The organism is Bacillus halotolerans (assembly GCF_001517105.1).
GTDB classification, from domain to species: domain Bacteria; phylum Bacillota; class Bacilli; order Bacillales; family Bacillaceae; genus Bacillus; species Bacillus halotolerans.
Genome location: NZ_LPVF01000012.1, coordinates 220,539 through 335,881, shown reverse-complemented (window position 1 = coordinate 335,881; position 115,343 = coordinate 220,539). Strand labels below are relative to the sequence as shown.

Below are 115,343 nucleotides of genomic sequence, written 5' to 3'. Positions count from 1 at the left end.
TTTTTCCGTATGAACCAATTGGAGTTTTGTATACTTGTCCTGTACTAAAGGAGTTTTTTGCATATGAGACAGGATTGGATAATATACATCTGTTTGAACACCAAAATCTTCATTTAATTTCGTCATGATATTTGTCCTATCTTCTGTTCTTACCTTAATAGGAAACAGATGCCACACATGATCTTCACTTAATTCCGGTAATTCAATAAGACCTTTATTCTGTAATTCTGCTAATTGAGTAATGTATCTATCCGCCAAAAACAGTCTTTTGAAGTTGTTTAATGAAAGATACTTCATTCTCTCTAAACCAATAGCTGCTTGTAAATTGTCCATTTTTGAGTTAAGTCCAAAATCGATGACTTTCTTATTTTTCACATTTACTTCAAAACCATGATAACTAAATTGAATGCATTTTTTAGCGAGTTCTTCATTATCAGTTGCTATTGCTCCAGCCTTGCCACATACACCAAAATTTTTATATGGATTAAAACTTAATGTAGTTATGTCTGCATCCTTTCCTAAGTCGGTCAGTCCAATTCCTTGGCAAGCATCCTCAATTACTTTCAATTGATAACGATTTGCGATTTCACGGATATGCTTCATGTCTGAATGTTTTCCGTATAAATGCACAGGCAGAATAAATTTTGTATAAGGAGTTATTGCTTCCTCGATTTTGTTAGGATCGATGCAGAATGTTTGCGGGTTAATATCTACATAGACAGGAACGCCGCCCAAAGCTAACACAGCATTTTCAGTAGCTGCAAAGCTATTAGCTGGCATGATCACTTCATCCCCACGATTTAACCCTAAAGCCAATAATCCTATCATAATAGCATCCGTTCCACTGCTGGTTGCAATTACATACCTTTTATGTAAATATGTAGATAAAACAACTTCGAATTGCTCTAAATAGGAACCACTCGTAAATTTTCCAGTTGGCAAAACTGCAGTTAATGTATTTAAGATATCATTCACTTCATCATTGGTTATTAATCTGTCTACAGGCATAAAAGGGACTTTACTGATTTCACGATTTTTTTGGTAGTTGAAAAGGTCGTTTTCAATATCTGTGTTTTCTTTTAATACTTGTTTCCATCGCTCGTTTGCAATACTGTCTTCAATAACAAGTTCTTTTCCTTGCATGTCACCTTTTAAATGTTTTAGCAATAACATGTTTTCTTTACTTTTACCTGAAACTCTAACCTGTTTTTGCATGAACAGTACCTCCAATGATTTTTATAATCTGGAAAATTTGATACAAATTTATCCTAATTTCTGAAACCGATAACATGTCAATAACTTTTTTGAGGAAGGGAAAATATGCCTACAATTGATGAAATAGCAAAATTGTGCAATGTGTCTAAAACCACAGTATCAAGAGTATTGAATAATCATCCTTATGTATCAAAAGAAAAAAGAGATATGATCTTAGAGGCTATTAACGATCTTGACTACACTCCCAATTATTTAGCTCGGAATTTTAGGAGAAATAAGACACAAACGATAGCTTTATCGGTTCCGAGTATCGACCATCCATTTTTTGCTCAATTAATAAAAGGGGTCTCTCATGAGGCACTGTTTAAGAATTACAAGGTCATTGTATTTCAAACCTTTTATGACAAACAGACAGAGCTGGAATTATTAGAGTTATTGAAACACAAAGAAGTTGATGGCATTATTCTTGGAACTTTAGAAAATGAATGGGATAAGATATCCCCTTTCTTAAAGTATGGTCCTATCTTATTGTGTAATGAATATCATCACTCAGCGGACATCACGATCATTGGGTATGATGAATTTGAAGCCGCATACATGGGGGTAGCACATTTAATTGAAAGAGGACATAAAAAAATTGGATTTTGTTTTGATACTCCATATAGCGAAGCTCAATGTCAGAGGAGAGAGGGGTACTTGAAAGCTTTACAAGATTACAATTTACATCATAGAAACGAATGGATATTCGGTGAATTGTTTAATATCGAGGATGGCTTTCGTGTTTTTCATAAGATAAAGGATCTAAAGGACAGACCCTCAGCAATATTTACAGGAAATGATCAAGTCGCCGCAGGGATTATTAAACAGGCGATAAAAAATGGCTTTAAAGTCCCAGAAGACTTAGCTGTAATTGGTTTTGACAACCATTCGATTTGCCAAGTCGTGACTCCGACCATAACAACAATTGATATTCCCATAATAGAATTAGGTCAACAGGCTGTGTTGAAAATAATCGAGTATATTTCGGGTAACACTTCTTTAAACAGAAAAATTATTAAACTTCCAACAAATCTTATTATAAGAGAATCAACGTAACTAGAGATTTTCACTTCCTTATCATTTTATCTTTGTATAGAAAAAGAGGTTATTCATATGTAACCTCTTTTTCAATCAGGAAGCCTGTTTTGGAATTCTTATGGATGTTCTTATACCAAAAGTCGCTCTATTTAAAGATTCTTCATTACTCATTGCTCTATACGCTGTATCCATTTTTACTTATCATTCATTTGTGTCAGCAATTTTCAATCAACGCATTCTCAACAACGAAATATCTGGATTGACGCTTTTTACACTTACATTTCCTCATCTTGGTGGTTTGCGATTTAAAAGTTCTTGAATCCTTTTATTTCACTTACCTGCTCCATTTTGAAGTCTTCCATACTCTGCAGAATAGAGTCACCCCAAACCTTTTCTTCCTAAAGTCTACCATATGGAGATTTTCCCCAACTAGGCATTGCTGCCGCTTATCGAACTCTCTTTGCCTTTTTTTTCACCGTGAAGATGGTGAAGCAGACGATAAAACGGCGGCAAGAGGGCGATGACAAGGATGACGCGTGTGACCTGAACCGCAACGACAAAGGTCGAATCGGCATGCAATGTAACAGACGTCGTCGCCATTTCCGCAATGCCGCCGGGTGCAAATGCCAAAACAGAGGTGATCAGCGAAATCCCTGTCAGTTTGGAAACGATCACCGCGCTTAAAAGCATAGCGGCAATTAAGCCGACTGATGAAATGAAACCGACGATCATGATACGTGTAACGCCGGCAAACATGCTTTTGTACATCTTAGAACCGATTGTAGCCCCCAGAAATATCTGCGAAAGATGGTTGGCTTGTGACGGCCACCATGCAAGCATGTCATGGCCTGTTATTGAAGCGCCGCCTATGTGCACGGCCGCTACACCGAGCATACTGCCGAGCAGCCACGGAGCGGGAAATTTTAAATATTTTGCCGCTTTACAAGCTCCCCAGGCAACGAAAATGAGAACGCCGGTCCACAGTACGGGAGCGAGCCCGATTTCTGTCGTGGCAGCGGATACCGTTTGTGTTGCGGCATTTGCAGGGCCATCTTGTTTAGCGTAAATCAGGATAACCAAAAACGGAATAGACAGGACCACGAGCAGCACCCGCATCATTTGAACGAGACTGACAATAGCGGTGTTGGCACCGACCTCCTGAGCAATACTCGGCATGGCGGACAGTCCGCCGGGAGCCGTGCCGACAAAGCTGGTCATCATATCCGTTTTGCTGAAACGCCAAAGCACATAGCCTGACAGCATGGCAAGAAGTATCGATAAAATCAGCATGATGCCGACCGAAAACCAATGATCTTTGAGGACAGACAGAACGGATAGGTTCAGCTTTTGGCCCAATTCAATGCCGAGGATCATCTGCCCGAGAGCGAGCCACCGGCGGTTAATTCCTTTTTGGTCTGGCGCCATCATCAGCCAAGCCGGCCGTATCATAGCGAGACAGCAGGCGACAATCAGCGTTCCGATCATCCACCCGATCGATATTCCGGTTAACGAAAGAATAAACCCCCCGGCTGCACTGATTGCGATAAACCATAGATCTGTGAGGAGATTTTTGTCTTTCTTCAATATAAAACCCTTCTTCCTATTAACTTACAGTTCCAATTGTTCATGTAGTGAATGTATCATTACTATAGTATATTTTTGTTGATAATGAAATTATGAATTTTTTTCTGTCAGCCATTCACTTTTCTTATGACATATATTCAATCCTCTCCATGATATGAGACTGCAAGAAACCGGCGGCGAGAAGACACACGGAAAGAGTGTAAAACATGATTTCCCCGCCAAATGAAGTCAGGATCAGTCCGCCGGCCAGCGGCCCGATTGACCGTGAAATATCCCAATGCAAGCCGTATATCGCATAGAAACGGCCGAGCATATGCGGCGGCGCCAGCCGGGAAATAAAGGTTTGGATATGAGTGAGTCCGATGCTTTCTCCAACCGTCATCACGGCCGCAGTCAGCATAAGCAGCGTCAAAGATGTTGAGAATGCAAAGCCGGCGGCCGCAAGTGAGTAGCTGATATAGGTGATGAGAAGAATCGTTTTCATCGGAAACTTTTCTGTCCATTTTACTAAAGGGACTTGAAGAACAAAGCTTAATAAAGCTTTTGCCGCCGAGTAGATTGCCAGCATGGACAGGTAATCAGGAAACATACTTTTGCTGAACAGCCTGTATGTCGTTTCTGTTTGCGCGTATAACATGCTGATTGGGAGAGAAAGCAGCAAAAGGATCAAAACAGGCCGATATCTTGTGAAACTCGCGGATAATGCTGCGGGATGATCTGCTTTTAGCGGCTTTGTTTCTGGTAATTTAAAGGCGGCGATAAGAAAATAAATGAACAGTGCCGCGGCATCTAATGCAAATATCCAAACGGGATCATGAGCGTACAGCAGCAGCCCAAGCAGCGGACCTGCTGTCAAGCCTGCTGAGTAGATGGCATTGATGACGGCAAAAACTTCCGACCGTCTGTTTTCCGGCGTGCTTTCGGCAATCTGTGCGCGTGATGCAGGAATGTACAGGGATCTTCCGATGCCGTTGAGGATATAAAGGAAAGCGAAAAAATATGCATCGTGAGCTAAAACAAAACCCGCCATTGCCGCTGTTTGCAGAAGCAGGGCAGTAAGGATCGCTGTTCGCCGTCCGAGCTGATCTGTCACCCGTCCCGCTATGAGTGTCAGGCAAATATCAGCGAAGGGCTGAAGACTGATGATCAGCATGGGAAGCATCACGCTTCCGTTTAATTGCTCATGCAGATACAGCACCATAAACGGCCCCATCATGGCCCCTGTCAGGCTTGTCAGCATTTCGCCGAAAAATCGGAGCCAAACGGGTGCTGTGTAGCGGGATGTAATTGATTGGAAGAGGATAAACATGTAATTTCCGCCTTTCGCTGTTTGATATAGTAGTAGTGTATAGAAGGGGCGGCGGGCCAAAAAGAGAAGAAAATAAGAGAAAAAGATTCCCCTTTTTTGTCAGGAGGTCAGGGATTGAAGCTAATTGACCATTATGTGACGCTCGCAAAAGCTGAGAGCGGCGAACCGGGACAGATGAAGGAAATGCCGCTCAGTGAGATTGCGGCATGTTTATATTGTACAGAGAGAAATGCGAAGCTGATTTTACGTAAGATGGAGAGCGAAAAGTGGATCATTCGCGAAAGCGGATCGGGGCGCGGCCATAAATCAAAAATCGCTTTTCTCCGTCAGCCGGAAGATTTGCTGCTTCAAACTGCCAAGGAATATACAACAGCCGGTAAACTTGAAAAAGCAAAAGGACTGCTTGACCAGTATCAGCCGGCGTTTCCGGGGATTCAAAATAGGTATGACATGTGGTTTTCTGAGGTGTTCGGTTTTGTAACAGAAACCGGACAGGATGGTGAACAGGATGTGCTGCGCTTGTTTATAGCCCCAGCAGCGGTAAGCAGTTTTGATCCGTGCAGGATCTTTCTGCGGTCAGAGGGCCATTTTGTCAAGCAGATTTATGATACACTGCTCCGATTTGATCGGGAAAAGAGAGAGCCGCAGCCGCATTTAATCCACGGATGGAATAAGGCGGGGAAAAAACGGTGGAGATTTTTTCTTCGGAAAGGCGTTTCTTTTCATAATGGAAAGCCATTGACGTCAAGGGATGTTGTATTTACGTTTCAGCGTTTTATGGATCATGATGAAAATCCATATAAATGGATGCTGAAAGGTGTTGAACGGATTTCAGAGAAAGGGCCTTTTTGTGTGGACATTGAGCTCGATCAGCCGAATGAGCTTTTGCCATATATTCTTTGTGATGAACGGCTGTCTATCCTGCCGGCAGAAACGAACGGCGGGGTGAATGGGACGGGACCTTTTTGCCTTGTTCAGCATGACGAACACATGCTCATTCTTCAAGCCAACGAGCGGTACTTTAAAGGCCGGGCATTCTTAGATCGTATTGAGTTTGTGTTTTCTGAGCAAGCAGATGATATGTACGGTTTTACCCTTCGAGAAAAACAGAAACCTTCTGAGCGGCAAACTGTTTTTGAAGAACGGCATGTTCAATATTTGTCACTAAACCTCAGAAAGAAAGGGCCGCTTCAGCATCCGGGCTTGAGAAAAGCCCTTCGGCTGCTGATTTCGTCTGAACAGCTCGTTCGTGAGGCGGGAGGGCACAGAAGCAATCCGGTATCATCTTTTTTTCACCCGGCGCCTTTTGACTGGGGAGACGCTTCACCTGCGGAATTAATGAAAAAAAGCGGATATGCGGGGGAAATGCTGTCACTGTTTACCTTTTCTGAAACGGATCATCGCGAGGACGCAGCATGGATTCAAGAGGTTTGTGAACGGAACGGCATTAGGCTTGAGCTGCAATTTTGTACTGCTGCCGATTTGCGCCGCCCGGAAATCGTACAAATGGCTGACATCATTCATGACAGCGCAACGTTTTGTGAAGAAAGCGAGTTTGGTTTTTTGCATTTGCTGCTTTCGGAGAACAGCTTTTTGCATCAGCATCTTTCAGATGAACAGAAACGGACATTTTCAGAAATGATAGAACGGTTTTTCTCATTGCCCGACAGGTCTTCCAGAATGAATATAGTAAAACAAATTGACTGTCAGATTATAGGAGATGTCAGCGCGATTCCGCTGTATCAAAATGTGCTTGAGGTAGCATCGAGTGAGACTGTTGAGGGTCTGATGCTGGATGAAGAGGGGTGGATTGATTTTTACTCTGTATGGCTGTCAAAAGAGTGAAGAGGGCTCTCATTTGACCCCTCTCATGCTTCGTTACGCAGCCATTTTGCGGCAGTGATCGGCGCAGGCAAAACAAGACGTCGCACACGCTTGGCAATGATCATGATCATGCTTTTCGCATTCAGTGCCGCAGGCTTCACAAATATCGGCGCAAAGTGCGCAAATTTCTTTCATAAAGGGGCTGTCCGTTTGCATGGCTTTCACTGCCAGCGCGCAAATATCCGCACATTCCCTGTCAAGCCGGATGCAGCCGCTCAGATCGTGGTGCGCACTTTCTTCCAAACATTTTGTAAAACAATGGTTGCAAGCTTCCATACATGTGATACAAGCTTCAATGGTTTGCTGCATGCTTGATTCCCCCTCATATGTTCGTGTATGATTTTATGTTTCCCGGCTGAGGTTAAGAAAAACAGTGGAGTGTGTTTTAGGGGGAGATGGTGTAAATATAATCTGATCGTGTCGATCAAAATCAGGTGCTAGCGATCCATCAAATAGTATAAAAACCAGACAGCATGGTTTTGTTCATCTCGTGCGGCGCGCGTAAAGATACCCTTTGCCTTTACATTTGAGGTTTCCTCAGCTGCGCGTAAGTAAAAGTCAACGGTTTTCTGTTCATCTTTAAAAGCGGCATCAAGTCCTCTTGTAAAAGTGTCCGGGCATTTTTCTGTTTGTTTCGGCATGATAGGTTTGCCTGTAATGGCTCCGTATAATGAGGAGAAATCACGGAGATGGCGGATCTCATCGCGCCTGATTTCTTCAATTTGTTTTCTGACATCAGCAGGGTGGGCAAGTTCAGCAAGCCTGCGATAGCATTGAACCGCGCTGAATTCTCCGTTGATGGCTTTCTGGAGATTTTGAATCAAAACAGGGTCTTCCCGGTATTGCGCTGGATAAGGAAAATAGCTGTAATACAAGGGGGTTCAACTCCATTCTTAAGGAATTGGGCTTCTGTAAAAGTATATGTGAGGCCAGAAAACATGTGCGGAGAAATTCAGCTTCTTATAAATGAAAAGGCCGTTTTTACCAATAGATCAGATTGGTCATTTTCGTCATTATTCGATAAAATATAAACAGATAAAAAGAGAGGGGTCTTCTAATTTGGGAGCAGAGTTTTTAGTAGGCAGGTCCGGGAGTGGAAAAACGAAGCTGATCATCGACAGTATTCAAGATGAACTGCGCCGGGCTCCATTCGGGAAACCGATCATTTTTCTAGTCCCGGATCAAATGACGTTTTTAATGGAATACGAGCTTGCTAAAACGCCTGATACGGGCGGCATGATTCGTGCTCAAGTCTTCAGCTTTTCACGACTGGCCTGGCGCGTCCTCCAGCATACGGGAGGAATGAGCAGGCCGTTTCTTACGAGCACGGGCGTACAGATGCTCCTGCGGAAGCTCATTGAAGAGCACAAACAGGAGTTTAAAGTCTATCAAAAAGCAAGTGATAAAAGCGGTTTTACCGCACAGGTAGAACGGATGCTGACTGAGTTTAAGAGATACTGTCTGGAACCGGAAGATATTCGCCGGATGGCGGATAGCGGAACAGCTTCCGAGTATCGGGGGGAACGTGTTTTATCTGAAAAGCTTCATGATTTATCGATCCTGTACCAGCAGATGGAAAAAAGCCTTGAGGATCAGTATCTTCATTCTGAGGATTATTTGACACTATTGGCAGAGCATATCCCGCAGGCGGAAGATTTGAAAGGGGCACATGTCTATGTAGACGGCTTTTATCAGTTTACACCGCAGGAATTCAGGGTGTTAGAGCAGCTTATGCTTCAGGCAGAGCATATCACGTTTTCACTCACAGCGGACAAGCCGTCACATGAGGGGGAGCCGCAGGAACTTGATTTGTTCAGAATGACGGGAAAAACGTATTATCGCTTGCACCAGGCTGCAAAGGAACTGAATCTGGACATCACCTATAAAGAGCTTGATGAATCAAAGCGGCACAAACGCGCACCGGAATTGGCCCATTTAGAAGCACAGTATGAAGCGCGTCCGGTTATTCCGTTTGCTGAGAAACAAGAGGCTTTTACTGTGATGCAGGCCGCTAACAGACGAGCAGAGCTGGAAGGTATTGCCCGGGAAATCCACAGTCTTGTCAGAGAGAAGGGCTACCGTTATAAGGATATGGCGATTCTAGCGCGTCAGCCGGAAGACTATAAGGATATGGTCAAGGAAGTATTTGCAGATTACGAGATTCCTTATTTTATTGACGGGAAAACTTCTATGCTGAACCACCCGTTAGTAGAATTTATCCGGTCAAGCCTTGACGTATTAAAGGGAAATTGGCGTTATGAAGCGGTGTTCCGCTGCGTGAAAACCGAACTGTTATTCCCGCTTAACCAGCCGAAGGCCAAGGTAAGAGAGCAGGTTGATCAGCTGGAGAATTACTGTATCGCTTACGGGATCAAAGGCGATCGCTGGACAAAGGGCGATCGTTTCCATTACAGACGTTTTGTGTCGTTAGATGATGAATTTGCGCAGACCGATCAAGAAATCGAAATGGAAAACATGCTGAATGACACGCGCGATTGGATTGTTCCGCCGCTGTTCCAGCTGCAGAAACGAATGAAAAAAGCAAAAACGGTTCAAGAGAAGGCGGAGGCGCTTTACCGTTATTTAGAAGAGACGGATGTGCCGCTGAAGCTGGATCAGGAAAGACAGCGGGCTGAGGAAGACGGCAGAATCATTGAAGCACAGCAGCACCAGCAGGCGTGGGATGCAGTCATTCAGCTGCTTGAGGAGTTTGTGGAAATGATGGGCGAAGATGACATTTCTCTCGATTTGTTTCAGCAAATGATGGAGACCGGTGCAGAGTCGCTGACATTCTCTCTCATCCCTCCGGCGCTTGATCAGGTGTTTGTCGGCAATATGGATTTGTCCAGAATATACGGCACCTCATGCACCTTTGTGATCGGGGCAAACGACGGCGTCCTGCCGGCTCGCCCTGACGAAAACGGGGTGCTGTCGGATGATGATCGTGAGTGGCTGAAGACGATAGGTATTGAGCTTTCCTCCGGCGGGCGGGAGCGTCTGCTTGATGAGCATTTCCTCATCTATATGGCGCTTTCAAGCCCTTCTGACCGCCTTTATGTGACGTATCCGATTGCTGATGCGGAAGGGAAAACGCTTTTGCCGTCGATTGTAATCAAGCGGCTGGAAGAACTGTTTCCGCAGCATCGTGAGCGTCTATTGACAAATGAACCGGAGCAGGTCAGCGATGAGGAACAGCTTATGTACCTTGTCAATAAAAGCGTGGCACAATCATATACCGCTAGCCAGCTCAGATTATGGACGAGGGAATATGAGATCAGTGATGTCTGGTGGAGCGCGTACAATGCGCTGATGAATGAACCTGACAGGCTGGAGTCGAAAAAGCTTTTCTCTAGCCTGTTTTTCCGAAATGAAGTCAAGCAGCTTGAACGCTCTGTATCGAGACAGCTCTATGGGGAACGCATTCAAGGGAGCGTGTCGAGGATGGAAACCTTTAACGCTTGTCCGTTCTCCCATTTTGCGTCTCACGGGCTGTATCTGAAGGAACGTCAATTTTTTAAGCTTGAAGCACCGGATATCGGGCAGCTCTTTCATTCGAGTTTAAAACTGATTTCAGACCGGCTGCGCGAGCACAAAATAGATTGGCGCGACCTAACGAAGGAGCAGTGCGAGCTGTTTTCTTATGATGCGGTCGAGCGGCTGGCGCCGAAACTGCAAAAAGAAATTCTGCTCAGTTCAAACAGACATTATTACGTGAAGGAAAAACTGCAAAAAATTGTGACACGCGTGTCCGGCATTTTAAGCGAGCATGCGAAAGCGAGCGGATTCGTGCCGATCGGCCTTGAATTGGGCTTTGGCGGAAAGGGCCCGCTCCCGCCGCTTACCTTTAAGCTGAAAAACGGCTGTACGATGGAGCTCGTCGGGCGGATTGACCGCGTGGATAAAGCGGAAAGCTCTAAAGGCCTGCTCCTCCGAATTGTCGACTATAAATCCAGCGATAAAGGCCTTGACTTGGCGGAAGTGTATTACGGACTTGCGCTGCAAATGCTGACGTATCTGGATCTATCGATTACACATTCGTTAGACTGGCTAGGAATGAAAGCCACGCCGGCCGGAGTGCTGTATTTCCATATTCATGACCCGATGATACAATCGAATCTTCCGCTCGGACTTGATGAAATTGAACAGGAAATTTTTAAGAAATTTAAGATGAAGGGCCTCCTCCTCGGTGATCAGGAAGCGATTCGCCTCATGGATACAACCCTTCAAGAAGGAAGATCAAATATCATCAATGCGGGCCTGAAGAAAGACGGCTCACTCAGATCGGATTCAGCGGCAGTCGGTGAAAAAGAATTTGAGCTGTTGACGAAGCATGTGCGCCGCACCTTCCAAGAAGCAGGCGAGCAAATCACTGACGGGCGCGTATCCATTGAGCCGTATAAAATGAAGAACAAGACGCCTTGCACATACTGTGCGTTCAAATCAGTATGCCAATTTGATGAATCATTAGAAGAAAACGAGTATCGTCTGTTAAAGGCCGAAAAGGACAAGACGGTACTTGATTGGATAAAGAAGGAGGCTGATGGCAATGAACATTCCTAAACCGGCAGACAGCACATGGACAGATGACCAGTGGAATGCCATCGTCTCAACCGGCCAGGATATCCTTGTGGCAGCGGCGGCAGGCTCCGGTAAAACCGCTGTTCTTGTCGAAAGAATGATCCGGAAAATCACGGCGGAAGAAAATCCGATTGATGTAGACCGGCTTCTCGTTGTCACCTTTACAAACGCCTCAGCAGCAGAGATGAAACACCGGATCGCGGATGCACTGGAAAAAGAGCTGGTGAAACGCCCAGGATCGCTGCATATCCGACGCCAGCTGTCGCTATTAAACCGGGCCAGCATTTCAACGCTTCATTCGTTTTGCCTGCAGGTGCTGAAAAAATATTACTATCTGATTGATCTTGATCCGGGCTTTCGGATTGCTGATCAGACAGAAGGTGAGCTTCTCGGGGACGAGGTGCTTGATGAGCTGTTTGAGGATGAATATGCAAAGGGTGATAAGGCGTTCTTTGAGCTTGTCGACCGTTACACGACTGACCGGCATGACTTAGATCTGCAATATCTCGTGAAACAGGTGTATGAGTATTCCCGTTCCCACCCTGATCCGGAGACATGGCTGAAAAGTTTTGTTCATTTGTATGATGTAACAGAAAAGAGCGCGATCGAGGAACTGCCGTTTTATCCGTATGTCAAAGAAGATATTGCGATGGTGCTGGACGGAGCAAAGGAAAAGCTCCAGCGTGCCCTTGAGCTGACAAAAGCGCCGGGCGGACCGGCGCCGCGCGCTGAAAATTTTCTCGATGATCTCGCGCAGATTGATGACCTGATTCAGCATCAGGATGACTTCAATGAACTTTATCAGCGCGTGCCCGCTGTCTCCTTTAAGCGTGCAAAAGCGGTGAAAGGGGACGAGTTTGATCCCGTCTTGCTTGATGAAGCGACAGACTTACGAAATGGCGCCAAAAAACTGCTTGAAAAACTCAAAACCGATTACTTCACCAGAAGCCCGGAGCAGCATGTAAAAAGTTTGGCTGACATGGAGCCTGTCATTGAAACACTCGTCCAGCTTGTTATCAGCTACGGGAAACGGTTTGAAGCCGCGAAGCAGGAGAAATCGCTCATCGATTTTTCTGATTTGGAGCATTATTGCCTGTCCATCTTGACCGCTGTGAACGAAAAAGGCGAACGTGAGCCGAGTGAGGCGGCAAGATTTTATCAAGAGCAGTTTCATGAGGTGCTTGTCGATGAATACCAGGATACCAACCTGGTGCAGGAATCCATTCTTCAGCTCGTCACAAGCGGGCCGGAAGAGACAGGCAATCTGTTTATGGTAGGAGATGTCAAACAGTCGATTTATCGATTCAGGCTTGCGGAGCCGCTTCTTTTTCTCTCCAAGTACAAACGGTTTACAGAGAGCGGAGAAGGTACGGGCCGGAAAATCGATTTGAACAAAAACTTTCGAAGCAGGGCTGATATTTTAGACAGCACAAACTTTTTGTTCAAACAGCTGATGGGCGGCAAAATCGGCGAGGTCGATTATGATGAACAGGCTGAGCTGAAACTCGGAGCGGCGTATCCGGAAAACAGCGAAACGGAAACAGAGCTGCTGTTGATTGACAAGTCAGAGGAGGCGGACGCAGGTGAGGAAGCGGAAGAGCTGGAAACGGTGCAGTTCGAAGCAAAAGCGATCGCCAAGGAAATACGCAAGCTGATCTCATCGCCATTTAAGGTATATGACGGGAAAACGAAAACACACCGCAATATTCAATACCGCGATATCGTGATTTTGCTGCGATCCATGCCGTGGGCGCCGCAAATCATGGAGGAACTGAGAGCTCAGGGCATACCGGTTTACGCCAATTTAACATCAGGCTACTTTGATGCGGTGGAAGTGTCTGTGGTGCTTTCTGTCCTGAAGGTGATTGATAACCCGTATCAGGATATTCCGCTTGCTTCCGTTCTGCGTTCACCGATTGTCGGTGCTGACGAGAACGAGCTGTCTTTGATCCGGCTTGAAAACAAAAAGGCGCCGTACTATGAAGCAATGAAAGACTATCTGGCAGCCGGCGACCGAAACGATGAGCTCTATCAAAAGCTGCAAACGTTTTACGGACATTTGCAAAAGTGGCGCGCTTTTTCGAAAAACCATTCGGTGTCCGAGCTGATCTGGGAAGTGTACCGCGACACAAAATATATGGATTATGTCGGCGGGATGCCGGGCGGAAAACAGCGCCAGGCTAACTTGCGTGTCCTTTATGACCGGGCGCGCCAATATGAATCGACGGCATTTCGCGGCCTGTTTCGCTTCTTGAGGTTTATCGAACGCATGCAGGAACGCGGCGATGATCTGGGAACGGCGAGAGCGTTAAGCGAACAGGAGGATGTTGTCCGTTTAATGACGATTCACAGCAGCAAAGGGCTCGAATTCCCAGTCGTTTTCACAGCGGGACTCGGCCGGAATTTCAACATGATGGATCTCAACAAATCCTACCTGCTGGACAAGGAGCTTGGGTTTGGCACGAAATTTATCCATCCTGAATGGCGCATCAGCTATCCGACGCTTCCGCTCATCGCGATGAAGAAAAAAATGCGCAGGGAACTGCTGTCTGAGGAATTGCGTGTCCTCTATGTTGCTTTAACGAGGGCAAAGGAAAAGCTGTTTCTTGTAGGCTCATGCAAGGATCATCAGAAACAGCTGGCAAAATGGCAGGCATCCGCGTCCCAAGCTGACTGGCTTCTGCCGGAATTTGACCGCTATCAGGCGAAAACGTATTTGGATTTCATCGGACCTGCTCTTGTCAGACACAGAGACTTGGAGTCTTTGGCTGAGGGCGGCGCGGCAACGGTTTCTGATATATCAGGCCATCCGGCCCGCTTTGCTATTCAAATGATCCATTCATATGATCTGCTTGATGATGAGCTGGAAGAGAGACTGGAAGAAAAAAGCGAACGTCTTGAAGCGATCCGCCGTGGCGAACCGGTTCCCGGCCCGTTTGCATTTGAGGAAAAAGCTCGCGAGCGGCTGGCCTGGAAGTATTCGCATCACGAGGTGACACAAATTCGCACGAAGCAGTCCGTTTCTGAGATTAAGAGAAGAAGAGAGTACGAAGACGAATACAGCGGGCGGGCGCCCGTTAAACCGGCTGATGGAAGCATTCTGTACAGACGCCCGGCTTTCATGATGAAAAAAGGCCTGACAGCAGCAGAAAAAGGAACAGCTATGCATACGGTCATGCAGCATATTCCGCTGACACATGTGCCGACGATAGAAGAAGCGGAGCGGACAGTGCAGCATCTTTATGAAAAAGAGCTGCTCACCGAAGAACAGCAATCCGCTATCAATATTGAGGAAATCGTTCAATTTTTCCATACGGAAATTGGCGAAAAACTGATCGGCGCTACATGGAAGAACCGCGAAGTTCCATTCAGTTTGGCGCTTCCGGCAAAAGAGATTTATCCTGATGCGAAAGAGGCGGATGAGCCGCTATTGGTGCAGGGGATCATCGATTGTCTCTACGAAACAGAGGATGGCTTATATTTGCTGGACTATAAAACAGACCGGATTGAGGGTAAATTCCAGCACGGCTTTGAAGGAGCAGCCCCGATCCTGAAAAAGAGATATGAAACGCAAATTCAGCTGTACACAAGGGCCGTTGAACAAATTGCTCAAACAAAGGTAAAAGGGTGTGCGCTTTATTTCTTTGACGGAGGGCACATTCTGACTTTATAACGAGATCCATAAGCTCCGGGAATTCAGACGGAGCGGATCTCGTTTTCTATACAAAAGAGAGGTGAACGCATTTGCGGATTTTACATACGGCTGACTGGCATCTAGGAAAAACGCTTGAAGGAAGAAGCAGGCTGAGTGAACAGGCGGATGTATTGGACGAACTGAATACAATCGTAAAGGAAGAGCAGATCGACGCTATTGTGATGGCGGGAGACGCGTTTGATACCGTGAACCCGCCGGCTTTAGCCGAGCAGTTATTTTATGAAAGCCTGTCCGCTCTCAGTGACAGAGGAAAGCGCCCGATCGCTGTCATTGCCGGAAACCATGATAATCCTGACAGATTGTCCGCTGCTTCACCGCTGACGCATGAGAACGGCATTTATTTAATCGGCTATCCGACAACTGAACCGCTTCATATAGAAGTGCCTTCAGCAGGTGAGCTTTTGGCTGTCGGAGCGCTGGCATATCCGTCTGAGGCACGGTTAAATGAAGTTCTTTCCGATACATTTGATGAGAAACTTCTCCGTGATCACTATGATGTGAAAATCAGGCAGGCATTTGAACAGATCACAAGCCGCTTTCGAAAAGACGCCGTAAAGATTGCGGCCAGCCATATTTATGTTGCGGGCGGCAATCAAACGGACTCGGAGCGGCCGATTGAAGTCGGCGGCGCTTATACGGTGGCCGCTGAAAGCCTGCCGGCGGACGCCGCTTACGTGGCGCTTGGCCATTTGCATCGGCCGCAAACGATTAAACGGGCGCGAACGCTTGCGCGGTATTCTGGATCTCCGCTGGCCTACAGCTTTTCTGAGGCAGGCTACGCCAAATCGGCGACCATTGTAGACGCAAAGCCGGGCGAAGAGGCCTCTTGGCATGAGGTTTTATTATCAAGCGGCAAGTCTCTCGTAAAATGGAAAGCGGCAAATGGTTTAAGCGAGGTATACAGCTGGCTCGATGAAGGCAGGGATCAGAATGCCTGGATTGATCTTGAAATCCGTGTAACGGACCAGCTGTCACTTGAAGACATTCACCGACTGCGAAAAGCACATCCGGGCTTTATCCATATCAGGCCGGTCTTTGAAGAACAAAACATTGAGCGCGAACGGATCGAGGTTAAGCATGTGTCCATCGAAGACCGTTTTAAGAAATTTTATGAAAAACAGACAGGCGGCGCAGTGCCGGATGATGAAATGGTGAAGCTGTTTTTAGAGCTTGCATCAGGCGCAGAAGATGAGGAGGAAGCAAGATGAAGCCGATCGCCTTAACGATAAAAGGGCTCCACAGCTTTAGGGAGGAGCAGACGATAGATTTTGACAGCCTTTCCGGTGCAGGTGTCTTCGGTATTTTCGGACCGACAGGAAGCGGTAAATCCTCGATCCTTGATGCGATGACCCTTGCTTTATACGGAAAGGTAGAGCGGGCGGCGAACAATACGCACGGGATCTTAAATCATGCGGAAGATTCGCTGACTGTTTCCTTTACCTTTGCGCTTCAGACCAATCATCAAACCTCTTACAAAGTCGAGCGCGTGTTTAAGAGAACGGATGAAATGAAGGTGAAAACAGCGCTTTGCCGTTTCATCGAGATCAAGGATGAGCAAACCGTGCTTGCTGATAAGGCCAATGAAGTGAACAAAAGAGTCGAGGAGCTCTTGGGGCTGACCATCGACGACTTTACGAGAGCAGTTGTGCTGCCGCAAGGGAAGTTTGCTGAATTTCTTTCCTTAAAAGGGGCGGAACGCAGGCATATGCTTCAGCGTTTATTCAATTTGGAACAGTATGGAGACCGCCTTGTGAAAAAGCTGAGACGGCAGGCGCAGGAAGCCAATGCGAGAAAAAACGAAATGCTTGCAGAGCAATCGGGTCTCGGAGAGGCGAGTTCAGAAGCGGTTGAACAAGCTGAACAAGCGCTTGAACAAGCGGAAGCCAAACTGGAATCAGTGCGGAAAAATCGTGATCAAATAAAAGAACGGTTTGCGGAGCATCAAGAGATCTGGAATGTCCAAAAGGAAAAAATCGTTTATGAAGCAGAGAAAAAGCGGCTTGAAGAGGAAGAACCGCATGTCGGCAGCATGCAAAAACGCCTGGCGGAAGCGGAAACAGCAGCCGCTCTAAAGCCGTATGCGGACCGGTACCTGGAAGCGGTACAGCATGAGGAGAAGGCCGCGAGGGAAGAAGTGCTTGCCCAAAAGGATTTAACAGAACGCACCGCTTTCTTTCAGCAAAAGAATGAAGAATATGAAGCGTGGCGCCGCCATAAAAGCGACAAAGAGCCAGAGCTTTTAGCTGAGCAGGAACAGCTCTTCCGCTTGCAGGAGATCGAAATCAAATTGAGAGAGGCCCAGCAGGAGGCAGAGCGCAAACAGGCTGAACTTCAGCAGAAGGCCGAAAATCTTCAATCTGTCATGAAGGAATTAGAAACCGTAACCGACCGTCTTTCAAGGGGACAAAACAGACAGACGGAATTAAAACAGCAGCTCAAAACCTTGCAGGTAACCACTGATGAGCGGAAAAGCTGCCAGCAGGCCGCTGAAATGGCTTTGCGGATCAGACAGACTGAGGAGCAGCTGGGAAAAGAGAAAAAACGCATTGACGCATTGAAACTTGTATTACAGAAGATGAATGAGGAAAAGAACACATTTGTTCAAAAGGCTGAAGCGGAAGAAAATAAAATCATACAGGCATATGAGGCTGTTCAAGCTGTATATCATATGGTCTGCGAGACGGAACGGTCCCTTACGCGTACTTGTGATCAGGCAAAACAGCGACAAAACACACTCCATACTCAGCGTGAGAAAGCAAGAATGGCGGCACTTACCAAGGAGTTATCGGAAAAACTGATTGCCGGAAAACCTTGCCCGGTCTGCGGTTCAACCGATCATGATCCGTCTGCCTCAGCACATGGGACATATGAGCCGGATCGCAACGTTGAAGCAGAAATCAAACAGACAGAAGATTTGCTGTCAGAAGCGGCGGCGCTCAGTCAGGAGATTCTTTCTGCCAAAATCACACTTGAAGAGCAGTCCGCCCGCTTTCTCGAGCAGTGTCCGTTTTTGAAATCGATTCAAGCGCCGACTCTTGAGGCAGCTGCTTCCTGCGAGAATCAGCCGGTGCAGGAAGCATTTCATGCCGCAAAAATAGAATGGAAGCAAATCAAACAAGACATCCTGTCAGTCAAAACACGAATGACCCAAATGATCGGCACATATCAGGAATCATTAAAAAAAGCTGAACAGCTTAACGAGAGAATGAGTTTTGAAAAAAGAGAGGCTGACCGTATTGGCAGCATGATCGCAGAGCTTAAGTCCTCGATGGACAGCCAGCAGAAGATGTTTCATGAAGCATTTGAAGGCCAATCTCTGGATGAAGCGGAAAAATGGCAGCAAGCCATCGAAGAAAAGGACCGGGCCGCGGAAGAATGCGAGAAACGAATTGAACGCAGTATCGCTTTTCTTTCTGAGCATGAGTCACAAAAGGATCAGCTGCGGGAATCAAGCCATCAGCTTGAAAGGGAAAAACTGGAGCTTCACTATGCCGCAGAACGTACGAAGGGCGTCATAGCTGATTATCAGCAGGAACTCGGAGACTATGTAAAAGAGGATTCCATCCAAACGAAGCTTCGTTCAGTTCAGCAGGATCTGAAGTGTTTAAGGGAAAAAGAGCAATCTCTATATGAAGAGCTGCAAAACGCCCAAATGATGCTCAATCAGGCAAAAAGCCGCGCTTCAGCAAGCGAGCATACGCTTAAGGAAGCGGAAGAAAGGTTGAAAAAAGCGGAAGCGGATTGGCTTGAACATGCGAAAAGTACCCGCTTTGTCCGGGCTGACGAGGTGGAGCGCAGTCTCATCCCAGCTGATGAGCTTGAAAAGATCAAAGGCAGTATTGACCAGTTTCTGGATAAATGTAAGCAAAATGCCGCAAACTTAAAACGTGTGTCTGATAAGCTCGCCGGCAGATCCTTATCCGAAAGTGAATGGAACGAAACCGTCACGTCCTTAAAAGAAGCCGAGGAGGCATTTGGGACTGCTATGGAAGAAAAAGGAGCGGCGGCCAAAGCACTGGCTGTGATCCGCGACCATCACAAACGTTTCAATGAAATTGAAGCTGAGCTGAAAAAATGGCAGACCCATATCGACAGGCTGGACAAGCTTCAAGCAGTATTTAAAGGCAATACGTTCGTTGAATTTTTAGCTGAGGAACAGCTTGAAAGTGTTGCACGGGATGCGTCAGCACGGCTCGGCGTGCTGACAAGACAGCGTTATGCCATTGAAGTGGATTCAGAAGGCGGATTTGTGATGCGGGATGATGCCAATGGAGGCGTTAAGCGCCCGGTATCAAGCTTGTCAGGAGGGGAGACCTTCCTTACCTCGCTTTCTCTTGCTCTCGCGCTGTCTGCGCAGATTCAGCTTCGCGGTGAATACCCGCTGCAGTTCTTTTTCTTGGATGAAGGGTTTGGAACGCTTGACCAAGATCTGCTTGATACGGTTGTCACCGCCTTGGAAAAACTGCAGTCAGACAATCTGTCTGTCGGCGTGATCAGCCATGTGCAGGAACTGCGGGCGCGGCTTCCGAAAAAGCTGATCGTACATCCGGCTGAACCTAGCGGACGCGGCACAAGGGTAACACTTGAGATGATGTAAGGGGGGCGCGGATGTGGCAAAACAGACTGTCGGGATATGTGAGCTGTGCGGCAGGAGCGATGTTCAGCTGACAGAGCACCATCTCACACCGAAGGAAGAAGGCGGAACGTTCCTGCCGACTGCGATGCTTTGCATCCCTTGCCATAAACAGATCCATGCCTTGTATACAAATCAGGAGCTGGCAGTTCGACTGTCCGGAATAGAAGCGCTCAGAAACGATCCGCAGCTTGCCCGGTTTGTCAAATGGATCAGAAAACAGCCGCCTGAAAAGCTGATTAAAACAAAGAAGTCCAATGAACGGAAAAAGAAAAAATAAAAAGCAGCCCTCTCTTTGCAGAGCGGCTGCTTTTTATCCGTTTCCAACCATATCCTGATCGCTGACATCGGGGTCTATATAATTTGTCGCGTTGACTGCGTTGTTTAAAAGAAGGAAATCTCCCGTGTTTCCTGCTCCCGAACCGAGCGCAGATTTTGAAGAGCTTTTCGGAGAAAGGTAAAAGGAATCACCAAAGTTCACGACTCCGCCCGATATGGAATTGATAGCTATAGGCCCGACAATTGCTGGCATAGACGACACCCTTTATAGAAGTCTCTGTTTATTATATGCCCGTGCCGGACGATTGTGAGTTTGGAGGGAAAATCTGACGGATATGTTTAATCCGCGCGTCGCCGCGTACGACCGAAGCTGAGCCTGCATGAAAAACGGAAGAGGATGAGACCCCTTGAATTTTGATGTTGCGGACATGAATGACAGGCACCTCATGGCAAAAAGCGGTTTGCACGCCCGTTTCCGGAAGAAGCTTCACAGCGTGCTGATCAAAAATAGGGTACTCCTTTCTGTTAAATGAGCCCTCATTTTCATAAAACGTTGAAAGCGAGCGCTGAACAGCGAGCACTTTTATTTTCATATCAATTTCGTTTGTATCGCCTGCTTGAAATACGCTTGATATTCCGAGTGAGTTAAATTTAATCTGTCTGATGCGTGATATACGCTTAAGCATGATTCGACGGCAGCGGAGCAAACGGACCGATAATAAGAGATTCAGGCGGCGTATCGAAAATAGACGATAAATAGATGGATTCTGCATCTCCAATTTGGAAAACAGAGGAACTGGATACACCATTCATGCGGATATCTCCGACTTCCAGGCTGCGGTTGACGACGGTAAAGATCATGCTTGCTCATCTCCTTTCATCTCGGAGGGGATATGTTCGAGAAAATGTTCCACAGCACGGATCGCGTCACGCTTCACATGCTCAGCGATATGTTCCGCATATTGTTTGGGCGGCGTGTTTTCTTCTTTTTTGATATGGGACATATAATAATGAATCCGGCTGTCTATTTGTTTTCTGATGTCCTCAATTACATGATGCCGGTTTGTGTCGTCAAGCCTGCTGTCATATTGGTTTTCTAGCTGCTCCAAAACAGCCGGGATTTCCTCGGTTAAGTACATGTCGACGTTCTGCCGGATTTGCTGCATGAGCTGGGCGCTCTCTTCCTGCTGCATCATTCCGATGTCCGGTGTAGTCTGGCTCACTTCAAAGTTTTGAACGCTGTTCGGGTCTGTCGGATTTAAACCGATATTCAGCGTGCCGTCGAGCCGTTCGATTTTCAGCTGATCAAATTTATATTCCACACGCTCAATGGTTGTGGCCGGCCGCTGTTTCATCGTATTCATTTCAGTTTGCATCTCTTTCAGCTGGCGTTCGAGCTGCTGAATATGCAGCGCCTGCTGCTGAACGAAGGAATTCAAATTTTGCAAGTAAGAGGAAATGGATTGATCATACATGTTCTTTCACCTCTCATCTTATTATTAACGGCCAGGGGGCTGGAGCGGGACCAATGATCCTGTATCGGGCCCTTCCGATTCACCCTGTTCCCCCAAAGCGGAAACATCAGGTGCGGGTTCCACATAGCTGCCCGTATTATACAAGTTTGAAAGAGACTTAATAGATCCGGCGCTCCCGATTTGAAGTATGGAGGAGTTGCTGATTGATTCCAGCCGGAGATAGTTAATTTGGATGGTTTGATTGATATAAAAATTCATGAAGCACCACTCCTTTACGCATTGCCTGCGATCGGCTGATCAACCACATCATTGTCGTACACATTCGTTGCGTTTTTATAATTCATCACCTTCAGACTGTCACCGGTATTAAAGCTGCCTGCCCCGGCAAACGTTCTGACCTCGGCTTGAGGAGAAATGGTAATGCAGTCTCCGATATGAACGACTCCGCTCGTACCGACCGCATTAATTTTAAACGCTCCGACAATTGCCGGCATACGAGCACATCCTTTGTTGTAAAATTGAAAAAAGGCAGGTCAAGTAAGGACAAGATTTGTTTCTGCTGGGCTATTCACGATAGCTTATGACAAACGCACATTTGTGTGAGAGAAAATTAAATGGGGACATGCCGGAGAGATGTATAAAAAAATCCTTTTATTTTTCCAGATGAAAGTTTAAATATTCAGAAGCTGGGTATTGTATATGGCCAAGCGGAAATGCGGCGATGCTGCCGCTATCCGCCTGCGTGATTGTATATTGTGTTGCGTTGGTGTATGTGCAAAAGAGGTACAAGAAATGTCTTTCGGAGTAATTCGTGCTGCTGAAGTGTGATGTTTCATGCTGATCCTGAAAGAGTCTGCTGTATTGTTCAAGGTGTTGTTTTCGGGGCGGAAAATTCTCGACCTGAAGCATGTCTCAGGATGTTGATGAGCAATAGCGGCGGGTGAGGCGGCAAGCCTTTAAATACATATCATATGATCACACACGGGCGTTTTGCCCCCAAGAGGTGATTTCTTCTTTAATTCGAATATTGAGCAGACTGTCCAGCTCTTGGCTGCATTGAATCGTTTCTTTCGAATTCATACCGTATTTTTGTGCTGTTTCAATTAGCATAACTCTCATTTCTTCAATTTTTGTATTCATGAAACAATCTCCAATTCTAGATTTTATTTTGGTGCATACTGGATATAGATAGTATAACCTATTTTGGCTGAAAAGGTTGCCTTTCGTCAATTTGACTAAAAAAGCGACAATTTTTGCTGCGGTCTTTTTGACTTGCTCTGGTTGAGAAAGGACTATAGTCTCGTCAGGTGTACTTGTAAAAAGTCCTGCCGCTCTTCGATGTCGCGCAGGATATTCGCTTGCTCCTTCTCTAATTGTAAGGGGCTTTTTTTTATGTGAGGATCATCGCCTGCTCTTTGACAAATGTCAAAATGCCAGTCTCTGATAAACGGAGACAGACGGTCGATCGTAAACTCCCGGCTCAGCACGTTTTTCATTAGCGCGTGATATTGTGCCCGGAAAGCTGGGATGGAGAGAAGTCTTGACGCAAGTGTACGGCCGTTTGTCAATAGAGGGTCTTCTTCTGTAAATCCGTATGCGGCAAGCGCTTTTGTTTCCATTGGAGCGATGTGAAAGCGGCCGGTCTCGTTCAAACAAAAGCCGTAATAAAAGGCTTGGCGGGTGCAGGCGCTGCCGATCAGCCACAGGAAAAACAGCTTTACATCAAGATACATTTTAATTCGTTCGGCAAATTCGTCATCCTCCGCTGTACAGATCAGCTTGAGAAATTCACGTAAGTATGCGGTGCGCTGTCTGTTTTCAATGGAAGCGTCGTGTTTGAAAACAGACAGCGGAACCCTCGGATCGGAATCCTTCACTTCAAAAATGGCTTCTTTCGGAAGCCGGCGATTCTCATCGAGCCCATCAATTTTCAAATAAATGCCTTCCCTTTGGCCATTAATGATCAGAAAGATGTAAGAAGCATCCTGGGAAGCGACGCCGATTTGATGAAAAAAACAATAAGCAAGCCTGCGCCGCATCAGTGAAGGATCATCTTGTTCCGCATTCAGATAAAACCTTTTTTCACCGAGCGGAGACTGATCACAGTTTATTTCATAGGACGCCTTTTGCAGGCTGTCACGCTGTGTGAGAAGAATGGGAGAAACGATTCTGTCTGTCATCATCAGTCCCTTGGCAGTCCCCGTTCTGTTAAGCTGCTGCCGACGAAAAAATAAATGTATGCTTTCCATATTCTTTCCTCCTCCTCAGAAGCCATTTGTATGATATGTACAGCGAGCCAGTCCCGAAACGGGAATGAAAACACGCATTTGATAAAAAGGAATTTCAGCATTCGACAGAGAATAACTGAAGTAGAACTCTGATTTAAAAGATGATGGAGGAATAACATGAAATTTGCGACAGGGGAACTTTACAACCGAATGTTTGTCGGCCTGATCATTGAAGATGATAAAATTATGGACTTGCAAAGGGCTGAAAAAAAACTGTTTGAACTTGAGACGATTCCGGGTTCGCTGATTGAGTGTATCGCAGAAGGGGATAAATTTGTTGCGCATGCAAGGCAGCTGGCCGAGTGGGCGAAGAAACCAAATGATGAGCTTGGCTCATTTATTTACTCATTATCTGACGTGAAGCTCCATGCGCCTATTCCTAAGCCGTCAAAAAATATCATGTGCATCGGCAAAAACTATAGGGATCACGCAATTGAAATGGGCAGCGAGGCTGACATTCCGGAGCATCCGATGGTATTTACAAAATCGCCTGTAACAGTCACTGGCCACGGTGATGCAGTAAACAGCCATGAGGAGGTCACCTCTCAGCTCGATTACGAAGGAGAGCTTGCTGTCGTCATCGGAAAAAGCGGCACCCGCATTTCGAAAGAAGAAGCTTATGACCATATTTTCGGATATACGATTGTGAATGATATCACGGCGCGGGATCTGCAAAAAAGACATAAGCAGTTTTTTATCGGAAAAAGTCTGGATACGACATGTCCGATGGGACCTGTGCTTGTACATAAATCGTTAATTCCTGATCCGGAGCGCCTTAAGGTTGAAACGAGGGTCAACGGCGAGCTGCGCCAATCCGGCTCGGCAAGCGATATGATTTTCTCTGTCGCGGAATTAATTGAAACTCTTTCAATGGGGATGACGCTTGAAGCGGGGGACATTATTGCGACCGGCACGCCGTCTGGTGTAGGAAAAGGCTTTACACCGCCGAAATTTCTGCGGCGAGGCGATCAAATCGACATCACGATTGAACCCATCGGAACGCTGTCAAATCAAATCGGCTGATCATAAGGAGGGCGGCACAGGAACCGCCCGCTTTTTCTGTGAATCTTCTTTGTAGCCAGGGACAAGTTCGTGGTACTATAAGTGGGGTAATTTTATCTGATAGGGGGAACATGTATGACACACATGCATATTACATCATGGGTGGTAGCGCTGATCCTGCTTTTCGTCAGCTACTCGCTGTATTCATCAGGAAGTGCGAAGGGCGCCAAAATCACTCATATGATTCTGCGGTTATTCTATATCATTATTATTTTGACAGGTGCTGAGCTGTTTGTCCGTTTCGCCAACTGGAACGGGGAATACGCTGGAAAAATGCTGCTTGGCATTATCACCATCGGCCTGATGGAAATGCTATTGATCCGCAAGAAAAAAGAAAAATCAACTGGCGGACTGTGGATCGGCTTTATCATTGTCCTTGTGCTGACAGTGCTGCTCGGTCTTCATCTGCCGATTGGATTCCGATTATTTTAATAGAAAAAGCTTGAACCCGATTCTAAAGAGAATCGGGTTTTTTTATAGGGTTCCTCCCTGATATTCCAAATCATTTAAAATAACCTTAAAATTCCCTGTAAGCGGTATCTCGTCCTATGAAATTATGATACTCTTCAAAAAGATTCATTATTTTACAGGAGGGATAACATGAAACGAAGAAAATTCAGCTCTTTTTTTGGCGGCAGTGCTTATTTTCGCACTGATCTTCAGCCTTTTTTCTCCAGGCACCAAAGCAGCTGCTGCCGGAACCATTGATGCAGCCGGTGTGCTGGAAAAAGGCAAAGAACAAACGGGAACCATGAAGGAACCGGAGCAGGCGAAATGGTATCAAGTGAATCCTGGAAAGGCAGATATTCAGAAAGACTCGCATATGGCACTGACTGTTAAGAGTGATGCTGTTCTGAATGTATCTGTCTATCCAAGCGAGGAAAAAGCGCTTAAAGATGAGACGTTTGACATGTACCGTTCCTACACAGCAGAGGATGGAAAGAGCGAAATTGTTTTTCCTTATGCATGGAGCGGCCCTTACTATGTAAAGGTTGAGAACCTTGGGGAAGAGAAAACGGAAGACGGAGGAAGCGCAGAAACAGCTGCCGAAGCCAAATATACGATTGGATATACAGGCACCAAAAAACAGCCCTCAGATCTGGAAGAGGAAGAAGCCTGCCCGGTGGAAATGAGTGTCGATCAGAAAAAATCGGGAAAAGGCATTCTGGCAAAGCTGAGAGCGATTCGTGATGAGCAGCTCAGCCAAACAGCAGAGGGCAAAGAACTGACAAGCCTTTACTACAAAGCGGCTCCATTTATTGCTGCAAAACTCGCACTCAATAAAACAGAGAGAAATGAAGTCTATCAAGATCTTGTGACGTTAAAACCGATGTTTGACGATGTGTCAGAAAATGGCGCAGCGTCTGCATATAAGGTAACCGAAAAGGATCAAAAAGCAATCAATCAGTTATACGAAACGGCTTTACAATCCGTTCCGTCTTTCCTGAAAGGGGATATAAAGAAACAGGCGGAGCGATTAAACATCACAAAGCTTGAAGGCAAGACGGCAGGAGCGGCTTTATCTGAAAACAGCCTGGCGGCAAAAAGCGAAGTTCAGACAACAAAGGTGATTTTTAAGGTAAAAGACAATAAAAGCCTCTCATCAGTACATAACGAAATGAAGGGCTTTTCTGCCAGCGCGCAATCGAAAAAAGACATTTCCAATGTGAATAAGGCAAAGAAACTGTTTGACAACCTCTACTCTTTTGAACTGCCGAAGGATCAAAAGCAAAGCGGGACATACACGGCAAGCGCAAAACGTGTGAAAAGCGCTGCCGCGACATTATCCAAAATGTCTAACGTAGAATTTGCTGAACCGATTCAGGAATACAAAAGCCTGTCTAACGACGTTCAGTACTCTTACCAGTGGCCGCTTAGAAACAATGGTGAAAACGGCGGCATCAAAAATGCAGATGTCAAATATGAGCCTGCCAGCACATTGCTGTCCAAGCGCAAGCTGAACGATACATTGATTGCGGTTGTGGACACAGGTGTAGACAGTACGCTTGCTGATTTAAAAGGGAAAGTAAGAACCGATCTGGGACACAATTTTGTGGGACGGAATAACAATGCAATGGATGATCAAGGGCATGGAACGCATGTCGCCGGCATTATCGCCGCCCAAAGTGATAACGGCTATTCCATGACTGGCCTGAACGCCAAAGCGAAAATTATACCGGTTAAGGTGCTTGATTCAACAGGCTCCGGAGATACTGAACAAATTGCCCTCGGCATCAAATACGCAGCTGACAAAGGAGCAAAGGTCATTAACTTAAGCTTAGGCGGAGGCTACAGCCGCGTGCTTGAATTTGCTTTGAAATACGCGGCTGACAAAAACGTCCTGATTGCGGCAGCCAGCGGAAATGACGGAGCCAATTCCTTATCTTACCCAGCTTCCTCTAAATATGTCATGTCAGTCGGAGCAACGAACCGCATGGATATGACAGCAGACTTCTCTAACTACGGGAAAGGTCTCGACATCAGTGCGCCGGGTTCTGATATCCCGAGCTTGGTACCGAACGGAAATGTGACGTACATGAGCGGAACGTCCATGGCGACGCCTTATGCGGCAGCTGCGGCAGGGCTGCTGTTTGCGCAAAATCCGAAACTTAAAAGAACAGAAGCAGAGGATATCCTGAAAAAGACAGCGGACGATATTTCCTTTGAAAGCGCCGACGGTGAAGAAGAGGAAATGTATGACGATAATGGCGATCCAATCGAAATTCCCCGCATTCCAGGAGTTGACTGGCATTCCGGATACGGCCGGCTGAATGTGATGCAGGCTGTCAGTGCCGTTGACTTACAGGTGAAGATCAATAAGCTGGAAAGCACGCAAACAGCCGTCAGAGGAAAAGCGAAAGAAGGCACGCTGATCGAGGTGATGAGCGGCAAGAAAAAACTCGGCAGTGCCAAAGCGGGAAAAGACGGTACATTTAAAGTCAGCATCCCGACTCAGAAACAAGATAAAGTCCTGCATGTGAAAGCCTCTAAAGGCGATGCAAAAACATCCTTACAAGTGGTTGTCGTGAAAGGAAAACCATCCGGCACACCGAAAGTAAAGGCTGTCAAAACGAAAGACACAGCAGTAAAAGGCACGGCCAGCAGCAAAGCGGTGATCAAAGTGAAAAACAAATCGAAAAAAGTGATCGCTTCTGGTAAAGCTGACGCAAAAGGTGCCTTTACGGTAAAAATCAAAAAACAAAAAGCCGGGACTGTGCTGTACGTCACGGCAGCTGATACGGATAAAAAAGAAAGCAAGGCTGTAAAGGTTGTTGTAGAAAAATAAAGAAAAAGCGGTGCTGAAGCACCGCTTTTTTATTTGCGTCCCCGCTGGACCGCTGAATACATAATGGAACGTTTTCCATCGGAAGCCGTCCATTCGAACCGGTCGCCAGCCGCTCCTCTGCTGTAATGGTGCTGCAGCGCGCATTGGGCGGTATCATTTGAAAAGTGATAAAAGGAAACACCCTGTTCCTCTGAGATATTTGAAAAGACCTCTTTATTATAAGAAAACACGCAATCGAATACCGATAAACCAAAGCTGTGCAAATGCTGCAAAAAAGCGAGAAAGGTTTCATCATCCAGCGAATCCAGAAGCGTCATAAGCGGACGTTTTACCGATTTTTCATAGCGTATGCATTCTCCGCCGGAAAGGGAGATGTCTTCTCCGTAACATGTCAGAACCATTTTGTCCTGAAAATCGGCCTGCTCCCACTTCCCTTCGCGCTGTATCCATATCGGTCTGTTTTGAAGACTTTCCGCCAGCAGCACTTCACCTTCCTGGTTTTCGATTAAGCATATGCCGTCTTCGACCAGAATGGTGCCGTATTCCCATTTCTGTTCATCTTTATATAGAAATTGTTTTCGTTTCATAAATGAAGTGCTCTCCTTTTTTCTTCGTTCCTCTCTTTTCTTTCCAATACAAGTCTGTCCCATACAACTCTTTTGTGGACAAATCAACTATCTGTCTATAGATGCATAAACTTACTAAGGTGCTGAAAGAAACGAATTTGATACCGAAAGAAACGGGATTGGAGCTGATATCACATGTGTGGAATTACGGGTTGGGTCGACTTTAAAAAGCAGCTCGTCCAAGAAAAACAAACGATGAACAGAATGACAGACACTCTTTCCAAACGGGGGCCTGATGATTCTAACGTTTGGGGAGAGCACCATGTTTTATTCGGACATAAAAGGCTTGCGGTTGTTGATATTGAAGGCGGACGCCAGCCGATGGCATGCACCTATAAAGGGGATACGTACACAATTATTTACAATGGTGAGCTGTATAACACGGAAGATCTGCGCAAAGAGCTGCGGGCGCGGGGCCATCAGTTCGAGCGGACATCTGATACCGAGGTGTTGCTGCACAGCTACATTGAATGGCAGGAGAATTGTGTGGATCGCTTGAACGGCATTTTCGCCTTTGCCGTGTGGGATGAAAAGCGTGATCTGCTGTTTGCGGCGAGAGACCGTCTTGGCGTGAAGCCGTTTTTTTATACGGAGCAAGGCTCTTCTTTTCTCTTCGGATCAGAACTCAAAGCCATCCTCGCACACCCCGGGGTGAAGGCGCGGGTGGACAGAACGGGTCTCTCGGAAATTTTCGGGCTCGGACCGTCCAGAACCCCGGGGACAGGCGTGTTTAAAGGCATTAATGAAGTCCGTCCGGCCCATGCGCTGACGTTTTCTAAAGACGGACTGAACATATGGCGTTATTGGAATGTCAAAAGCGAGAAACATACGGACAGCTTTGAAGACAGTGTGGCCAATGTGAGATCGTTGTTTCAGGATGCGGTGACGCGGCAGCTAGTGTCGGATGTTCCGGTTTGTACGTTCCTATCCGGCGGACTTGATTCGAGTGCGATTACCGCCATTGCCGCAGGCCATTTTGAAAAGGAAGGAAAAGCCCCGCTTCATACTTATTCGATTGATTACGAAGAAAACGACAAATTTTTTCAAGCGAGCGCCTTTCAGCCGAATGACGACGGGCCGTGGATTGAAAAAATGACAGAGGCCTTCGGCACGACGCATCATAAATGTGTCATCAGCCAAAAAGATCTCGTCGATCATTTGGAGGAAGCCGTTCTGGTCAAAGACCTTCCGGGAATGGCTGACGTCGACTCGTCCCTATTATGGTTTTGCCGTGAAATCAAAAAGGACTTTGTCGTCAGCCTGTCAGGAGAATGCGCGGATGAGATTTTCGGCGGATATCCGTGGTTCCATACAGCAGACGTTGAGTCCGGTTTTCCGTGGATGAGATCAACTGAAGAGCGGGTGAAGCTGCTCTCCGATACGTGGCAGAAAAAATTGAATTTGAAAGAATACGTACATGCGAAATACGAAGAAACCTTGGCCGAAACGCCGTTACTAGACGGTGAAACAGGTGAGGATAAAGCAAGGAGACAGCTGTTCTATTTAAATATGCTTTGGTTTATGACCAATCTTTTGGACCGGAAGGATCGCATGAGCATGGGGGCGAGCCTTGAGGTGCGGGTGCCGTTTGCAGATCATCGGCTCGTTGAATATGTCTGGAATATCCCATGGGAAATGAAAATGCATGACAACCGGGAAAAAGGCATTTTGCGAAAAGCGCTTGAAGGCATTTTGCCTGATGAAATCTTATATCGTAAAAAAAGCCCGTATCCGAAAACGCACCATCCTGAATATACAAAAGGAGTCAGCGAGTGGCTGAAAGCGATCAGGAGCCAAAAGGACTCCGTGCTCCATACCCTGCTGGACAGAAACCAATTGGATCAGCTTTTAGAGACGGAAGGCTCCTCCTTTCAGGTCCCTTGGTACGGTCAGCTGATGAAAGGACCGCAGCTGATCGCCCATCTTGCCCAAATTCATACATGGTTTGAGGCGTATCGGATTGATATTGATGAGGGGTAGGATCAATGCAATGCAAATGTGATTAAAAGCCAGAGATGTATAGATTAAAATAAGAAGGATAGATGAGCAGAGAAAATATATGCTCTATCTATCCTTTTTTGTACAACAGCACTATCGAATTGTTGCTGCGCCAAAGTTCCCGCGTTCCTTCAATAAGAATGAATAGGTTTTAATGTTCTGCCGATAAAATTAGCTGATACCGGGCTTAACTTTAATTCCCTAGCCCATACAGAAAGTTGACCAATATGGTGAATTTCATGAGCGATTATATGATGTAATATTTCATCTCGCGTATATAAAACACCTTTCTCCCAAGGAACGCTTACAAGTTCATCTTTTATTTGATCTGAATGTGTTTCTAAAACATCAATTATTTCAGTTCGGAATGTATTTGAGAGAGATTTTACTTTATTGAGTGTATGATAATCAGCAAACTGAACAACGATATCTTCTTTTCCTTGGATAGCACGAACCCAACTATATTCCACATCAATAATATGAAAAAGGGTATATAAAATATTCTCTACCCCGCCAAGACGATTTTTAAGTAATTCTTCAGTGGTTAGTTGATGACACCAAGTAAACCATTGATCTCGAACCTGCCAGTTATATTCAAAAAATTTTATCACTGAACTCACTCCAATACTATCATGTATCAAATAACAATTAGCCCTTTTTTCCGTGATTCCTCTATTATTGAAGTAATGATTGATAAATGTTTACATTCTATCTGTTGTATGGCATTCAAAATAAAAAAGCATATCTCGTCGATGATGCTGTTCAGACTAGGTATACGAGGTTTAGTAGCATGCTGCGTCTTGTTACTTTTACAAAGAAAGAATCGGCATTTTCTTCATATACAATTAGGAAAAAACATACTAGACTTGAAGAAGCAGTGATACATAGGAGTGAGAAAAATGAAAGAGATAAATGAAGCTTACCAGCAATGCGGACAGATTGTTGGTGAATACGCGCCAGCCTGTTTCAAAGCATTATCATATCTCCCGCTAAAGCAGAGACAAGCCGCTTGGGCAGTATTGTCGTTTTGCCACACGGCGGCCAGTGCAGACGAAAAGGTATTGCCCGCATTTGAAGCTGAGGCTGATCATGTTTATCAAAGGACAAATAACGGTAATCACCATCTATGGAAGGCTTTTGATCATGCGTATCAGACCTTTACATTGGACAGCGAACCTTTTCGGGAGTTTATTGCCGCACAAAAAGAAGACACCAAGCCGTATGATGACCTTGATGAACTGCTCATGTACGCATATCAGACGGGCGGTGCTGCCGGATTGATGCTGCTGCCGATACTGACACGCCGAAAACAAGATCAGCTCAAACAAGCAGCCGTCTCTCTCGGCTTGGCCATACAGCTGATTCGAATTTTAAACAATCTCGGCACGGACCAGCATCAAAAAAACCGCATTCCCCGCCAGGTGATGCAGCAATTCGGCTATACAGAGGCCGATCTTCAAAAAGGCACCGTCAATAAAGCGTTCACGATGACGTGGGAGTACATCGCTTTTGAAGCGGAGGCTTACCTTGAAGAGTGCCTGGATGCCCTGCCGATTTTCCCTCAGTATTCTCAAAAAGCGGTAAAAGCTGCAGCTCAGCTGTACCGAGCCATTCTGGAAAAAATCCGAGCAGAGCAGTACAACGTATTTGGACACAAGCATGCCTTAACGGACAGCGAAGCAAAAATGATTCTGTCCGAGCTGTAAAAAAACACCTGGCTTGTTCTGCCGGGTGTTACGCCATACCTTTTTGAATCCAGATCCGTGAGCGCCATCTTCTGTACATTAAGATACCCCGGACCCATTCATCCGCGATAAAAGAAATCCATACGCCGGCAAGCCCGAAACCGAGATGAATGCCGAATAGATAAGCAAGCGGAAGGCCGATGCCCCACATGGAAATCATCGCCATGTAGACCGGGAATTTCGCATCCCCCGCGGCGCGCAGAGAGTTAATAATAATCACATTAAACGAGCGGCCCGGTTCAAGGATGATGGTCATCGCAATCAAAAGGCTTGCGGTAGCAATAATATCAGGGCTTTGTGTGAAGATGCCGATCAGGTCTTTTGAAAAGATTGTCATCAAAACAGATGTGGCAGCAGCAATTCCGAGCGCCCAATACAAGCTTTTCATGCAGCGCTCATATGCGGCGTCAAACTGTTTGCCGCCGATATAGCGGCCGATTAAAATTTGCGTGCCTTGGCTGATCGCAGTCCCGAAGAGCAGAATAAACATCGTAATATTTTGCGTATACACTTTGGTTGTTAAAGCCTGCGCCCCCATGATGGCAATAAAATAAGTGACAATCATTTGCGAAAGGTTATAAGAAAGCTGTTCGCCTGCAGAAGGGATGCCGATTTTCAGCAGCTTGCGCAAATGGTCTTTATGCATATGAAATACTTTTTTCAACGACATCTTCAGCTGAATGCGTTTGTTTACAATGACAATCATCGCGATTAATCCGATAACACGCGCGATAGATGTGGACATGGCAACACCGGCTACGCCGAGAACTGGAAAGCCGAACAGACCAAAAATGACAACAAAGTTTCCGGCAATGTTTAAAATGTTCATGCCGATTGTGACAAACATTGTATCCTTTGTGTAGCCATAGCTTTTTAAGATCGCGCTGAATGTCATGATTAAAGCCTGAATAAAGGACAGACCTCCGACAACTTGTAAAAAGACTTTAGCGTCAGGCATCAGCTCATTTGATAATCCCATCATATGAAGCAGGGGAACTGCCGCAAAAAAGATGAGAGCGCTGATGGCAAGGCTGATGAAGAAGTTGGCTGCGATTGACACATAAGCGACTTCCATAGCTTCTTTCTTTTTCCGGGATCCTAAAAATTGTGAGATGACAACAGTTGTTCCTGTTGCGATAAAGCTGAACATCACGATAATTAAATTCAAAATCTGGTTGCTGACGCCGACTGCCGCCACACTGTTATCTGAGTATTGGCTCAGCATCAGTGTATCAGCATTACCCATAAACATATATAATGAGACCTCAATAAAGATCGGCCAAGTAAGCGAAAATAATGAGAACGATTTGTCAGCGGGTTTTTTCAAAGCAGTTGATTTGAAGACAGCTTGTTTCATAGTGTCTAACCCCTTTCGTAAATAAAATCAACGTTTTAAAGTGTACCTCCATTTCCTTATAATAAAAAGGGAGAGAAACGATACTTCTTGCAAAAATCCGACTTAAAAAGGAGGGTGATCAAATTGCCTCGCATCCTGTTTACAGTCCCGCCTTTTCCGGTGTTTATTGCAGCCGGAGAAGGGGTTTTTAAAAAAGGAGAAACCCATGTCAAACGCGTTTTTTCTGTATTTGATCTGATATACGTCAAGCAGGGGACGTTATATATCACTGAAAATGAAAAATCGTTCTCTGTTGAAGGGGGCGAATATATCTTGCTTTCTCCCGGTCTTGAACACTATGGGACAAAGGGCAGTGATGAAGCGACCTCCTATTATTGGCTTCACTTTGATGAACATCAATATGAATTTACTGCAAAAGGGGGCAGCAATTGGGCAGAGCTTCAGCGGGAAAAGGGGAGCTTCGAGGAGCCGGCCCGCTACGGACTGGCATTGCCGAGAAAAGGCAAGGTGCAGCGTCCGCAATTTATGGCGCAGCAGTTTGAAAGGCTCATTGATTACTCCGCAGAAAACTCCGATTTGCCGCTCAGAAAACAAATCTTGTTTGAAGAGCTGATGCTGCATCTTCAAAAGGAGGCGTTTCAAATTCCGTCTGCAAAAGAGCGGGTGGCATGGGAGGCGGCCCGATACTTACAGGAGCATTATAAGGAGAAAACGACAATCAAGGATCTGTCGCTCGCCTTGCACTATAATCAGGATTATGTGACCCGCTGCATGCAGCAAGTGCTTGGTGTCACGCCGGGCCAATACACAAATCGGGTGAGAATGACTGAAGCAAAGCGTCTTTTATCCTCGACAAATGATAAAATGGGCGTCATCGCGGAAACGATTGGAATGGAGGACCCGACATACTTTTCAAAGCTCTTTAAGCAAATTGAAGGCATTTCACCAATTGAATACCGGAAAATTGTCAGCCGGAAAGTTCAATAAGCAGACGAGGGATGAAGATGAAAACGACAATTTACGATGTGGCGAGGAAGGCGGGTGTCTCGATCACGACCGTATCGCGCGTCATTAACCATACGGGCCGGATCAGCGACAAAACAAGGCAAAGGGTCATGAATGTGATGAAGGAAATGGAGTACACGCCCAATGTCCACGCCGCTGCTTTAACGGGAAAGCGAACCAATATTATCGGCCTTGTGACGCCTGATATTTCAAACCCGTTTTACGGCGAGCTCGCGAAAAGCATAGAGGAAAGAGCGGATGAGCTTGGTTTTCAGATGATCATTTGCAGTACCGATTACGATCCGAAAAAAGAAACGAAATATTTTTCTGTCCTAAAGCAAAAAAACGTAGACGGCATCATTTTTGCGACAGGAATTGAGAATCATGACAGCATGTCAGCTTTAGAGGAAATCATTAGCGAACATATCCCGCTCGCCATGATTTCACAGGATAAGCCCCTTTTACCGATGGATATCGTCGTGATGGATGATGTTCTAGGCGGGTATGAGGCGGCGAAGCATCTTTTGTCACTGGGCCACACGAGGATTGCCTGCATTGTGGGTGATGGGTCAACGACAGGTGAAACAGACAGAATCAAAGGATTCCGGCAGGCGATGGGGGAAGCGAATGTGCCGGTCGATGAGTCGCTGATCGTTCCGACACGCTTCTCTTTGGAGAGCGGAAAGGAAGAGGCGGGAAAATTGCTGGACAGGGATAGGCCAACGGCTATTTTTGCTTTTAACGATGTATTGGCCTGTGCCGCCATTCAGGCGGCGAGAATAAGAGGCATCAAGGTTCCGGATGACCTGTCCATCATCGGGTTTGATAACACCATCCTTGCTGAAATGGTCGATCCGCCCCTGACAACGGTAGCCCAGCCGATTAAAGAAATGGGGCAGCGCGTCATTGAACTGCTGGCGGAAGAAATCGAAGGAAAACGAAAGGCAAAACAAAAAATCGTGTTATCACCCGAGCTAGTGATCAGACATTCTACAGCACCGTTCAAGAAAAGAATCCGATAATGCAGCGGGTTCTTTTCTTTTTGACAGCGAAGGCGAAAAAGATATTGCATGGGAAGAAAGGACATTGTAAAATGAAATCACCTTTTGAGAAAGCGCTTGCGCAAAATTATATCGGCCAAATAGTGGGATGAACCGCTATTTTTTTAATCATTATGGTAAAGCGCTTTCATTAGGCGGTGAAAAAGGAGACTAAGGAGAGATGAGGACATGGGAAATCGAGTAAGATGCGCGGTATTAGGGTTAGGGAGACTGGGATACTATCACGCAAGAAACCTTATGACCAGCGTTCCGGGAGCTGAGCTTGTCAGTGTCGGTGATCCGATGACAGAAAGAGCAGAGCAGGTCGCTAAAGAATTCGGGCTTGAAAAATGGTCGGATGATCCGCATGAGATTTTAGCAGATCCCGAGATTGATGCAGTGGTCATCGTAACGCCGACAAGCACACATGGGGAAATGATCATCAAAGCGGCGGAAAACGGCAAGCAGATTTTCGTTGAAAAACCGCTGACATTAAACCTTGAGGAATCAAAATCAGTTTCTGAAACAATAAAAGAGACAGGTGTCATCTGCCAAGTCGGTTTTATGAGGCGTTTTGATCCTGCATATGCGGATGCGAAACGGCGGATAGACGCGGGAGAGATCGGCAAACCCATCTATTATAAAGGCTTTACACGCGATCAAGGAGCGCCTCCCGCTGAGTTTATCAAACATAGCGGAGGGATCTTTATCGACTGTTCCATCCATGATTACGATATTGCCCGATATTTGCTCGGAGCGGAGATCACTTCTGTTTCCGGACACGGCCGTATTTTAAACAACCCGTTTATGGAACAATACGGCGATGTTGATCAGGCGCTGACGTATTTAGAATTTGATTCCGGCGCAGCGGGAGACGTCGAGGCAAGCAGAACCTCTCCATACGGCCATGATATCCGTGCAGAAATTATCGGGACAGAGGGCAGTATTTTCATAGGGACATTGAGAAACCAAAATGTGACCATCCTGACTGCTAAAGGGAGTAGCTATGAGATCATCCCAGACTTTCAAACTCGTTTTCATGAAGCCTACTGCTTAGAACTGCAGCATTTTGCAGAGTGCGTCCGAAATGGAAAAACACCGATTGTGACAGATGTCGATGCGACAATCAATTTAGAAGTCGGCATCGCCGCGACCGATTCGTATCGAAGCGGCAGGTCTGTACAGCTTGATGTGGAGCGTGCTTATACAGGTATGTAAAAGTTAATAGGTTCCATTTGAGGCTTTTCCGCCAAAAAAAGCAAGGACAGTTTAGCCCTTGCTTTCTCTTTTCTCATATAAAAAGTACATATAATCAGTAGGTACGCCTGAATGACCCAGCTGTCTTAGCATGGCTGTCACGTTCCCTCTGTGATAAGTGCCGTGATTGACGACATGCAGGATGGTGTCTGCATAGGTTGATTCCAGTGTACCGAGTTTCGGATGCTGCATGGAGAAGGTCTGTTCTAAGTCCGTTTGGCGGCTGAAGAAATGATGATACTGTAATTCCAACTCGGAAGCGTGCTGTTTAATCGCTGTCATATTGCCATGCGCGGACTCGAACTTCCCTGTGCCGTCTATAATCTCTTGGTAGTCCACTCCCGAAAGAACGTTCAGCCATATGTAGTCAGCCCTGCACATATGAAGCAGTACGTCACTGACTGAAGGGAATACGCTCTTTACTTCTTGATAAGCAGTTCCCTCCGGCAGGTGTTCGATATGGTTCAAGATTCGCTTGTTCGCCCAGGAATGGTAGTCATAAAATTGTTTAGCATCAGTCACAAACATCGCCCCCTTTTCTAAATACAATTCGATGTTTAGGCTGTGGTTTCCTCCAGTTAACGAAAGATCGAGAACAAGAAATAGACGGCGGCAGCCCACATTACCACCGCAGAACATTTGTTTACGATCAACATAAGCCTGCCGCTCGTATCTATCGTCTGGAACAGCCGGCCCGCTATCGCAAGACTGATCAACCAAATCCAAGACACAGCGATGCAGGCGGCCATAAAGAGCCATTTCTCCAGCCCTGAATACTGCAAAGAGCTTGTACCGATGACGCCGACAGTGTCTAAAATGGCGTGCGGGTTTAACAGAGACACGGCTGCGGCAAATGCGGCTTGTTTCTTTGCTGTGAATATATTGTTTTCTTTGTCATCCGTTTTCGGACGGCTGTTCCATGTCACCCAGCCCATGTAAATGAGAAACAAAAATCCCACGGCCATCATTCCCGTCTCAAAAACAGGCACCTGCTGCACAATGACAGATACACCCGCAACCGCTAACACAATGAGCAGGGTATCGCAGACAGAAGCACTGATGACGGCTGGAAGCGCCAGCCAAATATGCCTTTGCCACGCTCCCTGCTGAAAAATAAATACATTCTGCGCCCCCAGCGGCAAAATTAAGCCGAAGGCCAGCACGATTCCGTGAATCATTGCATTCATGCTGAAAAAAACTCCTTTCACATCTGTTTTTCTCATAATAATAGAGAAGATTTTACATGTCTCCGGCCATTTGGTTGGTTTTGAAACCAGCCAAATGTATAATGTGAAAAAAGGGGGCATAACGTTGTCACATTGGCAGCCGAGCCGTGAATCGGACATTCCGCTTCATCGGCAAATCGAACAATATATAAAAGAAAAAATTCTCCATGGCGAGTGGGCTGTAGGGACGAAAATTCCGTCGCAAAGAACGCTGGCGGATATGTTTCAGGTCAACCGAAGCACAGTGACATCGGCGATTGATGAACTCACGTCTCAAGGTCTGTTAGAGGGGAGAAGAGGCGGCGGCACAAAGGTAGTAAACAGCACATGGAGCGTGCTTGCGTCGGCTCCGCCGCTTGATTGGAGCACCTATGTCCGCTCAGGGATTCATCATCCCAATTCTTCTATCATTCAGGATATCAATAAAAACGAGGCGCGAGCGGATATCATTCGGCTGGGGACTGGAGAGCTTTCATCAGAGCTGCTGCCGGCTGAAACGATGCGCAGGATGTTTCAGCAAATCAATCCGCATGTTCTGTCTTTAGGATACGAACAGCCGAAAGGAAATATAGACCTGCGGGAGGCGGTGGCTGAGCATTTAAAAACAAAGCATATCAATGTGTCACCTTCAGCCATTTTAATTGTATCCGGCGCACTGCAGGCGCTCCAGCTCATTTCGATCGGGCTTTTAAAGCGGGACTCAGTCATTTTGACAGAAAAACCTTCCTATCTTCACTCTTTGCATGTTTTTCAATCCGCAGGGATGCGGCTTCGCGGTGTGCCGATGGATGAAGAAGGAATGCAGGCGGGGCTGATTTCAGCTTACCGGAAGCAATACGGGGGCCAGCTGCTTTACACGATTCCGTCGTTTCATAATCCGACTGGCATTGTGATGTCGGAGAAGAGAAGGGAAGAGGTTGTCAGTCTGTCAAAAAAAGAGCAGCTGCCGGTCATTGAGGATGATGCATACGGTGATTTGTGGTTTGAAGAACAGCCGCCGCTGCCGTTAAAGTCGATGGATCAGGAAGGCAATGTCCTGTATCTCGGCACGTTTTCGAAAACAGTAAGCCCCGGTCTTCGAATCGGCTGGCTGGCCGGTCCGGAACCAGTTGTTGAAAGGCTGGCTGACATTAAAATGCAGACGGATTACGGATCGAGCGGCCTCTCTCAATGGGCCGCGGCGCAATGGCTGTCACAAGGATATTATGAAGAACACCTCGCTTGGGTAAGAAAGGAGCTGAAGAAAAGGAGAGACGCGGCACTTCAGTTACTTCAGCAGTATGCAGGAGATATTGCCGAGTGGCGCATCCCAGCCGGCGGCTTTTATATATGGGTCACATTCAAGAAACAACTGCCTGTCAGGCAGCTGTTTCTTGAATTACTGAAACAGCAGGTGCTGGTGAACCCCGGTTCCGTTTATGACGGCGAAGACCGGCACAGCATTCGGCTGTCGTATTCCTATGCGTCTCTTCAGGATTTGAAAATCGGCATCAAGGCGGCTGCAGATACAGCCCGCCGCCTGATGACGCAGGCTTAAGCTAGACGATGACAGCTCCCAGCGCTCTCGCAAAGGCCATTGCGTGCTCCGGAGCAATTTTGCAGCCCTTTAATTTGTCTAGTGAGACATGGATCTGTTCAAACCGGCAGGAGCTGATGTCCGCGTTTTGAAGTGACGTACCGGTAAAGTTGGCGCCCTCCAGTTCGCACGCATCAAAGTGTGTCTGCTGGAGCGCCATGCTGCTGCATTCACTTTGCAGAAGGACACAATGATGAAACAGAACGTGTTTCATATTTGAATAATAAAATGAACTGAATTGCCCGTGACATTCCTCGAACGACACATTCCGCAGCGTTGAGTCAGCCAGGTTCATCCCGACCATTTTCGATTGCTTAAATAAAGTTCTGTGCAGAACAGCCCCGCTGAAATCAGCGTTCGATAAATCGCATTTTTCGAAAATCACATCTGTCAGCTCAATAAAACGAAAGGAAACATCGATAAACACGACATTCCGAAATACGGTTTTTTCAATACAAAGCCTGTCTATGTCTTCACTGGAAATTGAACAATCTTCAAATAAATGCATGCTGATCACATCATCTGTTGCAGCCGTTTCATGAAAATCGGCGGCTTGCAGGTTTTCTGGTACGTACGGTTTTTGAATCGCTGTTTTATTCATGATTTGACATCCTTTACATTCCTGAATGACCTAAAGCCATCAGGATCAATTTCATAGATCGTTTCCGCGGATTGATACATATAGTAAAACGTGAAGAGCCTTTTCTGGGTGTTGCAGCCCGCTTGTTTTGTAAGCATAAATGCAAAGCTTCCCGAACGTCAAGGCGTTTACAAGACGGGAAAGAAAAGGGAACAGGAGGAATGTGGAGTGGGGCATTACGTAAAAACCGAGGAGCATGTGACACTGTTTGTGGAGGATATCGGGCATGGAAGGCCTATTATCTTCTTGCATGGCTGGCCGCTGAATCATAAGATGTTTGAATATCAAATGAATGAGCTGCCGAAAAGAGGTTTCCGTTTTATTGGCATCGATTTTCGGGGCTACGGTGATTCCGACCGCCCGTGGGAAGGCTACGATTATAATACGATGGCAGATGACGTGAAAGCCGTTATTTATACGCTTCAGCTTGAGAATGCGATTCTCGCCGGCTTTTCGATGGGCGGCGCAATTGCGATCCGTTACATGGCAAGGCATGAGAGCGCCGATATCGATAAACTTGTTTTATTGTCAGCGGCCGCGCCAGCATTTACAAAGCGCCCGGGTTATCCGTACGGCATGAGGAAACAGGACATTGATGACATGATTGAACAATTCAAAAGCGATCGGCCGAAAACGCTTGCTGACCTGGGAAGACAGTTTTTCGAGAAACAAGTTTCTCCGGAGTTCCAGCAATGGTTCCAGAATCTTTTGCTGGACGCTTCCTCTTACGGAACGATTCACTCAGGCATTGCGTTAAGAGACGAGGATCTCAGAAAGGATATGGCGGAAATCAAGGTGCCGACACTCATCCTGCACGGCAGAAAGGACAAAATCGCTCCGTTTGATTTTGCCAAAGAATTAAAACGCGGCATAAAGCAGTCGGAATTGGTTCCGTTTGAAAACAATGGGCACGGGCTCTTTTATGAGGAAAAAGAAAAAATAAACAGCCTGATTGCGCAGTTTGCTAAATAAAAAAACCCGATCAATGTCGGGTTTTTTAAATGATGCCTTTGTGCTGCAATTCTTTGATGATCAAATCAGCCCCATCCGCAATGGACGTTTGGTCGGATTCAATGATCAAATCGGGAGAAAGAGGCGCTTCATAGGGAGAATCAATCCCCGTGAAATGTTTAATGTCTCCGTTGCGCGCTTTTTTATAAAGACCTTTCGGGTCCCGCTGTTCACAAACCTGGAGCGGGCACTTCACATAAATTTCGAGAAATTCTCCGTCGGGAAACAGCGCTCTGACCATATCCCGATCCTCTCTGAACGGAGAAATAAAGGCTGTTAAGATCATTTGACCGCTATCGACAAACAGCTTTGCGACTTCACCGATCCGGCGGATGTTTTCGATTCTGTCCTCAGTCCGAAAGCCGAGATCTCGATTCAATCCGTGGCGGATATTATCGCCGTCAAGGACATAACTCCGAATTCCCATGTGATAGAGCTTTTCATCTACGGCATTGGCGAGCACTGATTTTCCTGAGCCGGACAGACCGGTAAACCAAAGGGCGCAGCTTTTATGTCCGTTTAAGCTCTGTCTGTCAGATTTTTGGATCACTGCTGGATGCCAAACGATATTCGGGTTGTGTGTCATTCTGATCCCCCGCTGTTTCTCTGAATGGCAACAGGCTGCTGATGGAGCCCTTTTATCAGCACGCTTGCAACCTCGGGCCGGCTGAATTCTTTCGGCGGCTTTTTGCCTTGGCGGAGAAGCTCCCTCACTTTAGTGCCTGATAAATGGATGTGATCTCTCGCGCTGTGCGGACACGTTTTGGAGGTGCCCATATTTCCGCATTTCCGGCAGTAAAAGCTATGCTCAAAAAACAGCGGCTTGATGCCCAGCTCTTCCTCGGTGAATGATCCGAAAATGGTCTGTGCGTCGTATGTTCCGTAATAGCTGCCGACGCCTGCATGATCGCGTCCGACGATAAAATGGGTGCAGCCGTAATTTTTGCGGACGAGCGCATGGAAAATCGCTTCACGCGGCCCGGCATACCGCATGGCGGCAGGGAACACCGATAACATCACCCGATCCTTTGGATAATACTGGTCAAGCAGTACTTGGTAGCTTTCCATTCTGATATCACTCGGAATATCATCTGATTTCGTTTCTCCTACTAGCGGATGAAGCAGCAGACCGTCGACGGTTTCCAACGCTGTTTTTTGAATATATTCATGGGCTCTGTGAACGGGATTCCGCGTCTGAAAGCCGACAATCGTTTTCCAGCCGAGCTTTTCAAAGGCCGTTCTCGTTTGTGCCGGCGCTGCATAAAACTGTTCGAAGGACTTATCGGGAAGGCGGCTGACAAGGATAGGCCCTCCAATATAAAAGTCCGGACGCTCCAGCAGTTTCTTTACTCCGGGGTGGGCGGGATCGTTTGTTTTATAAACAGACAGCGCCTCCTGTGTTTTATCTGGCTGATAGATATCGGTCACTGTCATCATGCCGTACGTCACGCCGTGTTTCACAAGCTTCACGTGATTTCCGACAGACAGCTGTTTGGCTGTTTCTTCGCTGACAGGCAGCGTAATAGGCAGGCTCCACGGCAAACCGTTCGCCAGCCTCATCTCTTTCACAACGGAATGATAATCTTTTTCTCCCAAAAAACCTGTTAACGGGCTGTAGCCGCCGATCGCGATAAGCTCGAGGTCGCTCAGTGCCAGCTGATCAAGCTCAGCTTCGCAAGTGCAGCCATCAAAAGTGCATGCGGGATCGATGCGGTTGATTAACACCCCTCCATGGGGCTCGATTGCATTCACGTGCTTAACCTCCATCTTTGCGTTTTACATTGTTTTTTAATAGTCTGCCATTTCTTCGCTGGACGGGCTTTCTCATCAATAGAAAATGTAGATTGAGACCTGCCGGCGCTTCCATTCTCACGACATACGGTCTTTCATTCCTGGTGCAGACCGCATTCAGTTTTCTCGCGTCCGGCCCATCTTCCCGCTCTCTCATCATTTGGGTTTGAAGAAGGCAATGTGCACATTTCACAGCCTATGCTCGGGTAATTTTGATCGTGCAGTTTGTTGTAAGGCAAATTGTGGAGCCGGATGTACGTCCAAACATCATCCCATGTCCAGTGAATGAGCGGACAGACCTTAATAAGCTTAAATTTCTGATCCTGATTGATGAATTGAATATGCTTTCTCGTCGGCGATTGCTCCCGGCGCAGACCTGAAATCCAAGCTGTCATGCCTGATAAGTGTTTTTGCAGAGGTGCGATTTTCCGTAATTGGCAGCAGAGATTCGGGTTGTGTTTCCATAATTCATCGCCGTATTGCGCCGCTTGTTCTTTTAAGTTCAGCTCGGGTTCAAGCAGCTGGATCGTAAATGCCGGGTATTTTTGTTTGACGGCTTCGATCAGCTCATATGTTTCCTGAAAATGGAGCCCTGTATCTAAAAAGATGATGTGCGCATGTTTGTTGATCTTTGAAATTAAGTCGAGAAGCACCATCCCTTCAGCGCCAAAGCTGCATGCATACACGATCTTATCCCCGTATGTCCTGTAAGCCCATTTCAATACATCGAGCTCATCGATCAATTGCTCCTTCATCTCTTTTGCCAGCGTTTCGTTCCATGTGTCAAAGGTGATGTGTTCGTTCAATATTTTCCCCCCGTTTTGCATCTGTCTGTTTTTTTATCTATTGATCGAGTTATAGGCAGACTATTCACTTTTGAGATAAAGGTTCAGGGTTTTTAGGTGTGCGGCCGCCTAAAATGAGGAGACGGAGGCGCTGCGGAACCAATAAGAGACCAGCTGAATATGCTTTTTAGCAAAATGGTTTTATGCCCAAGGAGAGGTATTATGCCGATTACCATTTATCAGGGGCATCATCATTCACTTGCCCCGGCAGATATCAATATCGTTATTGACGTCATTCGAGCCTTTACCGTGGCCCATTTTGCTTTTATCGGCGGGGCGAAAGAAATTCTCTTGGTCCGGACAACTGAGGAAGCCTTCAAGCTGAAAGAAACCTATCCGGATTATGTATTAACAGGAGAGGAAAAGGGGGTCGGAATCAAAGGATTTGATTTGGATAATTCTCCAAAGCGTATGGCAGAGCAGGATATGGCGGATAAGCGGCTGATCCAGAAAACGACAAACGGCGTCACAGCGGCGTTAGGAGCGCTGAAGGCCAGGCATCTTTTTGTGACTGGATTTTCTAATGCCAGAACAACAGCGGAATATGTGAAAAAGCTTGCTGCAAAAGATTGTGTGCTGAACATTGTGGCTTCCCATCCATCAGGTGATGATGATATGGCGTGTGCGGAATATATCAAAAGCATCATAGAAGGGACGAATGGTGCGGCGGCTGAAGTGATTGAAAGAATCAAAAACTCATCCGTTGCGGAGAAGTTTTTTGATAGCAGCCAGCCGTTATTTGAACCGGAAGACATTGCGTACTGTACAAAAGAAATAACGGGCGACTTCGTGATGAAAGTAAAACAAGAAAGAGAAGTTCCAACGATAGAGAGGGTCATGATATGAATGATTTTTCACTAGAATTGCCAGTGAGAACAAGTAAACCGAGAGAAAACGGACAGACCATTTTAATCGACAACGGCTACCCCTTACAGTTTTTCAAAGATGTGATAGGCGCGGCATCCGACTATATAGATTTTGTGAAATTCGGCTGGGGCACTTCATTACTTACGAAAGACCTTGAAGAAAAAATCAGCTCCCTGAAAGAGCATGATGTGAAGTTTTTCTTCGGCGGCACGCTGTTTGAGAAATATGTAAGCCAGAATAAAGTCAACGAATTTCATCGCTACTGCACCTACTTCGGGTGCGAATATATTGAGATTTCAAACGGCACTCTTCCAATGACGAATAAAGAAAAAGCGGCTTACATTGCTGATTTTTCTGATGAATTTCTTGTGCTCAGCGAGGTAGGCAGCAAGGATGAGGAAGTATCAAGCTGCCAGTGCTCTGAGGAATGGCTTGAGTATATTCTCGAAGATATGGAGGCAGGCGCAGAGAAAGTGATTACGGAAGCAAGGGAAAGCGGGACAGGGGGGATCTGTTCCAGCAGCGGAGATGTCCGGTTTCAAATCGTTGATGATATCATTTTGTCGGATATTGATATCAGCCGAATGATATTTGAAGCACCGAACAAAACGCTCCAGCAAGGTTTTATCCAAAGGATCGGGCCGAATGTCAATCTGGCGAATATCTCATTTCATGATGCGATTGCTCTGGAGACTTTGCGCTTGGGGTTAAGATCCGATACCTTTTTTTGTAAAACAGCGGCTGCGGGGCTCTCTGTATCGGGAGAGCCTCTTGCCTATTATTTTTTATGACGGTACATAGGCGTAAGTATGGGAAGAGAGGTCAGGCGGATGTTATAGATGAAGTCGATGACTCTTGTTGATATCACTTGGCAAATCAGAGCTTGAATCACAATGCCCCAGGCAATAATTGATGCGGTAATCATAAAAATGACGCAATTCATAATGAGCAAGATGGTTCCCGGGTTTCCGCCCCGGTAAATTGAGATCATAAGAGCAAGGGCTCCAAACCCCCCGTTAGAAATTTTATATTTGTATAAAAGTCCGATGCCGAGTCCTAATAAAACAGCGCCGCTTGCCAAATCAAGCCACAGGTTTGAGGTGATGTCCGGAAAAATGACATCGAAGACCAATACCGATACAGAGGTGACGGTAATCGAGGCGAGAGTGCCGGTGAATGTTCTCATCTCCAGCCATTTTAAAGCAGTGAAAAGCATCGACACATTCACAGCCCATACCGAGAAGCCGTGGGGAATGTGAAACAAATGGTGCAATAAGACCGCAATACCTGCCGCCCCGCCTGTCGGAATATCATGCGGAAATAAAAATAAGGACATGCCGAGTCCCTGTAATACACCGCCTGTGACAATCATAAACGTGAGTTTTGCTTTCATCAGCAGTTCAGCCATTAAGTCATTTGCTCCTTTATGAAAAGACTTGTCCGCTGTTACCATTTTATGAGGCTGTCCATGATTTATGTCTATAAATAAAGGGATGGTACAGCTTAAAACGCTGAACCATCCCACATATACCGATTGATGATCTCCGTATTGATTTCTCTGCCGATCCCTGTTCCTTTCGGTATGTGCACGATTCCTTTTGAAGGCTGAAGGCTGATCAGTTCTGTAAAAGGATTCTCCATTACGTCCCACTCAATCGGTTCAATTTGGTCGTTCTCCATTTTTGACCACGGAGGCAGACAGGCCTGCGCAAATAAAGCATAAAGCCGGGAAAGAGCGCCGTCATAGGCATGGGCAGACACTCTCACACCGAAATAACGCGCGAGCTGGAGGCAGTCGCGAAACTCATCGATTCCATTGACATGCATGACATCAGGCTGAATAATATCCAGGCTGCGCTGTGAGAGGAGAGGCGCAAATTGTGCCGCGCCTTTCATATTTTCTCCGCCGGCGACAGGAACGGATAAACGGCTCCGCAGCAAAGTGTAATCCTGCAGCTGGTCAAAAGGCAGAGGCTCTTCCAGCCAGCTGATATTGGCCCATTTCGAAAAAAGACGCTCCCACTTTAAAGCTGCTGCTGTATCGTAGCTTTGGTTTGCGTCCAGAATAATAGAAACAGAGCTGCCGGCCGTGTTTTGCAGGGCGGTGATATGCCGCACATCTTCCTCAAAGGTTGTCCCGCCGATTTTGACTTTAATTTGATTGAAGCCCTGTTTCAATTGAACTTCAACATTCGTAAGCGAGCTGCTGATCCATTGCGGATGGTCTGAATAGGATTGGAAAGAGGCATATACAGGGAGTTCTTCTCTGTACCGCCCGCCCCACATGTCGCATACGGAACAACCTGCCGCTTTCGCCGCAATCTCCGTCAGTGCCATGCTTACAGCCGATGCCGCCCGCTGATGCCATTTTTTGATTGTGCGCACTAAAGGCAGGCGGTTGCCTGCCTGTTTACCTAAGAGATAGGGAATGATTCGTTTTGTGAAACCGACATGCAGGGCCGGGAGCCAATCCGCGCACTCTCCCCAGCCGTCAATGCCGCTTTCTGTGATAATTCTGATCAGATAGCATGTCCGGTATTGTTTAAATCCGTTTGCATCTCCGTAAGGTTTCTCTAATCGGTGCAAGAGCGGAAAAGTCTCGATCCGTTCGATTTTCAAACCGGACGCTACCTTTCCTCAGCCGGCTGAAGCCGATTGCCATTCATTGCAGGCTCTTCTTTTTCATTCGTCTCGTCTTTATTTTGTTTGACATGAATCAGCGTAAGCACAAGAATACCGACAACCAGTGTCAAGCCCGCAATGCTTAAGAACATGCCGGGTCTTGACCACTGCATCAAGCGCCCGAAAATAGGAGGCCCGATCGCCACCCCCAGAAAACGGACTGATCCGTACAGCGATGTCACAAAACCCCGTCGTTCTTTGCCGACAGCACCTGTGATAAAGCTGTTTATACAAGGAAGGACAAGGCCTGAACCGATACTGCTCAGCACGAGAACGCTGATAAACAGGACGAGATTTTCAATGAATGACAGTGCCGCGTAAGACACAGTCATAAACGCTAAACCGATGACGATCAGCTTTTTCATTAACGATTGCTTTTGTCCGATTTTGCTGCCCGTCGTATAAGATGTCACACACATGACCAAAAGGGGAATCGCCAAAATCAGCCCTTTTTTGACGCCGTCTGTATCGTATGTTTTTTCCAGTACGTCTGATAGGTAAAACAAAATGCCGAATAAGGTAAACAAACAGGTAGCCCCGGCTAAATAAGCGGTAAACAGCCATCTGCCTTCATGCTTAAATACACTTAACAGCCCTTTTGCATATTTTCCGATAGGAGGCGGTTCTTTTTCTTTTTCCTTTTCTTTAATAAAAATCCAAGTCAGCACGATTGAAATGATACAAAACACAGGAAAGGCAAAAAATGCGCCATACCAAACGATCAGGGCGATAAGTGAGCCAATAATCGGCGATAGAACTTTCCCCATTCCGTTTGACGCTTCAACAAGGCCGAGCACTCTGCTTTCCTGTGCGCCTTTAAATAGGTCCGCTGACAGCGCCATCGCAATCGGTCCCGTTCCGGCTGCTCCGATACCCTGAAGAGCCCGGCCAGCCATGACCCACGGATAAGCATTGTCAAAAAAACCTGCCGCAAACCCGGCCAGCAATCCGCCTGCTCCATACAAAAATAAGCAGGGAATAATGATGATTTTCCGTGAAAACCGGTCTGCGAGATAGCCGACAATCGGAATCGCAAACGCCGCAATCAGGGAAAACACCGTGATCACGAGACTGACTTGAAATTGGGATAAATGAAGTTCAGATTTCATTTTTGGCAGTATAGGAATAAGCATAGAGTTTCCAAGGGTTAATATTAAAGGGATAGAACCGATAGCTACAATCGTCATTCCGTTATTTTGTTTTGATGTTTCCATCTCAAAGCACACTCCTTTTCTTCTGCTTAGAGTGTCCCTGAAGGCATTAAAAAAACCGAACAGAATCTTCCTGTTCGGGTAAAAAAGGGTTAACCGAGCGCCTGTGAGATGACAGCGAATAATTGTCTGTTTCGTGCAGGCAGCGTCTTTTTTGGGTACATCATAACCGGGGGCTCATCGTCTAAGTGAAATCCCATTGCTTCCAGGCTGTCATGCAGCAACGGGCTTTCCCCAGGCACGTCGATTCGCAACGGTCCTTGTTTTCCTGCGGCCAGCCTGTTAACCAATACAGCAGCGAGACCCGGTGAAGGTGCGATAAGCGGGCCTAATTTCAGATTGGCCGGTGTTTGTACAGATAAGCCATAGCCAATGAATGTGCCTTCATTATTTCTGGCAATTACACATTCCGCTGATTGAGAGATCAAATGATGCAGAAGTGCTGCTCTGTCTCCGCCAAAGGCGGCTTGATCAGCCGCGATTAATTCCGGAAAATCCTTTTCTGTAAAAGATGTCAGTTCAATGTCATGCTGCTTTGTAAGCGGCTTGAAGCTTTGACAGCTGTATTTGCGGATTGAACCCGCAGTTTGAAAACCGGCTTTTTCATAAAGCGGCAAACCTTCCTTCGTGGCGCAAAGCATGATGGCGGTGTTTTCATCGACTTGGCTGATACACGCGTTCACCATCCGCCGCCCCAGGCCGCGCCGTTTGTACTCGTTGTCGACGATAACGAGTCCGATAGAAGCAAGTCGGCCGTACAAAAACAAACCGATGCAGGAGATGATGTCTCCTTGGCTGTTTTGATACCCGAAGAAGCGTCCATGTTTTACAAGCAACTGCAGCTCTCGCTCGCCGTAATCCGGCCACCCGGCTTGCCGGGACAGACGTAATAGGCCGGGCACATGTTTTTCAGTAAGCTGAATCAGTTCAATCGCTGAATGCATGTCATCACCTGCTTGTTCTTGGTTTTTTGTACATCACAATATGGGTGCCAATGCCGGAAATCTCAAACGGCTCGCCAAGTTCTTTCCAGCCAAGCTTTTCGTAATAGCCTTTCACATGGTATCTTGCGTTGCACCAGACCGCCTGCACGCCCATATCGGCCAGCTTCTGCTCCGCGTATGTGATCAGTGTACTTCCGGCTTTTTGATCACGGTATTCTTCGAGCGTTGCCATGCCTCTAAGCCGATATGCGGGTGAATCGGTCAATAGCGGCTGATTCTCGGGAGAAAAGGAAGCAATGCTGATCAGCTTTCCTTCAAAAAAAGCGCCGAGATGGAAAGAGCCTTCTGCTTGATCCTGTTCATATTTGCATTGTTCAATTGATTGATGGGGACGCAAAATGCGGTTCCGGATTTCATATGTATCCTCTGCGGGAATGGTTTTCACTTCAAGCATGATGTTCCTCCTCTTGTGATTTATTTTCTATATCGTAACACGAATCGGGTTTGAAAAAGACTGTCCAGTTGGTTCGGACAGTCTTAGAAAGGGATGTTAATGCAAATAAATATTCTGACGCTGTTCATCTTTTTGCTTAATGTAAGAAGTAAGCTCTGAGGTCAAGTCGGATCTGAGAAAAGGCGTGATTAAATAGATGCCGTTAAACAGCTCGCAGGCAGTATCCAGCAGGGAGCGTGCAATCGCAAGGCCTTCCGCCTTTTGTTTCTCTTTATCTTCGCCGGCGCGCGCCATTTTTTCGCGGATGGAATCGGACAGCTTGATGCCGGGAATTTCGTTATGGATAAACTCAGCGTTCCGGCTGCTTGTCAGCGGCATAACGCCGATATAAATCGGAGTCTTCAAATGCTTTGTTTCATTATGAATATCGACAAGCTGCTGCTCCGAATAGACGGGCTGTGAGATAAAATAATCGGCGCCGCAGTCGATTTTTTTCTCCAGTCGTTTTACAGCTTTATCGAGATGGCGGACGTTTGGATTAAAAGCAGCGGCCACTGAGAAATTGGTTTTCTTTCCGAGCGGTTTTCCGGACAGAGACAGCCCTTCATTGAACTGTTTAATCAGCCTGATTAAATCAAAGGACGTTAAGTCATAGACAGACGTTGCACCCGGGAAATCACCGATTTTAGAAGGATCGCCGGTAATCGCCAGCACATCATGCAGCCCTAATGTGTCGAGTCCCATTAAATGTGACTGGAGGCCGATAATGTTTCGGTCCCGGCATGTAAGATGGACAAGAGATCGCATATCGAGCTGCTGCTTAACAAGGGCGCCGCAGGCAACATTGCTGATCCGCGGGGTTGCCAGGGAGTTATCGGCGAGCGTCAGGGCGTCGATTCCCGCTTCTTTTAATTCAGCAGCGGCAGACAGAAATTTGTCAAAGCTCAATTTCTTCGGCGGGTCCAGCTCAACAATAATTGAGCGCTTTTCCGCAGCGATTTCATTTAATCCCGGCTCTGTCCGTTCGTGCTGAACAGTGACCAATTCCTTTGCCCGAACCTTTACATGCTTTTCCGTAACGGGGGCGAGTCCGCCCACAGCCTCTGCCATCGCCCGGATGTGGTTTGGCGTGGTGCCGCAGCAGCCGCCGATAATCCGCGCGCCTTGCTTGCGGAACTCAGCCGCGCTGTTTTGAAAATACGTGTCGTCAGTTTCATATACAAGCCGGCCTTCTTCGAGAGAGGGGAGGCTGCTGTTCGGGTAGACAGATAAAAACACGTCATCAAAAATCGGCACTTCACTGAGCGCTTCAATCATGTGGTAAGGGCCGAGCCGGCAGTTAATGCCGACGATATCGGCACCGAGATCCGCAACCGAGCGCAGCGCATCAGAAAGCGGCGTTCCATCCTGAAGTACGCCTTGCTCATGCATGGATACATTCAGCATAATCGGGAGATTGGTTTCTTTCCGGGCGATTTTCAGCACTTCACGGGCTTCTTCCAAATCATAATACGTTTCTAACAGCAAACCGTCCGGCTCTTCATGCAGCAGTAAGTACAGCTGTTCGCGAAAGCTTCGTTTGATTTCGTCAAGGCTGTACGCATTTTTGTTAAACGTGCGGATGCCGCCCATCGTCCCGAGCACATACGCATCGCCGGCGGAAGCCCGCGCGATTTTTACTGCCTCCTGATTCATTTTTTTAATGTCATCTTCAAGGCCGTGTCTTGATAATTTAATATAGTTCGCTCCGTACGTGTTGGTTTGAATGATGTTTGCTCCCGCTTCGACATAGGCTTTATGTATACGCTGAATTTCCTCAGGTTTTGAAAGATTAAGCTCCTCAAAGCACCTGTCTATTCCGAAGGAGTAAAGCAGCGTGCCCATTGCGCCGTCACCGATTAACACCTGTTTCTTCAAATCTTCTAAAAGTCCCATTGTCTGCCTCCTTTATTCACATTCAGCAAGGAAAAAAGAGAAATAAAAAAAGTCCTCTTAAGAAGAAGACTTTGTCAGTGATATTGTCTCTTCTTATCTTCCAAGCTGTTCGAGCTTGCTGGATTTAGCACCTTGGTCATGGCAATGCGCCATTACACCGGTTGCTGAAGCTTCGTCGGGCCAGTCCCTCTGCTTCTCTTGATAAGAACGGATATGAAATTTTACATGTTCAGGAGCTGCCAAAAGATGCCTGGCATTTTCCCTTTCTCCAAATTTACCGAAAATAAAGACAATAATCAATAGGAATCAGAAAATTTATCTGAAATTTATAAATTGAACGTCAATTGGCAGATCAGCACCTCGAACGGCTGCGATAACCTGCTGAAGATCATCCTTGTTTTTTCCGGTGACACGCACTTGATCATCCTGCACTTGAGACTTTACTTTCAGTCCGGAGTTTTTGATGATGGTATTGATTTTTTTGGCGTTGTCTTTGTCAATCCCTTGAACAAGCTTTGCGCGCTGGCGTACGGTGCCGCCGGACGCGTTCTCAATTTTGGCGTAATCAATGTTTTTTGTCGGCACGCTGCGCTTAATCAATTTGCTGACAAGCACATCCTTGAGCTGGCTTAATTTGAATTCGTCATCGGAAACAAGAACAAGCTCTTCTTTATCTAATGAAATGTCACTTTTGCTCCCTTTGAAGTCATAGCGTGTGCTGATTTCCTTCAGTGCGATTTGAATCGCGTTTTGCACTTCAGGGAGTTCCACCTTGGATACAATATCAAATGAACTTTCTTTTGCCATATGAAAACCTCCATAACATTTAACTTATGTGTTGATTATAGTAGAATAAAGAGAAACTTCCAACAGAACAAAGAATCAATTTGTGATGATTGGAAAAAATGTTAACAAGATCCGCAGTGAAATAAGCGGGAAGAGGAAGGACGATAGCATGAGACCAGGGCAGCAATTAACCTTGAGTATAGATCACGAAACGGACTTCGGTTACTTTTTAACCGATGGAGAAGATACGATTCTCTTACATAACAGTGAAGTGACAGAGGATATAGAAGATAGAGATGAGGTAGAGGTCTTTATATACGTTGACCAGCAGGAACGGCTTGCAGCAACGATGAAAATTCCGGTCATCAGCGCTGATGAGTACGGCTGGGTAGAAGTGGTGGACACGGTAGAGGATATGGGCGTATTCGTCGATGTCGGCCTTTCGAAAGACGCGCTTGTCGCAACAGAGCATCTGCCGCCGTATGAAGATGTCTGGCCGCAAAAAGGGGATAAGCTCTACTGTATGCTGAAGGTGACAAATCGGGGGCGCATGTTTGCCAAACCCGCACCGGAGGACATCATCAGCGAGCTGTTTACGGACGCTTCAGACGATCTGATGAATAAAGAGCTGACCGGAACGGTGTACAGGCTGATCGCTTCAGGATCGTTCATCATTACGGATGACGGAATCCGCGGTTTTATTCATTCATCAGAAAGAAAAGAAGAGCCTAGACTCGGCTCAAGAGTGACAGGACGTGTGATTCAAGTGAAGGAAGACGGCTCAGTGAATATGTCGCTTCTTCCGAGAAAGCAAGATGCGCTGTCTGTTGATGCCGAGTATATTCTTACGTATTTAAGAACGAGAAACGGTGCCATGCCATACAGCGACAAAAGCCAGCCCGATGATATCAAAGAACGTTTTAACATGAGCAAGGCTGCCTTTAAACGGGCGCTTGGCCACTTAATGAAAAACGGAAAAGTGTATCAGGAAGACGGCTGGACATACGAGAAAAAATAGTGCATGAAAAAGGCTCGCCTGCAGCAGAACTGCGGAGCGAGCCTTTTTTATTTCTAATTTAATTCATCGACCAGCGTTCTGATTGCCATTTCGCGATCCACATTGTCTGAAATCGCGATCGGCGTAATATCAATGGCAAGAATGACAAGAATCAGCGCACCGGCTGCGGCAACATAAGAAACATAATAGAAATAGTTAGCGGTATCGACCGTGTTGACGAGCTCGGCTTGAACTCTGGACGTATCATCCTTGGAAGCGGCGATGTCCTTTGCAGCTTCTACTTTTTCTTCAACGATTTGACCTGCTTTTTTCAGCAGTTCATCCACCTTCATTGCATCTTTGCTGTAAACAGCTTTCTTCAGATTGTCAAAAAAGTCAGCATCCTCTTTTTTGATATCAGCAACAACCTGATTGGCAAAAGCCTTTGCCTGTTTTGTGTTGAGCTTGTCAGTCATGGCTTTATTAAATACCTCTGGAAGCTTTTTGCCCACTTCACCCTGAGCAAACACAAACCCTTTAAAAATCTCTTCACCTGAATACTCAAGCTGCTTCGCCTGTGCTACACTTTCCTGCTGCTTCACCAAAAACACTGTTGTCACCAATACAACCGACAAAAATACAAGAAACGCCTTCTTCAAACTGAAACCTCTCCCTTCTTTTCTTTTTTATTCCACTTCAGTCTGCGTATATATGTAAATTGAAACGTGGAATCAATTGGAGTGAGATACAATATCAAAATGCCGGCCATGATGAGTGAAAAGCTGATTAAACCCAGCATAACCGCGAATATCTCGTGCATAAAAACAGCGATGATTAAAATCAATCTCCAATGCTTCTTCGGCGCGAACAGTGCCGCAAAGATGACAATCTGAACGAGAAGCGTCCCCCATGTCGGAATCACCACAAACGGACTTGATACAAACGGCTTCGTTAAAGCCTGGAAAAAGCCGTTGAAGCCGATGGTTTTTTCCTGGGCGAAATAATAGACGGCCGTTCCGTCCACCCATTCCTGCTGAGACAGCTTAGCGACAGTAGAGTGGAAGTAAAGTACCGCTACTTGAAGCCTGATGACAAAATAAGAAATAAAAGCTGTGATTTTACCAATTGTTCTTTGGCCCTCTGGATCATCAGGTCTTCCGCTCCAATGCCATTTTCTCGGGTCAGTCAGCGTGATAGGAATCAGCAAAAATGTGATAACCGCGGCTGCCTGCTCTCCTCCGTCGATGACAATTAACGACGACTGCAGGCTGTAACTGACATACCAATGGAGAATCCCGGTGATTCTGGGGCGCCACCCGATCACAACAAGCACCAGAATGGCAATACAGACCCACCTGAACAGATTTAACATCATATAGTTATTTTCGCCGAGGCAAAAGAGACTGAGATTCATTTTACAAGCAGGGTAACTGCTGATTCCGCTGGCTGGCTTCATAATGAGGCTCGGATGATTGACAAGCAGCGTCAGCAGGCTGGATAAAGCAATAATGCTTCGCGCGAGTCCGTATACATTTGTCCACGGATTTTTTTTGTCCCATCCGGTGATGGTCTGTTTTATGTTTTCGAGCATGAGATCACAACCTTGACTATGCTTTTTACCTGATAAGACGAAGCGGTGTATTTAGAATAGCTCCAAGGAACGATGTCCTCTTTCGTCAAATAATAGCTGCCGCAAAGCAGCGGGCGGGGCGCCGGTGTTTGCAGCTTAACGGTTTTGGCTTTGCTTTTGCAGGCACTCAGGTCCGTTTCTTTACATTCTGTCCACTGTTCCTTGCCGACTTGGCTGTAGATAACGCCCATTTCTACGCCCTGCGATCGCCCATAACGATACAGGCCGAATAGGTTATCAGCCCTCATATTAGGCCATCTGACCTTGGCGCTGGCATCTCCATCTTCATATAAGCCGATGGCGGTATCGCGGGGGTTTTTGCTGAAAAAGCCCCAGCCTTGAGGAATGACGCTGGACATGAGAAATTTGGAGTCCTTTGTCAGCGGAATCGGGGTTGTCCCTAAGCTGCCAATGATTGAAAACAGAAATAAAGACCCCCAGAAAACTGAAAAAATGATAAAAAATGATATCGATTTCTGCATTCGACTGCTCCTTTTTAGACTGAAGAAATTCATTTTTCTTACTTTTCATAATATAAAAACATTTATGTAATAAAAAGGTTAAAAAGTATGAGAAATTCCATTTTTGTTAATGGGGAAAATAGGACATTTTTCATAGCTATATGTCATTGATATATAGTGATTTTTTCGATATATTTAAACCATGAAAACGAATCAAATTAACGACCGCTGGATTGTTCAATTTCGCAAAGGGATTTTCGAGCTGGCTATTTTATCCCTGCTGCGCTCAAAACCGATGTATGGTTATGAGCTGACATCGTCCTTAAAAACAACCCCTGCACTGGCTATTTCAGAGGGTGCGATTTATCCGATTTTGAAACGGATGACGGAGAAGGACTGGGTCGAATTTTTTTGGCAAGATTCTTTGGACGGCCCGAAAAGGAAGTACTATAAAATGACGCAAAAAGGAGAAGAGATGTTAAAAGAACGGCTGGAGAAGTACCTGGAAACCCATCAAGCTTTATTGTCTTTATCGGGGGATTTGCTATGAATGCACAGCACATCATTGAACGCTATACGGAGGAACTAAACGCTGAGCTGGCGAATATGCCTGAAGTAGAGAGAGAAAACACGATAGCCGAACTGAAGGGCCATTTAACCGCTTTTGTTCAAGACAGAATGAATGCCGGCCATAGTGTAGAGGATCTGCGGGAAGCTGTCGAAAATGAGTTTTCTCATCCGAAAGAGCTTGCCGAAGCGATGATGGGTGAAGGGGAGGAACAGAAACGGAGGGGTTCTGTGTTAGGAAAAAGCGGACTTTCAGTTTTTCTTATTGCTGTAATCATACTCCTGCCGCTGCTGCCGCCCTCATACAGATATGCGCCATTGGCTCTTTACTTGGCGGTGCTTGCGGGCTATGTGTGGAAGCGGAAGAAGTTAATGATGTTTGCGGGTGTAAGAAAAAACAAAATGCGCTCTCAACATGAGATTGTTACGATTTCTAGGGTCGGTGCGGGCTATCTGCTGTTTTTGGCTGTTCTGCTTCTTGTGCAGCCGCTCATCAATGCATTCGTCGTCCTTTTGCTGATTGTGGTTAGCTGTGCCGCTTTTTTTCTTTATTTAAACGTCAAGTAATGTTGTAGGAGGCTGTAATATGGAGATCAGCATCAATTATCTATTAATTGTCATTTCGCTTTTATTCTTTGTGGTAGCCTATTTTGTCGGGATCAAAAAACAGACGTGGATGCTTGCGGGGTTTAATGAGGCACGTATCCGGGATAAGGATCGGCTGGCCAGAATAGCAGGCTACTTTTTCTTGAATTCCGGTTTGTTCATTCTGCTGAACAGCTTTATCTCATTTCAAGGCCAGGAGCAGCTGATTCCGCCGCTTATTTTGGCATATGGCGCAGGGGTTATTATTTACGTGAATAAAAAACTGGTAGAATAGGAGCTGAAGGACGGAGCGAAACCTCTGTCCTTCTTTCTTTTTCCTGAAAATAGGAACGAAGCACCACATACAAGTTTCGGCTTTTTTGTTAGGATGAACGAAAAAGTAGATTCCAAAACAGGAAGGATGTGGTGTTTTGCGTACACTGTTCAAAACATCTCTGTTCATGGCCGGCTTATGCACGGCAGCTCAATGTGTTTTTGCATCAAATGCCTCAGCAGATCAAAGCATCAAATACGACCATACGTATCAAACCCCTTCATACATCATCGAAAAATCACAGCCATCATGGCAGCCAGCTCAAAACCTAACGCAGAAAGAAGCGCTATTTTCATATCTGGACAAGCAACAAACCCATTTTAAGCTCAAAGGAAACGCGAACAGCCATTTTCGTATTTCAAAAACAATAAAGGATTCAAAGACAAAACAAACATTTTTTAAATTAGAGGAAGTGTATAAAGGGATTCCTGTTTACGGTTTTGGACAGGCGGTCGCGATGAAGGAAAACAAACAAGTGAAAAGTTTCTTCGGGAAGGTGCACCCGCAAATAAATGACATATCTGTCACACCGTCTGTATCTAAGAAAAAAGCCATACATACAGCGCGCCGTGCGCTTGAGGCCTCCATTGGAAAAATCGAGTATGTTGACGGAGAACCGAAAGCCGAATTATATATTTATCCGCACGAAGGCGCATATGATCTTGCCTACCTTGTGAGACTTTCGACGTCTGAACCTGAACCTGGATATTGGCATTATTTCATCAATGCCAAAAGCGGAAAGGTCATTGATTCTTTCAATGCCATTCATGAAGCAGCCGGTACAGGGATCGGCGTATCAGGCGAAGAAAAAAGCTTTGAAGTAACTGAACAGAATGGGCGTTATTATTTGGCTGACGAAACAAGGGGAAAAGGGATAAATACTTTTGACGCAAAGAACCTGAACGAAACCTTGTTTACCCTTTTGTCTCAATTGATCGGGTATACAGGCAGTGAAGTGGTCAGCGGCACGTCCGTATTTCATGATCCGGCGGCTGTAGATGCCCATGCAAACGCACAAACCGTTTACGACTATTACAGCCGCACGTTCGGCCGCCATTCTTTTGATCAAAACGGAGCGAGAATTACGTCTACCGTACATGTGGGAACACAGTGGAACAATGCAGCGTGGAACGGTGTGCAGATGGTGTACGGGGATGGTGACGGCGCTAGGTTTAAGCCGCTGTCCGGATCGCTCGACATTGTGGCGCATGAAATGACACACGCGGTCACCCAGTATTCCGCCGGCCTTTTATATCAGGGAGAACCAGGCGCGCTAAACGAATCCATTTCTGACATTATGGCGGCGATGACAGACCGGGATGACTGGGAAATCGGCGAGGATGTATATACGCCGGATGTACGCGGGGATGCTTTACGTTCGTTAGAGGACCCTTCCAAGCAGGGGAATCCGGATCATTATTCAAACCGGTATACGGGCACAGAGGATTACGGCGGGGTGCACATCAATTCGTCGATCCACAATAAAGCGGCATATCTTCTCGCAGAAGGCGGCGTGCACCATGATGTGCGGGTTGAAGGGGTCGGGCGTGAAGCTTGTGAGCAAATTTATTACCGGGCTTTGACATATTATGTAACGCCTTCTTCAGACTTCAGCATGATGAAGCAAGCGGCTATCGAAGCCGCCAATGATTTATACGGTGAAGACTCAAAGCAATCAGCTTCTGTCGAAAAGGCATATGACGCAGTCGGAATTCAATAAAAATGAAAAAACAGCCAGGGCTTTTTTAGCCTGGCTGTTTTTTTATGATCTACCCAGAAAAAATATGGCCAGTGTGCCCGGCCCGGAATGGGATCCGACAGCAGAGCCGATGGAGTGCATGATGATGTCTTTCGGCTTGAACGCATCTTCGATCAAGTGTTTCATTTCATTGGCTGTTCCTTCGTTAGCGGCATAGCTGATTCCGACGGTTTGATCGCTCCAATTGTCTCCTCGCTCTTTCATTAATTCAATAATCCGTTTGAACAGCTTTTTCTGTCCGCGGATTTTTTCAAGAGGCACAAGCTTGCCGTCCTCCATATGAAGAAGCGGTTTAATATTGAGCAGACCGCCGACAAAAGCAGATGTTTTTGAAATTCGGCCGCCCCGGGCGAGGTACGTTAAATCATCGACTGTAAAAATGTGCTCAAGCTGTGCGCAAAAGCTCTTTACAGACGTTTCAATTTCTTGTATTGTATTTCCGTTGATACAGAGTTCGCGTGCATGCCGGACGGCCAGACCGCAGCCTAATGAAGCGCATTTGGAATCAATCACCCGCAAATCAAAATCGGGGAATTCTTCCTTCACTTCATTGGCGATCATGACGGCTGTCTGATAGGTGCCGGAGAGTCCTGAGGAAAAAGCGATGTAAAGTGCGGGCTCTCCTGTTTCGGCATATTGCAAAAATACATTTTTAATGGTTTGCGGTGAGGCTTGGGACGTCTTTGGCGCTTCCCCATTTTGCATCGCTTCAAATATTTGTTCCGCATGAATCGTGACTGCATCTTCATATTCTTTGTCGCCGAGAGAAACCCTAAGCGGGATAAAGCCAATGCCGTTTTCCTCAAAATAAGAACGAGGCAGATCAGCGGCGCTGTCAGCGATGAGATGAACTGTCATTTTGCTTCCCTTCTTTCCGTTTATCGCTCGTCATCATATGATTTAAGCCAACTATATCATATTAATTTGTCAAAATCGTGTTCAAATATTTGTTTTAAGGGAAAACATAATAAAGAAGAATGAGCGGAGGAACATGCCATGGTACTAGATCAAACAAAAAAATTACTCATCGTCATCATCGGGGCTTTACTTAATGCGGCCGGGCTGAACTTATTTCTGATTCCGGCAGATGTATATGCCAGCGGATTCACAGGTGTCGCCCAGCTTTTATCAAGCGTCGTTGACCAATATGCCCCTTTCTACATATCGACGGGAACGCTCTTGTTCCTCTTAAATATTCCGGTCGGTATTTTAGGATGGCTGAAGGTCGGCAGATCGTTTACGGTGTACAGCATTTTGAGTGTCGCACTGACCACATTGTTTATGGGAATCCTGCCGGAAATGAGACTGTCTCATGACATCCTGCTGAACGCGGTATTCGGCGGCGTGATTTCCGCGGTCGGAATCGGTTTAACATTAAAGTACGGCGCTTCGACAGGCGGCCTTGATATCGTCGCTATGGTGCTGGCCAAGTGGAAGGATAAACCCGTCGGCACGTATTTCTTTATTCTGAACGGGATTATCATTCTGACGGCAGGATTATTGCAAGGTTGGGAGAAAGCTTTATATACCCTTGTTACTTTGTATGTGACAACGAGGGTGATCGACGCGATTCATACGCGGCACATGAAGCTGACAGCAATGATTGTGACGAAAAAAGCGGACGAAATCAAAGAAGCCATTTATGGAAAAATGGTGCGGGGCATAACGACTGTCCCAGCCAAAGGAGCTTTTACAAACGAGCAGAAAGAAATGATGATTATCGTCATCACGAGGTATGAATTGTACGATTTAGAAAAAATCGTAAAAGAAGTGGACCCGAAAGCATTTACGAACATTGTCCAAACGACCGGGATTTTTGGTTTCTTTAGAAAAGACTGACGAAAGCAGGTGGAAGTCGTGAAACGGCTGCTTGTGATGCTCTTGCCTGTGGTGCTATTAATAGGCTGCGGGAAAAATGAGCAGACAGAACCCGATAAGGAGGTATCAGGCGGAATGGAGAATCAAGAGGTTGTTTTATCTGTTGAAGCAATTCAGGAGCCTGAACAAATCAAGTTTAACATGTCACTGAAGAACCAAAGCGAACGCAGTGTGGAGTTTCAATTCAGCACGGGACAAAAATTTGAACTTGTCGTGTATGATTCTGAGCACAAAGAAAGATACCGTTATTCGAAAGACAAAATGTTTACGCAGGCTTTTCAAAACCTGACGCTTGAATCGGGAGAAACATATGATTTCTCTGATGAATGGAAGGAAGTACCGGAGCCGGGGACATATGAGGTGAAGGTGACGTTTAAGGGCAGAGCGGAGAATCTTAAGCAGGTCCAGGCTGTACAGCAGTTTGAGGTCAAATAATAGGCTATGGCGAATCGCCATAGCCCTTTTTTATTGCAATTTATCCAGTTGATCTTGAAATTGATGAAGCTGTTGACGTTCCGCATCTGTCGAATTGGCATACGCAGAAGACACAGCATTTTTGGCCCTCAGAATCGCTTGCTCCTGATCGCCTTCCTCAAAGCCGTTTGTCACCATGACTGCCTGTTGAACAAATGATTTCGCCTGCTGAAACAGTTCGTTTCTCATTTAATATTCAACCTGTCTTTCGGCCGAATCTCGTGCCGCGGCATGCTGGTGAGCTTCTTCTAATGTAGACCGATATGGAAATCTTGCGGCGTGTAGCCCGATGGAGTCTTTACCCTGCTGAATAAACCTTTTGGATTTGCTTCGTTTACCCATTGTGAGACTGCCCCCTTCCATACTTTGACGAGATGAGTCGTCTCCCATAGTATGCTGGGGCGGGTAAAGGTTTATAAGTGGGAAAAATTAAAACACTCCGCTCTTTATATTGAGAAATATTCTTTCAAAAATTGGGCGACCCCATCTTCTTCATTGGAACCCGTCGTTTTGTCAGCGATCTGCTTGACTGCGTCAATTCCATTTCCCATGGCGACGCCGCATCCTGCAAATTCAAGCATTTCCAAGTCGTTATCTTCATCGCCAAAAGCGATGATCCGTTCTCGCGGCACGCCGTAGTAATCGCTGATTTTCTGCAAGCCAATCGCTTTGTTCATGCCGCTTTTAATAATCTCAATCACATGCCACGGGGCTGCCCATCTCCTGTGATCGATCACCTCGGCGTGCACATCTGTTAGATAAGCGCGTATCTCTGGCACATCTTCCTCTTTCGCATGGATGAGCACAGAGGTGACATCCTCACCGAGATTTTTACGCAAATCGCCGACGGTGACATTTGTTGTGTTCATGTTAAAGGCATCAATCAGATGCTCATCATGATAATGGAAGTACACATCATCGATGACTTCAGCAAGTATATTATGTACGTTGTAGGTCTCGCTGATATCCACAAGCTGTTTCACAACTTGAAGCGGCAGTGAGGTATGATACCGTCCCCAGCTGTCATCTTGCGGATGGTGGACAAACGCTCCATTGAAATTGACGATCGGCGTTGTCAGATTCATTTGCTCATAGTATATGGAACTTGAACGGTACGGCCGGCCGGTGGAGATGCAAACGTAATGTCCGTCATTTTTTAGGCGCTGTATCGTTTGAAGGGTGTTTTCTGATATTGTTTTATCGTCCTTTAATAATGTTCCATCTAAATCTAATGCGATTACATAGGGTTTTGTCTCCATGAAAAGCTCCTTTAACCATAGATTTTACGCGAGTTGCCTTAATTACAGTGTAGCTTTTTACCATCTTTATTGTCTACATGTTACACTTATGATTATGGTTATCCTAAGGAGGGGACATTGTGATTCAAATTGAAAATCAAACCGTTTCCGGCATTCCGTTTTTACATATTGTAAAAGAAGAGAACAGGCACCGTGCCGTTCCTCTTGTTTTCTTTATACATGGCTTTACAAGCGCAAAGGAACACAACCTTCATATTGCTTATCTGCTTGCGGAGAAGGGCTTTAGAGCCGTTCTGCCGGAGGCGCTGCACCATGGTGAACGGGGAGAGCAAATGGCTGTTGAAAAGCTGGCCGGCCATTTTTGGGACATCGTGCTAAACGAGATTGAAGAGCTTGAAGTACTCAAGAGCCATTTTGAGAAGGAAGGCCTGATAGACGGCGGCCGTATCGGACTTGCGGGTACATCAATGGGCGGCATTACAACGCTTGGCGCCTTAACGGTTTATGATTGGGTACAAGCCGGCGTCAGCCTGATGGGAAGCCCGAATTATGTCGAGCTGTTTCAGCAGCAGATCGATCACATTAAATCTCAGGGCATCGATATCGATGTGCCGGAGGAAAGGGTGCGGGAGCTCATGGAGCGCCTTAAAGTGCTGGATCTCAGCCTTCAGCCGGAGAAACTTCGCCAGCGCCCGCTTTTATTTTGGCATGGCGTTAAAGATCAAGTCGTGCCTTACGCGCCGACCCGGAAATTTTATGACACGATTAAATCTTATTACAGCGAGCAGCCGGAACATCTTCAGTTCATTGCGGATGAACGGGCCGATCACAAAGTGCCGCGGGACGCTGTGTTAAAAACCGTTGAATGGTTTGAAACACATTTATAAAGCACAAAGGTGTAAACATAGGCCCGATTTACGTTATACTGTAGAAAAAAGGAGTGAGGGAACGTGGAAGAAGCATTAAAAGAAAACATTATGGGCGCCCTGGAACAGGTTGTCGACCCTGAGCTTGGTGTTGATATCGTAAACCTCGGGTTAGTATACGATGTTGATATGGATGAAGACGGCTTAACGCACGTCACAATGACACTGACGTCAATGGGATGCCCTTTAGCGCCGATTATTGTTGATGAAGTGAAAAAAGCGCTTGCGGACATTCCGGAAGTGAAAGAGACGGAAGTTCACATTGTGTGGAATCCGCCGTGGACTCGGGATAAAATGTCAAGATATGCAAAAATCGCGCTTGGCATACAATAAAACAAAAGAGGACAGCCTTACTGTGAGGCTGTCCTTTTTACAGCTGAAAAGGAGTGAAGCAAAATGATGTACCTGCTTGCCGTTCTATGCCCGCCGCTTGCTGTTTTGTTTACGGGAAAGCCGTTTCAGGCCCTGCTCAATCTCATATTGACATGCATCTTTTGGCTGCCGGGCGCCATTCACGCTTGTTTTATCGTGGCTGACCGCCGCGCTGAAAAACGGGCAAGACGATAATCTGGAAAAAAGAGGACGCAAACATGGTATAATGGCCATAAAAAACAGCAGGGAGAGCGCCATGAAAAAGAAATTGCTTGCATTCGCGCTGTGCACCGGTGCGTATGCGGCCCTGTTTGCGTACTCTGTTCATTCAGAGCAAAAAAGCGGCTCCAGCGAGATGACCGATGTCAGCCGCTTGATGCCGGTGAAAATTAAGCAGACAGTGAAAGGGCAGGAAGAAAATAACCTTATTGACACAGTCAAAGAAGCCAATCGAAAAAACATAAAAATCTCAATAGCCGGAACCCAGCATTCGATGGGCGGCCATACATATTACGAGGACGGCATCGTTCTCGACATGACAGGCTACAACAAAATCCTCGCTTTCGATAAAGAGAAAAAAACCATCAGGGTCCAAAGCGGGGCGACGTGGAATGACATACAGAAATACGTAAATCCATACGGGCTTGCGGTAAAAGTCATGCAGTCACAAAATATTTTTACAATCGGAGGATCTCTCAGCGCCAATGCCCACGGGCGTGATATCCGCTATGGGTCGCTGATTGATACAGTCAAATCATTCCGTCTTTTAAAAGCCGACGGCACAATTGTCACTGTCACTCCAAAAGATGATTTATTTTCAGCGGTCATCGGCGGGTACGGTCTTTTTGGTGTGATTCTCGATGCTGAGCTTGAATTAACGGATGACGAGCTGTACGTCATGCAGACGGAAAAAATGAACTACAGTACATATGCTGACTATTTTACAAAGCATGTCAAAGGCAATCCCGGTGTCCGCATGCATCTCGCTCGCATCTCAACAGCAGAAAAAGGATTTCTGAAAGACATGTATGTCACAAATTACGTATTATCAGAAGAGCAGGATCAGCTGACATCTTACAGCGATCTCAAAGAGGATGAGCATACACAGGTGACGAAATTCGCGCTCGGCCTGTCAAGAAGGTACGGGTGGGGCAGAAACTGGCTGTGGAACACCCAGCAATCCTATTTTCTAAGCCAAAATGGAACAAAGGTCTCACGCAATAACGTCATGCGGTCAGAATCAAAATTTCTCGAATACGAAAACAATGAAAATACAGACGTGCTGCAGGAATACTTTGTGCCGGTGAAGGAGTACGCTTCCTATATTGATGACCTGAGACAAACGCTGTCACACGAAGACCTGAATCTGCTTAATATCACGATCCGGTATGTGCAAAAAAACGAAAAGGCTGACCTGTCTTATGCGAAGGATGATATGTTTTCGCTCGTGCTCTTAATCAACGAGGGCTTTTCAAAAGAAGACCAGGCTGACGCTGCCAGAATCATCAGGCGTATGACAGACGTTGCGCTCAAACACGGAGGAAGCTATTATCTGCCGTATATGACATATCAGACAAAAGCGCAAATGAGACAGGCGTATCCGAAAAGCGAAGCGTTTTTTCAGAAAAAACGGACGTATGATCCGGATGAGCGGTTTATGAATTACTTTTATCAGAGGTATAAATAATGGGGAAAAACAAATTAAAATGGCTGACACTTTCACAAAGCAGCGTGTTTTTCGCAAGCAGTTTAATCTTTCCGTTTTATATTCTGTTTGTGAAGAATATCGGCTCAAGCTACACGCAGTTCGGTTTTTCCTACGGATTATTCGGACTGAGCGGAGCGCTCATTTACCCGCTCCTCGGCCGGCTTTCTGAAAGGATCGACAGCCGCTATTATCTGCTTGCGAACTCATGGGGCATGGCGGTTCTGCTTTTGTATGTTCCGCATGTAAACAGCGTTCTTCAAGTGTACATCGTGCAAGTGCTGTTAGGCCTCTTTGGGGCGATGCAAAAACACGGAGAAAAAGTATTAATCGCCGACTTTACAGACACCGGGGAACGCGGAAAAAAGATTGGGAATTATCATTTTTGGACCGCTGTTTTTTCAGCGGCTGCCATTATGCTCGGCGGTTTTCTCGCCGACTTTTTTACGGTGCAAATGATTTTTTATACAAGCTCTATTCTATATTTTCTGAGCGGATTGATGATGATGAAAACAGGCTGACACGGTCAGCCTGTTTTTTTATGCAGCTGCAAATGGCGCCGGATCAAGGACTTGAAGCGGTTTCTGCCTGCTTTTTAATCGCCGATTTTTTTATTGAACAGAAATTTTATAAATGAATAAAAATATTAAATATACGATTGAATTAATTTTTATTCATGTTATAATGTTAAATAATTTCACAAAGACCAAGAAGGTGAATTCGTTTTGAAAATAGGAATTGTAGGCGCTACGGGTTATGGAGGCGCCGAACTTGTCAGGATTCTTACACATCATCCTCATGCAGAAGAATGTATACTTTATTCATCCAGCGGGGAAGGAAAGGTCTATAGTCATGTTTATCCTCATCTTACCGGCTTGGCTGAGCAGAAGCTCAAGCCCATTGATATGAATACAATCAAACAGGAAATCGATGTCATGTTTCTTGCTGCGCCCCCGGGAGTATCAAGTGAACTGACTCCGCAGCTTGCAGAGGCGGGAATTCCGGTTATTGATCTGTCAGGTGATCTGAGGATCCAAGAGCCTGCTGTATATGAAAAGTGGTATAAACGGACAGCGGCACCAAAAGAAACAATTCAAGAGGCGGTTTACGGCCTTTCGGAGCTGAATCAAAGGAACATTCAGCAGGCGAAGCTCATCGCCAATCCGGGGTGTTTCCCGACGGCTGTGCTGCTAGGCCTCGCGCCTTTGGCTCAACAAAAGCTGCTTGATGAATCGTTCGTTATCGTTGATGCGAAAACAGGCGTTTCCGGTGCGGGGAGAAAAGCGTCCATGGGAACCCATTTTTCTGAGCTTAACGACAATTTTAAAATTTATAAAGTAAATGAACATCAGCACACCCCTGAGATTGAACAGACGTTAAAAGAATGGCAGCCAGGGTTGAAGGCTATTACATTTTCTGCTCACTTGGTTCCGATGACAAGGGGAATCATGGCGACAATGTATACGCAATTAACATCTGATCTATCTGCAGAAGATCTGCACGATTTATATTCGGAATTTTACCAATATTCATATTTTGTGAGAGTGAGGCCAAAGGGTCATTTCCCGCAAACGAAGGAAGTGTTCGGCAGCAATTTCTGCGATGTATCCGTTACCCTCGACGAAAGAACGAACAGGGTCACGATCGTTTCGGTAATTGATAATCTGATGAAGGGTGCCGCTGGGCAGGCAGTACAAAATTTCAATATCATGAATGGCTGGAACGAAGAGACAGGTCTTACCATGACACCAATTTATCCATAGAACAGGAGAGAATCGAACCATGATTCAGTTGAGTGAAGATCAAATAGTGAAAGTAAAAGGCGATGTATCCTCGCCAAAAGGATTTCAGGCAAAGGGCGTGCATTGCGGGCTGCGCTACTCGAAAAAAGATCTTGGCGTCATCATCAGCGAGACACCGGCAGTGAGCGCGGCAGTTTATACGCAAAGCCACTTTCAGGCGGCTCCGATTAAAGTCACACAGGACAGCTTAAAGCATGGATCAGCTCTGAAAGCAGTCATTGTCAACAGCGCCATTGCCAATGCTTGTACAGGGGAACAAGGCTTAGAGGACGCATACAAAATGCGGGAGAGCCTCGCTTTACAGCTGGGCATTGAGCCGGAGCTTGTCGCCGTTTCTTCAACTGGTGTCATTGGCGAACATTTAAATATGGAAAACATTCAGGCCGGCATCGAGCTTTTGAAAGAAACGCCTGCGGGATCTGGAGATTTCGAGGAAGCGATTTTAACGACAGATACCGTCATCAAGCAAACGTGCTATGAACTGACAATCGGCGGTCAAAAAGTCACCATCGGCGGAGCGGCTAAAGGCTCCGGAATGATTCACCCAAACATGGCAACGATGCTGGGGTTTGTGACAACAGACGCGGCAATCGAAGAAAAAACGCTGCAAAAAGCGCTCCGCGACATCACTGACGTCTCTTTTAATCAAATTACAGTTGACGGAGAAACCTCTACCAATGACATGGTATTGGTCATGGCAAATGGCTGCGCGGAAAATGAGCGCCTTACGGAAGATCATAAAGACTGGCCGCTCTTTAAAAAAGCGCTTCTGATGGCTTGCGAAGATTTGGCTAAGGAGATTGCCAGAGACGGGGAAGGCGCGACAAAACTAATCGAAGCCCAAGTAAAAGGGGCGAAAAACAATCTTGATGCAAACGTAATTGCCAAGAAAATTGTCGGGTCGAACCTCGTAAAAACCGCTGTATACGGAACAGACGCGAACTGGGGGCGCATTATCGGTGCTATCGGGCACAGCGCGGCTCAGGTGAAGGCTGAAGAAGTAGAGGTTTATCTCGGGGGCCAATGCCTGTTTAAAAACAACGAGCCTCAGCCTTTCTCTGAATCTCTCGCGAAAGAATATCTCGAAGGAGACGAGATTGCCATTGTCATCAAGATGCATGAAGGAGACGGGAACGGAAGAGCATGGGGCTGTGATCTGACCTATGATTATATCAAAATTAATGCGAGCTATCGCACGTAATAAAGGGGAGCACAATGAAGAAAACAATCGTTTTTAAATGCGGGGGAAGTGTCATCCGTGAGCTGTCGGAAGAATTTTTTCAAAACCTGAAAGAATTGATGGAATCAGGATGGAAATTGGCAATCGTGCACGGCGGCGGACCGGAAATCACACATATGCTGAAACGGTTAAACATCAAAACAGAGTTTGCAGGCGGACAGCGGAAAACAACCAAACCGGTATTGGAAGTCGCTGAAATGGTACTGTCCGGCTCAGTGAATAAATTTTTCGTTGCCGAGCTTGCAAAACACGGGCTCCGGGCTGCGGGAGTGTCCGGCAAGGATGGAGGCCTTCTCGAAGCAGACTATCTCGATCCGGACACATACGGGGAAGTCGGAGAAATTAAAAAGGTTAATGCCTCTATGGTAAACGCGCTGATGGATGAAGGCATTATTCCGGTAATTGCGCCCCTGTCCTTGACGAGCGATTACAAAACATTGAATGTCAATGCTGATCTTGCAGCTTCGGCAGTCGCCGGAGCGCTGAAAGCCGATAAGCTGATGTTCATCACAGACGTGGAAGGAATTATGAAGGAAAAACAGCGTCTCGACATCCTAACCCCTGAGGAAATTCAGACTCTCATTAAACAGGAAGTGATCACAGGCGGGATGATACCAAAGGTCAATTCAGCCTTGTCAGCATTATCGGATCAAGTATCAGAAGTGATGATCGTAAATGGAAAAGGATCGTTTTTCTCAGATCAAACATTTCAAGGAACAAAAATCGTTAAAGCAAAGGAGGCTGTTTCATGAGCAGCTTGTTTCAAACCTACGGACGGTGGAACATTGAGATAAAGAAAGCGAAGGGAACTTGCGTTGAGGATCAAAACGGCAAAACATACCTCGATTTCATTCAAGGGATTGCGGTTTCCAACCTAGGCCACTGCCATGAAGCGGTCACAGAAGCGGTCAAAAAACAGCTCGACAGCGTATGGCACGTATCCAATCTGTTTGAAAACAGTCTTCAGGAGCAAGCGGCACAGCAGTTAGCGGCAAACAGTGCCGGAGATCTCGTTTTTTTCTGCAACAGCGGAGCGGAAGCGAATGAAGGCGCGATTAAGCTGGCACGAAAAGCAACTGGAAAAACGAAAATCATCACATTTCTCCAATCATTCCACGGCCGTACCTATGCAGGGATGGCAGCTACCGGACAGGATAAAATCAAAACAGGCTTCGGCCCGATGCTGGAAGGCTTTCACTACCTCCCGTACAATGATCCTGCCGCTTTTGATACTCTTGGGGAGGAAGACGGCATAGCCGCGGTCATGCTTGAGACCGTACAGGGAGAAGGCGGAGTCAATCCGGCCAGTGCAGAATTTTTAACAGCCGTACAGTCATTTTGCAAGGAAAAGCAGGCGCTTCTGATCGTAGATGAAATTCAGACCGGTATTGGACGGACAGGAAAAGGCTTCGCATACGAACACTTCGGCCTCTCACCTGATATCATCACAGCTGCAAAAGGATTGGGGAACGGCTTTCCAGTCGGTGCGGTAATCGGCAAGAAAGAGCTGGGAGCAGCGTTTACTCCTGGATCTCACGGAACGACCTTCGGAGGGAATATGCTGGCGATGGCCGCCGTCAATGCAACATTGCAGGTTGTATTCCAGCCTGAATTTCTGCAAGAGGCTGCTGATAAGGGTGCGTTTTTGAAAGAACAGCTGGAGGCTGAACTGAAGAGTCCTTTTGTGAGGCAAATCCGCGGCAAAGGATTAATGCTTGGAATTGAGTGTGATGGGCCGGTTGCAGACATCATTGCTGAATTGCAGACATTAGGCTTGCTCGTACTGCCGGCCGGACCGAACGTGATTCGTCTGCTGCCGCCGCTCACCGTGACAAAGGATGAAATAACAGAAGCCGTCAGCAAGCTGAAACAAGCGATTGCTCAGCATACCGCTGTTAATTTGTAATTTTTTTTCGATTTGAAAGCATAAAAATTCATTTTTATAATTAATTATTCATCAAGAGGTGGGCTTTTAGATGGAAGGTTATTTAGTATTAGAAGATGGAACAGTGTTCAGCGGAGAACTGGACGGACATGAAGATTGTACGGGCGAAGCTGTGTTTTTCACAGGAATGACGGGCTATCAGGAAGTGCTGACAGACCCGTCATACAAAGGACAGATTATCGTATTTACGTACCCGCTGATCGGCAACTACGGTATTAATGAAAACGACTTTGAAAGCAAAAAACCGCAAGTGAAAGCAGCGGTTGTTTACGAGGCGTGCGATCATTTTTCTCATCATGAAGCGGTATACAGTCTTAAGGAATATCTGAAAAAATGGAACATCCCGCTCTTGTCCCATGTCGATACGAGGGCTATCGTCAAAAAAATTCGCGCGAACGGAACGATGGGGGCGTCTGTCACTGCTTCTAAAGAAGCGGCTGAGATTGCCCTGCAGCCTGAGAACGTCGCAGAACAGGCGTCCGCACAGGACATCAGCACAATCGGCGAAGGGAATAAACATATCGCTCTCATTGACTTTGGCTATAAAAAATCAATTGCATCATCACTCGTGAAACGAGGCTGCAAGGTCACTGTTATACCGTATCAGCAAATGGAATCGGTTTACGGCATAAAGCCCGACGGTGTCGTGTTATCCAACGGACCCGGAGATCCGAAAGCCATTACACCGTATATGGAACAAATCAAAAACATCGTCAGCCGCTTTCCGACACTCGGCATATGTCTCGGCCACCAGCTGATTGCGCTCGCTTTCGGCGGAAATACGTTTAAGCTGCCGTTCGGTCACAGGGGCGCAAACCATCCGGTCATCGATCGTGAAACGAAGCGGGTGTTCATGACCAGCCAAAATCACAGCTATGTGGTCGATGAAAAATCCATTAATCAAGAAGAGCTGACGATTAGATTCCACCATGTCAATGACACGTCAGTTGAAGGGCTTTCCCATAAAAAGCTGCCTGTCATGAGTGTGCAATTTCACCCGGAAGCCCATCCAGGGCCGGCGGAAAGCGAATGGATTTTTGATGATTATTTAAAGAATGTAATACCAGCAAGGAGAGAAATCGCCCATGCCTAAAGACACCAGTATTTCAAGCATATTAGTAATCGGCTCAGGCCCGATCATCATCGGCCAGGCGGCAGAATTTGATTATTCAGGCACTCAAGGGTGCATCGCGCTCAAAGAAGAAGGCTATCGTGTTATTCTCGTCAACAACAACCCGGCAACAATTATGACCGATGAAGCTTTCGCGGATGACATTTATTTTGAACCGCTGACGGTAGAAAGCCTGACAGACATCATTAAGAAAGAAAAGCCCGACGGACTTCTGGCCAATTTAGGCGGGCAGACTGCACTGAATCTTGCGGTTGAACTTGAAGAAGCGGGTATTTTAAAGGCGCACGGCGTCAAACTTCTGGGTACATCCGTTGATACAATACAAAAAGGAGAGGACCGGGAAAAATTTCGTTCTTTAATGAACGAGCTGAATCAGCCAGTTCCAGAGAGCGAAATTGTCGATAACGAAACCGATGCCCTTCGTTTTGCGGAATCCATCGGCTTTCCGGTCATTATCCGGCCTGCTTACACGTTAGGCGGAAAAGGCGGGGGCATCGCGCCTACGAAAGAAGCATTTGCCGCCATGATCAAGCAAGCGCTTCTGGCTAGCCCGATCAATCAATGTCTGGTAGAAAAGAGCATTGCCGGCTTTAAAGAAATTGAATATGAAGTGATGCGCGACAGCAACAACACATGCATTACTGTCTGTAATATGGAAAACATCGATCCGGTCGGCGTGCATACAGGCGATTCGATCGTAGTGGCGCCTTCACAAACATTAACTGATGAAGACTATCAAATGCTCCGGACGGCAAGTCTGACGATCATTTCGGCACTTGATGTCGTAGGCGGCTGTAACATTCAGTTTGCGCTTGATCCGTTCAGCAAGCAATACTACGTCATTGAAGTGAATCCGCGTGTGAGCCGTTCATCTGCACTCGCTTCAAAAGCAACAGGTTATCCCATTGCGAAAATGGCTGCGAAATTGGCGGTCGGATACACGCTTGACGAATTAAAAAACCCGCTTACAGGCTCCACTTATGCGAGCTTCGAACCGGCATTGGACTATGTCATCGTCAAGTTTCCGCGCTGGCCGTTTGATAAATTCAAAAACGCGGACCGCAAGCTCGGCACAAAAATGAAAGCCACCGGAGAAGTGATGGCGATTGAACGTAATGTAGAAGCGGCGCTCCAAAAGGCGGCAGCCTCCCTTGAGCTGAAAAACGTCGGCACGCATCTGCCGGAGCTCGGCGGTTTATCAATTGAAGCGCTCTGGGAGCTGGCAATCACACCTGACGATCGAAGATTTTTCGTTGTGATGGAGCTGTTAAGCCGAAGCATATCAATAGAAGAAATCCATGCAAAAACAAAAATCGACCCGTTTTTCCTTCACACCTTTAACAATATCATCAAGCTGGAAAATCAGATCATGGAAGCGGGGAGCGACCTCTCTTTTGATTTATTGAAAAAGGCAAAGGAAAAAGGATTTTCAGACGCAACGATTGCCTCGCTTATCGGCAAGACAGAGGAAGAGGTGCGCGCTCTTCGCAAGGAGAAGGGGATTACGCCTTCCTTCAAAATTGTTGATACTTGCGCAGCTGAGTTTGATGCGAAAACCAACTATTTTTACTCCACGTATTTCGGAGAAACCGATGGAGACATCAGCCGCAAAGAGAAAAAGCGCGCGCTGATTATCGGCTCAGGACCGATTCGCATCGGCCAGGGCGTTGAATTCGATTACAGTGCTGTTCATGGGGTGTTAACGCTGCAAAAGCTTGGATTCGAAACGATTATGATTAATAACAACCCGGAAACCGTGAGCACAGATTATGAAATTGCAGATCGCCTGTATTTTGAGCCGCTGACAACGGAGCACATATTAAACGTGGCGGAGAAGGAAAACATTGACTTTGCGATCGTGCAGTTCGGCGGCCAAACCGCGATCAATGCTGCTGAAGCGCTCGAAAAAGCCGGAATCACGCTTCTCGGCACATCGTTTGAAACGCTCGACGTGTTAGAGGATCGCGATCAATTTTATCAGCTTCTTGATGAACTCGGATTGCAGCACGCTAAAGGAGAAATTGCTTATACAAAAGAAGAGGCTGCAGAGAAAGCAAACGGCATCGGCTATCCGGTATTAATCCGTCCTTCTTATGTCATTGGCGGAATGGGCATGATCATCGTTGAATCGGAAGCTGCGCTTTCTCAGCTGCTGGACGGAGAAGACAGCATGCCGTACCCCATTTTAATTGATCAGTATGTGTCAGGAAAAGAAGTCGAAATTGATCTGATTTCCGATGGTGAAGAAGTCTTTATCCCGACATATACCGAACATATTGAGCGGGCGGGCGTCCACTCAGGAGACAGCTTCGCCATTCTCCCGGGGCCTTCCGTCACAAACAAGCTGCAGCAGGGAATAAAAGATGCTGCTCAAAAAATTGCCCGAAAGCTTTCATTTAAAGGCATTATGAACATCCAATTTGTGATCGATAACGAAACCATTCTCGTCCTTGAAGTGAACCCGAGAGCGAGCCGTACAGTTCCGGTCGTCAGCAAAGTCATGGGCGTCCCGATGATTCCGCTCGCCACACGGCTGCTGGCGGGGGCATCTCTAAAAGATGTAAACCCGGCAATTCAAAATCACCATGGTGTTGCTGTAAAGTTCCCGGTCTTTTCATCACATGCGATTCAAGATGTAGATGTGAAGCTTGGACCGGAAATGAAATCGACAGGAGAAGGCATGTGTGTTGCATACGACGCCGACAGCGCCTTGAAAAAAATCTACACGCGTGTATGGAATCAAAAAGGAAGCATTTATTTGCAAAACGGACCGGAAGATTTGAAGACATTAGCGGAAAACGCCGGCTTTACGGTTCATGAAGGCACATTCGCCTCCTGGATGGAACAGGATGAAAAAGCGCTCCATATCCATTTGAACGGCTCTGAAGAAGCACGCAAAGAGCGTTTGGAAGCCATGACACACGGCATTACCGTCTTTACTGAAGAGGAAACCGTACGGGCGTTTTTGCAAAGCGGATCAGGCAGTCCGCACCCTGTTTCCCTCAGAGATCTTTATAAAAAGGAAGTGGCATCATGCACACAGTGAATATGGGAGAAATGCAAACCAATCTATTCGGAAAAGACCTATTAACGCTAAAAGATCTCAGTGAACAGGACATCAGCACGTTGCTTGCTGAAGCCAGTGAACTGAAACAAAACAAAATTCAGCCTATTTTTCAAGGCAAAACCCTTGCGATGATTTTTGAAAAATCATCCACGCGGACTCGTGTTTCATTTGAGGCCGGCATGGCGCAGCTTGGCGGAAATGCCCTCTTTTTAAGCCAGAAAGATCTGCAGCTGGGCCGCGGTGAAACTGTGGCTGACACGGCAAAAGTGCTCTCGGGCTATGTAGATGCAATCATGATCCGGACCTTCGAGCATGAAAAGGTGGAGGAGCTTGCTGAACACGCTGATATTCCGGTCATCAACGGGCTTACTGATAAATATCATCCTTGCCAGGCGCTGGCGGACCTATTGACGATCAAGGAAATCAAAGGCGATCTCAAGGGTGTGAAAGTCGCATATATCGGTGACGGAAATAATGTGGCGCACTCCCTGATGATCGGCTGCGCAAAAATGGGCTGTGATATCTCGATTGCTTCTCCTAGAGGATACGAAGTGTTAGACGAAGCGGCGGAAGCAGCCAAAGCATCTGCCCTTCAATCCGGTGCTTCCATTACACTTACAGCTGATCCGATTGAAGCCGTAAAAAATGCGGACGTCATTTATTCAGATGTATTCACAAGCATGGGACAGGAAGCGGAAGAGCAAGAGCGTCTCGCAGTCTTCGCGCCTTACCAGGTGAATGCATCGCTTGTCAGCCATGCTAAACCTGACTATACATTTTTGCACTGTCTTCCTGCACACCGTGAAGAAGAAGTGACGGCAGAGATTATTGACGGTCCGAATTCCGCTGTATTCCAGCAGGCTGAAAACCGTCTCCATGTGCAAAAAGCGCTGTTAAAGGCAATCCTTTACAAAGGGGAATAACCGAAAAAACTGCTGAGCCGACTCTCAGCAGTTTTTTTATGGAAACATATTCACACCCGCTTAGGCGCATACTACACGAAAAAGGAAAAGGAGGAAAAACAGTGGGACAGCAGCATCAATTCCGGCCCGGGCAGAAAGCGCCCAACAACGGCATCTACGTAGAAATCGGCGAGACGGGGAGTATGGTCAAAAACCCGCAAAAGGTCCATCTGTCAGCAGGAGATATGTTTCCTGAAACATCGAATCACAACCGCTTGTGGACGTATAAAAGAAAACCGTGATCACGAAAAAACCCAAAACAATACATGTTTTGGGTTTTTGGCTTATTAATGCTGGCTGGCATTGTTGTTCATAGGCATGATTGCTGCTAGCGCCATGATCAGCACATATAAAACGACAGCAATTACGGATGATGTTGTGAAGTTATACGCTACACTGTTCATGCTGGCAATCAAATAGCATGCCATATGCGATAAAAGGAACGTCCAAATAAAAGCAATAATAAATCGCACGTTTCCACCTCGTCCTTCTCATTCTATTCTAGAAGTTATCATACCATACATAAAGCCAAGGGGGAATCTAATTTTAGAAGAAAGTGAGGTGACAAAAGAGTCTGATTCGTCACATTTTAATGGTAAAATATAAAAAATAAATATCGTCAATTGGTATAATAGCCAAAACATAGAAAGGCTAGGACTTTACCTTATTCGTTTCGTTTCTTTTTACATAAGATAGCGTGAGATGAAGTGTGAAAGGAGGCGGGCAAGCGATGGGAATAACGGAAAGGTATTTTCAATTGGGAACGGAGCATAACGTGATTCATCTGCCCTATCGTCCGAACGGCTTTGGCATCTTTGTCCTCGGGGACAGAACCCACTTTGTCGGTAATGATTCAAGCTTTTGGCTTCAGCATTATGGCAGAAATCAGCTTTTACATATGCTGAGGGACGAAGGCTATACCATTTTTAACAGCAATCTGTTCGGAAGGCACTGGGGCGCGGAAAAAGCGGTCACCTATGCCAAACAGCTGATACATTTCGTGTTGAAGCAGGAAATACTCAATCCGAAGATTCATATTTTAGCAGAAGGGATGGGCGCTCTCGTGGCCGATGAATTGCTTCGTTTTTCCCCGGATCATATCCGATCAGCCGCGATGTTGAATCCTTGTCTCGATCTTCAGGCACATTATGAATCAGAAAAAGAAAATAAATTTTTCTATAAGCAATTTTTGAAAGAAGTATCGCAAAGCTACGAAATCTCCGAAAAAGAAACGGCTTCACTCCGTTATAAAACAATCGAAAGCTATCCTAGCAGCGTACCGGTTCATATATGGCAGCGGATGACCGGAGCGCCGTATCCGTACAGCCTGCATGCGGAAGTATTTAAGGAAAAGCAGCAGCAAAACCAAGGCTGTCCGGTTGACATAACGTTTCATTTATTTGAGCACCCAAGCAGGATCTATGCATCAATCTGCAAATTCTTTCACAGGCATGAAAAAGAGTTATAAAGAATACAATAACAATAGCCTTCTCTTTTGCGGAGGCTGTTTTGCTTTGGATAAATGAAAAACCGGAAGGGCGGCAGATGAAATGGAATCAACGCTGATTGTAGGGGCGGATGAATTTTTCGGCCTTTCTTTATGCGAGCGAATGATGGATGAAGGCATATACGTAGATGTCGTTTTGGCTGAAACAGATGATGAAAACAGACAAATGTACTTAGAAGAAAGACTCATGTGGCTTGGAAGAAACGAGCACTTTCGGCAGCTTGAGCACATTGAGGATCAAAAGTATGATACAATTTGTATCCAATATGGCAGCGGCTTTCTGCCTTTGGACCAATATAAATCCGCATATGTATTGGTATACGAACAAGACCGAAAAGAGTGGGAGAAACGTGAAAAGACAGGTTCAGAACAAGCGGTGATCCTTCCTAAAATGTATGGGCCGTGGAAAGAAGAACAGGAGGAAGAGGGCTTTTATACAGAAGATGTAGCTGACGAGCTGTTGAGATTCCTGCTTGAGTCCGGCCGTGACACCGGCAAAGATTGCATTTTTGATTTGCAAGTCACGAAAAAAACTTCAAAAGATGAAGCGAAAACAAAAATTCTCGAGTGGAAAAGACAATTTTCATCAATTTTCGACAAATATTAAGAAAAACCTTCCATGTTTCGAGTTTTCTAGATACAATAAACGTATCATTTGAATACATGTGATAGCTTGTCAAAAGGAGTTGAACATGACTTGATCACAAGGCTTGTCATGATCTTTTCTGTCCTCCTTTTATTAAGCGGATGTGGACAAACTCCGTTTAAAGGAAAAATTGAGAAGGTCGGCATGCTCTTTCCTGATACGATTAATGACCTCGTATGGGGCACAAAAGGGTATAAAGGATTACTGAATATACAATCTACATACAATGTGGACGTCTACTATAAAGAAGGCGTAAAAACAGATGAAGATATTATAAATGCGATTGAAGATTTTCATAAGCGCGGCGTCAATCTCCTCTTTGGCCATGGAAGTGAGTATGAAGAAGTATTTAACTTGGTGAGTGAAGACTATCCGGATATGCAGTTTGTGATTTCAAACGCAAAAGCTAAAGCGGACAATGTCACAAGCGTTCATCTCAGCGGGGAAGCAATCGGCTTTTTCGGCGGAATGACCGCTGCCCATATGTCAAAAACCAATCAGGTCGGCGTCATCGCTTCTTTTTCATGGCAGCCAGAAGTTGACGGCTTTATAAAAGGGGCTAAGTATGAAAATCCTAATATAGAAGTGAATACAAAATATACGGATCACTGGGATGATGATTCGACTGCGGTGAACCTTTATCAAAAAATGAAGAACGAAGGCGCGGATGTTGTGTATCCTGCCGGAGACGGGTATAATGTTCCTGTCATTCAGCAAATCAAAAAAGACGGCCTATATGCGATCGGCTATGTCACAGATCAATCCGATCTTGGCGAGAACACCGTGTTAACCAGCACGGTGCAAAATGTGGACAAGGCCTATGAAATTATAGCTGAGCAATTCGACAAAGGCACTTTAAAAGGCGGCGATCACTATTACGATCTGAAAAGCCGAGTTGTCGAAATGGGAACCTTCAGTCCGCTTGTAGACAAAGCCTTTCAGAAAAAAATCGCCAAACTGGTCAAAACATATAACAAAACAGGTGAACTGCCAAAAAACGAGTAACGGGGTGACTTTACATGCAGCACGAAAAATCACTTGAGTTTCTGCAAATAGCAATGAAATATCTGCCTGAAGCGAAAGAGCAGCTTGAAAAATCAGGAATAGAGCTGTCGATGGAGGCCATTCAGCCGTTTATGAATTTATTTACAACGGTAATGGCGGAAGCCTATGAGCTGGGTAAATCCGACGCGAAATCTGAAACCGAATAAGAAAAAGCCACTTTCTCGAAAGTGGCTTTTCACATGATTTTCTTTTTAATAGCGGATACCATAGGCGCGAGTTCCTTCAGAGCGGGCTTGATTTGATCGAGAGAGTTCATAATCGAACCGATTTGGTTCATAATATACATGTAATCAATCGTCTCTTCTTCGTTTGCCGGGGAAACCTCCTCCTCCTGCACTTCTTCTTTTTCTGTTTTTTGTTTGGCGTTATCGCCGAACATCATTTTTGAAAACACATCCACCTGCATACGCCTCCTTTTCCATATACCATACTCTATGAGTAAGATGAACCGATAGATTAGACGAATATATTGCCATGTGAAAAAAAATAAGATAGAATTAGTACCTGATACTAATAATTGATCATAACCTGATTGATCTTCTAAATTAACTATATAAAGGAGTCTTCCCTTATGAAAGCTGGAATACTTGGAGTTGGACGTTATATCCCTGAGAAGGTTTTAACAAATCATGATTTAGAAAAAATGGTTGAAACTTCTGACGAGTGGATTCGTACAAGAACAGGAATAGAAGAAAGAAGAATTGCCGCTGATGATGTATATTCATCACATATGGCTGTTGCAGCAGCGAAAAAAGCGCTGGAACAAGCTGAAGTGTCTGCTAAGGATCTCGATATGATTCTCGTTGCGACTGTCACACCTGATCAGTCATTTCCTACAGTTTCTTGTATGATTCAAGAACAGCTCGGCGCAAAGAAAGCATGTGCCATGGATATCAGCGCGGCTTGTGCAGGCTTTATGTACGGGGTTGTAACGGGTAAACAATTTATTGAATCCGGAACTTATAAGCATGTCCTTGTTGTCGGTGTAGAAAAGCTCTCAAGCATTACAGACTGGGAAGACCGCAACACAGCCGTTCTGTTTGGTGACGGAGCGGGCGCTGCGGTAGTCGGGCCAGTCAGTGATGACAGAGGAATCCTTTCATTTGAACTAGGAGCAGACGGCACAGGCGGTCAGCACTTGTATCTGAATGAAAAAGGACATACAATCATGAATGGACGTGAAGTTTTCAAATTTGCGGTCCGCCAAATGGGTGAATCATGCGTAAACGTCATTGAAAAAGCCGGACTCTCAAAAGAGGACGTCGACTTTTTGATTCCGCATCAGGCGAACATCCGCATCATGGAAGCTGCACGTGAGCGTTTAGAGCTTCCTGTCGAAAAGATGTCTAAAACTGTTCATAAATATGGAAACACTTCTGCCGCATCCATTCCTATTTCTCTAGTAGAAGAATTGGAAGCCGGTAAAATCAAAGATGGCGATGTGATCGTCATGGTAGGATTCGGCGGAGGATTAACTTGGGGCGCCATTGCAATCCGCTGGGGCCGATAAAAAAAGGTGAGGTGCACACAAGATGAGTAAAAAAAGAGTAGTTGTTACAGGACTCGGAGCATTGTCTCCGCTTGGCAACGACGTCGATACAAGTTGGAATAACGCAATCAACGGTGTGTCCGGGATCGGTCCGATCACTCGTGTTGATTCTGAAGAATATCCGGCTAAAGTAGCCGCTGAATTAAAAGACTTTAATGTTGAAGATTACATGGACAAAAAAGAAGCAAGAAAAATGGACCGTTTCACTCAATATGCGGTTGTCGCTGCGAAAATGGCAGTTGAAGACGCAGGTCTTGAAATTACTGATGAAATCGCGCCGAGAGTCGGTGTTTGGGTTGGTTCCGGAATCGGAGGGCTTGAAACGCTTGAGTCTCAGTTTGAAATCTTCTTAACAAAAGGCCCAAGACGGGTAAGCCCGTTTTTTGTGCCGATGATGATTCCTGATATGGCGACAGGCCAAATTTCTATCGCTTTAGGAGCAAAGGGAGTTAACTCTTGTACGGTAACTGCATGTGCAACAGGAACAAACTCTATCGGTGACGCATTTAAAGTGATTCAGCGCGGCGATGCAGACGCTATGATCACAGGCGGAACAGAAGCGCCGCTGACTAGAATGTCATTCGCGGGCTTCAGTGCCAACAAAGCGCTTTCTACAAATCCGGATCCGAAAACAGCGAGCCGTCCGTTTGATAAAAACCGTGATGGATTCGTTATGGGTGAAGGTGCGGGTATTATCGTTCTTGAAGAACTTGAGCATGCACTTGCACGCGGCGCCAAAATTTACGGAGAAATCGTCGGTTACGGTTCGACGGGAGACGCTTATCATATCACAGCGCCTGCCCAAGACGGCGAAGGCGGAGCGAGAGCGATGCAAGAAGCCATTAAAGATGCGGGCATTGCGCCTGAAGAGATTGACTATATCAATGCTCACGGTACAAGCACATATTACAATGACAAATATGAAACAATGGCGATTAAGACAGTTTTTGGCGAGCATGCCTATAAACTTGCGGTAAGCTCTACAAAATCTATGACGGGCCACCTTCTAGGCGCGGCGGGCGGTATTGAAGCCATTTTCTCTATCCTTGCCATTAAAGAAGGCATGATCCCGCCAACAATCAATATTGAAACGCCTGACGAAGAATGCGATTTAGATTATGTGCCCGATGAAGCACGCAGACAGGATCTCAGCTATGTTCTCAGCAACTCACTGGGATTCGGCGGACATAATGCAACGCTAATCTTCAAAAAATATCAGTAATCATGACGCCAAACCGGCTGCCCTAAAAGGGTAGCCGGTTTTTTTCGTGCGCATAGGATAAAAAAGAGGAGGCGATAGCATGAGCGTGGAACAAACATACAAATGGTTTGAAAAAGCCGCTTCAATAGATGATCTGGCGCATTACATTGTCCCGTACTTTTCAAATACGAAGAAAGAAGACTGGAAAGGCATCTTGGGACATTTGCAGCATCACGGAATGTTTAAAAACATAAAAGAGGGAATAAGCACGTCTTCTATTCTGAAAGAAAAAGGACTTTTCCGGCATATACAAAAAGAGGAGCAGTATCTCAAAAAGAAGTGGCAAGGACCTGACGTGCCAATCGTAGCACTGCCGGTTGATGAACGTAACAGAAGAATCCGTTTAGAATTCGGGTCAAAATCAGGGCTCGCCTTCCCAGATAAAATGTTTCTCTTTCTCTCATCAGATATCGAATTGTCCTCGGTTTCAGCCCTTATGACACATGAATATCATCATGTTTGCCGGTTAGATCATATGACAAAAGAGGAAAAAGACGTCACATTACTTGATACAATCATCATGGAAGGGCTGGCAGAATATGCTGTTTATGAGAGGTTAGGCCAAAGCCAAACGGCTGAATGGACCACCTGGTATACCCCTCTGCAGCTTGAGATTTTTTACGAAAAAAAGATAGCGCCTCATCTGAACATCAAACGGGGTCATCAATTGTTCGATCAGTTTTTATACGGCAAAGGATATCAGCCGAAAATGCTTGGATACGCAGTCGGATTCAATATTGTAAAAAAATATTTAACAGAGAACAGAGCCAGTACAACAGAAGGGTTGTCCATCTCTCCTGAAACCTTTTTGAAAGCAACGCTTTAAAAGAATAAAATAATGGAATTCCATTAATAATATTACAATTATCCTAAAAAATTCTTGATTTTGCAAAATGATTGTAATAATATACAACTATAAAATTTTTCGATAATTCAATATTGTTTATTATTTCTGAATAGAAGGATTACTTTCTCTTGAAAACGTTTGGCGACAAGAGGGGGAAAGGGGAGCTAGCATGAGCACACTTTTAGAAGTGAATAATTTAAAGACTTATTTTTTTAGAAAAAAGGAGCCGATCCCTGCGGTGGACGGAGTCGATTTCTACATCAAAAAAGGCGAAACCGTCGCGCTTGTAGGCGAATCGGGCTCCGGCAAAAGTATTACTTCATTGTCTATTATGGGTCTCGTCCAGAGCTCAGGCGGAAAAATCATGGACGGCACGATTAAACTCGAAGACAAGGACCTCACCTCATTCACTGAAAATGACTATTGCAAAATCCGCGGAAACGAAGTATCCATGATCTTTCAAGAACCAATGACCTCCCTTAATCCGGTGTTAACGATCGGAGAACAAATTACCGAAGTGCTGATTTACCATAAAAACATGAAGAAAAAAGAAGCGCATCAAAGAGCCGTTGAACTCTTGAAGATGGTTGGGTTTTCGAGAGCTGAGCAAATGATGAAGGAATACCCGCACCGTCTATCTGGCGGCATGAGACAGAGGGTAATGATTGCCATCGCGCTCAGCTGTAATCCAAAACTGCTTATTGCCGATGAACCGACCACGGCGTTAGACGTGACGATACAAGCCCAAGTGCTGGAGCTAATGAAAGATCTCTGCCAGAAGTTTGATACTTCAATTTTGCTGATTACACATGACTTAGGTGTCGTATCGGAAGCAGCCGACAGAGTCATTGTCATGTACTGCGGACAAGTCGTAGAAAATGCCTCAGTCGATGAGTTATTTTTAGAGCCCCTTCATCCTTATACAGAAGGCCTGCTAATGTCTATTCCAGTCATAGATGGAGAGATTGATAAATTAAATGCGATTAAAGGCAGCGTGCCGACACCAGATAATCTGCCGCCGGGGTGCCGTTTTGCTCCTAGGTGCCCAAAAGCGATGGATAAATGCTGGACCCATCAGCCTTCGCTTTTGACACACAAAAGCGGAAGGTCAGTGAGATGCTTTTTATACGAGGAAGAAGGTGCCGAACAATCATGACAGCAGCTAATCAGGAAACAATTTTAGAACTTCGGGACGTAAAAAAATATTTCCCGATCCGCTCAGGTTTTTTTCAAAGAAAAGTTGGTGATGTGAAAGCGGTGGACGGTGTTTCGTTTTCTTTAAAAAAAGGAGAAACACTCGGAATCGTTGGAGAGTCGGGCTGCGGAAAATCGACTGCCGGCCGAACGATGATCAGGCTGTACAAACCGACTGAAGGCCAGATTCTCTTTAAGGGACAGGATATTTCCAATCTGTCAGAGGAGAATTTACGAAAAAACGTCCGCAAAAATATTCAGATGGTCTTTCAAGATCCATTTGCTTCGCTGAATCCAAGAAAAACGCTGCGGTCTATTATAAAGGAGCCTTTTAACACGCATCACATGTACACGATGCGAGAACGAAATGAGAAAGTCGAAGAGCTGCTTGCGAGAGTAGGCCTTCATCCGTCGTTTGCCTCACGCTATCCCCATGAATTTTCCGGCGGACAGCGTCAGCGGATCGGCATTGCGAGAGCCCTCACGCTGAATCCGGAGCTTATCATTGCGGACGAACCGGTTTCTGCACTTGATGTATCGATTCAGGCCCAGGTCATCAACTTAATGGAAGAATTGCAGGAAGAATTTAATCTGACGTATCTATTTATCTCTCACGATTTAAGTGTCGTCCGCCATATCAGTGACAGGGTCGGAGTAATGTATCTCGGCAAAATGATGGAACTGACCGACAAGCATGAGTTATATGACAATCCGCTGCACCCGTACACCCAAGCCCTTTTATCATCTGTCCCGGTTACAAGAAAAAAAGGATCTGTCAAACGCGAACGCATCGTCCTGAAAGGAGAACTGCCCAGCCCGGCCAATCCGCCAAAAGGCTGTGTTTTCCATACAAGATGCCCCGTTGCAAAACCGATATGCAAGGAACAAATACCAGAATTCAAAGAAGCTGCTCCCAGCCATTTTGTGGCTTGTCACCTTTATAGCTAACTGTCGCCCGCACAGCTTTGAGAGGGGGTATGCTACTACATAAACAGCAGCTAAGAAGAACGAACATTTCAAGAGGGGGAATATCTAATGAAAAGACGTAAAACCGCACTGATGATGCTAAGTGTATTAATGGTGATGGCCATCTTTTTATCGGCCTGCTCGGGATCGAAATCAAGCAGCAGCGAGAAAAAATCAACCGGCAAACCGCAGCAGGGCGGGGACTTGGTTGTTGGTTCAATCGGTGCCCCGACACTTTTCAACTCATTATATTCAACGGATGAATCGAGTACAGATATAGAACAAATGATTTACAGCTTTTTAACAAAGACAGATGAAAAATTAAATGTCAAAATGTCATTGGCTGAGAGTGTCAAAGAGCTGGATGGCGGACTGAAATATGATGTAAAAATCAAAAAAGGCGTTAAGTTTCATGACGGAGAAGAACTTACTGCTGACGATGTAGTATTTACGTTTAACATCCCGCTGAACAAGGACTACAAAGGTGAGCGCGGCTCTAACTTTGAAATGCTGAAATCAGTAGAGAAAAAGGGAGATTACGAGGTTTTATTTACCCTGAAATACAAAGACCCTAACTTCTATAACAATACATTAGACAGCTACGGCATTCTTCCGGAGCATATTTTAAAAGATGTACCGGTTGCGCAGCTTGAAGATAATGAATTTAACAGAAAAAATCCAATCGGCTCAGGGCCTTTCAAATTTAAAGAATGGAAAGATGGGCAATACGTCAAGCTCGTTGCCAATGATGATTACTATGACGGGCGCCCGTATTTAGACAGTGTCACGTATAAAATCATTCCTGATGCCAATGCTGCGGTTGCCCAGCTTCAAGCGGGGGATATTGATTTCTTTAACGTTCCGTCAACTGATTATAAGACAGCCGAATCGTTTAATAATGTCAAGGTTGTAACAGACTTGGCGCTGAGCTACTCATATATCGGCTGGAATGAGAAAAACGAGCTCTTTAAAGATAAAAAAGTACGCCAAGCGCTCACCACCGCTTTAGACCGTGAAACGATGGTGCAAACTGTATTGGATGGAGACGCGGAAGTCGCTTATATTCCGGAAAGCCCGGCTTCCTGGAACTATCCGAAAGGCGTAGAAGTGCCTAAATTTAAATACAACGTGAAAAAAGCGAAGAAGATGCTCAAAGAAGCCGGCTGGGAAGATACTGACGGTGACGGCATCTTAGATAAAGACGGCAAAAAATTCGAGTTTACGCTGAAAACGAACCAAGGAAATAAGGTGCGTGAGGATATTGCAGTTGTTGTCCAAGAACAGCTGAAGAAAGTCGGTATTAAAGTAACGCCGCAAATCGTGGAATGGAGTGCGCTTGTTGAACAAACCAGTGCCCCTAATTGGGACTATGACGCAATGGTGTTAGGCTGGAGTCTGTCCACTTTCCCGGATCATTACGATATCTTCCATTCAAGCCAGTCTGAAAAAGGCTTAAATAATATGTGGTACAAAAATCCAGAGGTTGATAAGCTTCTGAAAGCTGCAAAATCGATCAGTGACCGTGACGAATACTCTAAAGCCTATGAAAAGATTTACCAAAAGCTTGCTGAAGATCAGCCGTATACCTTCCTTTATTATCCGAACAACCATATGGCGATGCCAGCTAACTTAGAGGGGTATGTGTATCATCCGAAACGTACACTATATCAGATTGAAAAATGGTGGCTTGCCCAATAATTTTCCCTTGAAGGGGAGGGAGCGAATTTCCTTCCCCCTTCTATATTGAAAAAGAACCACAAAGGGGACAAGAATATGGTTACATATATCATTCGAAGAACGCTATCTTCGATTCCTATCCTATTAGGAATTACAATTTTGTCTTTCGTCATTATGAAAGCGGCTCCCGGAGACCCGATGACGCTTATGATGGACCCTACCATCAGCCAGGCAGACAGAGCGCAGTTTATTGAAAAATACGGCCTGAATGACCCGGAATACGTTCAATATTTAAAATGGCTCGGCAATATGGTTCAAGGGGATTTCGGAACGTCCATTATCAGAAAAGGAACGCCTGTTTCAGAGCTGATTATAGCAAGGCTGCCTAACACACTCCTCCTTATGCTGGTGTCGACGATTTTGGCGCTGATCATTTCAATCCCATTTGGTGTGATTTCTGCAAAAAAACCGTATTCAAAACTGGATTATGGCATTACATTTACTTCATTTATCGGTTTAGCGATCCCGAATTTTTGGTTTGGACTGATTTTAATTATGGTGTTTGCTGTAAATCTCGGCTGGTTCCCAACTGGGGGAGTCGCTACTCTTAACACAGATTTTAGCTTATTAGACCGGATTCATCATTTGTTATTACCCGCATTTGTGTTAGCTACGGCAGATATGGCTGGCTTAACGAGATATACAAGGTCAAATATGCTTGATGTGTTAAACCAAGACTATATCCGAACAGCCAGATCAAAAGGCTTTAAAGAAAATCGCGTGCTATTTAAGCATGGCTTGCGGAATGCGCTATTGCCTGTTATTACGATCTTCGGATTAATGATTCCCTCTTTTATCGGTGGAGCGGTTGTCGTAGAGCAGATTTTCACTTGGCCGGGGCTGGGAAAACTGTTTGTGGATTCGGCATTCCAGCGTGATTATCCGGTTATTATGGCAATGACCGTAATTTCAGCGGTGCTTGTCGTGGTCGGAAACCTCGTTGCAGACATCCTTTACGCGATTGTTGATCCGCGGATCGAATATTAAGAGGAGGGAAACAGAGATGTCAGAGCTGCAAACAACTCCCTCGCCGGAGATCAGACTGAAAGAAAACATTTCGAAAAAACCAGAGACGATGACTAAGATCTTCTGGGAAAAATTTTCGAAAAACAAGCTGGCCATTCTAGGTGCCGTCATTCTGTTTATCATTGTTATGTCGGCTGTTTTCGCTCCTTTGATTGCACCTTATCCCCAAGAGCAGCAAAGCTTGCTTGATAAGTATAAAGCGCCGGGTCTTGAACATTTGATGGGAACGGATAAATTCGGCCGCGATATTTTCAGCCGGATTTTGTATGGAGCGCGCGTCTCTTTATTGGTCGGTTTTGCTTCTGTAGTCGGTTCTATTTTAATCGGAACTGTATTAGGGGCGTTAGCAGGTTATTTCAGAGGAATTGTCGACGCTGTCATTATGCGTTTAGTCGACATTGTATTATCCATTCCGGATATTTTCTTGCTGATCACGCTGGTTACCATTTTCAAGCCTGGCGTGGACAAACTGATTTTAATTTTCTGTCTCACCGGCTGGACAACAACGGCACGATTGGTAAGAGGAGAGTTTCTATCGCTTCGTTCAAGGGAATACGTTCTGGCTGCTAAAACAATCGGAACGAAGACTCACAAAATTATCTTTTCACATATTCTCCCCAATGCATTAGGGCCGATTATTGTGTCAGCAACATTAAAGGTAGGTTCCGTTATTCTCGCTGAGTCCGCGCTTAGCTACTTAGGCTTTGGGATTCAGCCGCCAATCGCAAGCTGGGGAAATATGCTTCAAGACGCACAAAATTTCACAGTGATGATTCAAGCATGGTGGTACCCATTATTTCCCGGGCTATTTATTTTAATTACCGTGCTGTGCTTCAACTTTGTCGGTGACGGTTTGCGGGATGCTCTTGATCCCAAAAATATTAAATAAAAATGAAAATCATGTTCGTTAGAAAATGTAACGAATTCCTAAAGTATGCAGATTTCCTTTGTCAGAAAATATACGAGGAAGTCTGCTTTTTGTGTTTATAACAGAAACCCAGTTATTCCAGATTTCCTCAATCTCTATGGAATAATTTCTCTGCACCTTGCCTATACTGTGGACAACAGTTTTTATAAAGTGAGGGGTTAGAGATGTTATTTCTTCATGATGTGTGGGTCAATTGGTTTGAAGGGGAAGAAAATGGCTACAATGTATGCCACTTTCATGAATGGCGCAAGGAAGATACGGTTGAGCTTTTGGATCAGGTGCCTCTCTTAAGGGTGCCGTCAGTATTGTTTCATTACATAGAAAACGATTTGTCAGAGCTTCCAAAAGATTTGCTTGAAGAGGTTCATCAAAAGTCGTACATTCGCAAAAATCATGAACGCACAAAGCTGGAGTATTGTTTTGTTGTGACGGACGGAATCGGCATTTTGGCTGTTGATACAATCGGCTACACGATCCCTGTCAGAAAAAGCCGCCTTATCCCGCGGCAGGAGCAGCTCGTGTATGAAATGGTGAAAGATGTAGAGCCGGAAACGTATGAATTTGAGCCGAAGAAGCTGGAGTCCTCAAAAGAATATCATATCTTATCATTGGCACCAGAGCACGTCAGAGGATTAACGAGAAAAGAGCGGCAAATTAAGCAGCTTATGTTTATGGCGCTGGATCAATTAAAAGGGCTGAAAAACCGTGCGGAGATTGGCTACTGGTACACAGAGTGGAACCCGCATATGTATGAACAAATCAAACGGATGAGCTTTGAAGAGATTTGGGACATGCTGTATAACGAAACCATTGAAGGCTGGTCGGACAAGCATTTGGCTTTTTGCGAAAACCTGATCAAAGGACAGCCTTTTTTCGAGAAGCTTTGGGAAATAGAAAATGAATCAAAGGTAAATTAAAAAAGACCGCTCTTGCAAATCGCAAGAGCGGTCTTTTTGTTATCGTCTTTTTCGGCCGAGACCCATGGCATTTTCCATTTTTTTGAGCATTTTGTTTGCTGTCCGGTTCGCCCGCTCAGCGCCTTCATCAAGAATCCGGTCTAATTCTTCGGACTCAATCAGTTCATGATAACGGTCTTGAAGTGGCTTTAATGCACCGACTACCACTTCTGCCAAATCACCTTTGAACTCGCCATAGCCTTTTCCTTCGTATTTCGCTTCAAGCTCTTCAATCGTCGTATGGCCGAGAATTGAATAAATCGTAAGAAGATTGGAAACGCCCGGTTTGTTTTCTTTATCAAATTTTACAATACCTTCAGAATCTGTCACAGCGCTTTTGATTTTCTTTTCAAGCTGCTTTGGTTCGTCCAGCAATGTAATAAAAGATTTCTGGTTTGGATCAGATTTACTCATTTTCTTCAGCGGGTCAGTCAAAGACATGATCCGAGCGCCTACTTTTGGAATCTTCACTTCCGGAATTGTAAAGATGTCGTTATATTTTTTGTTAAATCGCTCTGCAAGGTTTCGTGTCAGCTCAAGATGCTGCTTTTGATCCTCGCCGACAGGCACAAGATCTGTTCCGTACAGCAGAATGTCAGCAGCCATCAGCGGCGGGTACGTTAACAGGCCCGAGACAACTGCTTCTTTGCCATTTGACTTGTCCTTAAATTGAGTCATTCGTTCAAGCTCGCCGATATAAGCGACGCACTGCATCATCCATCCGGCCTGTGCATGTGCGGGAACCTCTGATTGAATAAACAGCGTTGCCTTTTCAGGGTCGAGACCGACAGCTAAATAAAGCGCAGCCAGACTGCGGATGTTTTTTCTCAGCTGAAGCCGATCCTGAGGCACTGTGATCGCATGCTGGTCTACGATGCAAAAATAGCTGTGATAATCATGCTGCAGTTCGACAAACTGCTTCATTGCACCGATGTAGTTGCCGAGTGTAACGGAACCGCTTGGCTGGATGCCTGAAAAAATCGTCTGTTTCATTGGAAAATCAACCTCATTTCTTAGAACATAATAAAAAAGGCTCATTCTTCCCCTGTAAAAAAGGGACGAATGAACCGTGGTACCACCCTGATTATTCCATTAAAATGGAATCACTCTGACGTTTGTAACGGAGACTGCTCCGGCTGAGCCTACTTTTTGGTTCGGTCAGCTGCTCCAAAGTCCATTCCACATTGCCCGTTATCTGCTCTCAGCACCGCAGACTCTCTTCAAACGGGTGAAATGCGTACTACTCTTTTTCATAGCAAGCTTTTCTTTTGATTGCTTCATTATAAATCAATTATAACCAATTGTCATCCTGAAAAAACGTTCTTTTTGCATGAAAATTGTAATGATATAAATAAAAGAACAGTTGTAAATCGCCCAAATGATAACCGCTCTCAGCAGTTAAACAGCTAGATATTATATGTATAAAGCAATATGGATTGGAAACTCCTAAAATAGTTTTTAATCAATTTATGCTTTAAACGGTAGAAGGATATCGCGTTATTGGCAGAAAAACTAACGAAGTTTAAAAATTTTAAATTGATAAAATAATATTGCAATAAAGAATTTGTTTCATTATAATGAACTTGTTCACTCTATTGTTACAGCTTTTTTACAAAAATAATCAGAAAAGACGGAACAGAATAAAAGTTATGTAAACTTAGGTTCATTTGTCTGATATTTCTGAGGATTTAGCCGTAAGGAGCTGAAAAAATGATTATTAGGGGGTTTGTGGATATGAAAAAACGTTGGTCGATTGTCACGTTAATGCTCATTTTCACTCTCGTGCTGAGCGCATGCGGCTTTGGCGGCAGCGGTTCAAACGGTGATGGGAAAAAAGACAGCAAAGGGAAGACGACACTTAACATTAATATTAAAACTGAGCCGTTCTCCTTACATCCCGGATTGGCAAATGACTCGGTATCAGGCGGTGTTATCCGTCAGACTTTTGAAGGATTGACACGTATTAATGCAGAGGGTGAGCCTGAAGAAGGCGCAGCTTCTAAAATTGAAACAAGCAAAGATGGAAAAACCTATACGTTTACGATTCGTGATGATGCAAAGTGGTCAAACGGTGACCCTGTCACAGCGCAAGATTTTGAATATGCATGGAAATGGGCGCTTGATCCTAAAAACGAATCACAATACGCTTACCAGCTCTACTACATAAAAGGTGCTGAGGCGGCAAATACCGGTAAAGGCAGCCTTGATGATGTGGCAGTGAAAGCTGAAAACGATAAGACATTAAAGGTTGAACTAAACAACCCGACTCCATACTTCACTGAATTAACAGCATTCTATACTTATATGCCGATTAACAAAAAAATTGCAGAGAAAAACAAAAAGTGGAACACAAATGCCGGAGACGATTATGTGTCAAACGGGCCATTTAAGATGACGGCATGGAAACACAGCGGATCTATCGATCTTGAAAAGAATGATCAATACTGGGATAAAGACAAAGTCAAACTGAAGAAAATCAATATGGTGATGATCAACAACGACAATACTGAACTGAAAAAATTCCAAGCTGGTGAACTTGATTGGGCTGGTTTGCCGCTCGGACAGCTTCCGACTGAATCTCTGCCTAGCTTGAAAAAAGACGGTTCTTTACATGTTGAGCCGATGGCGGGTGTGTATTGGTACAAATTCAATACTGAAGCAAAGCCGTTAGACAACGTCAATATCCGCAAAGCATTATCTTATGCGATTGACCGCCAATCGATTGTTAAAAACATTACACAGGGTGAACAAATCCCGGCAATGGCTGCGGTGCCGCCGACAATGAAGGGATTTGAAGATAACAAAGAAGGCTACTACAAAGACAACGATGTCAAAACGGCAAAAGAATATCTTGAAAAAGGCCTGAAAGAAATGGGCTTAAGCAAGGCATCTGACCTTCCGAAAATCAAGTTGTCTTATAACACTGATGATGCACATGCAAAAATCGCTCAGGCAGTGCAAGAAATGTGGAAGAAAAATTTAGGCGTGGATGTAGAGCTTGATAACTCAGAATGGAATGTATATATTGATAAGCTTCACAGCCAAGATTATCAAATCGGCCGTATGGGCTGGCTTGGCGACTTCAACGATCCGATTAACTTCCTTGAGCTGTTCCGTGACAAAGACGGAGGAAATAACGATACCGGCTGGGAAAATCCAGAATTCAAAAAACTTCTGAACCAGTCACAAACTGAAACTGATCCAACTAAACGTGCTGAGCTGCTGAAAAAAGCTGAAGGTATTTTCATTGATGAAATGCCAGTAGCGCCAGTTTATTTTTATACGATTCCTTGGGTGCAAGACGAAAATCTGAAAGGAACCATCATTACTGGAACCGGAGAAATTTATTTCAGAAACGCGTACTTTCAATAAGTCTTATTTGTGAAAACAAAAACCTCAAGGTATATGGGGACTTATTTCCCATATACCTTTCTTACTGAAGGATTGTAAAAATGTAAAAATCATGGAGGTGTTCCCCCTTGCTAAAATATATTGGAAGACGCTTAGTCTATATGATTATCACATTATTTGTGATTGTAACCGTGACATTCTTCTTAATGCAAGCAGCACCGGGCGGGCCGTTTTCGGGTGAGAAAAAGCTTCCGCCTGAAATTGAAGCAAACTTAAATGCGCATTATGGCTTGGACAAGCCGCTGTTTGTACAATATGCGAGCTATTTGAAATCAGTTGCAATGTGGGATTTCGGACCGTCATTTAAATATAAAGGTCAGAGTGTCAATGACCTGATCAGTTCAGGTTTCCCCGTTTCATTCACTCTTGGAGCAGAAGCTATTCTCCTCGCTTTAGCGTTTGGTGTACTGTTTGGGGTGATTGCAGCCCTTTACCATAATAAGTGGCAGGATTATACCGTCGCGATTTTAACGATCTTTGGTATTTCAGTTCCGAGCTTTATCATGGCGGCTGTGCTGCAATATGTGTTCTCCATGAAGCTTGAGCTGTTTCCGGTCGCGGGGTGGGAGTCCTGGTCATACACCTTTTTGCCTTCCATCGCACTTGCTTCCATGCCGATGGCGTTTATTGCCAGACTTTCCCGTTCAAGCATGATCGAAGTGTTAAACAGTGATTATATTCGCACAGCGAAAGCAAAAGGGCTGTCGCGTCCTGCAGTTACAGTGCGGCACGCCATCCGAAACGCGCTGTTGCCAGTCGTTACATATATGGGCCCTATGGCCGCTCAAGTTTTAACTGGAAGCTTTATCATTGAAACCATTTTTGGTATCCCGGGGCTTGGTTCACACTTCGTAAACAGTATTACAAACCGTGATTATACGGTCATTATGGGTGTAACGGTGTTCTTCAGTGTCATCCTGCTATTGTGTGTATTAATCGTAGACGTGTTATACGGCATTATTGATCCAAGAATCAAGCTTTCCAAAGCAAAGAAAGGAGCCTAGGCCATGCAGAACATTCCAAAAAACATGTTTGAACCAGCCGCAGCGAATGCCGGCGATGCTGAGAAAATAAGTAAAAAGAGCCTTTCCCTCTGGAAAGATGCGATGTTACGCTTCCGCAGCAATAAGCTTGCGATGGTCGGGCTTGTTATTATTGTTCTCATTATTCTCATGGCGATTTTTGCGCCTGTTTTCTCAAAATATGATTATTCGACTACCAATCTCTTAAATGCGGATAAGCCGCCTTCAAAAGATCACTGGTTCGGGACTGATGATCTAGGAAGGGACATTTTCGTCCGTACATGGGTAGGTGCGCGAATTTCAATCTTTATCGGTGTCGCAGCCGCTGTTCTTGACTTGCTGATCGGTGTTATTTGGGGCAGTATTTCAGGGTTCCGCGGAGGCAGAACAGATGAGATTATGATGCGTATCGCAGATATCCTTTGGGCTGTTCCTTCATTATTAATGGTTATCCTGCTGATGGTCGTTCTTCCGAAAGGGCTGTTAACGATTATTATTGCCATGACGATTACGGGCTGGATTAACATGGCCAGAATCGTTCGCGGACAAGTGCTGCAGCTGAAGAACCAGGAATACGTGCTTGCGTCGCAGACACTCGGGGCGAAAACATCCCGTCTGCTGTTTAAACATATCGTGCCGAACGCAATGGGCTCTATTTTAGTCACGATGACACTGACTGTTCCAACCGCGATTTTTACAGAAGCCTTTTTAAGCTATTTAGGACTTGGTGTTCCGGCTCCTCTTGCAAGCTGGGGAACGATGGCTTCTGACGGATTGCCTGCATTGACCTATTATCCGTGGCGTTTGTTTTTCCCTGCCGGTTTTATCTGCATTACCATGTTTGGTTTTAACGTTGTCGGCGACGGATTAAGAGACGCATTGGATCCTAAGTTACGTAAATAAGGGAGTGATACGGGTGACACGCCTATTAGAAGTAAAAGATTTAGCGATTTCATTTAAAACATACGGCGGAGAGGTCCAGGCGATCCGCGGAGTGAATTTCCATCTGAATAAAGGTGAAACATTGGCAATCGTCGGGGAGTCAGGCTCCGGAAAAAGTGTGACATCTCAAGCGATCATGAAGCTGATACCGATGCCCCCGGGTTATTTTAAACGCGGTGAGATTTTATTTGACGGCAAGGATTTAGTGCCGCTGTCCGAAAAAGAAATGCAAAATGTACGGGGGAAAGAGATCGGAATGATATTCCAAGATCCGATGACCTCTTTAAATCCGACAATGAAAGTCGGCAAACAAATTACGGAAGTGCTGTTTAAACACGAAAACATTTCAAAGGAAGCTGCGAAAAAACGTGCTGTTGAGCTGCTGGATTTAGTAGGTATCCCAATGCCGGAAAAACGGGTCAACCAATTTCCGCACGAGTTTTCAGGCGGGATGAGACAGCGTGTCGTCATTGCGATGGCGCTTGCAGCGAATCCGAAGCTTCTGATTGCCGATGAGCCGACAACTGCTCTTGATGTAACGATACAAGCGCAGATTCTGGAGTTGATGAAGGATTTACAAAAGAAAATTGACACGTCCATTATCTTTATCACTCACGATCTCGGTGTTGTGGCAAACGTTGCAGACCGCGTCGCTGTCATGTATGCGGGACAGATTGTAGAAACCGGCACGGTAGACGAAATTTTCTACGATCCGAGACATCCGTATACTTGGGGGCTGCTGGCATCCATGCCGACACTTGACAGCTCAGGAGACGAACAGCTGACGGCAATCCCGGGCACGCCGCCTGATTTGACAAATCCACCAAAAGGAGATGCCTTTGCGCTCCGGAGTCCATATGCGATGAAAATTGATTTTGAACAGGAGCCGCCAATGTTTAAGGTTTCCGATACTCATTATGTGAAATCGTGGCTGCTTCATCCTGATGCGCCAAAGGTAGAGCCGCCTGAAGCGGTAAAAGCGAAAATGCGGACGCTGGCGAATACGTATCAAAAACCTGTCTTAGTGAGAGAAGGTGAATAAATTGACGGAGAAACTATTAGAAATCAAACATTTAAAGCAGCACTTTGTTACGCCGAGAGGAACAGTTAAAGCCGTAGATGACCTGTCGTTTGATATCTATAGGGGCGAAACATTAGGTCTTGTTGGTGAATCCGGCTGCGGTAAATCGACAACAGGCCGAAGCATCATTCGGCTGTACGAAGCAACTGATGGCGAGGTGCTGTTTAACGGTGAAAATGTTCACGGTAAAAAATCCCGCAAAAAGCTGCTCGAATTCAACCGCAAAATGCAAATGATTTTCCAGGACCCATATGCATCGCTGAATCCGAGAATGACAGTCGCAGATATTATTGCAGAAGGCCTCGACATTCATAAGCTGACCAAAACGAAGAAAGAGCGTATGCAGCGGGTTCATGAGCTCCTGCAAACAGTCGGTTTAAACAAGGAGCATGCCAACCGTTATCCGCATGAATTTTCCGGCGGACAGCGGCAAAGAATCGGGATCGCGAGAGCTCTTGCCGTTGATCCTGAATTTATTATAGCGGATGAACCGATTTCTGCATTGGATGTGTCTATTCAGGCACAGGTCGTGAACTTAATGAAAGAACTCCAAAAGGAAAAAGGGCTCACATACTTGTTTATCGCTCATGATTTATCAATGGTCAAATACATCAGCGACCGTATCGGAGTGATGTATTTCGGAAAGCTGGTTGAACTTGCGCCGGCAGATGAACTTTACGAAAACCCGCTACACCCGTATACAAAATCATTGCTTTCTGCCATTCCGCTTCCTGACCCGGATTATGAGAGAAATCGTGTCCGCCAGAAATACGATCCGTCCGTGCATCGATTAAAGGATGGAGAAAAGATGGAATTCCGTGAAGTAAAACCAGGTCATTTTGTGATGTGCACGGAAGAAGAATTTAAAGCCTATTCATAAGTTGAAGATCCTTCAAAACAAATGTTTTGAAGGATTTTTTTATACAGGCTGATAGAAAGTAAGAGTCATATCTTTTACAATTAGAGGAAAAACGGAGGCGGACACTATTCAAATTATTCATCAGAAAAACGTCTTTGCGCTGCTTCTGTCGCAATCTCTGCAATCTTTAGCTGGAGTACTGGTGACAATCGTTTTAATGGTAAGGGTCTATCAAATGACCGACTCTGTCTTTTTTTCGGGTCTTATTTTATCATTCATGTCGTTTGCAAGTGTTGCGGCAAGCTTTTGCATTTCAGATGCACTCCATAAGCTTGGTTTTAAAAAGGTGCTTGCCGGTGCAAGTCTGCTGAGGGCGGTTTTTGCGATGCTAATCGCATACAGTGTCAGCCAAAACGGAATTTCCTCCTTGATCATGACGCTGCTGTTTGTTTTTTGTTTTTCATTTTCGGGCGCCTATTTTCAGCCGGCAAGGTTCGCGCTGCTGCCTGTCATTGTTTCAAAGGAGCATTACGTGAAAGCAAACAGCGTGATTTCACTCGCTAATCAATTGTTTTTAACAGCTGGCTGGGGACTTGGAGGTCTTCTTACATATGCTGTATCTTTTGAGTTCGTTGTCGGCAGTGCCATATGCCTGTTTGTTTTTTCCGGAGCTTTCATCAGCCTGCTTCATGCGAACGATGAAGGAACGAAAAGAACAGCTGAAGCAGCATCTGCCAGAAGTGTATGGAAGGATTTGATGACAACCCCGATTGTAAGAGACATCACTGCAATGGACATGATAGAAGCTCTTGCCGGCTCAGTTTGGTCATCTGCCATTCTTTTGGCTTTTACAGTGGCTGTTCTGCATGAAACAGAAGTGTGGTGGGGAATCTTTAACGCTTCTTATTTTATAGGTGCTATGATCGGCAGTGTCATCGCCATCCATTTTTCTGCATTTTTTGAGCGAAACATGGGGTACGTGATTATATTCAGCTCACTTGTGATGTCAGTGCTGACATTTTTCTTTGCGATTTCTCCCTTGCCGTTTTTATGCGCCCTGGCTTGCGCGGCAATGGGGCCTTTTTATCAGGTCAGAGATATTTGTCAGGAAACCGTATTGCAGGAGGTCATTCCGGCACATAAGCGCATCGGGATCATGGCTGCCAAAAACGCGCTGTTGACTCCTTGGTCTGGTGTTACTTATTCCATCATGGGACTGCTGGCTGATGCTGCTGGTGCAAAAACAGCTTTTATTTCGGCGGCTGTATTATACGGCATGACTTTTTTGATTGCGTTGGCGCAGCCCGGCCTGAGTCATTACAAACGGGAAAAACACGCGAATTGAGCATGACCAAACATCTCCGGTGGAACGACGAATCGTCTTACTTGCCGAAAAAAAATGAAACCATGCGGAAAGTTCGTACGTCTTTATTGATGTAAGGCTGTTTAAACAAGAAGAAATGGGGTATATCTAAAAGTATGAAGACAACGAACTCATAAGGAGCAAATCAATGAACTGGTACGAAAAGCTTAGCGAGTACTTTCCAATTGAAGAATTGAAATCAAAAGCGCATATGGAAGCTCTTTTGAAAGAGCGAAGCGATATTTATCATAAAGATGAAGGCAAGCATCATATTTTAATGTTTGCGGAATTTGAATCTTTTATCTTCGTTGATTATCTGTATGTGTCAAAAGATGCAAGAGGGCAGGGGCTTGGGGGCAAACTGCTTGCCAAGCTGAAAAAGAAAAATAAGCCGATATTGCTTGAGGTGGAGCCTGTGGATGAAGATGATGCTGATACAGAAAAACGCCTGAGATTTTATCAAAGAGAGCATTTTAAGCATGCTCAGTCAATTGGGTACCGGCGCCGGTCATTGGCTACGAATGAAGTCAACAAGATGGAGATTCTGTACTGGTCACCGAAAACAGAATCAGAAGAAGAAATTCTTGAAGCCATGAAACAGACATATGAAAACATTCATACTTATAAAGATGAGAAATGGTACGGGGAATCATACGAAAAAACGGATGAAGTCCTGACACTCATTGATGAAGAAAAGCAAAAAAATATTTTCGATGAGTTAAGCTAATTGAGAATGCAAACACATGAATAAAATAAAAATTTGCTGGATTGACACATTTTTTTCTTAGGACACTGTTCACACTTACTTTTTTATAGTATAATACCTATAAAGATTCCTTTTTTAGAGTAATTTCAATTTAAGAATAAAATAGATGTTCATCCTACTAATTAGAGGAGTGAAGATGAATGGTTACATTATACACATCACCAAGCTGTACTTCATGCAGAAAGGCGAGAGCGTGGCTCGAGGAGCATGAGATTCCTTATGTAGAAAGAAACATTTTCTCTGAACCTTTATCAATTGATGAAATAAAACAAATCTTAAGAATGACTGAGGACGGAACAGATGAGATCATCTCAACCCGTTCAAAAGTATTCCAAAAATTGAATGTGAACGTTGAATCAATGCCGCTGCAAGACTTGTACCTCTTGATCAACGAGCACCCAGGGTTGCTTCGCCGTCCGATCATCATCGATGAAAAACGTTTGCAGGTCGGATACAACGAAGACGAAATCAGACGTTTCCTGCCAAGAAAAGTCCGCTCTTTCCAATTAAGAGAAGCACAGCGTTTGGCAAACTAATAGATCGCACGTTAAAAAGAAGGCTGAGACATCATCAGCCTTCTTTTATTTTTCAACCTGCTGATAATAAATGCTGGCAAGGATGACAAAGACGACAGTTAAAATGGGGAGAAGCGCTTCAACGGCCCCGTGCTGAGCCATAAAAAAAGACAGCTTTTTATCCCGGACAATCATTTCTCCGCCTGTATAAGCCAATAATCCGCTTCCCGCATAAATCAATAAAGGTATTTTCTCAAGCGCGATGTGGATAAGTTTGCTGCCCCAAATAATAACCGGCACCGATACACACAGACCAATCATAACGAGAGAAAGCTCACCGTGCGACGCTCCTGCGACAGCAATAACATTGTCCAGCGACATAAACAGGTCTGCGAGTACAATTGTTCGTATGGCTTTCCACAGAGAGGTGCTGCTTTTGACGTGCTGGGCGTCTTTTTTTTCAATTAATAGCTGGTATCCCAAATATAGAAGGAAAATTCCGCCGGCGCATTGCAGGAAAGGAATATTCAAAAGATAAACCGCTGCGCTTGTTAATCCGATTCTCATCGCAACGGCGATAAATGTTCCGAGAATAATGGCTTGCTGTCTTTGCTTGTCCGGTAAATTTCGGCTGGCCATGGCGATCACGACTGCATTATCGCCGCCGAGAATCAGATCAATTCCGACGATAAGCAGCAGCGATATCAGATAGTCATGCTCCATGAATCGGCACCTCGCTTTCGTTCCATCGCTTGTACCACTAATATATGAAGCGGGAGGCAATTTATGATAGCGGTGCGGAAGACAAGCCATTTTTTGGCCGAAGATGCATTTTTATTTCTTTTGTGACTGATTTATCATAAAATAGAAATACAAAGGAATTCACACTTGCCTTGGTTCAAGGTTAAGATGTGGACGGAATGGGTAAAGTGTAGTAAAGTACTATTAATCGGGAGCTTAGATGTCCCTTCAACATCTTATATAGAAGGGAAGGTTGGCAAATGGAAATTGAAAGAATTAACGAGCATACAGTAAAATTTTATATGTCTTATGGAGATATTGAAGATCGCGGTTTTGACAGAGAAGAAATTTGGTATAACCGTGAGCGCAGTGAAGAACTATTCTGGGAAGTTATGGATGAAGTTCATGAGGAAGAGGAATTCGCTGTTGAAGGTCCTCTTTGGATTCAAGTTCAGGCACTGGACAAAGGATTAGAAATTATCGTCACCAAAGCCCAGCTTTCCAAAGACGGACAAAAGCTCGAACTGCCGATTCCTGAGGATAAAAAGCAAGAACCAGCATCTGAGGATCTTGACGCCTTGCTGGATGATTTTCAAAAAGAAGAGCAAGAAGTCAATCAGGAAGAGAAGGAGCAAAAGCTTCAATTTGTCTTACGGTTTGATGACTTCGAAGATGTAATTTCTCTATCTAAATTAAACGTTAACGGAAGTAAAACGACTTTATATTCGTTTGAGAACCGATATTATTTATATGTGGATTTTTACAATTTGACTGATGAAGAGGTTGAAAATCAGCTAAGCATCCTGTTGGAGTACGCGTCTGAATCCTCAATCAGCATACACCGTCTTGAAGAATACGGCAAGCTGGTTGTATCAGAGCACGCTCTTGAAACGATAAAAAAACACTTTGCATCATAGCAGACCGATTTCTTGACGGAAATCGGTTTTTTTCTATTTCAAAACAACATATTGAAGCTGGAAAATCAAAAACATACATATAGGCAAAACATCAGCGAACAGGAGTTCATCGGTTATTTCCAGAAAGAGTTATGAATCTGGAAAGGAGAGATGACAATTGTTTAGTGCTGTGACAGAAGACGGCCAAGTGTTTCACCTCATAGGCAGGCAGAGGAGAGAACAATTAAAGCAGACCAGGTTTTTCTGCCCGGTGTGTGCTGAGGAGCTCGATGTGAAGCTAGGGTCTCAGAAAGCGCCGCATTTTGCCCATAAACAGAACAAGTCCTGCACGATAGACATAGAACCTGAGAGCGCCTATCACTTAGAAGGAAAACGGCAGCTTTATGTATGGCTGAAAACGCAAATGGCTTCCCCGCTCTTAGAGCCGTACGTGAAAGAGATTAAACAAAGGCCCGACATCTTGGCAAAAGTAAAGGGGGATACGCTTGCAGTTGAATACCAATGCGCGACTCTCGCTCCAGATGTCTTTCAAAAAAGAACAGCCGGTTTCAAACAAGCAGGAATGATACCGCAGTGGATTCTTGGAGGCAGCCGCTTAAAACGGACATCATCATCCTTTTACCAGCTGTCCGCTTTCCATTGGCAGTTTATCAATGCCAGTCCGAACAGTGATCTGTTATGTTACTGCCCCGAAACACATTCTTTCCTGAGGCTCAGCCGCATGATCCCGTTTTACACAACCCATTTTTACTGCTCCGTCCAAACGATTCCAATCCGCCAGGCAGCGGCTGAAGATTTATTTTTCACTGAACCAGATTCGTCGTTTAAGCACTCAGATTGGACAGGAGCCATTCTCCGTTTTCGCCGCAAAACTCATCGGTTTCTCTCTAAAGATATGAATCGGATCAGGCTTCTGTTTTATGAAAAACGGCAAACACCTCTCTCTTTTCTTCCGACAGAGGTGTTTGTTCCTGTAAAGAAAGGAGCTGTTTTTAAGAGTCCCGTTTTTGTATGGCAGGGCTATCTTTATCTGTTTATTACCGATCTTGGATATAAACATGCGCCCATTCGCTTTTCAGCCGTTTTGCAGCACTGCAAAATACACATTCATAAAAAGAACATTCTGCTAAGAGGCGTATACAGGGATCAGGATTTCATTGAGGCGGTTAAACAGTACATTGAGTTTTTGTGCAAGAAGGGATTTTTGAGGGAGACTCAGAAAGAAGTATATGTGCTGAATCAGCCCGCAAAGCGGAGCCAATCATTACAGGATCTCATTGAAAAAGACAGAAGCTGTTTTATCGAATGAGTTTTCCTGATTTGGCTCACCCTAAGACAAAGGTGGTGGGCTGGTTGTGAGAAGCACAAAAGGAAAGGTTTTTCGTGTTTTTACTGCTTTTTTGGCATTCGTTCTCTTCATAACTGCATATGATTTGACAAATGGCAGTGAAAAACCGGAAGATATTCACAACACAAGTTTATTGAGAAACAACCGTTTTTTCAATTGGCTTGAATCAAAGAAAACGAGGGGGATCACCATGGCTGAGGAAAAAAAAGCTAATCAACTGCCTGACCGAAGCGAGGTAAAGGCAGAGGACACATGGAGACTAGAGGATATTTTTCCTAGTGATGAGGCCTGGAATAAAGAATTTCAAGCTGTCAAAGAATTAATACCGGATTTATCTAAGTATAAAGGCAAGCTGGCTGATTCAGCTGATCATTTATACGAAGCCCTTACTTACCAAGATAAGGTGATGGAGCGTTTGGGCAAACTTTACACATACGCGCATATGCGCTCAGACCAAGATACCGGGAACTCCTTTTATCAGGGGCTTAATGATAAGGCTGGAAATCTGTATACACAGGCCGCAAGCGCAACAGCCTATCTTGTTCCGGAGATTTTATCCATAGAGGAAGACAAACTGCAGCAGTTTATTCTTGAAAAAGAAGAGCTGAAGCTTTATTCACACGCGATTGAGGAAATCACAAAGGAACGCCCGCACGTGCTGAGCGAGAAGGAAGAAGCGCTGCTGGCTGAAGCTTCTGAGGTGCTGTCTTCGTCGTCAAATACGTTCAGCGTGTTAAATAACGCCGATATTACATTCCCATCTATTAAAGATGAAGAGGGAAATGAAAAACAGATCACTCACGGCAATTTTATTAATTTCTTAGAAAGCGAAAACCGCGAAGTCCGCAAAAATGCGTTTGACGCTGTATATAAAACATACGGACAATATAAAAACACAATGGCGACTACCTTGAGCGGGACTGTGAAAAAAGACAACTTCTACGCAAGAATGAAAAAGTACAAATCAGCACGCGAAGCTGCGCTTTCTAACAACAGTATCCCTGAAGAGGTATACGACAATCTCGTCAAAACGATTAACAAGCATCTTCCGCTGCTGCATCGCTATATTGCACTGAGAAAGAAAGTGCTTGAGCTGGATGAAGTGCATATCTATGATCTGTATACACCGCTTGTGAAGGATGCGGGGATGAAGGTTACGTACGAGCAAGCTAAAGATTATATGCTAAAGGGGCTTGCACCTTTAGGAGAAGAATACCGCTCTATCTTAAAAGAGGGGCTTGAAAACCGCTGGGTTGATGTTTATGAAAATAAAGGGAAACGCAACGGCGCTTACTCTTCTGGAACATACGGCACAAATCCGTATATTTTAATGAACTGGCATGATAACGTCAATAATCTCTTTACGCTGGTCCATGAGTTCGGCCACTCTGTTCACAGCTACTATACGAGAAAACATCAGCCATATCCTTACGGCAATTACAGCATCTTTGTCGCGGAAGTTGCCTCCACGACAAATGAAGCGCTGCTTGGTGAATATTTGCTGAACAATTTAGAGGACGAAAAACAGCGTTTATATATTCTCAACCATATGCTTGAGGGCTTTAGAGGAACCGTCTTCAGACAAACGATGTTTGCAGAATTTGAACATCTTATCCATATAAAAGCGCAAGAAGGAGAGCCCCTGACACCTGAGCTTCTGACCAATGTATATTATGATCTGAATAAAAAGTATTTCGGAAACGACATGGTGATTGATAAAGAAATCGGACTCGAATGGTCACGGATTCCGCATTTCTATTACAACTACTATGTATATCAGTATGCGACAGGGTACAGTGCGGCCCAGGCGTTAAGCAGCCAAATTTTGAAGGAAGGCAAGCCTGCGGTTGACCGTTATATTGACTTCCTGAAAGCGGGCAGCTCACAATATCCGATCGACATCCTGAAAAAAGCGGGCGTTGATATGACGTCTCCAGAACCGATTGAAGCTGCGTGCAAAATGTTTGAGGAAAAGCTTGATGAGATGGAAGAACTGCTGTTAAAAGTAAAGCAGTCTTAAAAAAAATTGCCTGTGCATAAATGATGCACAGGCTTTTTAAAATCCTTTAAAGGTTTTCCGATGGTTCAGGCGATACAAGGTAAACAGAATAGACAGAAACAGCAGAGGGGATGTAATGTAAAGAGGCAGCATATGCATCATAGCCAATAAATTTAAACAGAAAAAAACAACAATGCACACAATTGAGATCACATTAAACATCATGGCGATCCTCCTCGTCCTTGTTCCTTACAAGCATATGAATGAAATCTGTCAGTTATGTTTTGTGACAAAAATATGAACATTAAGCTTAATGGTTGTCAACAGTCGACAACTTTTGATATGATAAGGATGTGAAATTGATCACAAACAAACATTACCCCTTTGTTTGACCGTGAAAAATTTCTCCCATCCCCTTTGTTGTCGTTAAGACATATGAAACCGCGCTTATCCCGGCGCGGTTTCTTTAGTGCTTTGAACGGAACATACGTTTGGTTTTTGTGCAAGAAAACAGCCCCAAGCATATACACGCCTGCGGCTATTTTTCACATGATTGGTATTCATCAGAACTGCTGGTGAGGGACTGCCAAAACATTCCGTGCTTGGCCTCTACTTTGGCAACCTTTTTAGCAAACGCCAATTTTTTCATTTCCTTTTCTACCTCTTCAAGACTCAAATCATATACAAGAGCGATTTCCTTAGAGGCAACGAAACGGAAATATTCAATAAAACATTCCAGAGGCGGTGTTTCCGACGGCTTCGGCTCGTCGCCAAGCATCTCAAATAAGATTTCTTCATATACATGATATGAATAGCTGCCGGGGACCTTAAGTCCTTCGTCTTCATGCTGCGTATTAAAAAACGTCAGCGTCGGGGTGGCTGTAACATCCATCTCAGCCGCGATTTTCATGTCACATTGAAGCGCCTTTACCGCGCTTTGGGAGTGAAGGTCTTTTTGAAATTCCTCGAGATCTAGGCTTGTTTTTGACGCTATTTCCAAAAGCACGTTTTCATCCGTAATATTCTTCTTCGAAACGAACAGACTCTCTTGCATATTCCGAAGAAATTGCATACCGGCTCTTCTTCCTTGAAGTTCGGCTGCCTTAAATGCGAGAGCGGCCATATATGGAGAAGAGAGCGGCTGACCTTGCTCAAACCATACACTGCCGTCACACGGCATACCGGAGCGGCTAGCGATCTTTTCCCAGGCTTCTGCCAGAAGATGCTTTTTGCGTTTCTTATTTAACGCTGTAAGGCTTGCGGATGCGATGATGCGTAAGGTGAAAAAACGCCCGTATCTGATTTTCATTTTTTTTATGACAGGCTCTAAGGACCAGCATTCGGGACATAAAGGGTCAACAAACATGTAGATTTCCAGCGGTTTTTTTGGATGGCCGTGGCAATGGGCGAAGTATTGCTCATGCTGATAGTTTGTCAATATGATCGATCCTCCGCTTCTGTTTGATTCACCATATGCCTTGCTGTCAACTCCAGCCGGCCAAACAAAAATTCACGAATATCGCCCTCTAGTCCTACATGGTCCATTGCGTCTTTCATACAGCTGAGCCACGCATCGGCCCTCTCGTTTGTAATTGGAAAGGGTAGATGTCTTGCCCTGAGCATGGGATGGCCGTGTTCCTCAGTATAAAGGGGAGGCCCGCCTAAATACTGTGTCAAAAATTGCTTCTGTTTCCTGGCCGTTTCTGTTAAATCGCTCGGAAATATGGGCTTAAGCAAAGGATGAGACGCGACACGCTCATAAAAAGTATCAACAAGTTGCGATAGAAGTTCTTCTCCAATCGCTTCATAAGGTGCGTTAAACGATTGTCCCATGTTGACTACTCCTTTAAATATGGCTAATAGGAATCATAATTCCTATTGCAAAAAGTTATTTTCTGTATTTATTTCAATTCATCTATGATTTATTTTAGCAACAAGGCATCATTTCTACAAACAAACTGCCTTTTATGTGCTTGAAGACAGGGTTCGGCTTTAGAGCCGGGTTTGTATTTCATATCATATCACATACAAATCATGAATGTGTAAGATTTCACTCCGCAAAAAAACCGGAGGGCAAGAGCCGCTCCGGTTACGCGTAATAGGTTGCTGTTATTTTTTTTACATAGTTTTGAGTTTCTCTGAAAGGCGGAATGCCTCCGTATCGATCAACGTTTCCCGGTCCGGCGTTATAAGCTGCTAACGCCATGGATACATTGCCATCATATTTATCCAGCATTTGTTTTAAATACTTCGTTCCGCCCTCAACGTTTTGCTGCGGATTAAGCGGATTGGAAACGCCAAGTGAGGTTGCTGTTGACGGCATCAGCTGCATTAAGCCCATTGCGCCTGCACCGCTGACGGCTTTTGCATTAAAGCCTGATTCCTGTTTGATGACAGCGCGGATTAATTTTTCATCGACTCCGTATTTGTCAGAGGCTTTTTTTATAGCGCTGTCGATTGAGAAGTCACCCGAACTGATGTTTTTATCCTCTTGTTTGTTTGAGGAGACATCAACAGCGGCTGTTTCAGTGCTTTCACTCGCTTTTGTCATTTGGCCGACATTGCCGTTTGAATAGGAGGTAAGACCGTAAGCTGAAAGCAGTGACGGCGATGTCCCGTAAACGCTGTTCAGCTGGCTGAGCGGGCTTGAAGATGCTGCTGATGCTGTTGTTTGCTGGGACAGTCCATTTGTATATTGGCTGAGCAAGGAGCTGAAGCTTGAAAGCGGGCTTTCGGCACTTTGACCGCCCGTGCTGCTTGCATTTGATATAGACTGTAATGCCTGAAGCTGAAGGAGAGCCGCCCAATTCGTTACGTTCACTATGTCATTCCACCTTATATAGACTTTCGTTTTTCTTCATAAAAACGCTGAATTTTATTTTTGGTTTCGCGCAGAGGAATACTGAATTGCTGAAGCAGCTTTTCAAAGGCCAGTTTGCCTTCATGCCAGTCAGCCGCCTCAAATTCGATTTCATAATCCTCTTTATTTAAATATCGGCTGTGATCTAAAACTATTAAACCTTTTTCTGTTTCTTTTTCTGCACGATTTGTTGCTAAAGATCCAAAATAATGAATGGCGTCTGTATCGATGTGAAGCTTCTTCAGCTGGTCCTCGACAGGGCCTTTCGGAATCGTGAAACGTGTAAAGTCGGATACGCCGGAAAGTTTCTGGTGGGTTTCCAGAAGTCCGACTTCAGCCGGCTCTTTTAACGTCAGCACATACTCGCCATTTTTCTCGCGTATTCGAAGCGCCGCATGTTTTTGTTTCAGTGCGAAGCTGTTTGTATCAAAATAGTGATTCTCTTGATTTGTAAATTCTTTTTCTGTCAAGTGCAGTGCTGCAGCTATGTTTTCAAATTCATGTTTTGTCAGCAGATTTTTAAATTCAATTTCAATTTCTTGGCTCATGATTGTCTTCCTTTCAGCTCTGTAAATCTCATTTTTACTATTATCTCTTTAGATGTTTGGTTTATCAATATCGAGCTTGATATGATAAAATGAATCTGTACTTTGTTTATAAAGGAGAGCATTATGCAAAACAGAATCGAAATCTTAAATGCAACACTATCGGACGATGAGCTTCGCCTTACCTGTGAGACAGAAGGGAACGAAGCAGAACGCAAGCCGTCAGGTCAAATGCTTGTTGATTCTGACAACATTGCTTTTGTATACATACTTGAATTAGCTGATTCTTTTGAATATGTCATGATAAAGGAACATATATGGCCTGAACTGAAGCAGGCCCATGATCAAAGAAAACCGATTGTTTTAGAGGCAGGGAAGGAAAGCATTGAGCTGTCAGGCCTCTATGAGGAGCTGGAGTATCTTTTAGAAAATATTAAAGATAATGCGAACTACGGAGAAGAAATGGAAGAAAAAGTGAAACGCGTATTTCTATAGAAACTGGTGCTGAATTGGGGGATGTATGATGGATGACAAGCAACGGGAGCGTTTTTTAGTGCCGTACCGCCAGGCTGTTGAAGAATTAAAAGTGAAGCTCAAGGGGATCCGCACGCTTTATGAATATGAGGATGACCATTCACCGATTGAGTTTGTGACAGGACGCGTCAAGCCTGTGGCGAGTATACTCGAAAAAGCCAGACGGAAAAGCATACCGTTACATGAAATTGAAACCATGCAGGATATCGCAGGCCTTAGGATCATGTGCCAATTTGTCGATGACATCCAATTTGTAAAGGAAATGCTGTTTGCCCGAAAAGATTTCACCGTTGTGGATCAGAGAGATTATATTGCAGAACATAAAGAGAGCGGGTATCGGTCATATCACCTTGTCGTGATGTATCCTTTGCAGACGATATCCGGAGAGAAACATGTTCTTGTTGAAATACAGATCCGTACACTGGCGATGAATTTTTGGGCGACCATTGAGCATTCATTAAATTATAAATACAGCGGAAACATTCCTGAAAAAGTAAAACTGAGGCTCCAGCGCGCTTCTGAAGCGGCTTCGCGGCTTGATGAAGAGATGTCGGAGATCAAGGGTGAAATACAGGAAGCTCAAGCTGCCTTTTCTAGAAAGAAAAAAGGAAGCGAGCATCAATAGGTAAAGGGGAAGAAAAAGCATGAAATTTGCCGTATCGTCAAAAGGAGATAATGTTTCTGATACGCTGAAAAGCAAAATACAGGCGTATTTATTGGATTTTGACATGGAACTGGATGAAAATGAACCGGAAATCGTCATTTCAGTCGGGGGCGACGGGACGCTTTTATACGCTTTTCACAGATACAGCGACAGGTTAGATAAAACAGCTTTTGTCGGCGTTCACACGGGTCATCTTGGGTTTTATGCGGACTGGGTTCCTCATGAAATTGAAAAACTCGTGCTCGCAATTGCGAAAACACCGTATCATACTGTGGAATATCCGCTCCTTGAAGTGATCGTGACCTATCATGAAAATGAGCGAGAGGAAAGATATTTGGCGTTAAATGAATGTACGATTAAAAGCATTGAAGGAAGCCTTGTGGCGGATGTGGAAATCAAAGGGCAGCTCTTTGAAACGTTCCGAGGCGACGGTCTTTGCCTGTCCACGCCTTCCGGGAGCACAGCCTATAATAAAGCGCTGGGCGGAGCAATTATCCACCCATCCATCAGAGCGATTCAGCTGGCGGAAATGGCATCTATCAATAACCGCGTATTCCGGACGGTCGGATCACCGCTCCTTCTCCCTTCCCATCATGATTGCATGATTAAACCGAGAAACGAAGTTGACTTTCAAGTAACAATTGACCATTTAACCCTGCTTCATAAGGATGTAAAGTCCATCCGCTGCCAGGTTGCATCCGAAAATGTAAGATTTGCAAGATTCCGTCCGTTTCCGTTTTGGAAAAGAGTCCAGGATTCATTTATCGGAAAAGGTGAGTAGAAAGAGGACGTATCGTGGAGCAATTTATTATTGAAAAGAACATCACTTCCGCTGAAGACGGAATGACCTTAAAGGAATATGCGGGCGAGCTGGGGATTTCGAAACGTCTGCTGACCGACATCAAGTTTAGCGGAGGAGATCTTCTCATTAACGGTGAGCATGTGACTGTTAAATACGTATTGAGAGAGGGAGACCTTCTTGTTGTAAAGTTTCCTGAGGAACAGGTGAGCGAGACGCTTTTGGCCGAGCCTGTTCCGCTCGATATTCTGTATGAGGATGAACACGTGCTTGTGATAAACAAACAGCCGTATGTGTCATCTATTCCGTCGCGAGAGCACCCGGCGGGAAGCATCGCAAATGGCATCATCCATCACTACCAAAAAAACGGAGTGCGGGCCACGGTTCACCTTGTCACCCGGCTAGATCGGGATACGTCAGGTGTCATGCTGATTGCCAAGCATCGCTTTGCCCACTCCATTTTATCGTCGGCGCAAAAAAACGGCCTTGTGAAACGCAGATATGTTGCGGTTGTGCATGGACATATGACAAAGACAGAGGGAAAGATAGACGCCCCGATTGGCAGACATCCTGACAGTATCATTGAACGGATGGTGACACCGGGCGGTCAGAAGGCTGTTACTCACTTTCGTGTCACACGTATAACAGATGACTTAACCTCGGTGGCATTGCAGCTTGAGACAGGGCGGACCCACCAGATTCGCGTCCATATGAGCTATCTCGGACACCCGCTGTGCGGCGATACGTTGTACGGCGGAACGAGACAAAAGATTGACAGGCAGGCGCTGCACAGTGAGCAGCTGTCGTTTATCCACCCGCTGACGCAGGAGAATATGACGTTTCATGCGGCTCTGCCGCACGATATGCAAGAATTAGTTAAAGGAGAGAATCATTAAAACGATTCTCTCCTTTTTTATATGGGGCGAAATCTAGATTCGTCATAGGGCATAGAGCTTGGAACGGAGACTGTCTCCAGTTCGGGAAAACGCAAGGCCGTCAGTTCATTCCCAAACACACAGCCCGTATCAATGTTAATGGTGCGATTTATGATGCGGGGCTCTTTAACAGGTGTGTGTCCGTATACAACCCATGCTTTCCCATTATAGGCGGCGGCCCAATCCCTCCTGACGGGTCTGCCGTCCGGATACGTTTCACCCGTCACATCGCCGTAAAGCACAAAGTCCTTTACTCTCCTTGTGTTTTTGCCGATATCGTCAGCCTTTATGCCAGCATGGGCGACAACCAATTCTCCATTATGTAAGATGTCGTAAAGCGGCGCAGTTTCATAAAGCTTCATAAATTGTTCGCTGACTTTTCTTCTTTCTTCCTCAGAAAGTGCTTTAAGCTCTGCCGCAGTTGTTTCAAGACCGTGCATCACTTTAACGGGATTTCCTTTTAAGTAGCGGTATAGCTTGTTGCAATGATTTCCCGGGACATAACGCACTGCTCCTTGTTCATAAGCGCCGGCTACAAAGCGGATGACTTCAATTGATTTAGGGCCTCGGTCTGTCAAATCCCCGGCAAAAACAAGCATCCTGCCTTCATCATGTACAGGCAATCCATTTTTTATTGTGTATCCAAGTCTTTCTATCAGGGCTGTCATTTCATCGTAGCAGCCATGAATATCGCTGATAATATCGTAGTAAGCCATGCAGCATCCTCCTTACTCATGATTTTATTTATTATGAAGCAAATTGCTGTGAGTCATCACCAGCTTTTATGTGCAAATTATAGAAGAATCATTTTCTAAAAAAAAATGAGACCTTATTACTTTATTTTTCATCATTACCCTTGTTAAAATCGCGTTATGTTTTTTTAAAAGGAGGTTCAGATTATGGCGCATACATCTGTCGCATCATTAGTTGTCGTACTTATCGTTGCATTTCTAACTCCCATCCTTTTGCATCGGTTTAAACTCAGCATCCCTGTTGTAGTTGCTGAAATTATTATGGGATTGATTATAGGAAAAAGCGGTCTTAATTTAGTTGTGGAGGGTGATACTTGGCTGCAGACGCTCTCTATGCTCGGATTTATCTTTTTAATGTTTTTAAGCGGGCTTGAAATTGATTTTTCATCCTTTGAGAGAGGAAAGAAAAAGCAGTTTCTGCAAAACGGCAAGGAAGCACCCAATACATTTGCCACAGCATCCATTATTTTTATCGGTATTTTTATTTTATCATTGCTGCTGTCCTATGGGTTCGTCTTGGCCGGATTTATCCAAAATGCTTTTTTAATGACGCTTATTATTTCTACGATTTCGTTAGGTGTTGTTGTTCCAACCTTAAAGGAAGAACGGATCATGGATTCAAACATCGGGCAGATTATCCTGCTTGTTGCTGTGATTGCTGACTTGGTCACTATGATTCTTCTTGCTGTATTTTCTTCTCTATACGGAGAGGACAGCGGAAACATGTGGCTCTTGATGATCCTGTTCGCAGCCGGAGTAGTGCTCTACTTCTTCGGCCGGGTCTTCAAACACCGTTCTTTTGTTCAGTCCATGTCAAAAGGGACGATCCAGATCGGGACTCGTGCTATTTTCACCTTAATTATCGTACTGGTGGCTCTGTCTGAATCACTGGGGGCAGAAAATATTCTCGGCGCTTTCTTAGCGGGCGTGCTTGTTTCCCTGCTCTCGCCGAACAAGGAATTGGTTCAGCAGCTTGATTCCTTCGGCTACGGGTTCTTAATACCGATTTTCTTTGTGATGGTCGGTGTAAAATTGGATATTTGGACACTTTTTCAGGACCCGAAAATTTTAGTGATGATTCCGCTGCTGCTTATGGCGCTGTTAGTAAGCAAGATTCTTCCTGTCCTGTACTTGAAGAAATGGTATGATAACCGCACAATATTGGCGTCTGGTTTCCTGCTGACATCAACGCTCTCTCTTGTGATTGCCGCTGCGACAATCGGCCAGCAGCTTCATGTCATCAGCGCGAATATGTCAGGAGCGCTTACGCTGGTGGCGGTTATTGCAAGTATTTTTACCCCAGTCGGTTTTAAAAAGCTGTACAAAAAACAGGAGCAGCCGGAGGAGAAAAAGAAGATCACATTTATCGGCGCTAATCAAATGACACTGCCTGTGACACTTGAATTGCCTGAGAGCGAGTATGAAGTGCGTGTCGTGCACGTTTATCAAGAAAACGCTGAGGAAAAGCTGTCAGACTCAGTATTTTCCGTCGAAACGATTTCTGATTATGAGCATCAAACCCTTGAATCACTCGGTATATTTGATACAGAAATCCTTGTAGTGGCGACAGGGGATGAAGACATGAATACGGACATCGCATTATACGCCAAAGAAAAAGGAACAGAAAGAGTCATTGCCAGCACCGGATCACCGGAGAACGAAGCGAAATTGAAAGAGCAGGGCATCAGCATCTTTTCCATCTTGCTGTCGACCAAAACGCTGCTTCGCGCGCTGATAGAAGCGCCTGGCGTCATGAAACTGCTCACGAACCAGGAGTCTTCGCTGTATCAAATTAATATGGAAAACAGCAAATACGATGGCGTGATTCTCCGAGAATTCCCTTTAACAGGCGACGTGATTTTTGTCAGGATTTTCCGGGGTGTGGACAGCATCGTTCCTCACGGCGATACAAGACTGAAAATCGGAGACCGCTTAATTGTCACCGGATCACGCGGGTACGTAACGGATCTTAAGAAAACATTGGAAGGATAATATCTTGACCAAATAAGGATTCGTGTTAATATAGAGGTGCAGAACAATTCAATATGTATTCGTAAAACCACTAGGGGTGTCCTTTATAAGGGCTGAGATAAAAGTGTGACTTTTAGACCCTCATAACTTGAACAGGTTCAGACCTGCGTAGGGAAGTGGAGCGGTATTTGTGTTATATAACTATGCCAATTCCAAACCACTTTTCCTTGCGGGAAAGTGGTTTTTTTATTTTTCAGACAGGGGGAATGACGTGTGAAGTTTTCAGAAGAATGCCGCAGTGCAGCCGCGGAATGGTGGGAAGGCAGCTTTGTCCATCCGTTCGTTCAGGGGATCGGTGACGGAACGCTTCCGATCGACCGCTTTAAATATTACGTGCTTCAGGATTCTTACTATTTAACTCATTTTGCAAAGGTGCAATCGTTCGGAGCCGCTTATGCGAAGGACCTTTATACAACGGGACGTATGGCCAGCCATGCTCAAGGTACATATGAAGCGGAGATGGCGCTTCATCGCGAGTTTACGGAGCTTTTGGAAATCAGTGAGGAAGAACGGAAGTCATTTAAGCCATCTCCTACCGCTTACTCCTATACATCCCATATGTACCGTTCGGTTTTGAGCGGGAACTTTGCAGAAATCTTGGCAGCTCTTCTCCCGTGCTATTGGCTTTATTATGAGGTTGGTGAGAAATTGCTGACATGTGATCCGGGGCATCCGATTTACCAGAAGTGGATTAGCACATACGGCGGTGACTGGTTCAGACAGCAGGTGGAAGAACAAATTAACCGCCTGGATGAGCTGGCGGAAAACAGCACGGAGGAAGTGCGCGCCAAGATGAAAGAGAATTTCGTTATTTCGAGCTATTATGAATATCAGTTCTGGGGAATGGCTTATCGAAAAGAAGGCTGGTCAGACAGCGGCGTAAAAGAGGTGGAAGGGCTTGGAGCTGCACGCCATAACTGATGACCGCAAGCCGGTTGAAGATCTAGTGAGATCAATTATAGCTATTCAGGATGAGGTTGATTTCATCCATATTCGTGAACGGTCTAAATCGGCGGCTGACATTTTGAAACTGCTGGAGCTTATTTCTGAAGGCGGTGTTGATAAGCAAAAGCTGGTGATGAATGGCCGGGTTGATATTGC

The 115,343-nt window shown here is 45.3% G+C and carries 111 protein-coding genes, 6 pseudogenes, 2 riboswitches and 1 other annotated feature (2 of these 120 cut by a window edge); of the genes and pseudogenes, 71 read left to right on the top strand and 46 right to left on the bottom strand.

Going from position 1 to position 115,343, the window contains the following annotated elements; genetic code table 11:
* Positions 1 to 1,215, bottom strand: the 5' portion of a protein-coding gene (gene ntdA / locus AU387_RS17015; protein WP_059336337.1) for a 3-dehydro-glucose-6-phosphate--glutamate transaminase. The gene continues 111 nt to the left of window position 1, outside the view; 1,215 of the gene's 1,326 nt are visible here — the first part of the coding sequence; the start codon lies at positions 1,213 to 1,215; the stop codon falls past the left edge of the window.
* Positions 1,216 to 1,320: 105 nt separating this feature from the next.
* On the opposite strand from ntdA, the gene ntdR reads away from it, so the two are divergent.
* Complete coding sequence (ntdR, locus tag AU387_RS17010) at positions 1,321 to 2,310, top strand: NTD biosynthesis operon transcriptional regulator NtdR (RefSeq protein ID WP_024120832.1); 990 nt, start codon at positions 1,321 to 1,323, stop codon at positions 2,308 to 2,310.
* Between the two features lie 411 nt (positions 2,311 to 2,721).
* On the opposite strand, the gene AU387_RS17005 is transcribed toward ntdR, so the two are convergent.
* Both AU387_RS17005 and AU387_RS17000 read right to left on the bottom strand, forming a co-directional pair.
* A complete protein-coding gene (locus AU387_RS17005) occupies positions 2,722 to 3,876 on the bottom strand; it encodes an AbrB family transcriptional regulator (RefSeq protein WP_059336335.1) in 1,155 nt (384 codons plus the stop codon).
* Positions 3,877 to 3,983: 107 nt separating this feature from the next.
* Positions 3,984 to 5,185, bottom strand: a pseudogene (locus AU387_RS17000) (MDR family MFS transporter).
* Between the two features lie 114 nt (positions 5,186 to 5,299).
* Here AU387_RS17000 and AU387_RS16995 point away from each other — a divergent pair.
* Positions 5,300 to 7,030 carry an SgrR family transcriptional regulator gene (locus AU387_RS16995; RefSeq protein WP_059336333.1) on the top strand — a complete coding sequence of 577 codons (1,731 nt, stop codon included), beginning with the start codon at positions 5,300 to 5,302 and terminating at the stop codon, positions 7,028 to 7,030.
* 33 nt (positions 7,031 to 7,063) lie between these two features.
* On the opposite strand, the gene AU387_RS16990 is transcribed toward AU387_RS16995, so the two are convergent.
* Positions 7,064 to 7,378 carry a four-helix bundle copper-binding protein gene (locus AU387_RS16990; RefSeq protein ID WP_044156484.1) on the bottom strand — a complete coding sequence of 105 codons (315 nt, stop codon included), beginning with the start codon at positions 7,376 to 7,378 and terminating at the stop codon, positions 7,064 to 7,066.
* A 128-nt stretch (positions 7,379 to 7,506) separates the two neighbouring features.
* Complete coding sequence (locus AU387_RS16985; RefSeq protein WP_044156482.1) at positions 7,507 to 7,944, bottom strand: ferritin family protein; 438 nt, start codon at positions 7,942 to 7,944, stop codon at positions 7,507 to 7,509.
* Between the two features lie 184 nt (positions 7,945 to 8,128).
* On the opposite strand from AU387_RS16985, the gene addB reads away from it, so the two are divergent.
* The 5 genes from addB (at position 8,129) to AU387_RS16960 (ending at position 20,275) form a co-directional block, all read left to right on the top strand.
* Positions 8,129 to 11,629, top strand: a complete 3,501-nt coding sequence (gene addB / locus AU387_RS16980) for a helicase-exonuclease AddAB subunit AddB (RefSeq protein ID WP_059336331.1) — start codon at positions 8,129 to 8,131, stop codon at positions 11,627 to 11,629.
* Positions 11,616 to 15,320: a helicase-exonuclease AddAB subunit AddA gene (gene addA, locus AU387_RS16975; protein ID WP_059336330.1), complete on the top strand. Its 3,705-nt coding sequence runs from the start codon at positions 11,616 to 11,618 to the stop codon at positions 15,318 to 15,320. The genes addB and addA overlap by 14 nt, the downstream gene beginning before the upstream one ends.
* 71 nt (positions 15,321 to 15,391) lie before the next feature.
* Positions 15,392 to 16,570, top strand: coding sequence for an exonuclease subunit SbcD (sbcD, locus tag AU387_RS16970; protein ID WP_059336328.1), 1,179 nt, complete (start codon positions 15,392 to 15,394; stop codon positions 16,568 to 16,570).
* Entirely contained in the window at positions 16,567 to 19,959 is a 3,393-nt protein-coding gene (gene sbcC / locus AU387_RS16965) for an exonuclease subunit SbcC (RefSeq protein WP_059336326.1), read from the top strand. The genes sbcD and sbcC overlap by 4 nt, the downstream gene beginning before the upstream one ends.
* A gap of 13 nt (positions 19,960 to 19,972) precedes the next feature.
* A complete protein-coding gene (locus tag AU387_RS16960) occupies positions 19,973 to 20,275 on the top strand; it encodes an HNH endonuclease family protein (protein ID WP_044156476.1) in 303 nt (100 codons plus the stop codon).
* 33 nt (positions 20,276 to 20,308) lie between these two features.
* Here AU387_RS16960 and AU387_RS16955 read toward each other — a convergent pair whose 3' ends face one another.
* The 8 genes from AU387_RS16955 to AU387_RS16915 form a co-directional block, all read right to left on the bottom strand.
* Positions 20,309 to 20,527 (bottom strand): spore germination protein, encoded by a 219-nt coding sequence (locus AU387_RS16955; protein ID WP_010333667.1) that lies wholly within the window; start codon positions 20,525 to 20,527, stop codon positions 20,309 to 20,311.
* Positions 20,528 to 20,558: 31 nt separating this feature from the next.
* Positions 20,559 to 20,960 carry a spore germination protein GerPE gene (locus tag AU387_RS16950; RefSeq protein ID WP_044156475.1) on the bottom strand — a complete coding sequence of 134 codons (402 nt, stop codon included), beginning with the start codon at positions 20,958 to 20,960 and terminating at the stop codon, positions 20,559 to 20,561.
* A complete protein-coding gene (gene gerPD, locus AU387_RS16945; RefSeq protein ID WP_024120844.1) occupies positions 20,953 to 21,135 on the bottom strand; it encodes a spore germination protein GerPD in 183 nt (60 codons plus the stop codon). Before gerPD ends, AU387_RS16950 begins: the two co-directional genes overlap by 8 nt.
* Positions 21,132 to 21,749 carry a spore germination protein GerPC gene (gene gerPC / locus AU387_RS16940; protein ID WP_059336324.1) on the bottom strand — a complete coding sequence of 206 codons (618 nt, stop codon included), beginning with the start codon at positions 21,747 to 21,749 and terminating at the stop codon, positions 21,132 to 21,134. The genes gerPD and gerPC overlap by 4 nt, the downstream gene beginning before the upstream one ends.
* Positions 21,750 to 21,773: 24 nt before the next feature.
* Positions 21,774 to 22,007: a spore germination protein GerPB gene (locus AU387_RS16935; protein ID WP_059336323.1), complete on the bottom strand. Its 234-nt coding sequence runs from the start codon at positions 22,005 to 22,007 to the stop codon at positions 21,774 to 21,776.
* A gap of 14 nt (positions 22,008 to 22,021) precedes the next feature.
* A complete protein-coding gene (locus AU387_RS16930; protein ID WP_010333672.1) occupies positions 22,022 to 22,243 on the bottom strand; it encodes a spore germination protein in 222 nt (73 codons plus the stop codon).
* 481 nt (positions 22,244 to 22,724) lie between these two features.
* Positions 22,725 to 22,889 carry an aspartyl-phosphate phosphatase Spo0E family protein gene (locus tag AU387_RS16920; RefSeq protein WP_024120848.1) on the bottom strand — a complete coding sequence of 55 codons (165 nt, stop codon included), beginning with the start codon at positions 22,887 to 22,889 and terminating at the stop codon, positions 22,725 to 22,727.
* Positions 22,890 to 23,041: 152 nt separating this feature from the next.
* Positions 23,042 to 23,998, bottom strand: a complete 957-nt coding sequence (locus AU387_RS16915; protein ID WP_059336319.1) for a CotH kinase family protein — start codon at positions 23,996 to 23,998, stop codon at positions 23,042 to 23,044.
* Between the two features lie 156 nt (positions 23,999 to 24,154).
* Between AU387_RS16915 and AU387_RS16910 the strand changes: the two genes are divergently transcribed.
* The 3 genes and pseudogenes from AU387_RS16910 (at position 24,155) to AU387_RS16900 (ending at position 28,385) form a co-directional block, all read left to right on the top strand.
* On the top strand, positions 24,155 to 25,060 hold the full coding sequence (locus AU387_RS16910; RefSeq protein WP_044156469.1) for a fumarylacetoacetate hydrolase family protein: 906 nt from the start codon (positions 24,155 to 24,157) through the stop codon (positions 25,058 to 25,060).
* A gap of 114 nt (positions 25,061 to 25,174) precedes the next feature.
* Positions 25,175 to 25,531, top strand: a complete 357-nt coding sequence (locus AU387_RS16905) for a YisL family protein (RefSeq protein WP_044156468.1) — start codon at positions 25,175 to 25,177, stop codon at positions 25,529 to 25,531.
* Between the two features lie 168 nt (positions 25,532 to 25,699).
* Positions 25,700 to 28,385: pseudogene (locus AU387_RS16900) on the top strand (S8 family serine peptidase).
* A 29-nt stretch (positions 28,386 to 28,414) separates the two neighbouring features.
* Here AU387_RS16900 and AU387_RS16895 read toward each other — a convergent pair.
* Entirely contained in the window at positions 28,415 to 28,972 is a 558-nt protein-coding gene (locus AU387_RS16895; protein WP_059293077.1) for a DUF2777 domain-containing protein, read from the bottom strand.
* Between the two features lie 174 nt (positions 28,973 to 29,146).
* Here AU387_RS16895 and asnB point away from each other — a divergent pair, with 174 nt between their 5' ends.
* Positions 29,147 to 30,991, top strand: coding sequence for an asparagine synthase (glutamine-hydrolyzing) (gene asnB / locus AU387_RS16890; RefSeq protein ID WP_059336315.1), 1,845 nt, complete (start codon positions 29,147 to 29,149; stop codon positions 30,989 to 30,991).
* Positions 30,992 to 31,140: 149 nt separating this feature from the next.
* Here the strand turns inward: asnB and AU387_RS16885 are convergent, their stop codons facing one another.
* The gene (locus AU387_RS16885) at positions 31,141 to 31,620 is read right to left on the bottom strand and encodes a DinB family protein (RefSeq protein ID WP_075745260.1); all 480 of its coding nucleotides are present in this window, start codon (positions 31,618 to 31,620) and stop codon (positions 31,141 to 31,143) included.
* A 266-nt stretch (positions 31,621 to 31,886) separates the two neighbouring features.
* Here AU387_RS16885 and AU387_RS16875 point away from each other — a divergent pair.
* A pseudogene (locus AU387_RS16875) lies at positions 31,887 to 32,715 on the top strand (phytoene/squalene synthase family protein).
* A gap of 28 nt (positions 32,716 to 32,743) precedes the next feature.
* Here AU387_RS16875 and AU387_RS16870 read toward each other — a convergent pair.
* Positions 32,744 to 34,111: an MATE family efflux transporter gene (locus AU387_RS16870; protein ID WP_059293074.1), complete on the bottom strand. Its 1,368-nt coding sequence runs from the start codon at positions 34,109 to 34,111 to the stop codon at positions 32,744 to 32,746.
* A 123-nt stretch (positions 34,112 to 34,234) separates the two neighbouring features.
* Between AU387_RS16870 and AU387_RS16865 the strand changes: the two genes are divergently transcribed.
* From AU387_RS16865 to iolX, 3 genes are all read left to right on the top strand, one after another.
* Positions 34,235 to 35,098 (top strand): AraC family transcriptional regulator, encoded by an 864-nt coding sequence (locus AU387_RS16865; RefSeq protein WP_059293073.1) that lies wholly within the window; start codon positions 34,235 to 34,237, stop codon positions 35,096 to 35,098.
* Positions 35,099 to 35,115: 17 nt separating this feature from the next.
* Positions 35,116 to 36,138 (top strand): LacI family DNA-binding transcriptional regulator, encoded by a 1,023-nt coding sequence (locus AU387_RS16860; RefSeq protein WP_044156456.1) that lies wholly within the window; start codon positions 35,116 to 35,118, stop codon positions 36,136 to 36,138.
* Between the two features lie 207 nt (positions 36,139 to 36,345).
* Positions 36,346 to 37,374 carry a scyllo-inositol 2-dehydrogenase gene (gene iolX / locus AU387_RS16855; RefSeq protein ID WP_059293071.1) on the top strand — a complete coding sequence of 343 codons (1,029 nt, stop codon included), beginning with the start codon at positions 36,346 to 36,348 and terminating at the stop codon, positions 37,372 to 37,374.
* A 51-nt stretch (positions 37,375 to 37,425) separates the two neighbouring features.
* Here the strand turns inward: iolX and AU387_RS16850 are convergent, their stop codons facing one another.
* Together AU387_RS16850 and AU387_RS16845 are read right to left on the bottom strand one after the other, a co-directional pair.
* Complete coding sequence (locus tag AU387_RS16850; RefSeq protein WP_059293070.1) at positions 37,426 to 37,935, bottom strand: DinB family protein; 510 nt, start codon at positions 37,933 to 37,935, stop codon at positions 37,426 to 37,428.
* A 56-nt stretch (positions 37,936 to 37,991) separates the two neighbouring features.
* Positions 37,992 to 38,631: pseudogene (locus AU387_RS16845) on the bottom strand (LysE/ArgO family amino acid transporter); the annotation flags it as partial.
* An 87-nt stretch (positions 38,632 to 38,718) separates the two neighbouring features.
* Between AU387_RS16845 and pdxR the strand changes: the two are divergent.
* On the top strand, positions 38,719 to 40,176 hold the full coding sequence (pdxR, locus tag AU387_RS16840; RefSeq protein ID WP_082687959.1) for a MocR-like pyridoxine biosynthesis transcription factor PdxR: 1,458 nt from the start codon (positions 38,719 to 38,721) through the stop codon (positions 40,174 to 40,176).
* A gap of 1 nt (position 40,177) precedes the next feature.
* Here the strand turns inward: pdxR and AU387_RS16835 are convergent, their stop codons facing one another.
* Positions 40,178 to 40,816 (bottom strand): pentapeptide repeat-containing protein, encoded by a 639-nt coding sequence (locus AU387_RS16835; protein ID WP_059293069.1) that lies wholly within the window; start codon positions 40,814 to 40,816, stop codon positions 40,178 to 40,180.
* A gap of 207 nt (positions 40,817 to 41,023) precedes the next feature.
* Between AU387_RS16835 and AU387_RS16830 the strand changes: the two genes are divergently transcribed.
* Positions 41,024 to 41,827 (top strand): alpha/beta fold hydrolase, encoded by an 804-nt coding sequence (locus AU387_RS16830; RefSeq protein ID WP_059336312.1) that lies wholly within the window; start codon positions 41,024 to 41,026, stop codon positions 41,825 to 41,827.
* Positions 41,828 to 41,852: 25 nt separating this feature from the next.
* Here AU387_RS16830 and cysC read toward each other — a convergent pair whose 3' ends face one another.
* The 3 genes from cysC to AU387_RS16815 form a co-directional block, all read right to left on the bottom strand.
* Complete coding sequence (gene cysC, locus AU387_RS16825) at positions 41,853 to 42,452, bottom strand: adenylyl-sulfate kinase (protein ID WP_059336310.1); 600 nt, start codon at positions 42,450 to 42,452, stop codon at positions 41,853 to 41,855.
* The gene (sat, locus tag AU387_RS16820; RefSeq protein ID WP_082687944.1) at positions 42,449 to 43,618 is read right to left on the bottom strand and encodes a sulfate adenylyltransferase; all 1,170 of its coding nucleotides are present in this window, start codon (positions 43,616 to 43,618) and stop codon (positions 42,449 to 42,451) included. The genes cysC and sat overlap by 4 nt, the downstream gene beginning before the upstream one ends.
* A gap of 134 nt (positions 43,619 to 43,752) precedes the next feature.
* Complete coding sequence (locus AU387_RS16815) at positions 43,753 to 44,463, bottom strand: phosphoadenylyl-sulfate reductase (protein ID WP_059336309.1); 711 nt, start codon at positions 44,461 to 44,463, stop codon at positions 43,753 to 43,755.
* A gap of 201 nt (positions 44,464 to 44,664) precedes the next feature.
* On the opposite strand from AU387_RS16815, the gene AU387_RS16810 reads away from it, so the two are divergent.
* Together AU387_RS16810 and AU387_RS16805 are read left to right on the top strand one after the other, a co-directional pair.
* Positions 44,665 to 45,348, top strand: coding sequence for a 2-phosphosulfolactate phosphatase (locus tag AU387_RS16810; protein ID WP_059336307.1), 684 nt, complete (start codon positions 44,665 to 44,667; stop codon positions 45,346 to 45,348).
* Positions 45,345 to 46,160: a phosphosulfolactate synthase gene (locus AU387_RS16805; protein WP_232460798.1), complete on the top strand. Its 816-nt coding sequence runs from the start codon at positions 45,345 to 45,347 to the stop codon at positions 46,158 to 46,160. Before AU387_RS16810 ends, AU387_RS16805 begins: the two co-directional genes overlap by 4 nt.
* Here the strand turns inward: AU387_RS16805 and AU387_RS16800 are convergent.
* The 7 genes from AU387_RS16800 to AU387_RS16770 all read right to left on the bottom strand — a co-directional run bounded on the left by AU387_RS16800 (position 46,148) and on the right by AU387_RS16770 (position 53,402).
* Positions 46,148 to 46,777: a YitT family protein gene (locus AU387_RS16800; RefSeq protein ID WP_044156440.1), complete on the bottom strand. Its 630-nt coding sequence runs from the start codon at positions 46,775 to 46,777 to the stop codon at positions 46,148 to 46,150. The genes AU387_RS16805 and AU387_RS16800 overlap by 13 nt on opposite strands.
* A gap of 95 nt (positions 46,778 to 46,872) precedes the next feature.
* Complete coding sequence (locus AU387_RS16795; protein ID WP_059336305.1) at positions 46,873 to 47,988, bottom strand: mandelate racemase/muconate lactonizing enzyme family protein; 1,116 nt, start codon at positions 47,986 to 47,988, stop codon at positions 46,873 to 46,875.
* An 8-nt stretch (positions 47,989 to 47,996) separates the two neighbouring features.
* Positions 47,997 to 49,265, bottom strand: coding sequence for an MFS transporter (locus AU387_RS16790; protein WP_044156438.1), 1,269 nt, complete (start codon positions 49,263 to 49,265; stop codon positions 47,997 to 47,999).
* Positions 49,266 to 49,354: 89 nt separating this feature from the next.
* The gene (locus tag AU387_RS16785) at positions 49,355 to 50,206 is read right to left on the bottom strand and encodes a GNAT family N-acetyltransferase (protein WP_059336303.1); all 852 of its coding nucleotides are present in this window, start codon (positions 50,204 to 50,206) and stop codon (positions 49,355 to 49,357) included.
* Positions 50,207 to 50,210: 4 nt separating this feature from the next.
* Complete coding sequence (locus AU387_RS16780; RefSeq protein WP_044156435.1) at positions 50,211 to 50,660, bottom strand: GNAT family N-acetyltransferase; 450 nt, start codon at positions 50,658 to 50,660, stop codon at positions 50,211 to 50,213.
* A gap of 96 nt (positions 50,661 to 50,756) precedes the next feature.
* On the bottom strand, positions 50,757 to 52,595 hold the full coding sequence (locus AU387_RS16775) for a bifunctional homocysteine S-methyltransferase/methylenetetrahydrofolate reductase (RefSeq protein ID WP_044156434.1): 1,839 nt from the start codon (positions 52,593 to 52,595) through the stop codon (positions 50,757 to 50,759).
* Between the two features lie 90 nt (positions 52,596 to 52,685).
* Positions 52,686 to 52,803, bottom strand: a riboswitch (SAM riboswitch).
* Positions 52,804 to 52,910: 107 nt separating this feature from the next.
* Positions 52,911 to 53,402: a YajQ family cyclic di-GMP-binding protein gene (locus tag AU387_RS16770; protein ID WP_044156433.1), complete on the bottom strand. Its 492-nt coding sequence runs from the start codon at positions 53,400 to 53,402 to the stop codon at positions 52,911 to 52,913.
* Positions 53,403 to 53,500: 98 nt separating this feature from the next.
* Here AU387_RS16770 and AU387_RS16765 point away from each other — a divergent pair.
* Positions 53,501 to 54,399: pseudogene (locus tag AU387_RS16765) on the top strand (CvfB family protein).
* Positions 54,400 to 54,452: 53 nt separating this feature from the next.
* Here AU387_RS16765 and AU387_RS16760 read toward each other — a convergent pair.
* Genes AU387_RS16760 through AU387_RS16750 form a run of 3 tightly spaced genes read right to left on the bottom strand, consistent with a single transcriptional unit; the run spans position 54,453 to position 56,490 of the window.
* Complete coding sequence (locus AU387_RS16760) at positions 54,453 to 55,037, bottom strand: sporulation delaying protein family toxin (protein WP_024120881.1); 585 nt, start codon at positions 55,035 to 55,037, stop codon at positions 54,453 to 54,455.
* The gene (locus AU387_RS16755; RefSeq protein WP_024120882.1) at positions 55,034 to 55,969 is read right to left on the bottom strand and encodes a sporulation-delaying protein SdpB family protein; all 936 of its coding nucleotides are present in this window, start codon (positions 55,967 to 55,969) and stop codon (positions 55,034 to 55,036) included. Before AU387_RS16755 ends, AU387_RS16760 begins: the two co-directional genes overlap by 4 nt.
* Positions 55,954 to 56,490, bottom strand: a complete 537-nt coding sequence (locus AU387_RS16750) for an SdpA family antimicrobial peptide system protein (protein WP_059336301.1) — start codon at positions 56,488 to 56,490, stop codon at positions 55,954 to 55,956. The genes AU387_RS16755 and AU387_RS16750 overlap by 16 nt, the downstream gene beginning before the upstream one ends.
* 181 nt (positions 56,491 to 56,671) lie before the next feature.
* On the opposite strand from AU387_RS16750, the gene AU387_RS16745 reads away from it, so the two are divergent.
* The 4 genes from AU387_RS16745 (at position 56,672) to AU387_RS16730 (ending at position 59,675) form a co-directional block, all read left to right on the top strand.
* The gene (locus tag AU387_RS16745; protein WP_010333707.1) at positions 56,672 to 57,019 is read left to right on the top strand and encodes a PadR family transcriptional regulator; all 348 of its coding nucleotides are present in this window, start codon (positions 56,672 to 56,674) and stop codon (positions 57,017 to 57,019) included.
* Entirely contained in the window at positions 57,016 to 57,603 is a 588-nt protein-coding gene (locus AU387_RS16740; protein WP_059336299.1) for an HAAS signaling domain-containing protein, read from the top strand. The genes AU387_RS16745 and AU387_RS16740 overlap by 4 nt, the downstream gene beginning before the upstream one ends.
* 19 nt (positions 57,604 to 57,622) lie before the next feature.
* Entirely contained in the window at positions 57,623 to 57,916 is a 294-nt protein-coding gene (locus tag AU387_RS16735) for a DUF3784 domain-containing protein (RefSeq protein ID WP_024120885.1), read from the top strand.
* Positions 57,917 to 58,052: 136 nt separating this feature from the next.
* Entirely contained in the window at positions 58,053 to 59,675 is a 1,623-nt protein-coding gene (locus AU387_RS16730; RefSeq protein WP_059336297.1) for a M4 family metallopeptidase, read from the top strand.
* A gap of 42 nt (positions 59,676 to 59,717) precedes the next feature.
* On the opposite strand, the gene AU387_RS16725 is transcribed toward AU387_RS16730, so the two are convergent.
* Positions 59,718 to 60,572: a DegV family protein gene (locus AU387_RS16725; RefSeq protein ID WP_059336296.1), complete on the bottom strand. Its 855-nt coding sequence runs from the start codon at positions 60,570 to 60,572 to the stop codon at positions 59,718 to 59,720.
* Positions 60,573 to 60,710: 138 nt separating this feature from the next.
* On the opposite strand from AU387_RS16725, the gene AU387_RS16720 reads away from it, so the two are divergent.
* Positions 60,711 to 61,553: a YitT family protein gene (locus tag AU387_RS16720; RefSeq protein WP_024120888.1), complete on the top strand. Its 843-nt coding sequence runs from the start codon at positions 60,711 to 60,713 to the stop codon at positions 61,551 to 61,553.
* Between the two features lie 18 nt (positions 61,554 to 61,571).
* Positions 61,572 to 62,027 (top strand): BsuPI-related putative proteinase inhibitor, encoded by a 456-nt coding sequence (locus AU387_RS16715; protein ID WP_059293057.1) that lies wholly within the window; start codon positions 61,572 to 61,574, stop codon positions 62,025 to 62,027.
* A 30-nt stretch (positions 62,028 to 62,057) separates the two neighbouring features.
* Here the strand turns inward: AU387_RS16715 and AU387_RS16710 are convergent, their stop codons facing one another.
* The 3 genes from AU387_RS16710 to AU387_RS16705 all read right to left on the bottom strand — a co-directional run bounded on the left by AU387_RS16710 (position 62,058) and on the right by AU387_RS16705 (position 63,325).
* Positions 62,058 to 62,255, bottom strand: a complete 198-nt coding sequence (locus AU387_RS16710; RefSeq protein ID WP_003224518.1) for a DUF3813 domain-containing protein — start codon at positions 62,253 to 62,255, stop codon at positions 62,058 to 62,060.
* A complete protein-coding gene (locus AU387_RS21805) occupies positions 62,256 to 62,408 on the bottom strand; it encodes a hypothetical protein (protein ID WP_044156421.1) in 153 nt (50 codons plus the stop codon).
* A gap of 104 nt (positions 62,409 to 62,512) precedes the next feature.
* Positions 62,513 to 63,325 (bottom strand): Cof-type HAD-IIB family hydrolase, encoded by an 813-nt coding sequence (locus AU387_RS16705; RefSeq protein ID WP_044156420.1) that lies wholly within the window; start codon positions 63,323 to 63,325, stop codon positions 62,513 to 62,515.
* Between the two features lie 119 nt (positions 63,326 to 63,444).
* Between AU387_RS16705 and AU387_RS16700 the strand changes: the two genes are divergently transcribed.
* The 13 genes and pseudogenes from AU387_RS16700 to AU387_RS16645 all read left to right on the top strand — a co-directional run bounded on the left by AU387_RS16700 (position 63,445) and on the right by AU387_RS16645 (position 76,718).
* Positions 63,445 to 64,212 (top strand): prolyl oligopeptidase family serine peptidase, encoded by a 768-nt coding sequence (locus AU387_RS16700; protein ID WP_059336294.1) that lies wholly within the window; start codon positions 63,445 to 63,447, stop codon positions 64,210 to 64,212.
* A gap of 63 nt (positions 64,213 to 64,275) precedes the next feature.
* Positions 64,276 to 64,584, top strand: a complete 309-nt coding sequence (locus AU387_RS16695) for a metal-sulfur cluster assembly factor (protein ID WP_003224525.1) — start codon at positions 64,276 to 64,278, stop codon at positions 64,582 to 64,584.
* A gap of 63 nt (positions 64,585 to 64,647) precedes the next feature.
* On the top strand, positions 64,648 to 64,818 hold the full coding sequence (locus AU387_RS20800) for a YqaE/Pmp3 family membrane protein (protein WP_003224527.1): 171 nt from the start codon (positions 64,648 to 64,650) through the stop codon (positions 64,816 to 64,818).
* 61 nt (positions 64,819 to 64,879) lie between these two features.
* Positions 64,880 to 66,310 carry an FAD-binding oxidoreductase gene (locus AU387_RS16690; RefSeq protein WP_059336504.1) on the top strand — a complete coding sequence of 477 codons (1,431 nt, stop codon included), beginning with the start codon at positions 64,880 to 64,882 and terminating at the stop codon, positions 66,308 to 66,310.
* Positions 66,310 to 66,849: an MFS transporter gene (locus AU387_RS16685; RefSeq protein ID WP_044156416.1), complete on the top strand. Its 540-nt coding sequence runs from the start codon at positions 66,310 to 66,312 to the stop codon at positions 66,847 to 66,849. Before AU387_RS16690 ends, AU387_RS16685 begins: the two co-directional genes overlap by 1 nt.
* Positions 66,850 to 67,053: 204 nt before the next feature.
* Entirely contained in the window at positions 67,054 to 68,091 is a 1,038-nt protein-coding gene (gene argC / locus AU387_RS16680; RefSeq protein WP_059336293.1) for an N-acetyl-gamma-glutamyl-phosphate reductase, read from the top strand.
* A gap of 19 nt (positions 68,092 to 68,110) precedes the next feature.
* Entirely contained in the window at positions 68,111 to 69,331 is a 1,221-nt protein-coding gene (gene argJ / locus AU387_RS16675; protein WP_059293052.1) for a bifunctional ornithine acetyltransferase/N-acetylglutamate synthase, read from the top strand.
* Positions 69,332 to 69,345: 14 nt separating this feature from the next.
* A complete protein-coding gene (argB, locus tag AU387_RS16670) occupies positions 69,346 to 70,122 on the top strand; it encodes an acetylglutamate kinase (protein ID WP_059336290.1) in 777 nt (258 codons plus the stop codon).
* Positions 70,119 to 71,276: an acetylornithine transaminase gene (gene argD, locus AU387_RS16665; RefSeq protein ID WP_059336288.1), complete on the top strand. Its 1,158-nt coding sequence runs from the start codon at positions 70,119 to 70,121 to the stop codon at positions 71,274 to 71,276. Before argB ends, argD begins: the two co-directional genes overlap by 4 nt.
* Before the next feature lie 70 nt (positions 71,277 to 71,346).
* Positions 71,347 to 72,408: a carbamoyl phosphate synthase small subunit gene (locus AU387_RS16660; protein WP_059336286.1), complete on the top strand. Its 1,062-nt coding sequence runs from the start codon at positions 71,347 to 71,349 to the stop codon at positions 72,406 to 72,408.
* The gene (carB, locus tag AU387_RS16655; protein ID WP_059336284.1) at positions 72,401 to 75,493 is read left to right on the top strand and encodes a carbamoyl-phosphate synthase (glutamine-hydrolyzing) large subunit; all 3,093 of its coding nucleotides are present in this window, start codon (positions 72,401 to 72,403) and stop codon (positions 75,491 to 75,493) included. Before AU387_RS16660 ends, carB begins: the two co-directional genes overlap by 8 nt.
* 2 nt (positions 75,494 to 75,495) lie before the next feature.
* A pseudogene (gene argF, locus AU387_RS16650) lies at positions 75,496 to 76,453 on the top strand (ornithine carbamoyltransferase).
* Between the two features lie 85 nt (positions 76,454 to 76,538).
* Positions 76,539 to 76,718, top strand: a complete 180-nt coding sequence (locus AU387_RS16645) for a YjzC family protein (protein WP_003239319.1) — start codon at positions 76,539 to 76,541, stop codon at positions 76,716 to 76,718.
* A gap of 45 nt (positions 76,719 to 76,763) precedes the next feature.
* Here the strand turns inward: AU387_RS16645 and AU387_RS16640 are convergent, their stop codons facing one another.
* Positions 76,764 to 76,949, bottom strand: a complete 186-nt coding sequence (locus AU387_RS16640; protein WP_010333727.1) for a YjzD family protein — start codon at positions 76,947 to 76,949, stop codon at positions 76,764 to 76,766.
* A 257-nt stretch (positions 76,950 to 77,206) separates the two neighbouring features.
* On the opposite strand from AU387_RS16640, the gene AU387_RS16635 reads away from it, so the two are divergent.
* The 4 genes from AU387_RS16635 (at position 77,207) to comZ (ending at position 79,840) form a co-directional block, all read left to right on the top strand.
* Positions 77,207 to 77,944, top strand: coding sequence for a hypothetical protein (locus AU387_RS16635; protein ID WP_059336281.1), 738 nt, complete (start codon positions 77,207 to 77,209; stop codon positions 77,942 to 77,944).
* An 82-nt stretch (positions 77,945 to 78,026) separates the two neighbouring features.
* Positions 78,027 to 78,590, top strand: coding sequence for a hypothetical protein (locus tag AU387_RS16630; protein WP_059336279.1), 564 nt, complete (start codon positions 78,027 to 78,029; stop codon positions 78,588 to 78,590).
* 90 nt (positions 78,591 to 78,680) lie between these two features.
* Positions 78,681 to 79,634 carry a BMP family ABC transporter substrate-binding protein gene (locus AU387_RS16625; protein WP_059336277.1) on the top strand — a complete coding sequence of 318 codons (954 nt, stop codon included), beginning with the start codon at positions 78,681 to 78,683 and terminating at the stop codon, positions 79,632 to 79,634.
* A gap of 14 nt (positions 79,635 to 79,648) precedes the next feature.
* Positions 79,649 to 79,840 (top strand): ComG operon transcriptional repressor ComZ, encoded by a 192-nt coding sequence (gene comZ / locus AU387_RS16620; protein ID WP_003224559.1) that lies wholly within the window; start codon positions 79,649 to 79,651, stop codon positions 79,838 to 79,840.
* Positions 79,841 to 79,869: 29 nt separating this feature from the next.
* Here comZ and yjzB read toward each other — a convergent pair whose 3' ends face one another.
* Positions 79,870 to 80,100, bottom strand: coding sequence for a spore coat protein YjzB (gene yjzB, locus AU387_RS16615; protein ID WP_082687943.1), 231 nt, complete (start codon positions 80,098 to 80,100; stop codon positions 79,870 to 79,872).
* 165 nt (positions 80,101 to 80,265) lie between these two features.
* Between yjzB and fabH the strand changes: the two genes are divergently transcribed.
* The 9 genes from fabH (at position 80,266) to AU387_RS16570 (ending at position 90,119) form a co-directional block, all read left to right on the top strand.
* The gene (gene fabH, locus AU387_RS16610) at positions 80,266 to 81,204 is read left to right on the top strand and encodes a beta-ketoacyl-ACP synthase III (RefSeq protein ID WP_059336275.1); all 939 of its coding nucleotides are present in this window, start codon (positions 80,266 to 80,268) and stop codon (positions 81,202 to 81,204) included.
* Positions 81,205 to 81,226: 22 nt separating this feature from the next.
* Positions 81,227 to 82,465, top strand: coding sequence for a beta-ketoacyl-ACP synthase II (gene fabF, locus AU387_RS16605; RefSeq protein WP_024120905.1), 1,239 nt, complete (start codon positions 81,227 to 81,229; stop codon positions 82,463 to 82,465).
* 79 nt (positions 82,466 to 82,544) lie between these two features.
* The gene (locus AU387_RS16600; protein ID WP_059336273.1) at positions 82,545 to 83,330 is read left to right on the top strand and encodes a DUF2268 domain-containing putative Zn-dependent protease; all 786 of its coding nucleotides are present in this window, start codon (positions 82,545 to 82,547) and stop codon (positions 83,328 to 83,330) included.
* Between the two features lie 190 nt (positions 83,331 to 83,520).
* Positions 83,521 to 84,507 carry an oligopeptide ABC transporter ATP-binding protein AppD gene (appD, locus tag AU387_RS16595; protein ID WP_044156398.1) on the top strand — a complete coding sequence of 329 codons (987 nt, stop codon included), beginning with the start codon at positions 83,521 to 83,523 and terminating at the stop codon, positions 84,505 to 84,507.
* Positions 84,504 to 85,493: an oligopeptide ABC transporter ATP-binding protein AppF gene (gene appF / locus AU387_RS16590; RefSeq protein WP_044156397.1), complete on the top strand. Its 990-nt coding sequence runs from the start codon at positions 84,504 to 84,506 to the stop codon at positions 85,491 to 85,493. Before appD ends, appF begins: the two co-directional genes overlap by 4 nt.
* Positions 85,494 to 85,580: 87 nt before the next feature.
* Positions 85,581 to 87,209 (top strand): peptide-binding protein, encoded by a 1,629-nt coding sequence (locus AU387_RS16585; RefSeq protein WP_059293042.1) that lies wholly within the window; start codon positions 85,581 to 85,583, stop codon positions 87,207 to 87,209.
* Positions 87,210 to 87,284: 75 nt separating this feature from the next.
* A complete protein-coding gene (locus tag AU387_RS16580) occupies positions 87,285 to 88,235 on the top strand; it encodes an ABC transporter permease (protein ID WP_044156395.1) in 951 nt (316 codons plus the stop codon).
* A gap of 16 nt (positions 88,236 to 88,251) precedes the next feature.
* Complete coding sequence (gene appC / locus AU387_RS16575; protein WP_024120911.1) at positions 88,252 to 89,163, top strand: oligopeptide ABC transporter permease AppC; 912 nt, start codon at positions 88,252 to 88,254, stop codon at positions 89,161 to 89,163.
* A gap of 203 nt (positions 89,164 to 89,366) precedes the next feature.
* Positions 89,367 to 90,119 (top strand): YjbA family protein, encoded by a 753-nt coding sequence (locus AU387_RS16570; protein ID WP_024120912.1) that lies wholly within the window; start codon positions 89,367 to 89,369, stop codon positions 90,117 to 90,119.
* Between the two features lie 39 nt (positions 90,120 to 90,158).
* Here AU387_RS16570 and trpS read toward each other — a convergent pair whose 3' ends face one another.
* On the bottom strand, positions 90,159 to 91,151 hold the full coding sequence (gene trpS / locus AU387_RS16565; RefSeq protein WP_059336503.1) for a tryptophan--tRNA ligase: 993 nt from the start codon (positions 91,149 to 91,151) through the stop codon (positions 90,159 to 90,161).
* Positions 91,152 to 91,209: 58 nt separating this feature from the next.
* Positions 91,210 to 91,421, bottom strand: a binding site (T-box leader).
* 471 nt (positions 91,422 to 91,892) lie between these two features.
* Here trpS and oppA point away from each other — a divergent pair.
* From oppA to spx, 8 genes are all read left to right on the top strand, one after another.
* On the top strand, positions 91,893 to 93,530 hold the full coding sequence (gene oppA, locus AU387_RS16560) for an oligopeptide ABC transporter substrate-binding protein OppA (protein ID WP_059336271.1): 1,638 nt from the start codon (positions 91,893 to 91,895) through the stop codon (positions 93,528 to 93,530).
* Positions 93,531 to 93,637: 107 nt separating this feature from the next.
* The gene (oppB, locus tag AU387_RS16555; RefSeq protein ID WP_024120914.1) at positions 93,638 to 94,573 is read left to right on the top strand and encodes an oligopeptide ABC transporter permease OppB; all 936 of its coding nucleotides are present in this window, start codon (positions 93,638 to 93,640) and stop codon (positions 94,571 to 94,573) included.
* 3 nt (positions 94,574 to 94,576) lie between these two features.
* Complete coding sequence (gene oppC, locus AU387_RS16550) at positions 94,577 to 95,494, top strand: oligopeptide ABC transporter permease OppC (protein ID WP_024120915.1); 918 nt, start codon at positions 94,577 to 94,579, stop codon at positions 95,492 to 95,494.
* A gap of 4 nt (positions 95,495 to 95,498) precedes the next feature.
* On the top strand, positions 95,499 to 96,575 hold the full coding sequence (oppD, locus tag AU387_RS16545) for an oligopeptide ABC transporter ATP-binding protein OppD (RefSeq protein WP_082687942.1): 1,077 nt from the start codon (positions 95,499 to 95,501) through the stop codon (positions 96,573 to 96,575).
* A 1-nt stretch (position 96,576) separates the two neighbouring features.
* Positions 96,577 to 97,494: an oligopeptide ABC transporter ATP-binding protein OppF gene (gene oppF / locus AU387_RS16540; RefSeq protein ID WP_024120917.1), complete on the top strand. Its 918-nt coding sequence runs from the start codon at positions 96,577 to 96,579 to the stop codon at positions 97,492 to 97,494.
* Positions 97,495 to 97,600: 106 nt separating this feature from the next.
* Positions 97,601 to 98,818 (top strand): MFS transporter, encoded by a 1,218-nt coding sequence (locus AU387_RS16535; RefSeq protein WP_082687941.1) that lies wholly within the window; start codon positions 97,601 to 97,603, stop codon positions 98,816 to 98,818.
* A 166-nt stretch (positions 98,819 to 98,984) separates the two neighbouring features.
* A complete protein-coding gene (locus AU387_RS16530) occupies positions 98,985 to 99,563 on the top strand; it encodes a GNAT family N-acetyltransferase (protein WP_059293039.1) in 579 nt (192 codons plus the stop codon).
* Between the two features lie 179 nt (positions 99,564 to 99,742).
* Complete coding sequence (gene spx / locus AU387_RS16525; protein ID WP_010333748.1) at positions 99,743 to 100,138, top strand: transcriptional regulator Spx; 396 nt, start codon at positions 99,743 to 99,745, stop codon at positions 100,136 to 100,138.
* A 45-nt stretch (positions 100,139 to 100,183) separates the two neighbouring features.
* Here spx and AU387_RS16520 read toward each other — a convergent pair whose 3' ends face one another.
* The gene (locus AU387_RS16520; protein ID WP_044156385.1) at positions 100,184 to 100,840 is read right to left on the bottom strand and encodes a TerC family protein; all 657 of its coding nucleotides are present in this window, start codon (positions 100,838 to 100,840) and stop codon (positions 100,184 to 100,186) included.
* 186 nt (positions 100,841 to 101,026) lie between these two features.
* Here AU387_RS16520 and AU387_RS21665 point away from each other — a divergent pair, with 186 nt between their 5' ends.
* From AU387_RS21665 to pepF, 4 genes are all read left to right on the top strand, one after another.
* Positions 101,027 to 101,152, top strand: coding sequence for a hypothetical protein (locus AU387_RS21665; RefSeq protein ID WP_120698858.1), 126 nt, complete (start codon positions 101,027 to 101,029; stop codon positions 101,150 to 101,152).
* Positions 101,119 to 101,775: an adaptor protein MecA gene (mecA, locus tag AU387_RS16515; protein ID WP_024120921.1), complete on the top strand. Its 657-nt coding sequence runs from the start codon at positions 101,119 to 101,121 to the stop codon at positions 101,773 to 101,775. The genes AU387_RS21665 and mecA overlap by 34 nt, the downstream gene beginning before the upstream one ends.
* A gap of 157 nt (positions 101,776 to 101,932) precedes the next feature.
* Complete coding sequence (locus tag AU387_RS16510) at positions 101,933 to 103,084, top strand: competence protein CoiA family protein (RefSeq protein ID WP_059336270.1); 1,152 nt, start codon at positions 101,933 to 101,935, stop codon at positions 103,082 to 103,084.
* A gap of 229 nt (positions 103,085 to 103,313) precedes the next feature.
* Complete coding sequence (gene pepF / locus AU387_RS16505; RefSeq protein WP_169793538.1) at positions 103,314 to 105,143, top strand: oligoendopeptidase F; 1,830 nt, start codon at positions 103,314 to 103,316, stop codon at positions 105,141 to 105,143.
* Between the two features lie 36 nt (positions 105,144 to 105,179).
* Here the strand turns inward: pepF and AU387_RS20795 are convergent, their stop codons facing one another.
* From AU387_RS20795 to AU387_RS16485, 5 genes are all read right to left on the bottom strand, one after another.
* The gene (locus AU387_RS20795; protein WP_024120925.1) at positions 105,180 to 105,347 is read right to left on the bottom strand and encodes a hypothetical protein; all 168 of its coding nucleotides are present in this window, start codon (positions 105,345 to 105,347) and stop codon (positions 105,180 to 105,182) included.
* A 313-nt stretch (positions 105,348 to 105,660) separates the two neighbouring features.
* Positions 105,661 to 106,560: a protease adaptor protein SpxH gene (gene spxH, locus AU387_RS16500; RefSeq protein ID WP_044156379.1), complete on the bottom strand. Its 900-nt coding sequence runs from the start codon at positions 106,558 to 106,560 to the stop codon at positions 105,661 to 105,663.
* On the bottom strand, positions 106,557 to 106,955 hold the full coding sequence (locus AU387_RS16495; protein ID WP_010333756.1) for a globin domain-containing protein: 399 nt from the start codon (positions 106,953 to 106,955) through the stop codon (positions 106,557 to 106,559). The genes spxH and AU387_RS16495 overlap by 4 nt, the downstream gene beginning before the upstream one ends.
* Positions 106,956 to 107,211: 256 nt before the next feature.
* Complete coding sequence (gene cwlQ, locus AU387_RS16490) at positions 107,212 to 107,943, bottom strand: bifunctional muramidase/murein lytic transglycosylase (RefSeq protein ID WP_059336268.1); 732 nt, start codon at positions 107,941 to 107,943, stop codon at positions 107,212 to 107,214.
* Positions 107,944 to 107,957: 14 nt separating this feature from the next.
* Entirely contained in the window at positions 107,958 to 108,530 is a 573-nt protein-coding gene (locus AU387_RS16485) for a CYTH domain-containing protein (RefSeq protein ID WP_059336267.1), read from the bottom strand.
* Positions 108,531 to 108,653: 123 nt separating this feature from the next.
* On the opposite strand from AU387_RS16485, the gene AU387_RS16480 reads away from it, so the two are divergent.
* From AU387_RS16480 to AU387_RS16465, 4 genes are read left to right on the top strand one after another with little or no spacing between them, the layout of a single operon-like run.
* Complete coding sequence (locus AU387_RS16480; RefSeq protein ID WP_024120929.1) at positions 108,654 to 109,022, top strand: UPF0738 family protein; 369 nt, start codon at positions 108,654 to 108,656, stop codon at positions 109,020 to 109,022.
* A gap of 28 nt (positions 109,023 to 109,050) precedes the next feature.
* Complete coding sequence (gene yjbM / locus AU387_RS16475) at positions 109,051 to 109,686, top strand: GTP diphosphokinase (protein WP_059336265.1); 636 nt, start codon at positions 109,051 to 109,053, stop codon at positions 109,684 to 109,686.
* Positions 109,687 to 109,705: 19 nt separating this feature from the next.
* Positions 109,706 to 110,506, top strand: coding sequence for an NAD kinase (locus AU387_RS16470; protein ID WP_010333761.1), 801 nt, complete (start codon positions 109,706 to 109,708; stop codon positions 110,504 to 110,506).
* Positions 110,507 to 110,520: 14 nt separating this feature from the next.
* A complete protein-coding gene (locus tag AU387_RS16465) occupies positions 110,521 to 111,420 on the top strand; it encodes an RluA family pseudouridine synthase (RefSeq protein ID WP_059336263.1) in 900 nt (299 codons plus the stop codon).
* Positions 111,421 to 111,437: 17 nt separating this feature from the next.
* Here the strand turns inward: AU387_RS16465 and prpE are convergent, their stop codons facing one another.
* On the bottom strand, positions 111,438 to 112,175 hold the full coding sequence (prpE, locus tag AU387_RS16460; protein WP_059336261.1) for a bis(5'-nucleosyl)-tetraphosphatase PrpE: 738 nt from the start codon (positions 112,173 to 112,175) through the stop codon (positions 111,438 to 111,440).
* A gap of 183 nt (positions 112,176 to 112,358) precedes the next feature.
* On the opposite strand from prpE, the gene AU387_RS16455 reads away from it, so the two are divergent.
* The 3 genes from AU387_RS16455 to tenI form a co-directional block, all read left to right on the top strand.
* A complete protein-coding gene (locus AU387_RS16455; RefSeq protein ID WP_044156372.1) occupies positions 112,359 to 114,203 on the top strand; it encodes a monovalent cation:proton antiporter family protein in 1,845 nt (614 codons plus the stop codon).
* Between the two features lie 62 nt (positions 114,204 to 114,265).
* Positions 114,266 to 114,374, top strand: a riboswitch (TPP riboswitch).
* A gap of 81 nt (positions 114,375 to 114,455) precedes the next feature.
* Positions 114,456 to 115,163 (top strand): thiaminase II, encoded by a 708-nt coding sequence (gene tenA, locus AU387_RS16450; protein ID WP_044156371.1) that lies wholly within the window; start codon positions 114,456 to 114,458, stop codon positions 115,161 to 115,163.
* Positions 115,141 to 115,343, top strand: the beginning of a protein-coding gene (gene tenI, locus AU387_RS16445) for a thiazole tautomerase TenI (protein WP_044156370.1). Its footprint extends 415 nt past the window's final position; the window shows 203 of its 618 coding nt (coding positions 1-203); it begins with the start codon at positions 115,141 to 115,143; its stop codon lies beyond the right edge, outside the window. Before tenA ends, tenI begins: the two co-directional genes overlap by 23 nt.

Coding starts and splice junctions, on each gene's coding strand:
- cysC (WP_059336310.1), bottom strand. CDS start 42,452: ATGACACACAACCCGAATATCGTTTGGCATCCAGCAGTGATCCAAAAA.
- AU387_RS16520 (WP_044156385.1), bottom strand. CDS start 100,840: ATGGAGCATGACTATCTGATATCGCTGCTGCTTATCGTCGGAATTGAT.
- AU387_RS16950 (WP_044156475.1), bottom strand. CDS start 20,960: ATGCTTAAGCGTATATCACGCATCAGACAGATTAAATTTAACTCACTC.
- AU387_RS16580 (WP_044156395.1), top strand. CDS start 87,285: ATGGTTACATATATCATTCGAAGAACGCTATCTTCGATTCCTATCCTA.
- AU387_RS16860 (WP_044156456.1), top strand. CDS start 35,116: ATGAAAACGACAATTTACGATGTGGCGAGGAAGGCGGGTGTCTCGATC.
- AU387_RS16745 (WP_010333707.1), top strand. CDS start 56,672: ATGAAAACGAATCAAATTAACGACCGCTGGATTGTTCAATTTCGCAAA.
- AU387_RS16835 (WP_059293069.1), bottom strand. CDS start 40,816: ATGAATAAAACAGCGATTCAAAAACCGTACGTACCAGAAAACCTGCAA.
- sbcC (WP_059336326.1), top strand. CDS start 16,567: ATGAAGCCGATCGCCTTAACGATAAAAGGGCTCCACAGCTTTAGGGAG.
- AU387_RS16930 (WP_010333672.1), bottom strand. CDS start 22,243: ATGCCGGCAATTGTCGGAGCGTTTAAAATTAATGCGGTCGGTACGAGC.
- AU387_RS16600 (WP_059336273.1), top strand. CDS start 82,545: ATGAGCGTGGAACAAACATACAAATGGTTTGAAAAAGCCGCTTCAATA.
- AU387_RS16910 (WP_044156469.1), top strand. CDS start 24,155: ATGAAATTTGCGACAGGGGAACTTTACAACCGAATGTTTGTCGGCCTG.
- AU387_RS16770 (WP_044156433.1), bottom strand. CDS start 53,402: ATGGCAAAAGAAAGTTCATTTGATATTGTATCCAAGGTGGAACTCCCT.
- AU387_RS16810 (WP_059336307.1), top strand. CDS start 44,665: ATGCCGATTACCATTTATCAGGGGCATCATCATTCACTTGCCCCGGCA.
- AU387_RS16780 (WP_044156435.1), bottom strand. CDS start 50,660: ATGCTTGAAGTGAAAACCATTCCCGCAGAGGATACATATGAAATCCGG.
- iolX (WP_059293071.1), top strand. CDS start 36,346: ATGGGAAATCGAGTAAGATGCGCGGTATTAGGGTTAGGGAGACTGGGA.
- comZ (WP_003224559.1), top strand. CDS start 79,649: ATGCAGCACGAAAAATCACTTGAGTTTCTGCAAATAGCAATGAAATAT.
- AU387_RS16480 (WP_024120929.1), top strand. CDS start 108,654: ATGCAAAACAGAATCGAAATCTTAAATGCAACACTATCGGACGATGAG.
- mecA (WP_024120921.1), top strand. CDS start 101,119: ATGGAAATTGAAAGAATTAACGAGCATACAGTAAAATTTTATATGTCT.
- AU387_RS16785 (WP_059336303.1), bottom strand. CDS start 50,206: ATGCATTCAGCGATTGAACTGATTCAGCTTACTGAAAAACATGTGCCC.
- AU387_RS16920 (WP_024120848.1), bottom strand. CDS start 22,889: ATGAATACAAAAATTGAAGAAATGAGAGTTATGCTAATTGAAACAGCA.
- AU387_RS16905 (WP_044156468.1), top strand. CDS start 25,175: ATGACACACATGCATATTACATCATGGGTGGTAGCGCTGATCCTGCTT.
- appC (WP_024120911.1), top strand. CDS start 88,252: ATGTCAGAGCTGCAAACAACTCCCTCGCCGGAGATCAGACTGAAAGAA.
- AU387_RS16705 (WP_044156420.1), bottom strand. CDS start 63,325: ATGGAGACAAAACCCTATGTAATCGCATTAGATTTAGATGGAACATTA.
- AU387_RS16870 (WP_059293074.1), bottom strand. CDS start 34,111: ATGAAACAAGCTGTCTTCAAATCAACTGCTTTGAAAAAACCCGCTGAC.
- prpE (WP_059336261.1), bottom strand. CDS start 112,175: ATGGCTTACTACGATATTATCAGCGATATTCATGGCTGCTACGATGAA.
- AU387_RS16800 (WP_044156440.1), bottom strand. CDS start 46,777: ATGGCTGAACTGCTGATGAAAGCAAAACTCACGTTTATGATTGTCACA.
- AU387_RS16685 (WP_044156416.1), top strand. CDS start 66,310: ATGGGGAAAAACAAATTAAAATGGCTGACACTTTCACAAAGCAGCGTG.
- argD (WP_059336288.1), top strand. CDS start 70,119: ATGAGCAGCTTGTTTCAAACCTACGGACGGTGGAACATTGAGATAAAG.
- AU387_RS16935 (WP_059336323.1), bottom strand. CDS start 22,007: ATGAATTTTTATATCAATCAAACCATCCAAATTAACTATCTCCGGCTG.
- AU387_RS16895 (WP_059293077.1), bottom strand. CDS start 28,972: ATGAAACGAAAACAATTTCTATATAAAGATGAACAGAAATGGGAATAC.
- AU387_RS16635 (WP_059336281.1), top strand. CDS start 77,207: ATGGGAATAACGGAAAGGTATTTTCAATTGGGAACGGAGCATAACGTG.
- appD (WP_044156398.1), top strand. CDS start 83,521: ATGAGCACACTTTTAGAAGTGAATAATTTAAAGACTTATTTTTTTAGA.
- AU387_RS16710 (WP_003224518.1), bottom strand. CDS start 62,255: ATGAGAAACGAACTGTTTCAGCAGGCGAAATCATTTGTTCAACAGGCA.
- trpS (WP_059336503.1), bottom strand. CDS start 91,151: ATGAAACAGACGATTTTTTCAGGCATCCAGCCAAGCGGTTCCGTTACA.
- ntdR (WP_024120832.1), top strand. CDS start 1,321: ATGCCTACAATTGATGAAATAGCAAAATTGTGCAATGTGTCTAAAACC.
- AU387_RS21665 (WP_120698858.1), top strand. CDS start 101,027: ATGTGGACGGAATGGGTAAAGTGTAGTAAAGTACTATTAATCGGGAGC.
- carB (WP_059336284.1), top strand. CDS start 72,401: ATGCCTAAAGACACCAGTATTTCAAGCATATTAGTAATCGGCTCAGGC.
- AU387_RS16725 (WP_059336296.1), bottom strand. CDS start 60,572: ATGACAGTTCATCTCATCGCTGACAGCGCCGCTGATCTGCCTCGTTCT.
- oppC (WP_024120915.1), top strand. CDS start 94,577: ATGCAGAACATTCCAAAAAACATGTTTGAACCAGCCGCAGCGAATGCC.
- oppA (WP_059336271.1), top strand. CDS start 91,893: ATGAAAAAACGTTGGTCGATTGTCACGTTAATGCTCATTTTCACTCTC.
- AU387_RS21805 (WP_044156421.1), bottom strand. CDS start 62,408: ATGGGTAAACGAAGCAAATCCAAAAGGTTTATTCAGCAGGGTAAAGAC.
- AU387_RS20800 (WP_003224527.1), top strand. CDS start 64,648: ATGATGTACCTGCTTGCCGTTCTATGCCCGCCGCTTGCTGTTTTGTTT.
- appF (WP_044156397.1), top strand. CDS start 84,504: ATGACAGCAGCTAATCAGGAAACAATTTTAGAACTTCGGGACGTAAAA.
- argJ (WP_059293052.1), top strand. CDS start 68,111: ATGATTCAGTTGAGTGAAGATCAAATAGTGAAAGTAAAAGGCGATGTA.
- AU387_RS16790 (WP_044156438.1), bottom strand. CDS start 49,265: ATGGAAACATCAAAACAAAATAACGGAATGACGATTGTAGCTATCGGT.
- pepF (WP_169793538.1), top strand. CDS start 103,314: ATGGCTGAGGAAAAAAAAGCTAATCAACTGCCTGACCGAAGCGAGGTA.
- AU387_RS16750 (WP_059336301.1), bottom strand. CDS start 56,490: ATGCAGAAATCGATATCATTTTTTATCATTTTTTCAGTTTTCTGGGGG.
- AU387_RS20795 (WP_024120925.1), bottom strand. CDS start 105,347: ATGATGTTTAATGTGATCTCAATTGTGTGCATTGTTGTTTTTTTCTGT.
- AU387_RS16495 (WP_010333756.1), bottom strand. CDS start 106,955: ATGGGACAATCGTTTAACGCACCTTATGAAGCGATTGGAGAAGAACTT.
- AU387_RS16755 (WP_024120882.1), bottom strand. CDS start 55,969: ATGCTCGAAAACATAAAACAGACCATCACCGGATGGGACAAAAAAAAT.
- AU387_RS16720 (WP_024120888.1), top strand. CDS start 60,711: ATGGTACTAGATCAAACAAAAAAATTACTCATCGTCATCATCGGGGCT.
- AU387_RS16630 (WP_059336279.1), top strand. CDS start 78,027: ATGGAATCAACGCTGATTGTAGGGGCGGATGAATTTTTCGGCCTTTCT.
- AU387_RS16690 (WP_059336504.1), top strand. CDS start 64,880: ATGAAAAAGAAATTGCTTGCATTCGCGCTGTGCACCGGTGCGTATGCG.
- fabF (WP_024120905.1), top strand. CDS start 81,227: ATGAGTAAAAAAAGAGTAGTTGTTACAGGACTCGGAGCATTGTCTCCG.
- AU387_RS16990 (WP_044156484.1), bottom strand. CDS start 7,378: ATGCAGCAAACCATTGAAGCTTGTATCACATGTATGGAAGCTTGCAAC.
- AU387_RS16775 (WP_044156434.1), bottom strand. CDS start 52,595: ATGGGACTTTTAGAAGATTTGAAGAAACAGGTGTTAATCGGTGACGGC.
- AU387_RS16915 (WP_059336319.1), bottom strand. CDS start 23,998: ATGGAAAGCATACATTTATTTTTTCGTCGGCAGCAGCTTAACAGAACG.
- AU387_RS16470 (WP_010333761.1), top strand. CDS start 109,706: ATGAAATTTGCCGTATCGTCAAAAGGAGATAATGTTTCTGATACGCTG.
- argB (WP_059336290.1), top strand. CDS start 69,346: ATGAAGAAAACAATCGTTTTTAAATGCGGGGGAAGTGTCATCCGTGAG.
- AU387_RS16660 (WP_059336286.1), top strand. CDS start 71,347: ATGGAAGGTTATTTAGTATTAGAAGATGGAACAGTGTTCAGCGGAGAA.
- yjzB (WP_082687943.1), bottom strand. CDS start 80,100: ATGCAGGTGGATGTGTTTTCAAAAATGATGTTCGGCGATAACGCCAAA.
- gerPD (WP_024120844.1), bottom strand. CDS start 21,135: ATGATCTTTACCGTCGTCAACCGCAGCCTGGAAGTCGGAGATATCCGC.
- AU387_RS16455 (WP_044156372.1), top strand. CDS start 112,359: ATGGCGCATACATCTGTCGCATCATTAGTTGTCGTACTTATCGTTGCA.
- AU387_RS16735 (WP_024120885.1), top strand. CDS start 57,623: ATGGAGATCAGCATCAATTATCTATTAATTGTCATTTCGCTTTTATTC.
- gerPC (WP_059336324.1), bottom strand. CDS start 21,749: ATGTATGATCAATCCATTTCCTCTTACTTGCAAAATTTGAATTCCTTC.
- AU387_RS16530 (WP_059293039.1), top strand. CDS start 98,985: ATGAACTGGTACGAAAAGCTTAGCGAGTACTTTCCAATTGAAGAATTG.
- asnB (WP_059336315.1), top strand. CDS start 29,147: ATGTGTGGAATTACGGGTTGGGTCGACTTTAAAAAGCAGCTCGTCCAA.
- spx (WP_010333748.1), top strand. CDS start 99,743: ATGGTTACATTATACACATCACCAAGCTGTACTTCATGCAGAAAGGCG.
- AU387_RS16485 (WP_059336267.1), bottom strand. CDS start 108,530: ATGAGCCAAGAAATTGAAATTGAATTTAAAAATCTGCTGACAAAACAT.
- AU387_RS16570 (WP_024120912.1), top strand. CDS start 89,367: ATGTTATTTCTTCATGATGTGTGGGTCAATTGGTTTGAAGGGGAAGAA.
- addA (WP_059336330.1), top strand. CDS start 11,616: ATGAACATTCCTAAACCGGCAGACAGCACATGGACAGATGACCAGTGG.
- AU387_RS16805 (WP_232460798.1), top strand. CDS start 45,345: ATGAATGATTTTTCACTAGAATTGCCAGTGAGAACAAGTAAACCGAGA.
- AU387_RS16955 (WP_010333667.1), bottom strand. CDS start 20,527: ATGCCAGCAATTGTCGGGCCTATAGCTATCAATTCCATATCGGGCGGA.
- AU387_RS16585 (WP_059293042.1), top strand. CDS start 85,581: ATGAAAAGACGTAAAACCGCACTGATGATGCTAAGTGTATTAATGGTG.
- AU387_RS16740 (WP_059336299.1), top strand. CDS start 57,016: ATGAATGCACAGCACATCATTGAACGCTATACGGAGGAACTAAACGCT.
- fabH (WP_059336275.1), top strand. CDS start 80,266: ATGAAAGCTGGAATACTTGGAGTTGGACGTTATATCCCTGAGAAGGTT.
- yjbM (WP_059336265.1), top strand. CDS start 109,051: ATGGATGACAAGCAACGGGAGCGTTTTTTAGTGCCGTACCGCCAGGCT.